Raw genomic sequence first — 115,343 nt, forward strand, 5'->3', positions numbered from 1 at the left:
AGGACCCGGACGCGTCGGCCCGGCTGATCCGGGACGGCCTGCGGGACGCGCTCGGTGTCGAGGTCGGGGTCGTCGTCACGGACACCTTCGGCCGCCCCTGGCGCAACGGCCTGACGGACGTGGCGATCGGAGCCGCGGGGGTGAAGGTCCTGGACGACCTCCGGGGCGGCACCGACGGATACGGCAATCCGCTGAGCGCCACCGTCGTGGCCACCGCCGACGAGCTGGCCTCCGCCGGTGACCTGGTGAAGGGCAAGGCGTCCGGGCTGCCGGTCGCGGTGGTGCGCGGGCTCCCCCACGTGGTGGCGGACGCGTCCGCGGACGAGGACCGGGGCGCCCGGGCGATGGTGCGGGTCGCGGCCGACGACATGTTCCGGCTGGGTACGTCCGAGGCGGTGCGGGAAGCGCTGCATCTCCGGCGCACGGTCCGGGAGTTCACGGACGAGCCGGTCGACCCCGGCGCCGTGCGACGAGCCGTGGCGGCGGCCGTGACGGCTCCCGCGCCCCACCACACGACCCCGTGGCGCTTCGTCCTGCTGGAGTCGGAGCGGTCGCGTCACCGGCTGCTGGACGCGATGCGGGACGCGTGGATCGCGGATCTGCGCCGGGACGGCCGCAGCGAGGAGTCGGTCGCCAAGCGGGTACGGCGGGGCGATGTCCTGCGCAACGCGCCGTACCTGGCCGTCCCGTGCCTCGTGATGGACGGCTCGCACACCTACGGGGACGAGCGCCGGGACACCGCGGAGCGCGAGATGTTCGTGGTCGCCGCCGGCGCGGGCGTGCAGAACTTCCTGGTGGCGCTCGCGGGTGAGCGGCTCGGCTCGGCGTGGGTCTCCTCCACGATGTTCTGCCGGCCCGTGGTGCGCGAGGTGCTGGACCTGCCGGACTCCTGGGATCCGCTGGGCGCGGTGGCCGTGGGACACCCGAAAGGGACGCCGCCGGCGCGGACGGCCCGGGACGCGGGCGCGTTCATCGCGGTGCGCTGAAGCAGGCCCCGGGACCGCCGGTCAGAGCCGGGCGATGTCCCGGGGCGTCATCCGAGGGGCCCGGCGCTCCGGGGTGTGTCCCGAGAGCATGATCAGGCGGGTCGCGCGATGGCGCTGGCCCTCGTACGGGGCGAGGAGCTCCAGCATCTCCTCGTCGTCGGCGTTCCTGTTGCCCGCGAGCGCGTGACCCACGATGCCCGGCAGGTGGAGGTCGCCGACCGTCACCGCGTCCGCCGCGCCGTTCGAACGCTGCAGGGTCTCCGCCGCCGTCCAGGGGCCGATGCCCGGGATCAGCTGCAGCCGGGCCGACGCCTCGGGGAGTTCCATGGCGGCCGCCTCCTCCATGCGCCGGGCCACCCGGACCGCGCGCAGGATCGTGGCGGAGCGCTTGGCGTCCACGCCCGCGCGGTGCCACTCCCAGGACGGGATCAGTGACCAGGTCCTGGCGTCCGGCATGACGTACAGGCCGTACGTGGCGAACGCCGCGTCGGCGGGGCCGGGGGCGGGGGTGCCGTAGGTGCGGAGCAGCAGCCGCCAGGCGCGGTAGGCCTCGTCCGTGGTGACCTTCTGTTCCAGGATCGACGGGATCAGGGACTCCATGACCAGCCCGGTGCGCAGCAGGCGCAGGCCCGGCCGGCGACGCTGGGTCAGGGCGATCAGCTTGTGGCGGGGGCGGAAGGCGTCCGGGGTGTCGCCCGCGCCGAGCAGCGCGGGGAGTCCGTCCAGGAGCCACTGGGCGCCCGGCCCCCAGGCCGTCGCCGCGACACGGCCGTCGTGGGACGCGGAGACCCGCAGGGTGCCGGGGCCGGCCGGGGTGCGGGTCGCCCGCCAGAAGGATCCGTCGGGCAGGGCGCGGTAGGCGGGGTCCGCCGGTCCGCGCCGCAGGGGGCTCAGGACCAGCCGCAGGTCGAGCGGGTCCGGCGGTGTCCAGGTCCGGGTCCGCGGCGGGGACGCGGAGCCCGCGTCGAACCCCGGCTCCTGACGGGGCACGGCGGTGGTGCGGGGTACGAAGCGTCCTGCCACGGGTGAGGTCCTCGGTCGTCGGGGGTTCCTGTCGAGGGTAGACCGGAAGGGCCCTCCCCCGGGCCGGCCGGACCTCTCACCGGCCGGTGGGACAGGTCACTGGTCGGACGAGAAGCGGACCGAGGCGTCCGGGAGGACCGCGCCGCACCAGACACGGATCCCGTCACGCAGTTCGTTGTCGGCGCCGACCTGGGCGCCGTCGCCGATCACCGCGCCCGTGAGCACCGAGCGGCTGCCGATCCGGGCCCCGGCCCCGACCAGCGAGTCGGTGACGACCGCGCCCGGTTCGACGACCGCGCCGTCCAGCACGGTGGAGCCCGAGATCCTGGCGCCCTCGCCGATCAGCGCGCCCTCGCCGATGACCGTGCCGCCGGTCAGCTTGGCGTCGGCGGCCACGGAGGCGGTGGGCAGGACGAGCCGGTCGCCGCAGCGGCCGGGCACGGCCGGGGACGGGGCGCGGCCGAGGACCAGGTCGGCGGAGCCGCGTACGAACGCCTGCGGGGTGCCCAGGTCCAGCCAGTACGTGGAGTCCACCATGCCCTGGAGATGAGCTCCGGTGGCCAGCAGGCCGGGGAAGGTCTCGCGCTCCACGGAGACCGGCCGGCCTGCCGGGATCGTGTCGATGACCGACCGGCGGAAGATGTACGCCCCCGCGTTGATCTGGTCGGTGACTATCTCCTCGGGTGTCTGCGGCTTCTCCAGGAAGGCCGTCACCCGGCCCGTGGCGTCCGTCGGCACGAGACCGAAGGCCCGCGGGTCCTCCACCCTGGTGAGGTGCAGGGAGACGTCCGCCCCGGAGGTGGCGTGCGCCGAGACCAGGGCCCGGATGTCGAGACCGGTGAGGATGTCCCCGTTGAACACCATGACGGGTTCGTCCGGGCCCGAGGCCAGGCGCGACGCCACGTTCCTGATGGCTCCGCCGGTACCGAGGGGTTCGTCCTCGGTGACGTACTCGATGGAGAGGCCGAGCGACGAACCGTCACCGAAATACGGTTCGAATACCTCCGCCAGGTAGGACGTGGCGAGCACGATGTGCTCCACCCCGGCGGCCCTGGCACGCGCCAGCTGGTGCGTGAGGAACGGCACCCCCGCCGCCGGAACCATCGGCTTGGGGGTGTGCACCGTGAGCGGACGCAGCCGGGTGCCCTTGCCACCGACCAGGAGGATCGCTTCTTTTGCCTCTGTCACAGCACCGTCTCTGCTTCCTGCTGGGGCCGGGCCTCGTTTCGGCTGGCCAGTGTATGCAGACCGTTCGGAGCCTCCCGGTCAGCGGCCCTGCAGCTTCGCCGAACTGGTCCGGGCCGTGCCGAGCTTGTTGTAAAGACGGATTCCGGGGCATTCGGTTGCGAACCCGTCGCGGTGCCCGGAGATGACGTTGAGTTTGGCCTTCGCACCCTTCTTGTACTTGCCGCTGCCGCCGGAGACGAGCGTGACCTTGCCCTTGGGGTTGCGGCCGAACAGGCCGAGCTTCCAGGCGGTGAGCTTGGCGATGGCGGTGACCGCCGCGGCGGGAGGGTTCTTCGAGCTGTACGTCCCGAGTACGGCGATGCCCATGCTGTTCGTGTTGAAACCGAGGGTGTGGGCGCCGAGAACCGCCTTCGACACGCCCCCGGCGCGGCCCTCGTAGATGTTTCCGCACTTGTCGACGGCGAAGTTGTAGCCGAAGTCACGCCAGCCGCTGCTCTTGACGTGGTAGCGGTAGATACTGCGCAGGACGGAGGGCGCCTGGGCGCAGGTGTAGTTGTTGCCGGTGGCGCTGTGGTGGACGAACGCCGCCTTGACGGTCGAGGTGTAGGCGAAGGTGCGCTCGCGCAGGCTCTCGTCGGCGCCCCAGCCCTTGCGGGTGACGATGCGCGGCCGAGGTCCCACGAACGGCTTGGCGCCCGCTCCGACGACCGCCTGCTCCTCCGACTCGGCCTTGCTCAGGGCGGAGATCTCGGCGGCGCCCAGCGGGGCGAGGTCGGCGTTGACCGCGGAGCTCTCCGCCGCGGCGGTCGTGAGGCCCGCTGCCTCCGGGAGCGCACCGGGCTGGGCGGCCGTGGCGGGCGTCGCGGTGCCCGCCGACGGGGTGACGGCGGACGGGGTGCCGGTGGCCGGGGTGGCGGTGGCCGGAGTGGCCTCGGCGCGCGGCTGCTCCGGGTCGTCGCCCGGGTCGACGAGTTCCACCTGGAGGCCGGCGGGGAGAGCCGCGGCGTCGGCTGCACCGCTCCGCGGTCCGGCGTTCTCGGAACGTACGCGTACCTCGACTCCGTCCGAGTCGCCGACCCAGAGGGGGGCGGTGGAGCCGCGGACCGTTCCCGATTCGCGTTCGGGGCTGCCGGAGTCCGCGGCGTGGTCGGTGTTGTGGGTCTCCAGGGACTGCCAGCCGGACCACTTGGTGGTCCCGGTCGCGCGGGTGCGGACCTGGACGGTGCCGTGCAGTTCGGCGTCGGCGTCGTCCCAGACGACGCCGATGAGGGAGAAGCGGTGCGAGTCGCGCCGCAGCAGCCCTTGCGCGTCCGCGGGGTGCATGGACTCGGTAGGTGTACCGGTGGCCCTCGGGACCGCGCCGGGGAGCGGGCGCAGTGGCATCGACTGGGTCGATCCCGCGGGTTCGGCGGGGGCTGCCGCGGGCGCCTGCGCGACCGGGGCCTGGGCGGGGGCGGCGGGGGCGGGCGCGGCGAGCGGGAGGGTGAGTGCCGTCGCGCAGGTGACGCCGATCGAGGTTGCAAGAAGTGCACGCATACAGGAAATCCTTGACAGAATCCGGCATTCCCGGCTACTGGAGTAAACCCGCTTGCAGTTGACGCCCCGTCTGCCGAACCGGTGTACGAGGCACTCGTGACGCCCCGTGGGGCCGGCACCCGCCGCGTACCCTTGCGCGGATGAACGCCAGTGATCGCACCCCCGCCGACCTGCTGCGATCCGCGCTCGCCGCGGACCCCGGCCGTCCCCTCGTCACCTTCTACGACGACGCAACCGGAGAGCGCGTCGAACTGTCGGTGGCCACCTTCGCCAATTGGGTGGCCAAGACCGCCAATCTGCTCCAGGGAGATCTGGCCGCCGAGCCGGGCGACCGGCTCGCCCTGCTGCTCCCCGCCCACTGGCAGTCGGCCGTCTGGCTGCTCGCCTGCTCGTCCGTGGGTGTCGTCGCCGAGATCCAGGGCGACCCGGCATCCGCCGATCTGGTCGTCAGCGGCCCCGACACGCTCGACCGGGCCCGCGCGTGCCGGGGTGAGCGCGTCGCGCTGGCCCTGCGCCCGCTCGGCGGCCGGTTCCCGCAGCCTCCCGAGGGGTTCGCGGACTACGCGGTGGAGGTACCCGGCCAGGGCGACCGTTTCGCCCCGTTCGCCCCTGTGGACCCGGCGGCCCCCGCACTGACCGTGGGCGGCGTGGGCCTGACGGCGGACCAGCTCGTCGCGCGGGCCCGTGAGGACGCGGCGGAGCTGGGACTGGGTCCGGGGTCCAGGATCCTGACGGGTCGTACGTACGACACCTGGGAGGGGCTCTCCGCCGGGCTCTTCGCACCGCTGGCCGCGGGAGGCTCCGTCGTCCTGTGCCGCCACCTGGACCGGCTCGACGAGGACGGGCTGGCCAAGCGCGTCGAAAGCGAGCGGATCACCGGCACCGCGGTATGACAAGCGCCCCTGAGGCCACTCGTCCGGCCCACAGCGGGCCGAGCCCCCGGGAATGCACACCGGCGGCGGTACATGATCGGGCGGTACGAACCACCACCGGGAACGCCGCCCGGATGCACAACCAAGCGTGAGGTTCAGCCGTCTACTTCTGCGACCGGCGGCCCATCGCGCCGCCGAACGTGAAGGATGGACGCAGACGTGAGCGACAGCCCCGGCACCCCCGCCGAACCGGACCGCCCGGACGACTCGGCCGGGGGCGGGCCTGCGGACGGGAGCGACGGCGGGTCCGCGGCCGGCACCTGGGCCGAGCGCCCCCGGCCCGGCCCCGGGAACGGCCGGCGGCCCTGGCTCCGCTGGACCGCCCTCGCGGCCTCCTTCCTCGTACTGGTCGCCGCCGGGGTCGGCTGGTGGCTCTACAAGAAGCTCGACGGCAACATCAGCACCGACACGAGCGCGGCCGCCGAGCTCAAGGCATACGAGAAGGAGCGCCCGCGGCCGATCGCGAGGGGCGCCCAGAACATCCTGCTCATCGGCTCCGACACCCGCTCCGGCGACAACAGCCGGTACGGCCGTGACGACGGAGGCAGCCAGCGCTCGGACACCACGATCCTGCTGCACCTCGCGGCCGACCGCGAGAGCGCGACGGCGGTGTCGATCCCGCGCGACCTCATGGCCGAGATCCCCAGCTGCCACAAGGACGACGGCAAGGCCACGAAGAAGCAGTTCGCCCAGTTCAACTGGGCCTTCGAGCTCGGCGGCACGGCCTGCACGATCCGTACGGTCGAGAAGATGACGGGCGTCCGCGTCGACCACCACATGGTCATCGACTTCAACGGCTTCAAGGACATGGTCGACGCCGTGGACGGCGTGGAGGTCTGCCTCAAGGAGCCGGTCGACGACGCGGACGCCCGCCTCAAGCTCCCCGCGGGCCGCCAGAAGCTCGACGGCGAGGCGGCCCTCGGATACGTGCGGGCCCGTAAGTCGATCGGCGACGGCAGCGACACCGAGCGCATGGACCGTCAGCAGAAGTTCCTGGGGGCCCTCGTCAACAAGATGCAGAGCAACGGCGTGCTGCTGAACCCGGCACGGCTCTACCCGGTGCTGGACGCGGCGACCAAGTCGCTCACCACCGACCAGGGGCTGGACTCCCTGAGGGACCTGTACGACCTGGTGCGCGGGATGCGGAACGTCCCCACGGAGAAGGTGCAGTTCCTGACCGTGCCCCGGAAGGAATACCGCGCCGACCCGAACCGCGACGAGCTCGTGCAGCCGGGCGCGGACCGGCTGTTCACACAGCTGCGTAAGGACGAGCCCGTCACCGTGGTTCCCGCCGAGGAAATCAAATCCGGGGATTCACAGGCAGATCACAGCTCCGGGAAGGACCCGTCCGGCCAAAAGCCAGGCGATTCGGACGCGAGCCCGACCCCGGCGCCCACCTATTCGGGGTCGAATGCCGCAGATGACCCGTGCGGCTCGTAAAACAATGCCCAAAACATCAACAGGCATGGACGGCAAACGGAGCGGAATAGGCGGAATGCCCGGTTGTAAAGAGCGTGGAATGTGTCACGCACGCCCCCTGTGGCCGATTCCGCCGGATAGTGTGACGCGATCCGGTGCTCGCGGCCAACAGGCCGCACACGGCCGGAGCGGACGACCGAGCGCCCGGCCGGGGGAGGCGCCTCGCGTGGCACCGACGGAGGATTCAGGAAACCGTGGACGCGCATAGCCGTGGGCGGGCGGACGAAATAGATCCCGCCGACCAGTGGGTACTCAATCCGCAGACCGGCAATTACGAATTGCGACTGAACCACTCCGGAACAGAGTCGTCCGGCCCTTCCCGTACGACGAATGGGCCGGCCGGCCGGGGCGAATCCGCCGGGGTGCCCGCTCAGCGGAGCCGCCCCCAGGCGGGTGACGGCCGCGACCGGACTCCCCCGGCCGCCGGCCGGGGACGCAAGCCGCGGGCGTCGAGGCGTAAGAAGGCGCTGCTGTGGACCGGCGGGGTCATGGCCTTCGTGATCGTCGCCGGGTCCGCGGGGGCCTACGCGCTCTACCAGAAGTTCAACGGCAACCTCGACACCGTCGACGTCGGTGACGCGGGCAGCAAGAGCGTCGCCGGCGACGGCCCGCTCAACATCCTGATCATCGGGACCGACAAGCGGACCGGCGAGGGCAACGAGGGCTACGGCGACAAGGGCAGCACCGGCCACGCCGACACCAACATCCTGTTCCACGTCTCCGCCGACCGCACCAACGCGACGGCGATGAGCATCCCGCGGGACCTGATCACCGACATACCCGACTGCACCACCAAGCAGGCGGACGGTTCGGAGAAGGAGATACCCGGCTCGCAGAACGTGCGCTTCAACGTCAGCCTCGGCCAGGAGGGGCGCGACCCCGGCTGCACGATGCGCACGGTCAAGAAGATGACCGGCCTGTCGGTCGACCACTTCATGATGGTCGACTTCAACGCCGTCAAGACCCTCTCCACGGCCGTCGGCGGCGTCGAGGTCTGCCTGGACAAGGCGGTCAAGGACCCCGACTCGCACCTCGACCTGCCGGCCGGCACCTCCACGATCCAGGGCGAGGACGCGCTGGCCTTCGTCCGCACCCGGCACAGCTTCGGGAACCAGAGCGACCTGGACCGGATCAAGGTCCAGCAGCAGTTCATCGGCTCGATGATCCGTCAGATGAAGTCCGACGACACGCTGACCGACCCGGGCAAGCTCTTCAAGCTCGCCGACGCGGCGACCAAGGCGCTCACCGTCGACTCCGGGATCGGGTCGATCAAGAAGCTGACCTCGCTCGCCCAGGAACTCGGCAGGATCGACACCAAGAACATCACCTTCGTCACGATGCCGGTGAAGGACAACCCGGCCGAACCGACGCCGGTCACCGTCGTCGTGGACCCGCAGAAGGCCCAGCAGCTGTTCTCGGTCATGCGCTCCGACACCTCCCTCACCGAGGTGAAGAAGAAGGAGCAGGCGGCCAAGGACGAGCAGGAAGCCGTCCTCGAGGGCAGCAGGGCGGAGGCCGCCGACATACGCGTCGACGTCCTCAACGGGGGCGACATCACCGGCGCGGCGGCCGCGACCGTCACCTGGCTGCAGGACGAGCAGGGCGTGGCCGGCTCCACGAACAAGGCGAACGCCCCGGCGAAGACCGACAGGACGACGCTGGCGTACACACCGGGCCAGGCGGACCAGGCCCGTGCGCTCGCGGACATCATGGGCCTGCCCGCCACAGCGCTCAAGCAGGGGGCGGCGGGGGCCGACGGCGATCAGGCGATGGCGCTGACCCTGGGAGCCGACTTCAAGGGCGCGGGCGTACCCGTCACCGGTCCGGCAAAGGCGCCGGAGAACATGCAGAGGGCAAGCGCCGACAAGGCGGAATGCGCGAAGTGACGACCGGTCGTCGCGCCACAGCAGAATTCTGAGGAGCAGGGGGATCCTGGTGGGACGTAGCAGCACGCGCGGGGAGGGGACACGGCCACGCAGCCGGCACGACGGGCCGCCGGGCGGCGAAGGCGGCGGTGACGCACCGGACGGCGCCGGGCCCAGGGGCCACGGCCGACGGCCCCGGACGGCCCCGCCCCAAGCCGGGAGCGGTCCGGGGAGGCCCAACCGTCGCGCCCGGCGGACCGCCGGAAAGGGCGGGAAGCGACGCGTCCTGCGCTGGGTGGCGTGCGTTCTCGCGCTGCTGATACTCGGCACCGGCGGCGCCGGTTACATCTACTACAAGCACCTCAACGGCAACATCAGGAAAGAGGACCTGACGCTCGGCGACAAGGAGATGGCCGACCACAAGGCCAACTCTGCCGGGCAGACGCCTCTGAACATCCTGCTCATCGGATCCGACGCCCGGGACTCCAAGGCCAACCAGAAGCTGGGCGGCGCGAAGGAGACCTTCGGAGGCACGCCGCTCGCCGATGTGCAGATGCTGCTCCACCTCTCCGCGGACCGCAGCAACATCTCGGTCATCAGCATGCCGCGCGACACCATGCTGAAGATGCCCAAGTGCACCGACCCCGACACCGACGAGGTGTACCCGGCCAGCACCGTCGACGTGCAGACCAACCAGAGCCTGGGCCGCGGCGGCCCCGGCTGCACGGTGGCCGCCTGGTACGAGCTCACCGGCATCACCATCGACCACTTCATGATGATCGACTTCGCGGGTGTGGTCTCCATGGCCGACGCGATCGGCGGCGTCCCCGTCTGCGTCGACGCCAACATCTACTCGCACACCAGCGACGGCAAGGGGTCCGGGCTGAAGCTGGAGGAGGGCACCACCTCCGTCAAGGGCAAACAGGCCCTCCAGTGGCTGCGTACGCGCTACGGCTTCGAGGACAACACGGACCTCGGCCGGACCAAGGCCCAGCACCAGTACCTGAACTCGATGGTCCGCCAGCTGCGCAAGGGTACCAAGCTCACCGACCCCGGAAAGCTGATGAACCTCGCCGAGGCGGCCACCAGCGCGCTCACCGTCGACAAGGGCCTCGACACCGTCAAGAAGCTGTACGACCTGGCCGAGGAGCTCAAGAAGGCCCCGACCGACCGCATCACGATGACGACCATGCCGAACGTCTACGGCACGGGGCAGTTCAGCGGGCGGGTGTACCCGAAGCCCGACGAGGCCGAGCAGGTGTTCCGGATGATCCGTGAGGACATCCCGCTCGACGGCAAGGCGTCCAAGCGCAAGACGCCCGTGGCCAAGGACCAGGCCGCCCCCACCGCCGAGATCGCGGTCAGCGTGCGCAACGCGAGTTCCACGGAGACCCTCGGTCCGGTCCAGGGCCGCGCGACCACGGTCCAGGAGCTGCTCACCGAGGCCGGCTTCACCAAGGCGACCGTCGACCAGCAGAACGTCGAGGCCGCCGCCACGACCGGCATCCTCTATCCCAGTGCGGACCTGGAGGGCGACGCCCAGTCGGTCGCCAAGGCACTCGGGATCCCGGTGTCCCAGGTGAAGAAGTCGACCGACGTCTCGGGCATCGTCCTGGCCGTGGGAGCCGACTGGCGCAAGGACGGGGCGTACCCCGCCAAGGCCGCCGAGGAGAAGACACCCGACTCCGCGAACCCGCTCAACGGCGCGGACGAGGAAGCCTGCATGAAGGTCAACCCGGGCTTCACCTGGTGACGTCGTACGTGTGAGAAGGGCCCCGCCGTCACCGGCGGGGCCCTTCTTCCTGTCGTGACGGCGGTCAGGCCGTCTGCTCCCGCACGGCCGGGCGGCGGCTGGCGATGACCCGCTTCGCCAGCGAGCGGGGGCTGGTCAGGAAGCCGTACCCCCAGGACATGTGCATGGTGGCCAGCGCCACCGGGATCTGCGCCCGGGCCTTCAGGGGCAGCCCCTTGCCCGCGGGCAGCGACCCGGCCACGATGGCCGCGACGTACCCGGCCGGAACGACGAACGCCCACGGGGTGACGGCGGCGCCTACCACGATGCCTGCCGCGATCGCGCAGACGGCGGTCGGCGGGGCCAGGTAACGCAGGTTGATCGAGCCGGAGTGGTAGCGGGCCACGACATGGCGCCAGCGGCCGTACTCCTTGTACTGCTTGGAGAGTGCGCGGATGCTGGGCCGCGGACGGTACTGCACCTTCAGCTCCGGCGAGAACCAGATCAGACCGCCCGCCTCGCGGATCCGGAAGTTCAGCTCCCAGTCCTGCGCGCGGATGAACTCCACGTTGTAGCCGTCGGCGCGCTCCAGCGCCTCGCGGCGGAAGACCCCCAGATACACGGTCTCGGCCGGGCCCGCCTCCCCTCCGGTGTGGAAGGCCGCGTTGCCGACGCCGATCTTCGACGTCATCGCGGCGGCGACGGCGTCCTCCCAGGCGTTCTCACCCTCGGCGTGCATGATGCCGCCGACGTTCTGCGCGCCGGTCTCCTCCAGGAGACGGACAGCGGTCGCGATGTAGTTCGGCGAGAGCATGCCGTGGCCGTCGACCCGTACCACGATCGGGTGACGTGACGCCTTGATCGCCGCGTTGAGCGCGGCAGGGGTGCGGCCGGTCGGGTTGGGGACGGTGTGGACCCGGGAGTCCTCCAGGACCAGCTCGGCAGCGATCTCGTCCGTACGGTCGTTCGAAGGCCCGAGGGCGATCACCACCTCCATCTCGCCGGCGTACTCCTGCTCCAGGATGTGCCGGACCGAGTTCCTGAGATGGCGTTCCTCGTTGAGCACCGGCATGATCACGGAGACGGCGGGGTACTGCGCGGCAGACATGTGGTCCTCGGGGGGTCCTCGGGGGTGCCGGGGTTCCGGGGGATTTCGCACCCCAGGAGGCGGCGTGATTCGGCCGCCACGTTACCGCGAACGGGGGACAGCGGCGCGCGCCGCCGGGTCTCGTCCCGGTCCGCAGATCGTATGGGCCTACCGTGCGAAAGTCCTACTCGCACCGCGGAGGTGTCCCCCGTGCCCACGCCGCACCGATCGCCCCGTCCACCGCACCCCCGCACAGCCGGCCCGCAGCGCAGGCCCTCACGGCAGCCCGGAGCCGGTCGCGCCGGGCGGCGGAACCGGTCCGGCGGGCGGAAACCGCCGCCCCGGTGGGGCATGCGGGTCGTCACCGGGCTGTCCGTGCTGGTGCTCGGTGCCGGCGGTATCGGCCATGCCGTGGTGAGCGGTCTGGAGACGGGGATCGACCGGGTCGACCCGTTCAAGGACATGAAGAACCGTCCCCAGGGCGGCCACGGCATGAACTTCCTGCTCGTCGGCACCGACGGCCGCGACAGGATCAGCGCGGCCGAGAAGAAGAAGTACAAGCTGGGCGGCGCCCCCTGCCACTGCACCGACACCCTCATGCTCGTCCATGTCTCGGCCGACAAGCAGCGGGCCAGCGTCATCAGCCTGCCGCGCGACAGCTACGCGGAACTCCCGGCCCACACCGACGGCACCACCGGCAAGGAGCACTCCGCCCATCCGGTGAAGCTGAACGCCGCCTATGCCGAGGGCGGACCTCATCTCACGGTGCGGACCGTCGAGCAGATGACGGGCGTCAAGATCGACCACTATCTCGAGGTCGACTTCACCAGCTTCATGAAGACGGTCGACACCCTGGGCGGGGTGGAGATCTGCACCGCCAAGCCGCTCAAGGACTCGTACACCGGCCTGGACCTGGCCGCCGGCACCCACCAGCTGGACGGTGGGCAGGCTCTCCAGTACGTGCGCTCCCGGCACCTCGACGGGGCGGCCGACCTGGGCCGGATGCAGCGCCAGCAGAAGTTCATGGCCGCGCTGATCAAGCAGACGACCAGCAGCGGTGTGCTGATGAACCCGATGAAATTCCAGCAGGTCGCCTCGTCGATGCTCGAATCGGTCCGGGCCGACAAGGGCTTCGGCACGGAGCAGATGCTGGAGCTCGGCAAGGCGATGCGCGGCTTCACCCCGGCCTCCTCGGAATTCGCCTCCGTGCCCCTGGAGGAGAAGGGCTACCAGGTCAAGGGCATCGGCTCCACCGTGAAGTGGGACGCCGCGAAGGCCAAGCAGATGTTCCAGGCCCTGCGCGAGGACAAGCCGCTCGCCCCGCACCTGCCGAAGCAGCCCAAGGCGACGCCCGTCGAGGTGGCCCCGGAACAGATCCGGGTGCAGGTCTACAACGGGACGCCGAAGGACGGGCTCGGCCAGGACGTCGACGCGGCGCTGCGCTCCACCGGCTTCAACACCACCCGCTCCCCGCTCAACGGCGGGCCGCACGACCTGCGGCGGACGCTGGTCACCTACGACCCCCGCTGGGACCGCTCGGCGAAGTCCCTGGCGACCGCGCTGCCCGGATGTGAGCTCCGGGCCGTGAAGGGGCAGGGCGGGACCATGAAGGTCACGGCGGGCTCGGACTTCACCGAGGTGCAGCGCGTGAAGGCCGAGGACCCGCAGCGTGGCGAATTCGGCACGGTGACGGGCGACCAGGTGGTCTGCCCCTGACCACGCCTTCCGGAGGTCACCCCTCGCGGCGCCGCGAGAACGCCGGCGCCGCGAGGGCGACGACCGCGGCGCCGGAGGCGGCCGGCCAGAGAGCCGTGCAGCCGCCCTCGCCCGGTGCGCCGGGCGAGTCCGACAGGAACGCGCCGAGCAGGGCGGCGAAGACTGCTGGAACACCTGCGCGCCCCGCGCTGCCCCCCGCCCGGCCCCCCGCCGCGGGGGCTAGTCGTCGATGCCTTCGGCCGCGCGCTGCTCCCGCAGCTCCTTGATCGCGCGGCGGCGGGCGAGGCGGTGCGTGCGGCGGATCTGGGCCTCCTGGTAGCGCCTCTTGTCGCGTTCCGTCTCCGGGGTCACCGGCGGTACGCGGCGCGGCTTGCCGTCCTCGTCGACCGCCGCGAACACCAGGTAGGCGCTGCCGACCTGCTGGGCCGGGGTCGACTCGTTCCACCGCTCGGCCATGACGCGGACGCCGACCTCCATCGAGGAGCGCCCCGTCCAGTTCACCTGGGCGCGGACGTGAACGAGGTCACCCACGCGGACGGGCTCCAGGAAGACCATCTCGTCCATCGAGGCCGTCACGGCCGGTCCGCCGGAGTGCCGGCCCGCGACGGCACCCGCCGCGTCGTCGACCAGCTTCATGATCACGCCGCCGTGCACCGTGCCCAGCAGATTGGTGTCGTTGCCGGTCATGATGTGGCTGAGGGTGGTCCGGGAGGCCGAGGTCGGCTTGCCCGGAATTTCGCCCTCCGGTGGCTGGGACTGATCTGTCATGCCGTCCACCTTATGCGGGGGCTTGCACCCGGTTGCATTGCATCAGCTTCGCAACAGCCCTGCCCCGATCCCCCGTACACCCTGTAAGAGCCCCGGGCCGAGACGGCACACTGGTCCGCATGAGCGATTGGCCCGAAGGACGGAACGGCGGACAAGGCGAACGCTACGGGCGGGGCAGCGCAAGCCCCCGGCCCGAGAGCGCCCGCGCCATGCCGCACGTCCGGCGGCGCCCCGCGCCGCCGCAGTCCCCGCCCCACATCCCGCCGCAGCAGGGACAGGGCTACGAGGACGGACCCGGTTACGACAGCGGCTACAACACGGGCCAGGTGTACGGCGGCGGCCAGCGTGCCGGCGGCCCCGGTGGTGGCGGTTACGGCGGCCGCGGGGGTGACAGCGGTTACGTCCAGCCCCGTGCGGCACCGAACTGGGGCCGGCGGATCAAGGTCGGCGCACTCACCCTCGTCGTCGTGGTGCTCGCCGTCTCCGTCGGCACGTACTTCTGGGCCGACGGCAAGCTCAAGCGCGAGGTCGACCTCTCCAAGGTCATCGAGCGGCCGAGCGAGGGCGACGGCACGAACTACCTGGTCGTCGGCTCCGACAGCCGCGAGGGCATGACCGCCGAGGACAAGAAGAAGCTGCACACCGGCTCCGCCGAGGGCAAGCGGACCGACTCGATGATGATCCTGCACGACGGCTCCAACGGCCCGACGCTGATCTCACTCCCCCGCGACTCCAACGTCGAGATCCCCAGCTTCGTCGGCTCCGAGTCCGGCAAGAAGTTCGCGGGCACGGGCCGCACGACCAAGCTGAACGCCGCGTACGCCGAGGACGGCCCGGAGCTCCTGGTCCGCACGGTCGAGTTCAACACCGGGCTGCGCATCGACCACTACGTCGAGATCGGCTTCGGCGGCTTCGCCAACATCGTGGACGCCATCGGCGGCGTCGAGATGGACATCCCCAAGGCCTTCAAGGACAAGAACTCCGGCGCCGACTTCCAGGCCGGCAAGCAGACCCTGAACGGCGAGCAGTCCCTCGCCTTCGTCCGTACCCGGTACGCGTTCGCGGGCAGCGACCTGGACCGCACGAAGAACCAGCAGAAGTTCCTCGCGGCGCTGGCCTCCCAGACGGCGACCCCCTCGACGATCCTCAACCCGTTCAAGCTCTACCCGACGATGGGCGCCGGCCTGGACACGCTGGTCGTCGACAAGGACATGTCGCTCTGGTCGCTCGGCAACATGTTCTTCGCGATGAAGGGCGTCACGGGCGGTGAGGGTACGTCGATGAACATCCCGCTCACGGGCGGGAGCGTGAACGGCAACCTCGTCTGGGACAAGGACAAGGTCAAGCAGCTCGTGGAGCAGCTGAAGAACGACGAGAAGGTCACGGTCAAGGGCAGCTGACGCCCCGCCGCCGGACCTGGACGGCCCCTCGCCCCGCCTTCCGCGGGGTGGGGGGCCGTTGTCACGCGCTCCCGGACGCCGTCGGCTGGTACAGGTCGTTCAGTTCGTCGGCGTGGTCCTCCTCCTCCTTGAGGATGTCCTCGATGAGCCGCCGCGTCGTGGGGTCGCTCTCGCCGATCCACCGCACGATCTCGGTGTACGTCTCGATGACGATCCGCTCGGCGACGAAGTTCTCCCGGATCATCTCCTGGAGGTCCGTCTCCGCCGGCGTCTCGTACTCGGTGTGGGAGCGGGCCACGAGTGTGGCCGGGTCCATGTCGGGGCTGCCGCCCAGCTGGTTGATCCGGTCCGACACACGCTGGAAGTGGTCGAGCTCCTCGCCGGCGTGCTCGCGGAACATGTCGGCGACCTGCTGCCGGTGGATCCCCTGGGCCACGATCGCGTTCTGCGTGTAGCGCAGGTAGCAGACCATCTCTGTGGCGACCACCTGGTTGAGCACGTCGAGGAGGCGCTCCAGATCGGCGGTGTTCGCGGGGGTGACGGGGCCCTTGGTGATGTCCCTGCGGGCCTCTTCGCGGATCTTGGAGATGTCGAGGGCGAACTGGTTCGGCACAAGGGTTCCCATCTGTCCGGTTTCGAGCCCTTTTCTGCAGGCATCGGAATCGTAAGGGCAGGAAGCCTTCGGGAGCGGATTGCGACTCGCTCGCCCGACAGGGACCGCGGGAGGCAGGGCCCGGGTAATCGAACCCGGGAAGCCCGGGAGCGCGAGCCGAAAATCGGTGGAGGTGTCGGGCCGGAAGGCCTACGTTTACCGGCTCACGATCCATGCGTTCGAACGAGGTGTATCGATGACGGTCCGAGCAACGGCCCCCGACTCCGGTCGGCCGTCCCCCGCAGACGCCATGACCTCATCGAACCTAAGGAACACCACCCGTGGATCTTCCACGCATCTTCACCATTCGCGAGAGTAGCCACCGCATCCACAACCCGCTCACCCCTGGCAAGCTCGCCGCCCTGGGCCAGGCACTGCGTCTGGCGCCCGGGACGCGCGTGCTCGACCTGGCCGGCGGATCGGGCGAGATGCTGTGCACCTGGGCCCGCGACCACGGCGTCACCGGGACCGGGGTGGACATCAGCACGGTGTTCACGGAGAAGGCCCGCTCCCGCGCCGCGGAACTCGGCGTGGCCGACCGGGTCACCTTCGTGCACGGCGACGCCTCCGGCTTCGTCGCGGACGAGCCGGTCGATCTGGCCGCATGTGTCGGCGCCACCTGGATCGGGGGCGGCGTGGCCGGCACCGCCGAGCTGCTGGGCAGGAGCCTCCGCCCCGGCGGCCTGATGCTGATCGGCGAGCCGTACTGGCGGCAGGAAGTCCCGGACCGGGAAACCGCCGAGGCCTGCCACGCCGGCGGCAAGGACGACTTCCTGGGACTCCCGGAGCTCATCGAGCAGTTCGGTGATCTCGGGTACGACGTCGTGGAGATGGTGCTGGCCGATCAGGACAGCTGGGACCGCTACCAGGCGGCGCAGTGGCTCAACCTCCGCCGCTGGCTCGACGCTCATCCCGATGACGAGCTGGCCGACGAGGTACGGGCCGAGCTCACCACCGGCCCCGCCCGCTACACGAGGTACCAGCGTGAATACCTCGGCTGGGGAGTCTTCGCACTGATGGGCCGCTGACGCTCCGGACGGCGCGGGCCCGGGCAGCATGTGCTGCCCGGGCCCGCGCGCCCTGCGGAGATGCCGTTACGGCAGGTTGCGGGCCATGACGATGCGCTGGACCTGGTTCGTGCCCTCGTAGATCTGCGTGATCTTCGCGTCGCGCATCATGCGCTCCACCGGGTAGTCACGGGTGTAGCCGTAGCCGCCGAGGAGCTGGACGGCGTCGGTGGTGACCTCCATCGCGACATCGGAGGCGAAGCACTTGGCCGCGGCTCCGAAGAAGGTGAGGTCACCGTCGAGGCGCTCGGACTTGGCGGCCGCCGAGTAGGTGAGCTGGCGGGCGGCCTCCAGCTTCATGGCCATGTCGGCGAGCATGAACTGGATGCCCTGGAAGTCACCGATCGGCTTGCCGAACTGCTTGCGCTCCTGGACGTAGCCCTTGGCGTAGTCCAGGGCGCCCTGGGCGATGCCGAGCGCCTGGGCCGCGATCGTGATGCGGGTGTGGTCCAGGGTCTTCATCGCGGTGGCGAAGCCGGTGCCCTCCTCGCCGATCATGCGGTCGGCGGGGATGCGGACGTTGTCGAGGTAGACCTCGCGCGTCGGGGAGCCCTTGATGCCGAGCTTCTTCTCCGGGGCGCCGAAGGAGACACCCTCGTCGGACTTCTCGACGACGAACGCCGAGATGCCCTTGGAGCGCTTCTCCGGGTCGGTGACGGCCATCACCGTGTAGTACTCGGACTCGCCCGCGTTGGTGATCCAGCGCTTCACACCGTTGAGGACCCAGAAGTCGCCGTCACGCACGGCCCTGGTCTTCATGCCCGCCGCGTCCGAGCCTGCGTCCGGCTCGGACAGGGCGTACGAGAACATCGCCTCGCCCTTGGCGAGCGGGCCCAGGTACTTCTTCTTCAGGGCCTCGGAACCGGACAGGATCACCGGCAGCGAGCCCAGCTTGTTGACGGCCGGGATCAGCGAGGACGACGCGCAGACCCGGGCCACCTCCTCGATCACGATGACCGTGGCCAGCGCGTCCGCGCCCGCGCCGCCGTACTCCTCCGGAACATGGACCGCGTGCAGGTCCGAGGCGACCAGAGCCTTCAGCGCCTCGTGCGGGAAGCGCGCCTCCTCGTCCACCGCGGCCGCGTGCGGGGCGATCTTCGCCTCGGCGAGCGAACGGATCGTCTCACGGAGCATCTCGTGCTCCTCGGCCGGACGGTACAGGTCGAAATCGGTCGAACCCGCCAAGACGTTCACTCCCCAAGGATGCTAACTACCGTTAAGTAACACGATTTTAGTGGCGCCGCCGCGCGGAGGCATACGGGCGGGGTACGTGAGCTTGCCGACAGCCGCGGAGACAGCCCGGAAGGCGGCCGGAAAACGGCGTTCCGCACGCCCGGTTATGCTCGGCTCCGCACGTCTGTCCGCATCGTTCAGGAGCACCCATGGCCCTCAGGATCACCGTGATCGGCACCGGCTACCTCGGCGCCACCCATGCCGCGGCCATGGCGGAGCTGGGCTTCGAAGTCCTCGGGCTCGACGTCGTGCCGGAGAAGATCGAGATGCTCTCGGCCGGCAGGGTGCCGATGTACGAGCCGGGGCTCGAGGAGATCCTGCAGAAGCACGTCGCGGGCATCGAGGGCTCCACCGGGCGGCTCCGTTTCACCACCTCCTGGGAGGAGATCGGCGCGTTCGGCGATGTGCACTTCGTCTGCGTGAACACTCCTCAGAAGCATGGTGAGTACGCCTGTGACATGAGCTACGTGGACAGCGCCTTCGAGTCGCTGGCCCCGCAGCTGACCCGCCCCGCGCTGGTCGTGGGCAAGTCCACCGTCCCGGTGGGCTCCGCCGCGCGGCTGGCGGCGCGGCTGGCCGAGCTGGCGCCGGTGGGCACGGACGCGGAGCTGGCCTGGAACCCGGAGTTCCTCCGCGAGGGCTTCGCGGTCGCGGACACCCTGCACCCGGACCGGATCGTCGTAGGCGTGGAGAGCGAGCGGTCCGAGAAGGTGCTGCGCGAGGTGTACGCGGGACCGATCGCCGAGGGCTCGCCCTTCGTGGTGACGGACTTCCCGACCGCCGAGCTGGTGAAGACCTCCGCCAACTCCTTCCTGGCGACCAAGATCTCGTTCATCAACGCGATGGCCGAGGTCTGCGAGGCCGCCGACGGCGACGTGGTGAAGCTCGCCGAGGCGATCGGCCACGACGAGCGCATCGGGAAGAAGTTCCTCCGGGCCGGGATCGGCTTCGGCGGAGGCTGCCTCCCCAAGGACATCCGGGCCTTCATGGCACGCGCCGGTGAGCTGGGCGCCGACCAGGCGCTCACCTTCCTGCGGGAGGTCGACTCCATCAACATGCGCCGGCGCGGTCACATGGTCGAGCTGGCCCGCGAGGCCGTGGGCGGGGGATCGTTCCTGGGCACGCGCGTCGCGGTGCTGGGCGCCACCTTCAAGCCGGACTCCGACGACGTACGCGACTCGCCGGCCCTGAACGTCGCCGGGCAGATCCATCTGCAGGGCGGCCAAGTCACGGTCTTCGACCCGAAGGGCATGGAGAACGCCCGGCGGCTCTTCCCGACGCTCGGCTACGCGGACACGGCGCTGGACGCGGTGCGCGGTGCGGACGTGGTGCTGCACCTGACGGAGTGGCGCGAATTCCGGGAGCTGGACGCGGTGGCGCTGGGCGAGGCCGCGGGGCGCCGGATCATCCTGGACGGCCGCAACGCGCTGGACCCCGTGGTGTGGCGCGAGGCCGGCTGGACCTACCGCGCGATGGGCCGCCCGAAGGCCTGACCCGGAGCCTGATGCGAGGAGGCGGCGGCCCGGTGGGCCGCCGCCTCCTCGCATCGGTCGCGCGCGGTCAGCGGGCGGGGCCGTCCAGCTCGTCGATCGTCGCGTGGGACGGGCCGACGCGGGTGATCAGATCGCGGGACACCGCCTCCGCGTCGCGCAGGACCCGCACCGCGTTCTGCCACGTCAGCTTGGCCACGTCGGTGTCCGACCAGCCGCGCGTCAGCAGCTCGGCGATCAGATACGGGTAGCCCGACACGTCCTCCAGCTGCAGCGGGAGGAACGCCGTGCCGTCGTAGTCGCCGCCGATGCCGATGTGGTCGATCCCGGCGATCTCGCGCATGTGGTCGAGATGGTCGGCGATCGTCGCCACGGTGGCCATCGGGCGCGGGTTGAGCGCTTCGAAGTCCGCGTGGATCCGCATGGCGGCCGGCGTGGTGTCCAGGTGGTGCAGGCCGTGCTCCCGCATGTTGCGGTCGGCGGCGAGCGTCCACTCGACGGCCGACGGCAGGACGAACTTCGGTACGAAGGTCGCCATGGCCACGCCGCCGTTGGCCGCGAGCATCCGCAGCACGTCGTCGGGGATGTTGCGCGGGTGGTCGCAGACCGCCCGGGCGGAGGAGTGCGAGAAGATCACCGGCGCGACGGAGGTGGCGAGCGCGTCGCGCATCGTGGTGGCCGCCACATGGGAGAGGTCGACCAGCATCCCGACGCGGTTCATCTCGCGTACGACCTCACGGCCGAACTCCGACAGGCCGCCGACGCGCGGGGAGTCGGTCGCCGAGTCCGCCCAGTCGGTGTTGTCGTTGTGCGTGAGCGTCATGTAGCGGACGCCGAGTGTGTGCAGCGCACGCAGGGTGGCCAGCGAGTTGTTGATGGAGTGGCCGCCCTCGGCGCCCATCAGGGAGGCGATACGGCCCTCGGCGCGGGCCTTCTCCATGTCGTCCGCGGTCAGGGCGCGCCGCAGGTCGTCCGGGTAGCGGGCCAGCATCTCGCCGACCACGTCGATCTGTTCCAGCGTGGCGCTGACCGCGTCGTCGCCGGCCAGGCGGGGCGGGACGTAGACGGACCAGAACTGCGCGCCGACGCCGCCGGCCCGCAGCCGCGGGATGTCGGTGTGCAGCGTGCCGGTCTGGTCCTGGGAGATGTCACGGGCGTCGAGGTCGTAGCCGGCCTGCTCGCGCAGGGCCCAGGGGAGGTCGTTGTGGCCGTCGACGACGGGGTGGTCGGCGAGGAGCAGCCGGGCGCGGTCCAGGTTGTCCATCGGGTGACCTACTTCCCGAAGCCGAAGGAGTCGGCGCCCTGGGTCTTGGCGCGGAGCCGCTTGCCCTTCTCCGTGGCCTGCTCCTTGAGCTCCTGCTGGAAGTCCTTCATCCGCTCCAGCAGCGCGCTGTCGTGGGCGGCGAGGATACGGGCGGCCAGCAGACCCGCGTTACGGGCGCCGCCGACGGAGACCGTGGCGACGGGGACCCCGGCCGGCATCTGGACGATGGACAGCAGGCTGTCCATGCCGTCGAGGTACTTCAGCGGGACCGGCACGCCGATCACGGGCAGCGGGGTGACGGAGGCGAGCATCCCGGGCAGGTGGGCCGCTCCGCCCGCCCCCGCGATGATGGCCTTGAGACCGCGGTCCGCGGCCCTCTCGCCGTACGCGATCATCTCGTGCGGCATGCGGTGGGCGGAGACGACGTCGACCTCGTAGGGGATCTCGAACTCGCCGAGGGCCTTGGCGGCCCCTTCCATCACGGGCCAGTCGGAGTCCGAGCCCATGACGATGCCGACGACGGGGGCGGAGCCTGGTGCGGTCATTCGGTGATCGTTCCTCGCAGGTAGTCGGCCGCGTGCCGGGCGCGCTCCCGCACGTCCGCCAGATCGTCGCCGTAGGTGTTGACGTGGCCCACCTTGCGGCCGGGCTTCACGTCCTTGCCGTACATGTGGATCTTGAGCTGCGGGTCTCGGGCCATGCAGTGCAGATACGCCTGGTACATGTCCGGGTAGTCGCCCCCGAGGACGTTGCACATGACCGTCCAGGTGGCGCGCGGACGGGGGTCACCGAGCGGGAGGTCCAGGACCGCCCGCACATGGTTGGCGAACTGCGAGGTGACCGCGCCGTCCTGGGTCCAGTGCCCGGAGTTGTGCGGGCGCATCGCGAGCTCGTTCACGAGGATCCCGGGGGTCCCGTCGTCGCTGCGCGTCTCGAAGAGCTCGACCGCGAGGTGGCCGACCACGCCCAGCTCGGCGGCGATCCGCAGGGCGAGCTGCTGGGCCTCGCCGGCGAGGCGCTCGTCCAGGTCGGGCGCCGGGGCGATGACGGTGTCGCAGACCCCGTCGACCTGGATGGACTCGACGACCGGGTAGGCGACGGCCTGGCCGTGCGGCGAGCGGACGATGTTGGCCGCCAGCTCCCGCACGAAGTCGACCTTCTCCTCCGCGAGGACGGGGACGCCGGCCCGGAAGGGCTCGGCGGCGTCCGCCTCGGAGCGGACCACCCAGACGCCCTTGCCGTCGTATCCGCCGCGGACCGTCTTGAGGATGACGGGGAAGCCCCCCACCTCCTCGGCGAAGGCGGCGGCGTCCGCCGCGTCAGCGACGATGCGGTGGCGGGGGCAGGGCGCGCCGATCTCGGTGAGCTTCGCGCGCATCACCCCCTTGTCCTGGGCGTGCACCAGAGCCTCGGGGCCGGGGCGTACGGGAATGCCGTCCGCCTCCAGGGCCCGCAGGTGCTCGGTCGGCACGTGCTCGTGGTCGAAGGTGATCACGTCACAGCCGCGCGCGAAGGCGCGCAGCGTCTCCAGGTCGCGGTAGTCGCCGACGACGACCTCTCCCACCACCTGGGCGGCAGAGTCCTGGGGCGTGTCACTGAGGAGCTTGAATTTCAGGCCGAGGGGGATGCCCGCCTCGTGGGTCATACGGGCGAGCTGACCGCCGCCGACCATGCCGACTACAGGGAACGTCACCTGTCCAGGGTATCGGGCCGCGCGAGGGCTCCCCCCACCGTCTCCGGCACCGCCCCCGCACCGGCGGGAAGGAGGCCTCGTCACGCGGGCGAGGCCGGCTCACGGGCATCACACGGGAGGGCTGGTTAGCATGGCCGGGTTGACGAAACCGACCGGACGGGGCTGAGCGATCACCATGAGCGAACGGGGCGCACTGCGGACCCGGCTTGATCTGCTGGCCCGGGAGGTCGCCAAGTTCGGCGCGGTCGGCGCACTCGGGCTGGTCGTCAATATCGTCGTCTCGAACCTGATCTGGCGCACCACGGACTTCCCGGTGGTGCGGGCCGGTCTGATGGGGACCGTCGTCGCCATCCTCTTCAACTACGTCGGCTTCCGTTACTGGACCTACCGGGACCGCGACAAGACCGGGCGCACCCGGGAACTGATGCTGTTCCTGCTCTTCAGCGCCGTCGGCGCGGTGATCGAGACGGGCGTGCTCTACCTGGCGACGTACGGCTTCGGCTGGAACAGCCCGGTCCAGAGCAATGTCTTCAAGATCGTCGGCATCGGGGTCGCCACGCTGTTCCGCTTCTGGTCCTACCGCACCTGGGTGTTCCGGGCGCTGCCCGCCAAGGAGGCCGTGCTCAACGCGGAACGATTTCTGGAGCAGCGGCGGCCCTCCGACGAGGTGACACCGGGCCCTGTGCCCCGCTGACGCTCAGCGCACCGGGCGTACGGGCTCCTTGCGGCTCGGCGCGACCCGGCTGAGAAAGAGGGCGAAGACCGGGGGCTGCTGCTGGAGCAGTTCGAGCCGGCCGCCGTCGGCCTCGGCGAGGTCCCGGGCCACGGCCAGGCCGATCCCGGTGGAGTTGCGGCCGCTGATGGTGCGCTCGAAGATCCGCGCCCCCAGATCGGCGGGGACGCCGGGTCCCTCGTCCGTGACCTCGACGACGACCTGGTTGCCGGTGACACGGGTACGCAGCGCGACCGTGCCGCCACCGTGCATCAACGAGTTCTCGATCAGGGCGGCGAGCACCTGGGCGACGGCGCCCGGGGTACCGACCGCCTCCAGACCGTGCTTGCCCGAGCAGACGACCGCCCGGCCGGCGCTGCGGTAGGCCGGGCGCCATTCCTCGATCTGCTGCTTGACGACCTCGTCGAGGTCGAAGACGACGGCGGAGCCCGTGCGCGGGTCCCGGGCGTTGGTCAGCAGCCGCTGCACCACGTCGGTGAGCCGCTCGACCTGGGTGAGCGCGATGTTCGCCTCCTCCTTCACCGTGTCCGGGTCGTCGGTGACTGAGATCTCCTCGATCCGCATGGAGAGGGCGGTCAGGGGCGTACGGAGCTGGTGCGAGGCGTCCGCGGCCAGGCGCCGCTCCGCGGTCAACATCCGGGCGATCCGCTCCGCGGAGGAGTCCAGGACGTCGGCGACCCGGTCCAGCTCCGTCACCCCGTACCGCTTGTGGCGGGGCCGGGGGTCCCCCGATCCGAGGCGCTCGGCCGTCTCGGCGAGGTCGGTGAGCGGGGAGGTGAGCCGGTCGGCCTGGCGTACGGCCAGGAGTACGGCGGAGATGATGGCGAGCAGTGCCACAGCTCCGATGATCAGCAGGGTCCGGCCGACCTCACGGGTCACGGCCGAGCGGTCCTCCTCGACGGTGACCTTCTCGCCCTGCTCCCCCGTCTCCGTGCTGCGGATGGCGTTGCCGTCCGTGGGGCGCTCGCCGACCTCGATGGCGGCGCGCCCGGGGATCTCGACGCGGGCGTAGCGGCTGGGGTCCACCTGCTCGGCGAGGACCTGGGGGGTGATCCGCTCGGCGCCGAGCAGCCGGCTCTCGACGACGCTGATCAGCCGGAACGCCTCGGAGTCGACGCTCTCCTGGGCGCTGTTGCTGATGGTGCGGGTCTCGACGATGACGAGGGAGACGCCGAAGACGGCGATCACGACGAGCACCACGGCGAGCGTGGAGTTGATCAGTCGGCGGCGCATGACTGTTCTGTACGTCAGCTCTTCTCGAACCGGAAGCCGACGCCCCGGACGGTGGCGATGTAGCGCGGATTGGCCGCGTCGTCGCCGAGCTTCTTGCGGAGCCAGGAGATGTGCATGTCGAGGGTCTTCGTGGAGGACCACCAGGTGGTGTCCCAGACCTCACGCATCAGCTGGTCGCGGGTGACGACCCGGCCCGCGTCCCGCACGAGGACGCGGAGCAGGTCGAACTCCTTGGCTGTGAGCTGGAGTTCCTCGTCGCCCATCCAGGCACGGTGGGACTCGACGTCGATCCTGACGCCGTGCGTGGCGGGCTGCGGGGCGGGCTCGCTGGCGCCGCGGCGCAGCAGGGCGCGGACCCGGGCGAGGAGCTCGGCGAGGCGGAAGGGCTTGGTGACGTAGTCGTCGGCGCCGGCGTCCAGACCGACCACCGTGTCGACCTCGTCGGCCCGGGCGGTCAGCACCAGGATCGGCACGGCGTGGCCGTCGGCCCGCAGCCGCCTGGCGACCTCCAGTCCGTCCATCCCGGGCAGCCCCAGGTCGAGGACGACCAGGTCGACGCCTCCCTGGAGTCCGGCGTCGAGTGCGGTCGGACCGTCCTCGCGGACCTCGACCTCGTAACCCTCACGACGCAGGGCGCGGGCCAGTGGCTCCGAGATGGATGCGTCGTCCTCGGCGAGCAGTACACGGGTCATGCAGTGATGGTAGTCCGCGCAGGCCCGCTGGGGTGAGGCGCTGGGCAGGCCCTGCGGGTCAGGGCCACGAATCGGGCATCCTCCTTCGAATATGGGACTGTGGTTCCACGTATACCTGTGATCCATCTCTCAAGTCCTTCCATATCCCCGCGTGTCATGTCGTATGGTGGCTCGACGCCTGTTGCACCACCGAAGGACCTTTGGGCAGCGTTTCGCGCCAAGGGTCTCTTTTGTGTACGGGCCGGTTCCCGCCGGCCCCGACCAGTGAATGACCTGTGGGCCGGGCCCGGAGCGCGAGGACGCGCGCCGGGCGTGGATCCCGGAGCGGTCTGTCCCACGATCCCGTCCCCACACTCCCAGCGGAGCGGTGGCCGGATCGAATCCCCTCGAGGCGTCGGGGGTGGGCGTGTCCGCCCGGTGCCGGCTACCCCCCACCGGGCGCGTACCGCTCACGAGGCGGCGCGTCCCGACCAGCAAGGATCGACCATGGCGTCCAGCCTGACGAAGGACTCGGCCAGTACTTCTGGTTCGGAGAAGACCTTCTTCGGCCACCCCCGCGGCCTGGCCACTCTCTTCATGACGGAGATGTGGGAGCGCTTCAGCTACTACGGCATGCGCGCCCTTCTCCCGCTCTACCTGATCGCTCCCAACGGGCTTCACATGAACCCCGCCACGGCCACGGCGATCTACTCGGTCTACCTGTCGCTGGTGTACCTGCTCACCATGCCCGGCGGCTGGATCGGCGACCGTGTCTGGGGACCCCGCAAGACCGTCGCCATCGCGGGCGGCGTCGTCATGCTCGGCCACCTGGTGCTGGCGCTGCCCGCCGAAGGCACCTTCTTCGCGGGCCTCGGCCTCGTGGCGATCGGCTCCGGCCTACTGAAGGCGAACATCTCGACGATGGTCGGCCACCTCTACGACGGCCCGGACGACCCGCGCCGTGACGGTGGCTTCACGATCTTCTACATGGGCATCAACGTGGGCGCCTTCGCCGCCCCGCTGGTGATCGGCACGGTCGGCGAGAACGTCAACTGGCACCTGGGCTTCGCCCTGGCCGCCGTCGGCATGGGACTCGGTGTCGCCCAGTTCCTGCTCGGCACCCGCCACCTGGACGAGCGCAGCCACGTCGTACCGAAGCCGCTCTCCGCGGACGAGCGCGCCTCCACGCTGCGCAAGTCGATGATCTGGCTGGGCGTCGCCGCCGTCTTCTACATCGGCACGGTCGTCACCGGCGTCTACACGCTGAACTGGCTGCTGGTCCCGATCACGGTCGCCGGTCTCGTCATCCCCGTGGTGGTCCTGGCGCGCATCAAGCGCGACAAGGAGCTCGACCAGGCCGAACAGGCGAAGATGTCCGGCTACATCTGGTTCTTCGTGGCCGCCGCCATCTTCTGGATGATCTACGACCAGGGCGGCTCGACCCTGGCCATCTTCGCCGACTCCTCGGCGGAGAACTCGGTCCTCGGCTGGGACTTCCCGGTCTCCTGGTACCAGTCCGTCAACCCGGTCCTGATCATGGCATTGGCTCCGGTCTTCGCCGCCTTCTGGCTGGCGCTGAACCGGCGGGGCAAGGAGCCAAGCACGATCGTGAAGTTCAGCTCCGGTCTGGTGCTGGTCGGTGCGTCGTTCTTCCTCTTCCTGGCGCCGCTGGCCATCGCGGGCGACGGCCACAAGGCCGCCGCGATGTGGCTGGTCGCGATCTACTTCGTGCAGACCGTCGGCGAGCTGACGCTCTCCCCGGTCGGCCTCTCGGTCACCACGAAGATGGCCCCGGCCAAGTACGCGAGCCAGATGATGGGTGTCTGGTTCCTGGCCGTGACGGCCGGCGACTGCACAACGGGCCTGCTCTCCCTCGCGGGGGTCGAGCTCAACGGCAACGGGGTGGTCGCCCTCCAGGCCGCGCTCGCGGTGCTCGCGGGTGTCGCGATCTTCATGTACCGCGGCAAGGTCAAGGCGCTCATGGGCACCGTCCGCTGACACGGACCCCGCCCGCATGACTCAGGGCCCCGCACCGATCGGATCGGTGCGGGGCCCTGAGTCGTGCGGAGTCGGCGGCGTCACGCGGCCTTGCGCGGGAGCGGCTAGGCCGGAGCGGCGAGCTCCGCCCAGACGGTCTTGCCGGGCTGCTCCGGCGTACGCGTCACGCCCCAGTCCATGCAGAGCCGCTGCACGATGAACATGCCGTGCCCGCCGGGCCGCCCTGCCCGGTGCGGGGTGCGCGGCGCCGGCTGCCCGGCCCCGGTGTCGACGACCTCGACCCGGAGCATCTTGGGCGAGCAGGCGATGCGGAGCTCCTCGGGACCGCCCGCGTGCAGGCAGGCGTTCGTGACGAGCTCGGAGACGACCAGGAGGACGTCTTCGGCCGCCGCCCGGCGGTCGGCCCCCGACGCGGGCAGCCAGCCCCAGTCGTGGAGAGCCTGCCGGGCGAAGTCGCGGGCCATCGGCACGATGCCGGTGGCCTGTCTCAGCGAGAGCGTGCGCCATTGCCGGTCAGCGGGTACGGCAGAGGCGGTGCCCGTGCCGTCCGGCTCGCGGCCCAGGCCGCCCGGCGGATGCTGCCGGGTGGTGCTCATCAGCGCTTCACCTCACCGATTCACCGTGTTGCCATCGAACAGAACTGATCAGATACAGAGTGTGCGGGTTCACGACCCCGCCGAGGTGTCTCCTGCCCGGCCGGATGGTGACAACACCCTTTTCGCCTACGCCGTGAGCGTGACTGGCGCGACAGGCGGGGCTCCCGAGGCCGGGGACTGACATCGGCGGCGCCGCTGTCAGCTGCTCAGAGCGTCTTCGAGCGAGGCGTGGACGGTGAAGACCGCCTCAGCCCCCGTGATCTCGAAGACGCGAGCCACTACGGGCTGCATTCCGGCAAGGTGGACCCCTCCTCCGGCCGCCTCGGCCTTCAGGCGCGCACCGAGCAGCACGTTGAGCCCGGTGGAGTCACAGAAGTCGAGCCCGGAGCAGTCGACCACCAGGCGCGTACGCCCTTGCGTGACCGCGCTCTCCAAGGGTTCCCGAAGCAGATCGGCGGTGTGGTGATCGAGCTCACCCACCGGCGTCACGACCTCGCTCCGCCCCTCGGTCCGGACCTCGACACTCAGTCGCCCCCGGTTCGCACTGCCGACCGTCCCGCGGTCCATTGACTGTCCCTCTTCGCCGTCCGTCACTACCCACGTCCCTGTGTACGCGGCTTCGTCGTGGCTGCCGCCGACGTGCGTGAAACATTACGCGTTTCCCTCGCCACACGGTAGTCGAAGAACTCAACAAACCGGACATACAGGCTGATTTGGCGCTTGTAACTCGTGGCTGGAAACGGGTAAGGGTAGAGGAGACATCTGCACCAGTAATTTCGATCGGCTTCGGAGGCGCCGCTTCACCGCAGGAAGACGTATGGGCATCGGCAGCCATATGCCGAGAACGATGGAGGAGAACCATGTCACCCCGGCTCGACGTATCGCGTACCCACATCGCGACGTCGGCATGTCCTCAGGGACCGACCGATTCCGACTCCGCTGTCGCGAGCGCCGTACCCGGCCCGCGGACCAGCATCAGCACCACCACCGATCCGACCGCCGAGGACCACCTTCCGGGCGAGGAGTTCGAGGGTCTCGAGGGGCTTCCCGAGATCCCGCCCTACGCCGAGGTCGGCGCCCTGGATGCCAGGGCCCTCTCCAAGACGCTCTTCGCGCGGCTCGAAGCCCTCGAGGAGGGCACCCACGAGTACGCGTACGTACGCAACACCCTCGTGGAACTCAACTTGGCCCTGGTCAAGTTCGCCGCCGCCCGGTTCCGCACCCGCAGCGAGCCCATGGAGGACATCGTCCAGGTCGGCACCATCGGCCTGATCAAGGCGATCGACCGCTTCGAGCTCAGCAGGGGCGTCGAATTCCCGACGTTCGCGATGCCCACCATCGTCGGTGAGATCAAGCGCTTCTTCCGTGACACCAGCTGGTCCGTGCGCGTCCCGCGCCGGCTGCAGGAGCTGCGGCTGGACCTCGCCAAGGCGGGCGACGAGCTGGCCCAGAAGCTGGACCGCTCGCCCACGGTCGCCGAACTCGCCGACCGCCTCGGCATCGGCAGGGACGAGGTCGTCGAGGGCATGGCCGCGAGCAACGCGTACACCGCGAGCTCGCTGGACGCCAAGCCCGACGACCAGGCCGACGGCAACGAGGGCGCACTCGCGGACCGCCTCGGCTACGAGGACCACGGCCTGGAGGGCATCGAGTACGTCGAGTCCCTCAAGCCGCTCATCGCCTCGCTCCCGCTGCGCGACCGCACGATCCTCTCCATGCGGTTCGTCTCCAACATGACGCAGTCGGAGATCGGCGAGGAGCTCGGCATCTCGCAGATGCACGTGTCCCGGCTCCTCTCCCGGACCCTGGTCAAGCTCAGGAAGGGCCTGACCGTGGAGGAGTGACCCGACGTCACCCGCACCACCGGTACGTCATTGCGGAAGGACCTGCCCCGGCCGACGGGCGGGTCCTTCCGCATTGTTGACGAAGTGCCACGGACTGGGCCACGTTCGGCAGGGTTCTGGGGGGGGGAACACATGGCTCGTGGGGAGAGCGGTCCTGCTGACCGCGGACAATCGCCTGTGCCACCCCTGGGGTGTCACACCGCCCTCTCGCCGCCCCGCCACACCGCCGCCACCAGGGGGACTCCCGGCCGGTAGGCCAGGTGGACATGGCTCGGCGCGTCCAGCATCACGAGGTCTGCGCGGGCGCCGGGGGTGATGCGGCCGATGTCGGTGCGGCGCAGGGCGGCGGCGCCTCCGGCGGTGGCGGACCAGACCGCTTCGTCGGGGGTCATGCCCATGTCCCGTACGGCGAGGGCGATGCAGAACGGCATGGAGGAGGTGAACGAGGAGCCCGGGTTGCAGTCCGTGGACAGGGCGACCGTGGCGCCCGCCCCGAGGATGCGGCGGGCGTCGGGCCAGGCCGCGCGGGTGGAGAACTCGGCGCCGGGGAGCAGGGTGGCGACGGTGGAGCCCTGGCCGAGCGCGTCGAGGTCGGCGTCGTCGAGGTGGGTGCAGTGGTCGGCGGACGCCGCGTCCAGTTCGACGGCGAGCCGGACCCCGGGGCCGTGGCCGAGCTGGTTGGCGTGGACGCGGGGGTGGAGGCCCCTGGCCTTCCCCGCGGTGAGGATCGTGCGCGCCTGGTCCTCGTCGAAGGCACCACGCTCGCAGAAGACGTCGATCCAACGGGCGTACGGAGCGCAGGCGTCCAGCATCGGGCCGGTGACGAGGCCGACGTAACCGTCGGGGTCGTCGGCGTAGTCGGGGGACACGATGTGGGCGCCGAGGAAGGTGACCTCGTCGGTGTGACGGGCGGCGATGCGCAGGGCACGTGCCTCGTCCTCGACGGTGAGGCCGTAGCCGGACTTGGTCTCGAAGGTGGTGGTGCCCTGCCGGAGCGCCTCCGCGAGGTAGCGCGCGACGTTGTCCGAGAGCTCCTCGTCGGTGGCGGCGCGGGTGGCGGCCACGGTGGTGCGGATGCCGCCCGCGGAGTAGGGGCGGCCGGACATACGGGCGTTGAACTCGGCGGTGCGGTCGCCGGCGAACACCAGGTGGGAGTGGGAGTCGACGAAGCCGGGGATCACGGCGCGGCCGCCCGCGTCGACGGCGTTGTCGGTGGCGGGTGCTTTGCTGGATTCACCGGTCCAGACGATGCGGTCGCCGTCGATGACGACGGCCGCGTCCCGGATCAGGCCCAGGGGGGTTCCGTCACCGAGGGAGGGGTCGTTGGTGACCAGATTCGCGATGTGGGTGATGGCGGTCGTCGGGGTGGTCGTCATCCGGGCACAGCTCTCTTTCGGCTCGGGCCCGGTTCGGGCCCGGGTTAACGGTGCGGGGCTCGGCCGGGCTCTCAGGCGTACAGGGCGGCGACGGCCGAGGCGAGCGCTCCGGGCACGTCGTCGATCCGTGTGTGCCGGCCGTCCCGGACGATGTGCCGGCCCGCCACCACGGTGTGCCGCACATCGGCGGCGGTCGCGGCGAATACGGCTGCTTCGGCTGCCAGCCGGGGCACCGGCCCCGCTGTCCTGACGGAGTCCAGCGCCACGGTGGCGAGGTCGGCGGGCGCGCCCGGTTCGAGCACCCCCGCGTCCGGGCGGCCGAGCGCGGCGTGGCCCTCGGCGGAAGCCGCCCTGAGCAGCGCTGCCGCCGTCCAGTGGCCCCGGACATGGGTGCGCAGGCGTTCGTTGAGCTCCATCGCCCGTGCCTCCTCGAAGAGGTCGATCACGGCGTGGCTGTCACTGCCCAGCGAGAGGGGGGAGCCCGCGCCCTGGAGGGCGGTGGCCGGGCCGATGCCGTCGGCGAGGTCGCGTTCGGTCGTGGGGCACATGCAGGTGCCCGTCCGGGAGGAGCCCAGCAGCTCGATGTCCTCGGCCGTGAGGTGCGTGTTGTGGATGCCGGTGGTGTGCGGACCGAGGACCCCGTGGTCGGCGAGGAGCCGGGTGGGGGTGCGGCGATGGGCGGCGAGGCAGGCGTCGTTCTCCGCGGTCTGCTCGGAGAGGTGGACGTGGAGCGGGGCCGCCCGCTCCTGCGCCCACTGCGCGACGGTGGACAGCTGCCCGGCCGGGACGGCGCGCACGGAGTGGATCGCGGCGCCGATCACCACCAGGTCGTCGTCACCCTTGAGGAGGGAGGCACGCTCGGCCCAGGCGTCGGCGGTGGTGTCGGAGAAGCGCAGCTGGTGCCGGCTCGGCTTCTCCCCGAAGCCGGCGGCCAGATAGGCGGTGTCGAGCAGGGTGATGCGGATTCCGGCTTCGGCCGCCGCCGCGATGAGCGCCTCGCCCATGGCGTTCGGATTGTCGTAGGGCGTGCCTCCGGGCGTGTGGTGCACATAGTGGAATTCACCCACGGCGGTGATCCCGGCCAGCGCCATCTCGGCGTACGTGGCACGGGCCAGGTCGTAGTAGGTGTCCGGGGTGAGGCGCGAGGCCGTGCGGTACATCAGCTCGCGCCAGGTCCAGAAGGTGCCGGACCCCACCTGGACGGTGGAGCGCAGCGCGCGGTGGAAGGCGTGCGAGTGGGTGTTGGCCAGTCCCGGGACGGTCAGCCCGTCGAGCACGACGGCGCCGGGCGGTGGTGTGTCGATGCCCGTCCGGACGCCGGCGACGCGCCCGTCGGCGACGTCCAGGAGGACGCCCGGCTCGACATGGGTGGAGAGCCAGGCGTGCGACATCCAGTACGTCGCGGTGACCGGTGTGCCCGTCGGTTGCGTTGTCAGCTGCACGCGAGACCTTCCAGTACGTCGGCGAGTGCCCTCACCCCGGCCACGCAGTCGTCCTCGGCGGCGTGCTCGGCAGGTGAGTGCGAGATCCCGGTGGGGTTCCTTACGAACAGCATGGCGGTCGGCACGGAAGCGGACAAAATACCCGCGTCGTGTCCCGCCCCCGTACCGAGCACGGGGACGGTGCGGCCGCCGCCGTCCGGGCCGCGCTTCTCCAGCACCCGGCCGATCTCGTCCCGGAGCGCGTGCTGGAAGTCCACCACCGGCGTGAACGACTCGCGTACGACGTCGAGATCGATCCCGGCCCGCTCGGCGTGCTCCCGCGCGGCCCGCTCGACGCCGTTCACGACGGCGTCGAGAGTGGCCTGGTCGGCGGCGCGCGAGTCGAGCCAGCCCCGCACGAGGGAGGGGATCGCGTTGACCCCGTTCGGCTCGACGGCGATCTTGCCGAAGGTCGCGAGACCTCCGGCGAGCTCGGCCTCGCGCCGGGCCGCGAGCACGGTCTCGGCGTACGTGAGCATCGGGTCGCGCCGGTCGGCGAGGCGTGTCGTGCCGGCGTGGTTGGCCTCGCCCCGGAAGTCGAACCGCCAGCGGCCGTGCGGCCAGATGGCCGAGGCGATCCCGACCGGGTCCCCGCTCAGGTCCAGGGCGCGCCCCTGCTCCACGTGGAGCTCCACGAACGCACCGATCCGGGCGAGCCGTTCGGGGTCGGGCCCGATGGCGTCGGGGTCGTGGCCCGCGGCCTCCATGGCCTGCGGGAGCGAGACGCCGTCCCCGTCACGGAGCCGGTGCGCGTGCTCGACGGTCAGCTGTCCGGCGGCGAGCCGGGAGCCGACGCAGGCCAGCCCGAAGCGGGCCCCCTCCTCGTCACCGAAGTTGGTGATGGCGAAGGGCCTGGTGAACACCGCTCCCCTGCGGCGGAGTTCGTCCAGGGCGGCGAAGGAGGACACCACACCGAGGGGGCCGTCGAACGCGCCTCCGTCGGGCACGGAGTCGAGGTGGGACCCGGTGACGACGGCGTCCCCGGCGAGCGGATCGCCGAGCCAGGCCCACTGGTTGCCGTTGCGGTCGATCTCGTGGTCGAGGCCGCGCGCCTCGGCCTGCGCCTGGAACCACAGGCGGCACTCGGCGTCCGCGCCGGTCCAGGCGTAGCGGCGGTATCCGCCGGAGGCGTCGCTGCGGCCGATGGGCAGCAGCGAGCGCCACATGGCGTGGAAGGTGTCGCTCACGCGGTGCCTTCCTCCCGCATCGGGATGCGCACGCCGCGCTCGTCCGCCACCGTCTCCGCGATGTCGTAGCCCGCGTCCACGTGCCGGATGACGCCCATGCCGGGGTCGTTGGTGAGGACGCGGCGGATCTTCTCGCCGGCCAGCTTCGTGCCGTCGGCGACCGAGACCTGGCCCGCGTGGAGGGAGCGGCCCATGCCGACGCCGCCGCCGTGGTGGATGGAGACCCAGGAGGCGCCGGAGGCGACGTTCACCATGGCGTTCAGGAGCGGCCAGTCGGCGATCGCGTCGGAGCCGTCGAGCATGGCTTCCGTCTCGCGGTACGGGGATGCCACCGAACCGCAGTCCAGGTGGTCGCGGCCGATCGCGAGCGGGGCGGCGAGGGTGCCGTTGCCGACCATGTCGTTGAACATGTCGCCCGCCTTGTCGCGCTCGCCCTGGCCGAGCCAGCAGATGCGCGCGGGCAGGCCCTGGAAGTGGACCCGCTCCCCGGCCATCCGGATCCAGCGGTGCAGCGACTCGTTCTCCGGGAAGAGGTCCAGGAGCGCCTTGTCGGTCTTGTGGATGTCCGAGGCCTCGCCCGAGAGTGCGGCCCATCGGAAGGGGCCCTTGCCCTCGCAGAAGAGCGGCCGGATGTAGGCGGGCACGAAGCCGGGGAAGTCGAACGCGCGCGTGTAACCGGCGAGCTGGGCCTCGCCCCGGATCGAGTTGCCGTAGTCGAAGACCTCCGCGCCCGCGTCCATGAAGCCCACCATGGCCTCGACGTGCTTGGCCATCGAGTCACGCGCGCGGGTGGTGAAGCCCGCCGGGTCCTTCGCCGCGTACGAGGCCATGTCGTCGAGGTCGACGCCGACGGGGAGGTACGCGAGCGGGTCGTGGGCCGAGGTCTGGTCGGTCACGATGTCGATGGGGGCGCCCTCGGCGAGCATGCGCGGAAGGAGCTCCGCCGCGTTTCCGAGCAGGCCGATGGAGAGCGGACGACGGGCGTCGCGTGCCTCCACCGCCAGCTGGAGGGCGTGCTCCAGGGAGTCGGCCCTCACGTCCAGGTACTTGTGCTCGATGCGGCGCTCGATGGCGCGCGGGTCGACGTCGATACAGATGGCGACGCCGTCGTTCATCGTCACCGCGAGGGGCTGGGCGCCGCCCATGCCGCCGAGACCGGCGGTGAGGGTGATCGTGCCGGCCAGGGTGCCGCCGAACTTCTTCGCGGCGACCGCCGCGAACGTCTCGTAGGTGCCCTGGAGGATGCCCTGCGTCCCGATGTAGATCCAGGACCCGGCGGTCATCTGCCCGTACATGGTGAGCCCGAGGGCCTCCAGACGGCGGAACTCCTCCCAGTTGGCCCAGTCGCCGACCAGGTTGGAGTTGGCGATCAGGACGCGCGGCGCCCATTCGTGGGTCTGCATGACACCGACCGGCCGCCCGGACTGGACGAGCATCGTCTCGTCCTGCTTGAGCGTCCGCAGCGTACGGACCATGGCGTCGAAGGACCGCCAGTCGCGGGCCGCCTTGCCCGTGCCGCCGTAGACGACGAGCTTGTCGGGGTGTTCGGCGACCTCGGGGTCGAGGTTGTTCTGCAGCATGCGGAGGGCGGCTTCCTGCTGCCATCCCAGGGCGCTCAGTTCCGTACCGCGCGGTGCCCGTACGGGGCGGGGTCCTGACATGGCGATGCCTCCTCGCGAATGTGACTCTCTTATTCACATCCTGGCCGTCTGAATACTCCTAGTCAACAGGTGAGACCCCCGCCTCCGCCGGGCAAGCCTGAATTCATCACTCTCCCGGGGAGGCTCCGTGCCCGCATCGCAGCCCACGACATCAGCCGGCGAGCCCGCCCTCAAGCGGGCCATCGGCCCCAAGCTCCTCATCCTGTTCGTCATCGGCGACATCCTCGGCACCGGCATCTACGCCACCACCGGCAAGGTGGCGGGCAAGGTCGGCGGGGCGCTCTGGCTGCCGTTCCTGATCGGTTTCGTGGTCGCGCTGCTCACGGCGGCCTCGTACGTCGAGCTCGTCGGCAAGTACCCCAAGGCCGCCGGTGCCGCGCTCTACACCCAGAAGGCGTTCAAGGTCCCTTTCCTGACCTTCATCGTCGCCTTCATGGTCATGTGCTCGGGCCTGTCCTCCGCCAGCGCCGCGGCACGCGCCTTCAGCGGTGACTACCTCGGTGAGTTCACCGACGCCCTGCCGCCCACGCTCATCGCGATCCTCTTCATCCTCGCCCTCGCGGCGATCAATCTGCGGGGCGTCGCCGAGTCGGTGAAGGCGAACGTCGTCCTGACGCTCGTCGAGCTCAGCGGGCTCGTGGTGATTCTCGCGATCGGCGCCTACGCCGTGTTCGCCGGCGACGGCGAACCCTCCCGGCTCACCGACCTGGAGACGGGCGGCACGGGATACGCCCTGATCACCGGTGTCCTCGGCGCGACCGCACTCGGCTTCTTCGCCTTCGTCGGCTTCGAGGACTCGGTGAACATGGCCGAGGAGACCCAGAACCCGGCCCGGAACTTCCCGCGTGCCATCTTCATCGGCGTCGCGGTGACCGGCACCATCTACGTCCTGGTCGCCCTGATCTCGTCCCTGCTCGTCGACTCCCGCACGCTGGAGGGGTCCAGCGGCCCGCTCCTCGAAGTGGTGAAGGCGGGCGGCGTCGCCTTCCCGCCCAAACTCTTCGCGCTCATCGCCCTGTTCGCGGTCACCAACTCGGCACTGATCAACATCATGATGGCCTCACGGCTCTGCTACGGCATGGCCAACGAACGCATCCTGCCCCCCGCGATGGGCAAGGTTCTCGCCAAGCGCCGCACCCCCTGGGTCGGCATCCTCTTCGTGACCGTGCTCGCCGTCGGACTCGTCTCCACCGGCGAGATCGAGGGCCTCGGCGACACCACGTCCTTCCTGCTCCTCTGCGTCTTCGCCGTCGTCAACATCTCCGTGCTGGTCCTGCGCAAGGACCGCGTGGACCACCGCCACTTCCGTACGCCGACGGTGCTGCCCGTACTGGGGGCGATCACCTCCCTGATCCTGGCAAGCCCGTTGGCCGACAGGGCCGCCGACGTCTACATCCGGGCCGGGATCCTCCTCCTGATCGGAATCGGTCTCTGGGCGGTCAACAAGGCGGTGATGTCGGCCCGCGAGAAGGCCTGACGACGGACGGAGAGAGACCGGATCCGCCACGGAACGACAGCCGGCCGGACACATTCCGGCCGGCTGTCCCGCGTCCATTACACGGCCCGCCGCATGTACCCGTGGAAAATGCCAGAACTCCCACCAGCCGCACACACGTTGCGTAGCCTCTCCATTACATCCGTACGCCACGTCGGGAGGGAGTTCGCGTTGCCCGGGATCGACGAGTGCCTGATCGAAGTCATGAGGCTGCCCGGTGCCCGGGGTGCCGCGGTGGTCGACTGGACGAGCGGTCTCGCGCTCGGCACCATCGGCGAGTCGCCCAACGGCGACCACGAGGCAACGGCCGCCGAGACGGCCGAGGTGGCGAGGATGGCCGCCGAACAGCCGGTATTCGCCCAGCCGGAGGCGCCCACCGGCTTACCGGGGCCGCCCGCCCCCGCCGTCGAGGACGTCATCGTCACCACCGCCCCCGGCTACCACATCCTCCGTTTCGTCGAGACGGCCTTCGACAGCAGCGTCTTCCTCCACCTCTGGCTGGACCGCGCGGAGGGCAACCTCGCCCTGGCGCGCATAAGGCTCGGCGAGATAGCGGAGCGGCTGGTCCTGGCATGAGACCCACCGCCACCGTCCGGCCCGGCGCAGCCGAACGGGCCGCGCCCTCCCCGATGCTGCAGCGGCTCGAGGCGGAGCGCGCCACCGGCGCGCTGATGCGCGACCGCGGCACCCTCTACCTCGCCGACGGTCAGGTCGTCCACGCGGAGAGCCCCGCGACCCCCGGTATCGACGTCCTGCTCACCACGGGCGGGGCCCTGCGCTCCGAGGGCTGGTGGGACGCGGTCGCCCAGGCGGGTGCCGGACAGCGGGTCGGCCGCTACCTCGTGGACAGCGGCAAGGTCCCCGGCGGCGCGCTGGAGCTCTGCCATCTGGGCGCCCTGTACGACGCGGCGTTCTTCGCCCTGGCCCCCACGCACACGCCCGCCCGCTTCCGCTACGGCGTCTCCCACTGGATCGGCCCCGTCCGCCCCGTGCCCGTGCACGCCGTGCAGCGCGAGACGCTCCGGCGCCGGGAACTCCTGGACCGGATCTGGCCGGACGCGCTCACCGACAGCGCGCCGCTCTCCCCCACGGCCCATCCCGTGGACGCCCCGGTCCCGCCACGCCAGCGCCGTGTCCTCGCCCTGGTGAACGGCGAGCGCACGGCCTCGGACATCGCCCAGGAGCTGGGCCGTTCCGCCTTCCACATCCTGGTCGACCTGCGCCGGCTCGCGGCCGCCGGACTGGTCGAAGCGGTCCGCCCCGCCGCAGAGGGCTCCGCACCGGCGTCCGGGCCCGGCCGCATCACGCTGCCCGAGGTCACGAACGACCCCGACGTCGCCCTGTTGCGCCGGCTCAGAGACGCATTGGAGGCCTTGTGATACGCGCGCGCAGACAGCGTGCCGGGAGGAGACAGCTGATGGTGCCCGAGGCAGAGGTGCAGGACGTCCTCGACGAGCTCCAGCGGTTACGCGCCCGGGTGCCCCTCCTGACCGGCGCGCTGGCCGCCAGTACGGACGGTCTGATCCTGGCCCAGGACACCCCTGGCATCGAGGCCGAGGGCGTCGCCGCGCTGACCGCCGCCGCGCTCGGCGTCTCGATCCGGATGACCGACGCCACCGGACGCGGCGGCTTCCGCGAACTCCTGATCCGTGGCGAGAGCGGCTACATCGCCACCTACGCCGCGGGCTCCTCCGCCGTCCTCACCCTGCTGGCCGAGGACCGCATCAACGTCGGCCGTCTCCACCTGGAGGGCCGCCGCGCCGGGGCGCGCATCGGCGAACTGGTCGACGCCTCCCAGGAACGGCCCGGCCGCCCCGTGCCGCCTCCACGGCCGCAGCAGTCGCGGGCCCTGCCCCGCCGCCCCGTCACACCGGACTCCCCGTGACACCCGCCGCGGCCCGTCACGCGCGCGCCACGGATGGACAGCGCACCACCAAGCAACGGACCGGCCACCGGGCCGGCCAGGGAAAGGAAACGAGCACTATGGCCAACACCGAAGCGTCACTGAAGGATGCGATGGCGTCGATCGAGGGGACCCTCGGTGTCGCACTCGTCGACTACACCAGCGGCATGGCCCTGGGCACCCTGGGCGGTGGCAAGGACTTCAACCTGGAGGTCGCCGCGGCCGGCAACACCGACGTGGTCCGGGCGAAGCTCCGGACGATGGAGCACCTGGGCATCAAGGACGAGATCGAGGACATCCTGATCACCCTCGGCACCCAGTACCACCTGATCCGGCTGCTCAAGACCCGTGGCAGCAACGGCCTCTTCCTCTACCTCGTGCTGGACGGCGGCCGGGCCAACCTCGCGATGGCGCGCCACCAGCTGCGGAAGATCGAGGCGGAGCTGGAGGTCTGACCCGGCTCTCACCGGCGGCGACGCCGCGCCCCACCGGGCGCGGCGTCCCCCGCCACGGGTCCGGTCGTCCGGTAGGCCTTCACGCGCCTGCCCGTGGGCCGTCCGCGCTCCACCCAGTCGGTGCGCACCCAGTACAGGACGTCGTCCCGCCGCTCCCGTTGCCCGATCCGTACGGCCTTCAGCCAGAGCCCGGCCCCGGTCCCGGCCATCACGAGCCCGCCCGCCCCGGGCAGCACGTACGCGCTCGCGACCGCCACCACGAACGCACCGGCCGCCCACCAGCGGCAGCCACGCCGCCGGTTCCGTACGGTCACGTCCCGGTCCTGGAGGAAGTCGCTCCGCCCGGCCCGCGTGGCGCCCTTCGCGAGCTCCGCGTACCGCCCGGTGCGCGTGAACGCCACGACGGCCAGGGTCAACAGGAACAGCGCGGCCCCCGCCAGCAGTCCGATCCGCCGGCCGGTGAGCCCCGGGACGAACGCCCCGACGGCCGCCGCCAGCAGCCCCGGCCACCACAACGGCGCGGCGCCGGCTCTCACGATCACGGCCACCCTCGCCAACGACTGCGCTCCGCGCCCCACGTCCGTACCCCTCTCCCGCCGTCCCCTGTGGACCTTCCGGTCGCGGAGATTAGTAGGCACAGATGAGCGACGTCTGAGAATCGGCGGAGCCGGCGGCCCGGAGTTCCGACCGCCCGCCCGGGGCTCCGGCTACTCCACGAACAGCCCCCGCGCGGCGGCCCGCGCGTCGAACTCCTCCAGCCGGGCCTGCGCCTCGGGCAGCCCGTCGCACATGGCCTCCAGCAGCACCCGCCCCAGCAGCATCGGGGCACACGCCGTGTCGAAGGCCAGCCCGGTCCCCACGGCCCCCGGAATCAGCAGATCGCTGTGGGCGGCGACCGGCGCGAACGCCGAGTCGGCCACGGTCACGACGGTCAGCCCGCGCTCCCGGGCGTACGCCAGCGCGTCCACGACCTCGCGCGGGTGCCGGGGCAGCGCGAAGCACATCAGCGCGCTCGCGCCCGCGCGCGCCGCCGCGTCGATGCGGTCGTGCAGCATGCTGCCGCCCTCGTCGAGCACCCGCACATCCGGGTGCACCTTGGCTGCGAAGTACCCGAAACCCCGGGCCTGTGAGGACGCGGCCCGCAGCCCGAGCACGAGCAGCGGCCTCGACCCGGCGAGCAGCCGCCCCGCCCGCTCCACGGGGGCCGGATCGGCGAGCAGTTCGGACAGCTGCCGCAGGTTCTCGATCTCCGCGCGCACCGCCTGCTGGTACTCGTTGAGGCTCTCCTCCACGCCGCCCCCGCCGGCCACCCCCTCCGGCGTGACCTCCCTCAGGTGCTTGCGCAGCGCGGGGTACCCGTCGAAGCCGAGCGCGACGGCGAAGCGGGTGACGGACGGCTGGCTGACCCCGGCCAGTTCGGCGAGCTCCACGCTCGACAGGAACGGGGCGTCGGCCGCCCGCCGCACCATGGAGTGCGCGATCCGCCGCTGCGTGGGCGTGAGCCGCTGCCCCTCGAAGAGCCGCTGCAACCGCGCAGCCGGGCTGCTCCCGCTCATGCTGTCCCCTCCAGAGTTCCGGCGCACCGGTCCGGCACCGAGGAATCCATTCAGCCAGCAAGCGGTCTGAATGTCCATATACAGTCCCGGCCCCGGCCGCTCGCATTGCGGGACCGCTCACCGCTGCCGACCCTGGGATCATGATCCCAGCCAATACGAGAGGGCCGGGCGGCGTCATCGTCCGCTACGGCGACGCCGAGGCCGAGCATGTACTGAGCGTCTACGCCGACCTGCGCTGCCCCTACTGCAAGCGCATGGAACTCGGTCTCGGAGCCGTGATGGAGCGGGCCGCGGACGAGGGCGTATTCGCGGTGGACCACCACTTCGGCACGTTCATCGACGACTCCGCGGGCGGCAGCGGCTCCATGGAGGCGCTGGCCGCGCTGGGAGCCGCCGCGGACGAGGGCCAGAAGCCGTTCATGCACTACCTGCGGGCGCTGTACGCCGATCAGCCCAGCGAGGACGTGGACGCCTTCGCCGACCGGGACAACCTGCTGCGGCTGGCCGACGAGGTCGAGGCACTGCACACCGACGCCTTCCGGCAGAAGGTCCGTGAGCGCACCTACCTGCCCTGGGCGGCGCAGGTGTCGGCCGCCTTCGGGACGAGCGGCGTCCGGTCCACCCCGACGGTGCTGATCGACCGCACCCCGGTCCCGGTCATCAATTCCATGGGGTACGCGGTCACGCCCGAGGCTTTCCTCGCCGAGGTGACCTCGCGCTGAGCGTCCGGCCCGCCCGGACCACGCGCACCGCCCGGGGTCAGAACACGACGCGGGCCGCCGTCAGCGCTTCCCGCGCACCGGGATCGCCCTCCAGCTCCAGGCGGCCGCGCACCGGGCGCCCGGACACATGCCGGGTGAAGTCGACCGCGTCGGCGTGGAGGGTTGCCGCCGGGGCTCCGATGCCCAGCAGACGGCGTCCACCCGCGGGCCCGGTGAGGTCGATCTCCACGGCGGGGCCCGTCCAGGCGAGGGCCAGGTCGAGCACCACCTGGTCCACGATCTCCCGGTCGTGTCCGTCGAGGACCGGCTCGGCCCCGATGGCACCGCAGAGGTCCACCCGGTGCATCCAGGTGTCCCGGGCCACGAGGACGTTGCCGAGATAGTCCATCGAGTCGTCGGGCAGCGCCTTCGCCTCCGGGTAGAGCAGGCTCAGCCTCACCCTGCGGCGGAGCGGTGCGGGCATGCGGCGCAGCGCGATGAGGGCCTGGGGTGCGAAGTGGGCGAGGGCGCCGATCAGTTCACGGCCCGGAACGGCCTTCCTGTCCTCGATCTGGGCCTCGTTGTGCCCGTCCAGCCGGCCGAGGCGCGGATGGGTCCGGGCGGCCCGCCGGATCCGGCGCACGGCGACCCAGGGGCGCGGCACCTCCTCGTACTGGCCGACGGTGTGCGCCAGCATGTCCCGTACGTTCCAGCCGGTACAGACGGTCGGGCGCCGCCAGTCCTCGTCGGAGAGCTCACGGAACGTGGAGAGCGTCGCCCGGAGCTCGGCCTCGTTGACCAGGCGGGCCCGCGTCCCGGACGTCCGGGGGATGGCCCGGGCGGAGGATGTCGTGGTGGCCATGGGCGCGCCTCCCGTCTCCCGTCCTGCGGCAACAACGCTACGCCGACGGGGCACGGCCCGCCCTGTGTGACGGGCCGCCGAAACAGGGGGGCTAACCCCACTGACCCGGGGGCCCCGGGTTCGTACCGTAAACGCATGGAAGCCCGTGACCCTGAGCTCAGGCGAGAGCTCGACGCCACCTTGCAGGCCCACGGCGAGCTGGGGCCCGAGTACGAGTCCGCACTCATCGACTCGTTCCTGGAGAAGGTCGAGGAGCGGCTCGCCGGCACGTACGACCAGCGGACGAGAAGGCAGCTCGCCGAGCAGCAGATGGCGGCCGTCCGGGGCACCACGCAGCCCGCCGGGCCGGCGGGCACCTTCGGGGAACGGTTCGGCTTCGGGGTCGTGTCGCTGGTGCTGGCCATCCCCCTGTCCGCGATCGGCGTCGCGAACGCCGGGATCGACGGGCTCGTCGTGGCGTGGCTGGGCATCTTCGGCGTGAACGCCGTGCACGCCGCCCGCGCGTGGCCGTGGGGCCGGGGGAAGCGCCGGACCTCGTCCGAATGGGACGGCTGAGAGAAGGACGAGGGAAAAGATAATCGCGGGGACCGCCGCACCCCCGGTCGCCCGGGGGGCGGGACGACGGCGGTCCCCGCGAGGGACGCGGTCCCGGGTCAGGGCCGGGTGCCGCGTCCTGGCGACGGTGGAGGTCCGGGAGCCGCTCCGTAGTCCGTGTCGCCGTATGTGGTGCCGGCGGGTTTCCCTGCCGACACCCATTACTGTGCCGGAGCCGTGTTAAGCCGGTGCTGCGTCAACGTGTCGCGCTCGTACCGTTTTCGCGAACCCCGGAAACCCGGGCGCTACGGCTTGGGCGCCGCGTCCTTCGCCAGGAACGCCAGCAGGTCCTGCCTGCTCACGACGCCCTTCGGCTTGCCCTCGACGAGGACGATCGCCGCGTCGGCACCGTCCGCACCGCTGAGCACGGCCATGAGGTCCTCGACGGGCTCCCCCGAGCCGACCTGCGGCAGCGGGGCCGACATGTGCTTCTCCAGGGAGTCGGACAGCGTGGCCCGCTGGGTGAACAGCGCGTCCAGGAGCTCACGCTCCACGACGGAGCCGATGACCTCGGCGGCCATCACGTCCGGGTGTCCCGCGCCCGGCTTCACGATCGGCATCTGGGAGACGCCGTACTCCCGGAGGACTTCGATGGCCTCGCCGACCGTCTCCTCGGGGTGCATGTGGACGAGGGAGGGGAGCGGCCCCTCCTTGAAATCGAGCACCGCGCCGACCCGGGCGGACGGCCCGGCGTCCTCCAGGAAGCCGTAGTCGGCCATCCACTCGTCGTTGAAGATCTTGCTCATGTAGCCGCGGCCGCTGTCCGGCAGCAGGACGACGACCACGTCCTCCGGGCCGAGGCGCTTCGCGACCTCCAGGGCCGCGACGACCGCCATGCCGCAGGAGCCGCCGACGAGCAGGCCCTCCTCCTTGGCGAGGCGGCGGGTCATCTGGAAGGAGTCCTTGTCCGAGACCGCGACGATCTCGTCCGTGACCGTACGGTCGTAGGCGCTCGGCCAGAAGTCCTCACCGACGCCCTCCACGAGGTAGGGGCGCCCCGAGCCGCCGGAGTAGACGGAGCCCTCCGGGTCGGCGCCGACGATCCGCACGCGGTTCTCGCTGATCTCCTTGAGGTAGCGGCCCGTACCGGTGATCGTGCCGCCGGTGCCGACGCCCGCGACGAAGTGGGTGATCCGTCCCTCCGTCTGCTCCCAGAGCTCCGGGCCCGTGGTCTCGTAGTGCGAGCGCGGGTTGTTGGGGTTGGAGTACTGGTCGGGCTTCCAGGCCCCCGGCGTCTCCCTGACCAGGCGGTCGGAGACGTTGTAGTAGGAGTCCGGGTGCTCGGGGTCGACGGCCGTCGGGCAGACGACGACCTCCGCCCCGTAGGCCCGCAGCACGTTGATCTTGTCCGTGGACACCTTGTCCGGGCAGACGAAGACGCACTTGTAGCCCTTCTGCTGGGCGACGATGGCCAGGCCCACGCCCGTGTTGCCGCTGGTCGGCTCCACGATCGTGCCACCGGGCTTCAGCTCACCGCTCTGCTCGGCGGCCTCGATCATGCGCAGCGCGATGCGGTCCTTCACCGATCCGCCGGGATTGAAGTACTCGACCTTGGCCAGGACCGTCGCCTGGATGCCTGCCGACACATTGCGCAGCCTGACGAGCGGGGTGTTGCCGACAAGACTGATCATCGAATCGTGGAATTGCACCGTGTACTCCGGGATCTCCGTAATGGTCAGGCAAGAGTATGCGTACGGGCAGGAGATTGGACCGAGCGATTGAGCTACGCCCTCCACGGGGCAGGTAGTGCTGTGTACGGCTGTACGGCACGGAGGAGGTGGACCGGACTGTGTCGAGAGCGAGGGTGGCGCGGCGGATCGCAGCGGGTGCGGCCTATGGGGGCGGCAGCGTAGGGCTGATCGGTGCCGCGACGGTGGGACTGGTGCTGGCCGAGGTACAGCTGGCGAAGCGGCAGGTGGGCGGGGGTAAGGCCCCGGTCCCGCCGAGTGCGGACGGGCGGTACGGGGTGGCGTTCGCCGGCCCCTCCGATCCGTTGCGCTTCGTCCTGCTGGGTGACTCGACGGCAGCCGGCCAGGGGGTGCGGAGAGCCGGCCAGACCCCGGGCGCGCTGCTGGCCTCCGGGCTGGCGGCGGTGGCCGAACGCCCGGTGGATCTCCGGAACGTGGCCCTGCCGGGGGCCCGGTCGGACGATCTGGAGCGGCAGGTGTCCCTGGTGCTGGCCGATCCGTCAGGGGTGCCGGACGTCTGCGCGATCATGATCGGCGCGAACGACGTGACCCACCGGATGCCGGCGACACAGTCGGTGCGCTGTCTCAGCACGGCCGTACGGAGGCTGCGTACGGCAGGCGCCGAGGTCGTCGTGGGCACCTGCCCGGACCTGGGCACGATCGAGCCGGTCTACCAGCCCTTGCGGTGGCTGGCCCGGCGGGTGAGCCGGCAGCTGGCGGCGGCCCAGACGATCGGCGCGGTGGAACAGGGCGGGCGGACCGTCTCGCTGGGCGACCTGCTCGGTCCGGAGTTCGAGGCGAACCCCCGGGAGCTCTTCGGTCCCGACAACTACCACCCCTCGGCCGAGGGGTACGCGACGGCTTCGATGGCGATGCTGCCGACCCTGTGCGCGGCTCTCGGCCTGTGGCCGGAGTCCGACCACCTGGACGGTTCCCGCCGCGAGGGCATGCTGCCGGTCGCCAAGGCCGCTTCCCGTGCCGCGCGCGAGGCGGGCACCGAGGTGACGGGGGCACGCGCGCCCTGGGCCCTGCTCAAGCACCGCCGGCGCCGGCGGCTTCCCGCCCATACGGAACCGGTGCCGCACGACGGCACGGGGACGGACACGGACGGCGGGCCGACACCGGGGCGCGGGTCGGGGGCGACGTGGCGGCGGGCCTGAGCGCGACGTCCCGCCGCCGCGGGAACATTCCGGGAAACTGAGCGGTTGCTTAGAAAAGAGGTCCGCATCACATCGCCTGTTGGGTGACCTCAGCTATACGTCCGGGTAACTTCCAAGGCAGCCCAGCCTTCCTGCCTTCCAGCCCTCATGGAGCCGCGTGATGCCCGAAGCCGTGATCGTCTCTGCTGCCCGTTCGCCCATCGGCCGGGCCTTCAAGGGGTCCCTCAAGGACCTGCGCGCGGACGACCTGACCGCGACCATCATCCAGACGGCGCTGGCCAAGGTCCCCGAGCTGGACCCGAAGGACATCGACGACCTGATGCTCGGCTGCGGCCTTCCCGGTGGCGAGCAGGGCAACAACCTGGGCCGCATCATCGCCGTACAGATGGGGATGGACCACCTCCCCGGCTGCACGGTCACCCGCTACTGCTCGTCCTCGCTCCAGACCAGCCGCATGGCGCTGCACGCCATCAAGGCCGGCGAGGGCGACGTCTTCATCTCCGCCGGTGTCGAGATGGTGTCCCGCTTCACCAAGGGGAACTCCGACAGCCTGCCGGACACGCACAACCCGCTCTTCGCCGACGCCGAGGCGCGCACCGCCGCCCGCGCCGAGCAGGAGGGCACGAGCTGGACCGACCCGCGCGAGGAGGGCCTCGTCCCGGACGCGTACATCGCGATGGGGCAGACCGCCGAGAACCTGGCCCGGATCAAGGGCGTCACCCGTCAGGACATGGACGAGTTCGGCGTGCGGTCGCAGAACCTCGCCGAGGAGGCCATCAAGAACGGCTTCTGGGAGCGCGAGATCACCCCCGTGACCACGCCGGACGGCACGGTCGTCTCGAAGGACGACGGCCCCCGCGCCGGCGTCACCCTGGAGGGTGTGCAGGGCCTGAAGCCGGTGTTCCGCCCCGACGGGCTCGTCACCGCCGCCAACTGCTGCCCGCTCAACGACGGCGCCGCCGCACTGGTGATCATGTCCGACACCAAGGCGCGCGAGCTGGGTCTGACCCCGCTGGCCCGCATCGTCTCGACGGGCGTTTCCGGCCTGTCCCCCGAGATCATGGGTTACGGCCCCGTCGAGGCCAGCAAGCAGGCGCTCAAGCGCGCCGGGCTGACCATCGACGACATCGACCTGGCCGAGATCAACGAGGCGTTCGCCGCCCAGGTCATCCCCTCCTACCGTGACCTCGGCCTGCCGCTGGACAAGGTCAACGTCAACGGTGGCGCGATCGCCGTGGGCCACCCCTTCGGCATGACCGGCGCCCGCATCACCGGCACGCTGATCAACAGCCTGCAGTTCCACGACAAGCAGTTCGGCCTGGAGACGATGTGCGTCGGCGGCGGCCAGGGCATGGCCATGGTCATCGAGCGGCTGAGCTGAGCCGCAGCGGAGGGTAGGGGTCGCCCGAGGAACGAGGGCGGCACCTGCCCGCAGCGCAGGCGAAGCTCAGCGCGACCACAGGCACAGAGCGGCTGAGCTGAGCCGCAGCGGAGGGTTGGGGGCACCCCCGGCCGAAGGCTGGGGGAGGGTCGCCCGAGGAACGAGGGCGGCACCTGCCCGCAGCGCAGGCGAAGCTCAGCGCGACCACAAGCCATGGGCGGCTGAGCTGAGCCGCAGCGGAGGGTAGGGGTCGCCCGAGGAACGAGGGCGGCACCTGCCCGCAGCGCAGGCGAAGCTCAGCGCGACCACAAGCCATGGGCGGCTGAGCTGAGCCGCAGCCGGCTGCGGCTGACCGCAGCCCAGGGGCCGCGTTGAATCGAGCCGAGCTCCGATCGTGACCGAATCTCCCCCAGGATGTGATCTGCGTCCCGGGGGAGAGTCGTTTCTGCAGGTCACACCAGACGCGGAGCTAAACACCAGGCCCAAAGACCTGTCCAATTCGTGACGTAATGCACTGACAGCAGGCATCGGTACAGGACAAGCTGATGTAGGAAGTCGGGGGTGTCGATTGAAACCGGGAGTATGTCAGTGAGCGCCATGCCGTTTGCCCTGTTGCTGACCACCGCCGCTGCCACGGCTGTCGGCGCCGCCGCTCTGCACGCTGCTCACGGGCTGCGTAAGCAGGTCACAGCCCTGCGCACGGAGCTGGCGGAGGGACGCAGCCCGCACGCGTCCGTGCCCGAGCAGCAGAACCGGAGCACCGGCACACCCGCCGAGGAGATACGCGCGGCGGTCGCCGAGGCGCTCGCCGAGGAGCGGGAGCGCGAGCTCGCCGAGGCCCGCGCCTTCTGGGCGGCCCAGGAAGCACGCGACGCCGCCGACGCCCCGTCCCTGCTGGGCGGGCTCGGCGAGGACGTTCCGTTCTTCATGCCCCGCCAGACCGACTTTGCGGGCCTGGAGGCGATGGACCTCGAAGCCGGGGACGCGCTGGACGAGCTCGCCGACATGCCCGAGGTCACCGAGTACGCGGAGTACGCCGAGGACTCCCCCGAGCTGGCCGCGGCCCGTCGCCGCCACCCGTCACACCCGGACTTCGTTCCCGTGCAGACACCTGTTGTCACCGACCATGAGCGTACCGTGAACAGGCTGGAACGGCTCGCCGATACCGGTACGGAGCTCACCGACGTGCGGCCGGGCCCCCTCGGGACTCTCGATGTGTACGTCTTCGCCGACGGCACCACGCTCTGTATGACCCCGGGCCACCGGGAGACCGCCGAGCGGCTCGCCGACTCGCTGCGCTCCGGTGAGCAGCCGGTTCTGCTGGGCGGTTCGGGAGTCTCCGGCGCCTACGCGCTGACGTTCTCGTGCGGCGAGGAGAACGTCTACATCCTCGCCGACCGCGTCATCGCCTCCTTCTAGCGCGGCCCGGGTGCGAACGCCCGCACCGCCGCCTCCTCGACACACCGCACGGCCTCGTCCAGCTCCTGGGACGAGGCCGTTTCCAGTGCCACGGCCAGGTCCCGCCCGGCGACCGCGAGCTGGTCGCCGACCGCGAATATCCCGGCGTCCGGCATGGTCCTCGGCTCCCGGCCCGGGGCTTCGGCGCGCTGGGCCCGGGCGGACAGCTCCCTCGCCGTCGCCAGGGCCTCGGCGGCCGCACCGCGTTGCAGCCGACTCTGCGGGGTACTCCGCAGCCGGTCGGCGAAACGGTCCACGGCGGTGATCAGGGGCGTCGTATCAAGCACGCCGTGACCCTACGCGCCCCCGCAGGATGGTTGCCAACGCGCCGATGCTCGGGCACGGTGTCGGGAAGGACCAGCAACGCGCACTGCGTCGGAGGCGCCGATGTCGCATGTCTTCTCCGAAGAAACCCATCGCAACCTGCTCTCCCGGATTCCCCATTGCACCGGTCGTGACATCTCCGACTGGCTCCGCACGGTCGACGAAGGCCCCTCCCTCTTCCGCTTCGAGGAGAAGGTCAGCTGGCTGCGGAGCGAACACGACCTCACCTACGGCCACGCCAAGGCGATCATCCACGAGTACGACCTGAGGCGGGCCGCGCGGAAGCTCCTGTGAGCCACGCACTCCCCCGCGACGACGAAACGGAACGGCCCGCAGGCGATGAGCCTGCGGGCCGTCCCGTCGTCGTCGTGCCTACGGGTCAGTCGTTCCCGTTGAGGATGGAGAGCAGACGCAGCATCTCCAGGTAGATCCACACCAGGGTCAGGGTGAGGCCGAAGGCCGCCAGCCAGGACTCCTCGCGCGGTGCGCCGTAGTTGATGCCGTCCTCGACCTGCTTGAAGTCCAGGGCCAGGAAGCACGCGCCGAGGATGATGCCGATGACTCCGAAGAGGATGCCAAGACCACCGCTGCGGAAGCCGAGGCCGTCACCGCCGCCGAACACGCTGAACAGCAGGTTGACCATCATCAGGAGCACGAAGCCCACGGCCGCGGCCATCACGAAGCCGTAGAACCGGCGGGTGACGCGGATCCAGCGCATCTTGTACGCGATGAGGACACCGGCGAAGACACACATGGTGCCCATCACCGCCTGCATCACCGTGCCGGGGCTGATGTAGGTGCTGACCGTGCTGGAGATCACTCCGAGGAAGACACCCTCGAAGGCCGCGTAGGCGAGGATCAGCGCCGGCGCGGGCTTGCGCTTGAAGGACTGGATGATCGCGAAGACGAACGCGATCAGGGCGGCGCCGATGGCGATGCCGTAGGACTTGCCGAGATTGGCCTCGTCGACCGGCAGCAGGGCCCAGGAGAGCGCGGCGGTGAGCACCACGGTGCCCAGCGTCATGGCCGTACGCGTGACGACGTCGTCGATCGTCATCGCGCCGGAGCGCGCGGGCGCCTGCGGGGCGCCGTACTGGGTGTCCTGCTGGGCGTAGGGGTTCGTGGCGTACGGGTTCGCGGCGGTGCCCTGCGCGTACGGGTTGGCACCCGCTGCGGGGGCCCCGGCCTGCGGCGCCGCGTTGAAGCCCGCGTAGCCGTTGTCGCGGCTGAACCCCCGTCGCGAGAAGACCGGGTTGCTGCTCCTCATTTCACTCCTCCATGGCCACCTCGCGCGGCCTTGCGTCAAGAGTAATGGGTAGGCAAAAGAATCACCCTAGTACCGGAGGAGGATCTTCACGGAGGCCGATGGCCCCGGCCCCTCCCGTGCGGCACCGGAAACCCTCGTACCCGCCGGGCGCATCCGCAAAATGCGTGCGCGGGCGACCGCCCGGCCGCCGCGCACGCACAGTGATCACCCGATACGGGGAACGTGACCACCGGCGGGGACGGGCCTAAGAGGTTGACAGCTGAAGTACCGTGCGGCCGCCCGGGCTCCACCGACCGTGCGGTGGTGCCCGGAGCCGGACTCGAACCGGCACGCCCCCGAGGAGGCAGCGAGGTTTAAGCTCGCCGTGTCTGCATTCCACCACCCGGGCGTGGGCGCGCGGCTCCGCTTTGGCACAAGACCCTATCCGGGGGCATCCCTCGAACAGCGGAACATCCACTCGATGTTGTCTTATTTTATTGACCGTGTGAGGGACCGTCAGACACTTCGCACCGCATCAGCACACGCCCGGCCCGGTCGGGGGGTACGAACCCCGGCAAACGGGAATGACGGAAAGTCGCCGCACCCGCACGGCCCAATACGCCATGGGCCGCGCCACCGTTCGCCAGGGCTCGCCACCTCAGCCGTCGACGGTGTCGTTGACGCACCGGAGAACCGGCCGTGAGCGCAGCGCCTCCGGGTCCTTCAGCACCGCGCCCGTGACATGGAACACGGCGCTCTCACCGGGCAGCAGCGTGACGAGCATGTCGTCCACCTCCGCCGCCGGATCCAGCCGGTCGGGGAAGAGCGCGACATCGCGCAGCAGTGTCCGCGCCGTCACCGTGACCCGGTAACCGATACCCGATTCGTCACCCTGGGTGACCGTGGCGTGATACCGCGCCGGCGGCAGCGCGAGACGGGTGTCCTCCTCGTAGAACTCCACCACCCGCTGTTCACCCAGCTCCGCCACCAGCACCTCGCGGGTGCTGTCGTCCGGGTCGGCGACCGAGGACGGCAGGGGCACACGGGTGACGCCACGGGCCGCCGTTCCCACCACGACCGTCTCCTCGGCCAGGACCGCGCCCTCCAGGGAGCGCCGGGTCAGCCGCAGCGTGCCCTCCCACGGGCGGGCGGAGTCGTTGACCAGGTGCAGGGCTCCGTCCCGTACGGCCATCAGCCGGTCCGCGTACACGGCGCGCAGGGCGTACCAGAGCGGCTTGCGACGGCCGTCCCCGTCGACGGCCGACCAGGAGACGACCGGCCAGCAGTCGTTGAGCTGCCATACGACCGCACCCATGCAGTACGGGCTGTGCGAGCGGAAGTGGCGGATCCCGAAGGCCACCGCGCGGGCCTGGTTGAGCTGGGTGAGCCAGTGCCAGTCGTCGAAACCGGACGGCTGCGGGAGATGGTCCCCCAGGCCCCGCAGCAGCTTGGCGTCGCCGTCCTCCGCCTTCTGGTGGTGGGCGAGCAGCGGGGCGGCCGGCCCGAGCGGGCCGCTGACGGCGCGGCGCAGCGTGGCGTACGCGGCCGGGCCCTGGAAGCCGAACTCGGCGACGAAACGGTGGGCGGTGTCGGCGTAGTGCCGGTAGTCGACCCGGTTCCACACCTCCCAGAGGTGGACCGTCCCCAGGGCGGGGTCGTTCGGGGGCAGCTCCGGGGACCCGGAGTAGGGCGACCCCGGCCAGTACGGACGCGAAGGATCGGTCTCGGCACAGAGGGCCGGCAGCAGCTCGTGGTAGTAGCCGTGGCCCCAGGTGCGGCCCTCCAGCTTCTCCTGCCACCCCCAGTCCGCGTGGCCCTCCAGGTTCTCGTTGTTGCCGCACCACAGCACCAGCGAGGGGTGCGGGGCGAGCCGGACGAGGTTCTCACGTACCTCCGCGGCCACCTCGTCGTACAGCGGCTGCTCCTCCGGGTAGGCCGCACAGGCGAACGGGAAGTCCTGCCAGACCAGGAGCCCCTTCTCGTCGCACAGCTCGTAGAAGTCGTCGCTCTCGTAGAGGCCGCCGCCCCAGACGCGGATCAGGTTGACGCCCGCGGCAACCGCCTGGTCGAGGCGGTCCGAGACCCGCTGCCGGGTGATCCGGGCGGGGAAGCAGTCGTCCGGGATCCAGTTCACCCCGCGTACGAAGACGGGCTCGTCGTTGACGGAGACACGGAACGCCTCGCGCTCCAGGGTGACGCCCCGGAAGCCCGTCCTGCCGCTCCACGCGTCGTCACCGAGGCGGACGGTGACGTCGTACAGGGGCTGTTCGCCGTGGCTGTGCGGCCACCAGCGCGCCGCCCCGGGGACGGGGAGCGTGACGGTGGCGCGGTCCTGCCCTGCGGGAATGCCGAGCACGGCCCGTTCTCCGGCCACCTCGACCGTCGCCTCCAGGGGGCCGTCCCCGGCACCCCGGCCGACATCGAGGCTGACCGCCAGGCGCGGCACCCCGTCCTCGTCGAGGTCGGCGAGGACCTTCACCTCGGCGATACGCGGGCCGGTCCAGGACTCCAGCGCGACCGGCCGCCAGATGCCCGAGGTGACGAGGGTCGGCCCCCAGTCCCAGCCGAAGTTGCAGGCCATCTTGCGGATGAAGGCGTACGGCTCCGCATACGCGCCGGGCCGGTCGCCGAGCTTGTCGCGCAGCGCCTCGGCGTAGGTGTACGGGGCGGTGAAGCGGACGGCGAGGGTGTTGGCCCCCTCGCGCAGCAGCGGCCGGACGGGGAAGCGGTAGCCGCGGTGCTGATTGGCGGTGGAGCCGATCTCCGCGCCGTTGAGCAGGACGGTGGCGACGGTGTCGAGGCCGTCGAAGCACAGGTCGGTGAACTCGTGCTCGTCGGCGGACCACTCGAAGTCGGTGCGGTACGTCCAGTCGGTGCGGCCGATCCAGCCGAGCCGGCTCTCGTTGTCGTCCAGGTAGGGGTCGTCGATCAGCCCGGCGGCCAGCAGGTCGGTGTGCACGCAGCCGGGAACGGCCGCCGGAACGCCGCCCGCGGGGAGCCCCACCGGTACGGCGCTGTCGGCCCGGAGCGTCCAGCCGTCGTGCAGGGGCAGATGGCGAGGGGTCACGCGGAGGTCCTTCCGCAGTCGGGGAGTCCGGCGCAGGCGACGAAGTGGTCCGGCTCGGTCTCGTACAGGTCGCTGTTCCCCGCGCCCCCTTCGTGGAAGGCGCAGGCACCCACGGGTTCGGCCGGCGTCCAGGGCTGGTTCAGCCGGGGCACCGCGGCCAGGAGTGTGCGGGTGTAGGGGTGGAGGGGGTTGCCGAAGACCTTCTGGGTGTCGCCGCGTTCGACGACGCGGCCGTTCCTCAGCACCACGGTCTTCTCGGCGAGGTAGGTGCCGAGCGAGAGGTCGTGGGTGATGTAGAGGACCCCGAGGCCGCGTTCCTTGAGTCCGGCGAGGAGGTTGAGGACGTCGATGCGGGTGGAGGCGTCGAGCATGCTGGTGATCTCGTCGGCGACCAGGAAACGCAGGTCGAGCAGGAGTGCGCGGGCGATGAGCAGGCGCTGCAGCTGGCCGCCGCTGAGCTGGTGCGGGTAGCGGCCGAGCACCTGCCCGGGGTCCAGGCGTACGTCCCGTACCGCCTTCTCCACCCGGTCGTCCCACTCCTTGTCGGAGACGCCCGGGTGGTAGGCGCGGCGGACGAGGGCGAAGACGCGGTCGGCCTTGAAGACGGGGTTGTAGCAGCTGAAGGGGTCCTGGAAGACGCCCTGGACCCGGCGGTAGAAGTCCTTGCCCGGCCGGACCTGTTCGCCGTCCAGGGTGAGGCTGCCGGCGCTGACCCGGGTGAGCCCCAGGACCATGCGGCCGATGGTGGACTTCCCGCTGCCGCTCTCGCCGATGAGCGAGACCAGTTCGCCGGGCGCCGCCTCGAAGGACACCCGGTCGACGGCGGTGACCGATCCGCCGCCGAAGGCGCCGGCCCGGAAGGTCTTGGTGACACGGTCGAGGGTCAGCATCAGGCCGCCTTCCAGCATGCGACGGTGTGGCGGGGGGCGACCTCGACGACCGGCGGCTCCTCGGCGCACCCGCTGTCGGCGAGCGGGCAGCGGTCGCGGAAGCGGCAGCCCGCCGGCGGGTTCAGCAGGGAGGGCGGGGAGCCCTCGATGCCGCTGAGCGGCTTGTCCTTGTACCGGGCGCCCACCTGGGGCAGCGAACCGATCAGCATCTTCGTGTACGGGTGGCGCGGAGCGGTCGTCAGCACCTTCGTGGGCGCCTTCTCGGCGAGCTTGCCCGCGTACATCACCATGATCGAGTCGGCGATGTGCGAGGTGAGCCCGAGGTCGTGGGTCACGAAGATCATGCTGGTGACCAGGCCCTTGTCGCGGAGACCCGTGAGGGCTCCCACGACCGCCTGCTGGTTGGAGACGTCCAGGGCCGAGGTGACCTCGTCGGCGATGAGGACGGACGGGTCGAGCAGCGTGGAGATCACCATGACGGCGCGCTGCTTCATGCCGCCGGACAGCTCGATCGGATAGCGGTCCAGCACATCGCGTTCCAGGCCGACCAGGGCGAGCCTGCGGTGCAGTTCGCCGGTGTCCACGGTGACGCCGCGCGAGGCGAGGAGCTCGCGGATCATGCGGCCGATGCGGCGGGTCGGGTTGAGCGCGCTCATCGAGTACTGCGGGACGAGCGAGATCTTGTGGAAGCGGTAGGCGTTCATCGCACGGTCGTCGGACAGCGGCAGTTCGTCGCCGTCCAGCGTCACGGTGCCGCCCACGTGCCGCATCCGGCCGTCGAGCCGGATGAGGGACTTGCCCAGGGTGGTCTTGCCGCAGCCGGACTCGCCCGCCAGGCCCAGGATCTCGCCGTCCGCCAGGTCGAAGCCGACGCCGTCCAGGGCCCGGACCTCGCCACGCAGCGTGCGGTAGTGGACCCGCAGATCGTTGACGGTCAGGGTCATGAGCTCAGGACTCCCTCAGCTTCGGGTTGAAGACCTCGTCGAGGCCCACGTTGGCGACATAGAGCGCGCCGACGATCGCGGTGATCCCGGCGCCCGGCGGAACGAACCACCACCACATGCCCAGTTGGAGCGCGCTCCACTGCTGGGCGCTCTGCAGCATCAGGCCGAGCGATACGCCCTCGGTCGGGCCGAGCCCGATGAAGTCGAGCGAGGAGGCGATGAGGATGGACCCGCCGAAGAGCAGGATGAACATCATGAAGAGGTACGAGCTCATGTTGGGCGCGATCTCGCGGAACACGATCCGCCAGGTGCCGCTCCCGCTGAGCCGGGCCAGGTCGACGAACTCCCGGGTCCGCAGCGAGAACGTCTGCGCCCTGATGGCGCGGGCCGCCCAGGGCCACGAGGTCAGGCCGATGAACAGGCCCTGCACGGCGACGCTGCGCACCCCCATGTAGGCGTTGATGATCAGCAGGACGGCGAGGGCGGGGATCACCAGGACGACGTTGGTGAGCATGTTGAGGATCTCGTCGACGACCCCGCCCCGGTAGCCGGCGAGGAAGCCGACGACCATGGCGATGACGGCGGCGATGGCCCCGCCGACGACGCCCACCAGGAAGGTCGCGCGCAGCCCGTGCACGAACTGCGCGTACACGTCCTGGCCGAAGGTGGTGGTGCCCATCCAGTACGTGCCGTCCGGCGCGGACGCCTGCGGGCCCACGTACTCGTTGGGGTTGCCGTTGTCGAGCAGCATCGGTCCCACGACGCCGGTCGCGAGCAGGATGACGACGAGGGTCACGCCGATGATCAGCTTGGGATTGCGCACCGCGTAGTGCAGCGACTCGCGGCCCGGCTTGGCCACGGGGGCCCCGGCGGAGGGGGCCTCGGGCGCCGGGTCGGGCAGTGTGCTCATGACGTGCCTCCTGCCATGCCCGTACGGGTGCGGGGGTCGACGATGACGTACACGATGTCGATGAGGAAGTTGGCGATCAGTACGCCGATGACGATGAACAGGAACGCGCCCTGGAGCAGGAAGAAGTCCTGGTTCTGGATCGCCGCCAGGATCAGTGAGCCGAGCCCCGGATAGGCGAAGACGATCTCGGTGACGAGCGCTCCGGCGACCAGCACACCGAGCTGGAGCGCCAGGCCGGTGACCTGGGGCAGCACGGCGTTGCGGAACGCGTAGCGGCGGATGAGCCGCTGAGGGGCGCCGAGGGCGGAGAGATAGGAGGAGTAGTCGGACTCCAGCTCGTAAATGATCATGTTGCGCATGCCGATGGCCCAGCCGCCGAGCGCGACGAGGAAGAGCGAGAGGAACGGCAGCACCCAGTGGTGCAGCGCGTCGAGTACGAAGTCGCCGTTCCAGCCGGGCTGGATGTCCAGGCTGTAGCCCCCGGATATGGGGAACCAGCCGGCCTTCGCTCCCAGCGCCCAGGCGAGGATGACGGCGATCCACATGTACGGCATGGCCGTCAGCAGATAGCCGGCCGGCAGCACGGTGTTGTCGAGGACCTTGCGGCGGGCGGACAGCGCGCCGATCCAGTTGCCCACGAACCAGCTGAGCAGGACGGCCGGGATCATCAGGCCGAGCGTGTACGGGAGCGCGTCGAGCAGGACGTCGCCGACGGGCGTGGGGAAGACGAAGATGGAGATGCCGAAGTCGCCCTGGAGCAGAGCCCCCCAGAAGTGGAGGTACTGCTGCCACAGCGGTTCGTCGAAGCCGAACAGGTTGTTGTAATAGGTGCGCATCGCCTCGGCGGCCTCCGGCTGCGAGACGCGGGCGCGGGCGACCATGGCGGAGACCGGGTCACCGGGCATGAAGCGCGGGATCATCCAGTTGACGGTGACGGCGACGACGAACGTCAGTCCGTAGATGAGAAGTTTGCGGGCGAAATAGCGGCGCAAGGGTGCTCCCCTGGTGGAGAGCCCCGCCGTGCGCGCACGGTCAGGTGCACGCGCACGGCGGGGCGGTCATGGAGTCGGCGGCAGCCGCGTCACTTGGCGGGCTTCAGCTGCGTGAGCGTCTCGAAGCCGCCCATCTCCAGCCAGTTGCGCCAGAGGGCCGGCGCCGTCTTGGGGGCTCCGGCTGCGTCCGACGGCCAGTTCTTCCAGGTACCGGTGGTGGACTGCGACCAGAGGCCGTTGTACCAGAGCGGGATGATGGGCATCTCGGTCAGCTGGATGTCCTGGATCTTCGAGACGGCGGCCTTCATGCCCGCCGTGTCGTCGGTCTTGACCCCGCCGAGCTCCTGCACCAGCTTCCAGGCCTCCTCGTTCTCGTAGCGTCCGAAGTTCACCGTGTTCTGCTGCTTCTGGACCGGCAGCTGGAAGATGTAGTCGTAGTACGTCCACGGGGTGTTGGACAGCTGACGCTCGTTGTTGATGACGAGGTCGAAGTCCCCCTTGCCGCGCTGCTCGTTGAGAGCGTTCTGGTCGGGGAACTCGGTGCTGATCCTGATGCCCGCGTCCTTGGCCCCCGAGGCGATGACCTTGGCCGCCTCCATCCAGTCCGTCCAGCCCGAGGGCACGGCCAGCTTCAGGCTGAGGGCGGAGCCGTCCTTGTTCTCGACGAAGCCGTCGCCGTCCTTGTCCTTGTAGCCGGCGTCCGCGAGCTCCTTCTTCGCCGCGGCGGCGTCGTGCGTGAAGCCCTTCTCCGCGATGAGGGCCTTGTCGTCGAACTGCTCCCACTGCGGCAGCAGACCGGTCGGGGAGGCCGGCTTGACCAGGTCGCCGTAGACACCCTTGACGATCTTCCCGGTGTCGACGGACGCGGCGAGCGCCCGCCGGAAGGCGGCGTCGTCCATCGGCTTCTTGGTGGTGTTGGGCACCAGCCAGGCGGTGTTGGCCGACAGCATGTACGGCGCCTTGTCGTAGTACGACACGACCTTCTTGCTCTTGATCAGCGAGGACGCGCCGGGCAGGAAGTTGTTGCTGAGGTCCAGCTGGCCCTGGCCCAGCTGGCCGATCACCACTTCGTTGCTCGGATTGGAGACGTCGACGATGTAGCGGGGCGCCGGCGTCATGCTCAGCGCCTCGGTGCCCCACCAGTCCTCCCGCCGCTCCCAGACGACCCGGTCCTGGGTCTTGCTCTTCAGCTTGTAGGCCCCGGTGCCGACCGGCTTGTCGTTGACGCCGTTGAGGATGTCCTCGTCGGTGCGCGAGCTCCAGACGTGCTCGGGGACGATCGGCTGGCCGTAGAGGGTGTAGTCCCACTCCTGGTAGCGGGCCTCCTTGAAGGTGAAGCGGACCGTGGAGCCGTCCACCGCCTTCGCGTCGGACAGCCAGCTCCACAGCGAGTGGAAGGCGGAGGCCTCGATCTTGCCCAGGCCGTAGGAGTACGCCACGTCCTCGGCGGTGAGCGGCTTGCCGTCGGCCCAGGTGACACCCTGGCGCAGCTTCACCTCGTACGTCTTGTCGTCGGTCCAGCTGCCGGACTCCGCGAGCCAGGGCGTCAGCTTGCCCTCGTTCGGGTCGAAGTGGAACAGCGTCTCGTAGACCAGGCCCTTGGTGCCGGTCGCGTGGTCCCAGTTGCGCAGCGGGTTGTAGTTGGCCGGAGGCCCCCACTGGGTGCCGGTCGTGTAGAGCGTCTCGTTGCGCGGCAGTGAGCCGCCCTTGCCGACCGCCCCGCCGGTGCCGCCCGCCCCCGAACCGCCTCCCGTGCACGCGGTCGCGGCGAGTGTGAACACGGCGAGTGCGGTGGTGACCCGCAGCCGGGTACGCGTACCCATAGCCCCTCCTTCTCCCCCGCGCGTCCCTGCCGAGCGGAGTTACTGAACCGGGTAAGTGCCCGTGAAGGTATGGGGGCCCCGCAGCGGTGTCAAGGGAGCGGGAGCGCTCCCATTCCAGATTTTCCAGGGACTTCCGAAGAGGTCTGGACCGCACCGGGGAAGACAGAGGTCAGGGGCTTGCGGCTAAGATGCGCGCTGAACACGAACCGGTTAAGCGAGGTCGCATGCCCAAGCACCGCCCCACGATCGCCGACATCGCGCGACGCGCCGGGGTATCGAAGGTCGCGGTGTCGTACGCCCTGAACGACCGCCCCGGGGTCTCCCCCGCGACCCGCGCCTCCATCAAGGCCATCGCGCAGGAGATCGGCTGGCGCCCCAACAGCGCGGCCCGCGCCCTCACCCACGCCCGGGCCGACACCGTGGGACTGGCCCTGTCCCGGCCGGCCAGGATGCTCGGCGTCGAGCCGTTCTTCATGGAGCTGATCAGCGGCATCGAGACCGAACTGTCGGCCCGCGGCTGCGCCCTGCTCCTCCAGGTCGTCACCGACCCCGCGCAGGAGCTGGAGATGTACCGCCGCTGGTGGGGCGAGGGCCGGGTGGACGGGGTCTTCCTCGCCGACCTGCGCTCCCCCGACCCGCGGATCGAGGGCATCACCGAGCTGGGCATGCCGGCCGTCGTGATCGGCCACCCCTCGGCTGCCGGCTCCCTCACCCCCGTGTGGTCGGACGACTCGGCGGCGCTGCGGGACACCCTCACGTATCTGACCGCGCTCGGCCATCGCTCCGTCGCCAGGGTCGCCGGTCTGCCCGAGCTGATCCACACCCAGCTGCGCGACCGCGCCCAGCGCGAGATCAGCGCCGAACTGGGACTGGACGAACCCGTCGTGGTGCACACCGACTACTCCGGCGAGGAGGGCGCCCACGCCACGCGCCGGCTGATCAGCTCGGCCGCGCGGCCGACCGCCGTCATCTACGACAACGACATCATGGCCGTCGCCGGGCTGTCGGTCGCGCAGGAGATGGGGCTGGACGTCCCCGCCGACCTCTCGCTGGTCGCCTGGGACGACTCCCAGCTCTCCCGCGTCGTGCGTCCCCCGCTGACCGCGCTGAGCAGGGACATCCCCGCGTACGGCACCCACGCCGCCCGCACCCTCCTGGCGATGGTGGCCGACGGCTCAGCCCCCGGCTTCGAGGACGCGGCGGCCCGCCTGGTGCCCCGCGGATCCACCGCCCCGCCCCGCTGACGGCCCGGACACTCAGGGTCGGCCTCCTACCTCAGGTGTACGCCGGGGCCCGGCAGGTGCGACTCAAGAGGGCCCCCGGAACGGGCACGGGGACTGACGACCCGGCGGGATCCAGCGGTGAGGATGGAGGGGTCCCCGCGAAACAGTCGAACCAGGAGTACCCCTGTGACCACCACCACCGTTCACCGCACCACCGCGGTCGCCGCCCGCGCGACGGAGCTGTCGAAGGTCTACGGCGCGGGTGAGACCCAGGTGGTCGCCCTCGACCGGGTGACCGTGGACTTCCCGCAGGGGGAATTCACCGCGATCATGGGTCCGTCGGGGTCCGGGAAGTCCACGCTGATGCACTGCGTGGCCGGTCTCGACAGCTTCAGCAGCGGCTCCGTGCGCATCGGTGAGACCGAGCTCGGGACACTGAAGGACAAGCAGCTCACGCAGCTGCGCCGGGACAAGATCGGCTTCATCTTCCAGGCCTTCAACCTGCTGCCCACGCTGACCGCCCTGGAGAACATCACCCTGCCGATGGACATCGCCGGCCGTAAGCCCGATGCCGCCTGGCTCCAGAAGGTCATCGACATGGTGGGCCTCTCCGAGCGGCTGAAGCACCGCCCCACGGAGCTCTCCGGGGGCCAGCAGCAGCGCGTCGCGGTCGCCCGCGCCCTGGCCTCGCAGCCGGAGATCATCTTCGGTGACGAGCCGACCGGGAACCTCGACTCCCGCTCCGGCGCCGAGGTCCTCGGCTTCCTGCGCAACTCGGTGCGCGAGCTCGGCCAGACCGTGGTGATGGTGACCCACGACCCGGTGGCCGCCTCCTACGCGGACCGCGTCGTGTTCCTCGCGGACGGCGCGGTCGTCGACCAGATGATGAACCCCACCGCCGACGGGGTCCTCGACCGGATGAAGGCGTTCGACGCGAAGGGCCGCACCAGCTGACGTCCCAGAGGCTGTCGCACCACCCTTCCGCACTCCGAACTCCCCCCAGGAATTGACGACATGTTCCGTACCGCCGTGCGCAATGTCCTTGCGCACAAGGCCAGGCTGCTGATGACCGTGCTCGCCGTGATGCTCGGCGTCGCGTTCGTCTCGGGCACCCTGGTCTTCACCGACACACTCGGCAACGCCTTCCGCAACCAGTCCGCCAAGAACTACGACAAGGTGGCCGTCGCCGTCACCACCTGGGCCGAGCGCGGCGACGAGGAGACTCCCGCCATCGACGCGGCCACCCTCGACAAGATCAAGGACCTCGACGGCGTGGCCGATGCCACCGGACGGGTCTCCGGGTTCGCCGGCGTCGCCGACACCGACGGCAAGCTCATCGGAAACGGCTGGTCCAACACCGGCTCCAACTACTCCCCCGGTGCCGACGGCAAGGACGCCCAGTACTCGTTCACCGAGGGCACGGGCCCGGTCGAGGCCGGGCAGATCGCCCTCGACAGGACCTCCGCGGACAAGGGCGACTACCACGTCGGCGAGAAGGTGCGGGTCGCCACGAACGGGCCGGTGAAGGAGTACACCCTCTCCGGGATCTTCACCACCGAGGACGGCGCCGTGAACGCGGGCGGCAGCCTGGTCCTCTTCGACACCGAGATCGCCCAGCAGCTCTACCTGCGGCCCGGTGAGTTCAAGGACGTCACCGTGACCGCCGCGGCCGGCGCGTCCGACCAGAAGCTGCTGGACGCCGTGAAGCCCCTCCTCCCGAAGGACGCCGAGGCCAAGACGGGCGCGGCCCTCGCGGACGAGGAGGCCGAGATGACCGAGTCCGGCCTCAAGAGCCTCAACTCGATGCTGCTCGCCTTCGCGGCCATCGCGCTCTTCGTCGGTGTGTTCCTGATCGCCAACACGTTCACCATGCTCATCGCCCAGCGCACCAAGGAACTCGCCCTGATGCGCGCCGTCGGCGCCTCCCGCCGGCAGGTCAAGCGGGCCATCCTGCTCGAAGCCGGTGTCGTCGGCCTGATCGCCTCGGTGATCGGCTTCGTCCTCGGCGTCGGCCTCGCGACGGGGCTGCGCTCCGCGATGGGCATGTTCGGCGGGAAGATCCCGGCCGGTCCGCTGGTCGTCTCCCCCACCGCGGTCGGCTCCGCCTTCGCCGTCGGTGTGCTGATCACCGTGTTCGCCGCCTGGCTGCCCGCCCGTCGCGCCGCCAAGATCCCGCCGGTGGCCGCGATGAGCAGCGTGCACGCGGTGGCCACCACCAAGTCGCTGGTCGTGCGCAACTCGTTCGGCGCGGTCATCACCCTCATCGGGTCCGCCCTGATCGTCGCCGGTGCCGCACAGGGCGACGAGAACGGCCGCTGGCTCCTCGGCGGCGGGGCCTTCCTCGCCCTCATCGGTGTCATCGTGCTCATCCCGCTGCTCTCACGGCCGGTCATCGCCCTGGCGCGTCCGCTCCTGCGGGGCGTGTTCGGGGTCTCCGGCAAGCTGGCCGCGCAGAACGCGGTCCGCAACCCGCGGCGTACCGGAGCCACTGCCTCCGCCCTGGCGATCGGGCTCACCCTGGTCACCGGTATCTCCGTCCTCGGCGTCACGCTCGGCCAGGCCATCGACAAGATGACGACGGACAACATCCGGGCCGACTACATGGTGTCCATGGCCAGCGGGGACCCGCTCGACGAGTCGGCTGTCACCGCCCTGCGCAAGGCGGACGGCGTCGCGGCGGCATCCCCGCAGCGGTCCCTCTGGCCCTCCGTCGGTGACGAGGTCGTCTCGGCCTCCGGAGTCACCCCGGGTGATGTCGAGAAGGTCTTCAACCTGAAGACGGTCTCCGGTTCGCTGTCGTCGCTCGAGGACGGCGAGATCGCCGTCGACCGCAAGACCGCGAAGTCGCGCGGCTGGAAGACCGGCGACAGCCTTCCCATGACGTTCCAGGACGACAAGAAGGAGACCCTGAAGGTCGGCGCGCTCTACGAGGGCAACGAGTTCCTCTCCCCGGTCCTGATCCCCGAGGACATCGCCGACCCGCACGAGACCCTCTCGGACATCCGCGAGGTCTGGCTGACCATGGACGGCGGCCAGAGCGAGGCCAACGAGAAGGCCGTGATCGACGCGCTCGGCGACAACCCGGCGATGAGCGTCGTGGACCGCCAGGGCATCCGGGACATGTTCGGCGGGTTCATCAACACCGCGCTGAACATCATGTACGCGCTGCTGGCCATGGCCCTGATCATCGCCGTACTCGGAGTCGTCAACACGCTGGCCATGTCGGTCTTCGAACGCCAGCAGGAGATCGGCATGCTGCGGGCGATCGGTCTCGACCGGCGCAGGGTCAAGCGCATGATCCGGCTGGAGGCCGTCGTCATCTCGCTCTTCGGAGCGGTGGTCGGAGTGGGCCTCGGTACGTTCCTCGGCTGGGCGATCGGCAAGAGCCTGTCCGCCTCGATCCCGGGCTACGCCCTGGTCATCCCGTGGGACCGGCTCGCGATCTTCCTGGTGCTGGCAGGGCTCGTGGGTGTGCTGGCCTCGCTGTGGCCGGCCCGCAGCGGCGCGAAGCTGAACATGCTGACCGCGATCAAGACGGAATAGGCGTACGCGTGAGGGCCGGTACCCGCAGCTGCGGGTACCGGCCCTTCGGCGTTCCCGGGTCAGGCGTTCGCCGACGCCGTCCAGTCGCGGGCGCGCAGCGGCATGCCCGACCCGCCGCCGTCCCGCGGCCGGACCGCGAGGATCTGGTTGACGCCGATCTTGTTGTGCTCGAAGGAGAGTGCCGAGGCGGCCATGTAGAGCCGCCACACCCTGGCCCGTCCGGGCGAGGTGGCCCGTACGGCCTCCTTCCAGTGCTTCTCCAGGTTGGCCACCCACTGACGCAGGGTCAGTGCGTAGTGCTCACGGATCGCCTCGACGTCCCGGGCCTCGAAGCCGGCCTCCTCCAGGGTGGCGACGGTGCGGCCCACCGGGGCCAGTTCGCCGTCGGGGAAGACGTAGGCGTCGATGAAGTCGTCGACGTGGTAGGCCGACTCGTCCTTCTCGGGGCGGCGGGCGATCTGGTGGTTGAGCAGCCGGCCGCCGGGCCTGAGGAGTGCGTAGAGGTCGTCGGCGTACTCACGGAAGCGGACCGAGCCCACGTGCTCGGCCATACCGATCGAGGAGATGGCGTCGTACGGCCCGTCCCTGACGTCCCGGTAGTCCTGGACCCTGATCTCGATCCGGTCGGTGAGGCCCTCCTCGGCGATGCGCTTACGGGCGAAGGCGGCCTGTTCGGTGGAGAGGGTCACTCCGGTGACGCGGGCGCCGTACTCACGGGCGGCGTGGATGGCCATGGAGCCCCAGCCGCAACCGACGTCGAGGAGGCGGTCGTCCTCCTTGAGCGCGAGCTTGCGGCAGACGAGGTCGAGCTTGTCGCGCTGGGCGTCCTCCAGGGTGGAGCCCTCCTGCCAGTAGGCGCAGGAGTAGACCATGGAGGGGCCGAGGACCATGGCGTAGAAGTCGTTGCCCACGTCGTAGTGGTGGCTGATGGCTTCCTTGTCCCGGCGCCTGGTGTGCAGCGGCCCGGTGCGGCGGCGGACCTCCTCGGCGGGCGGGGGCGGCGGCGGGTAGGGGCCGGCCAGCTGGACGAGGCCGCGGGCGAACGCCCGCACCCTGGGGTCGCGGACGGGGTGGACGGAGTCCTTCGCGTCGGCACCCCGCTCCCAGAGCAGCGAGGCGAGGGCGTCCAGGGTCGCGTACAGGTCGCCCTCGACGTCGATCTCCCCGGCCACCCAGGCGCGTGCGAGGCCCAACTCGCCCGGCTTCCAGAGCAGTCGACGCAGGGCGCGGCGGTGACGCAGGACCAGGGCGGGGGCACCCGGCGGCCCGGATTCGCTGCCGTCCCAGGCCCGGATCCGGACGGGCAGGGGCTCTCCCAGCAACTCTTCGGCAAGAGCGGTCAGCCGCGATGCGGCGTCGGCCATGGTGCACACCTCCGTGGTGGTGTTTCCGAACGTGCCTAAATTCGCATATACGCACCCGAACCGGGCCGCGACACCTCGGGGCCGCGGCGAGGTACACCAGCGACAACGTCTTCCCGCGCCCGCGCCATCCCACTCCAGGGCAATGGAACGGTAAAATAGATGCACTCACCATCTAGTTGACGGGCCCGGGAACGCCGAAGGGGCCGCCCGCACCACGGATGGCGGACGACCCCTTCGGTTCCGTACAGGCGCTAGGAGGCCTTGGCCTTTTCGCCGGTCGTGCTCTTGTCGCCTTCGGCCTTGGCCGCGACGGGAGCCGGGCTCGGCTTGGCGGCCTCGTAGAACTCCTCGCGCGGAGTCTCCATGGCGCCGAGCGAGACGACCTCGCGCTTCAGGAACATCGCCAGCGTCCAGTCCGCGAAGATCCGGATCTTACGGTTCCAGGTCGGCATGGCCATGCCGTGGTAGCCGCGGTGCATGTACCAGGCGAGACGGCCCTTGACCTTGATCTTCACCTTGCCCATGACGATCATCGCGACGCCCTTGTGCAGGCCGAGACCGGCGACCGCACCCTTGTTGGCGTGGCTGTACTCCTTCTGCGGGAAGCCCCGCATGCCGGAGATGACGTTGTCGCCGAGGACCTTCGCCTGACGCAGCGCGTGCTGGGCGTTCGGCGGGCACCATGCGTTCGGGTTGCCGGCGCGGCGGCCGACCATGTCCGGCACCTGGGCGTTGTCGCCCGCGGCCCAGATGTAGTCCGTGCCCTGCACCTGGAGCTTCTCGGAGGTGTCCACGTGACCACGCGGGCCGAGCGGCAGACCGAAGCGGGCCAGCGCCGGGTTCGGCTTCACGCCGGCCGTCCACACGATCGTGCTGGAGTCGACCTCGAGGCCGTTCTTCAGCACCACGTGACCGTCGACGCAGGAGTCCATGGAGGTCGAGAGGTAGACCTCGACACCGCGGCTCTCCAGGTGCTCCTTGCCGTACGCGCCCAGCTTCGGGCCGACCTCGGGAAGGATCTTGTCGGCGGCGTCGACCAGGATGAAGCGCATGTCCTCGCGCTTCACGCTCGTGTAGTACTTCGCCGCGTCGCGCGCCATGTCCTCGACCTCGCCGATGGTCTCCGCGCCGGCGAAGCCGCCGCCCACGAAGACGAACGTCAGCGCCTTGCGGCGGACGTCCTCATCGGTCGTCGAGTCGGCCTTGTCCAGCTGCTCGAGGACGTGGTTGCGCAGACCGATGGACTCCTCGATGCCCTTCATGCCGATGCCCTGCTCGGCGAGGCCGGGGATCGGGAAGGTGCGGGAGACCGCGCCCATCGCGATGACCAGGTAGTCGAAGGGCAGCTCGTAGGCCTCGCCGACGAGCGGCGCGACCGTGGCGACCTTGCGGTCCTGATCGATGGTCGTGACACGGCCGGTGAGAACCTCTGCCTTGGGCAGCACGCGTCGCAGCGGGACGACGACATGCCGAGGCGAGATGCTGCCGGCAGCAGCTTCGGGGAGGAAGGGCTGGTACGTCATGTACGAGCGCGGGTCGACGACCGTGACGGTCGCCTCTCCATACCGCATCTTCTTCAGAATGCGACGAGCTGCGTACAGGCCTACGTACCCACCGCCTACAACGAGGATCCTGGGACGCTCCGTGGTGCTCATGCCATCGAGTATCCACCCCCCTCGGGGGGCATGCTCGTGAGCCCCTTCACAAGGTATGCGCCACCCTCTGCTACACTTCGCCGCCCACGTGACCCAGGTCATGGTGCGGACGGGGAACCACAACGGTCCGGCGAACGTTGTTCACCACTTGTGAGCTGGACCTTGAGCCCTCCGGCGAGATGAACCACCCGCCGGGGACATGCCGTCGCCACACCCCCGAAACGCTCCCGCAGCACACCCGCGCGGGCCTCCGGGCGGCTCGCACCGCCCTCCAGGAGCAGAACTTCGCCCGGTAGGGCCGAATTCCTTGTGAAGAAGTTCACGAAGTTCGTCGGGGCGCCTCGCGAAAGCCCCCTCCGAACGGGTCCGGAGAGGGCTCCACAAGCTCAAAGGTGCAGGCCGGGAAGCGTTTGAGCGCCATCTCACCACACCGGCGCCCGCGCTGTGATCAGGCCGCCGACCAGGCGATCCCGTCGAGGATGTCGTGCTCGCTGACGACGACCTCCCGCGCACCGGTCCGCTCCATCACCGCGAGCAGGACGAGCGCCCCCGAGGCGATCACATCGACCCGGCCCGGGTGCATCGCGGGGATCGCCGCCCGCTCCTCGTGCGTCGAGGCGAGCAGCCGCGCGGTGATCTCCCGGACCTGCCCGAGGGAGACCCGGGAGTGGTGGATCGCCTCGGAGTCGTACTCCTCGAGCCCGAGCGCCATGGCGGCGACGGTGGTGACCGTCCCGGCGAGGCCGACGAGCGTCGCCGCCGAGGAGATCGGCACGCTCTCCTCCGCCAGGTCCAGGGCGGCTCCGACGTCCGCGCGGATCGCGGCGATCCGGTCGGGTGTGGGCGGGTCCACCACGGCCCCGTCCACGACCAGGTGACGCTCGGTCATGCGTACGCAGCCGATGTCCACGGACCGGGCGGCGCGGACGCGGTCGTCCCCGACGACGAACTCGGTGGAGCCGCCGCCGATGTCCACGACGAGATAGGGCTTCTCCAGGTGGTCGCTGCCCACCAGTTCCTTGGTGGCGCCGTCGAAGGAGAGCTGCGCCTCCTCGTCCCCCGTGACGACCTCCGGCTCGACCCCCAGGATGTCCAGGACGCCGCGGACGAACGTGTCGCTGTTCTCCGCGTCGCGGGAGGCGGACGTGGCGACGAACCGGATCCGCTCGGCGCCGAGCTCCTTGACCGCGTCCGCGTACTCGCGGCAGGCGTCGAAGGTGCGCTCCAGCGCCTCGGGGGCCAGCCGGCCGGTCCGGTCGACTCCCTGGCCGAGCCGGACGATCCGCATCCGGCGGTCGAGCTCGGTGAACTCTCCGGTGGCGGGGTCCACGTCGGCGACGAGCAGCCGGATGGAGTTGGTACCGCAGTCGATGGCGGCAACGCGGGTCATGGGGCTCCTGTGGTTGTACGTGTACCGCGGCGGATCAGGAAACGTCGGGCCCGGCGTCGTCGGAACCGCACGGCGTGACGCACGGCCCCTTCGCCCACCACTCCGGCAGCATCGCGATCGCCTCGTCGCCCAGCGGGTTGACCCCGGGGCCCGCCGCCAGCGAGTGGCCGACCAGGACGTGCAGGCACTTCACCCGGTCCGGCATGCCGCCCGCGCTCGGGAAGCCCTCCAGGACCTCGATGGCGTCGCGGCGCGCGATGTAGTCCTCGTGCGCGGCACGGTAGGCGGCGGCCAGCTCCGGGTCCGTGGTGAGCCGCTCGGTCATCTCCTTCATGACCCCGTTGGCCTCCAGCGTGCCGATCGCCGACGCGGCACGCGGACAGGTCAGGTAATACGTCGTCGGGAACGGCGTGCCGTCCTCCAGACGGGGCTGTGTCTCGACCACGTCCGGGTTACCGCAGGGGCAGCGGTGCGCGATGGCGCGCAGCCCGCGCGGCGGCCGGCCGAGCTGGAGCTCGAACGCGGCGATGTCCGCGGCGGTGGGCGTGGTGGATTCGGTCTGCGGAGGGGGCGTGTCCATGCCTGCCTTGAATGTCATCGGTCGGACTGTATGAATCGGTACGGGGAGAAGACGCGGCGCGGGTACGGAACCCGGCGCCGGGACGGGGTCATTCGCGGTCCGCGCTGTCGACGCCGTCCCAGAGGTTCGAGTGCCAGGGCCGCCCCGTCGCCCCCGGCTCACCCCGGCGCACCTCGGCCGCGTCCGGGTCGACCACCGTATAACCGGTCTCGCCGGGCAGCACGTAGTGCAGGTGCTGGCGCGCGAGACGGCGGATGTACGCGTCGTCCTTGAGCCGCGCCTTCTCGTCACGCAGCTCCTCGGTCCGCTGGTGCGCCTCTCGCGAGAGCCTCTCCTGGTCGGCGATCTGGTCGCGCTGGGAGATGTACTGCCGCATGGGATACGCGAGGGCGACCACCAGGGAGCAGACGATCAGCGCCAGGAACGCGGCCCGCCCGGTGAGCCTGGAGCGGCGGGCCTGGCGGCGGTTCTGGGACCGGTAGACGCGGGCCGCCGTCTGCTCACCGAGCAGTCGCAGCCTGGTCGCGGTGGAGAACCGGTCGCGGTCCTTCCCGGCCATGTCTCACGCCTCCCCGTTACGCACGTCCGTCCCCGCACACGGTACGGGACCGGATGCGGGGACGGACGGAGGCTGGTGCTCCGGACTCGGGCTGTCAGCCCTCGAAGCGGAACCGCGGGAACGCCGAACGTCCGGCGTACACAGCGGCGTCGTCGAGGATCTCCTCGATGCGCAGCAGCTGGTTGTACTTGGCGACGCGGTCCGAGCGGGCCGGGGCACCGGTCTTGATCTGGCCGCAGTTCACGGCGACGGCGAGGTCGGCGATGGTGACGTCCTCGGTCTCACCGGAGCGGTGGGACATCATGCACTTGAAGCCGTTGCGCTGGGCCAGCTCCACGGCGTCCAGGGTCTCGGTCAGCGAACCGATCTGGTTGACCTTGACGAGCAGGGCGTTGGCCGAGCCCTCCTCGATGCCGCGGGCGAGGCGCTCGGGGTTGGTGACGAACAGGTCGTCGCCGACGATCTGCACCTTGGAGCCGAGCTTGTCGGTGATGACCTTCCAGCCCGCCCAGTCGTCCTCGTACAGCGGGTCCTCGATGGAGACCAGCGGGTACGCGGAGACGAGCTCCTCGTAGTACTCGGTCATCTCGGCGGCCGAGCGGGACTTGCCCTCGAACTCGTAGACGCCGTCCTTGTAGAACTCGGACGCGGCGACGTCGAGCGCGAGCGCGATGTCGCGGCCCGGGACGTAACCGGCCTCCTTGACGGCCTCGAGGATGAGGTCGAGGGCGGCGCGGTTGGACTCGAGGTTGGGGGCGAAGCCGCCCTCGTCACCGAGACCGGTGGACAGGCCCTTGGTCTTCAGGACCTTCTTCAGGGTGTGGTAGATCTCCGCACCCCAGCGCAGGGCCTCGGAGAAGGACTCGGCGCCGATCGGCGCGATCATGAACTCCTGGATGTCCACGTTGGAGTCGGCGTGCGAGCCGCCGTTCAGGATGTTCATCATCGGAACGGGCAGCAGGTGCGCGTTCGGGCCGCCGAGGTAGCGGAACAGCGGGAGGTCGGATGCCTCGGACGCGGCGTGCGCCACGGCCAGCGAGACACCGAGGATGGCGTTGGCGCCGAGGGAGCCCTTGTTCTCGGTCGCGTCCAGGTCGAACATCGCCTGGTCGATGAGGCGCTGCTCGGTGGCGTCGTAACCGACGAGCTCCGGGCCGATCTGCTCGATCACGGCGAGGACGGCCTTCTCGACGCCCTTGCCCTGGTAGCGGTTGGGGTCACCGTCGCGAAGCTCAATGGCCTCGAACGCACCGGTGGAGGCGCCGGACGGAACAGCAGCACGTCCCGTGCTGCCGTCGTCGAGGCCAACCTCGACCTCGACCGTGGGGTTGCCCCGGGAGTCGAGGATTTCCCTGGCTACGACGACGTCGATGGACGGCACGAGGCATCTCCTTCTGGGATCTGACACTGGTTGTGCAGGGTCACTGTGGCCTTGCGCCACGAGCCTAACCGGCTCGGCGCGCTCCGTCGGCCGTACGCCCGTCCCCTGGGACGAAAAAGGACCCAAGGGCCTGCATTCCGGGCAAAGCTGCAGAATTCTACTGACGAGTAACCACAACAGTTGAACACGCACCCCCTACGGCGAGCCCGAGTCCGCACCCCGCCGGAGGGTCCGGACACGGCCCCGGCCCGGCGCGCGGGGGGTCTGCGCGCCGGGCCGGGCTCCGGGGCAGGAGGAAGACCCCGGGTTACTACCGACTGCTTCGGGTTCCGACTACTTCAGGTGAAGCTGCTGACCCGGGAAGATCAGGTCGGCCTTGTCGACGATGTCGTCGTTCAGCTTGAACAGCTTCTGCCAGCCGCCCTTGACCTTCTGCGCGTCGGCGATCTTGCTGAGGGTGTCGCCGGTCTTCACCTTGTACTCGCCGTCACCCTTCTCGACCTTCTCGCCGGTGGGGGTGGTGACGGTCTTCTCGGGGACCGTGCGCTTCTCGCTGCGCGTGGTGGGCTGCTCGGCCTTGCGCTCGGGCGCGGCCTGCGGGGCCGTGTCGCCGTTCTTGCCGGAGCCGGTGTCGACACCCGGGTCCACACCGTCGTTCGTCAGACCACCGGCGCCGGCGCAGGCCCAGGCGCCCGGACCCTGAAGGTCGAGGAGCTTCTCGGCGGCGGCTATCTGCTGGTCCTTGGTGGCCAGGTCGGCGCGGGAGGCGTACTGGGTGCCGCCGGCGGCCGCCCAGCTGGACTGCGAGAACTGCAGGCCGCCGTAGTAGCCGTTGCCGGTGTTGATGGACCAGTTGCCACCCGACTCGCACTGGGCGACGGCGTCCCAGGTGTCGACGGAGGCGGCGGAGGCGCCGGTCGCGCCCATCAGCGGCACGGCGACGGCGGCACCGGCGACACCGGCGAGGGTCGCGACACGGACGGCCTTGGACGGGCGGCGGTGCTTGCCCTTGCTGGAAAGCAGCATGGTTCTCCTCACCGACGCCTACGAGGTGAGCTGTCGGGTTCGGGCCTGTGAGTTGCCCGGTCGCCCTCACTTTCGGACGACTTCACCCCTAGCCGTGTCTCCACCCGTCTTCCGACGGCCGGGTCCGGCGCTTACCTGGGTCCCCCGCTCCTGCCTACGGCGCTTTACGCGTCGGTTCCCTTCGGCCGACGGCAGGATTCGGCGTGACGGTCGAAGGTGCCCGCGGTGCGAGCGGCTCCGACCGTAAACACACGCAACCCCCACATTCAAAGATGGACATAACGGGTGATCAGCCCGTAACGGCTCCACGCGGAGGAGCGTTTTCGCAGGTCGGAGCCAATATGGACGGAGCGGGCGGACAGCGCGCACCAGTTGAAGCAAAGAGACCCATGTCTCACTTACGCATAAGTGGACATAGGCCTCTGAACTACCCCCGCTTTCGGGGTGTTTTCACGCTTTTGATCAGTTGGCGGCGGTCTCCGCCCGGCTGCCCGCCGCGTCCGCCCCGAGGTCCAGGGTCTGGCCGGGAAGGATCAGGTCCGGGTCGGAGCCCAGCTCGTCCTCGTTGGCCGCGTAGAGCGCGGTCCAGCCGCCGGGAAGCTCCTGCGCGTCGGCGATCGCCCAGAGGTTGTCGCCCTCGCGGACGGTGTACGTCCCCTCCGCGCCCTGACGCGCGTCGGATTCACCGCGCGAGGCGTGACGGCCGGAATCACGCCCGTCGTCCTGGCCCGGCCTGGCGCTCGCCTCGGGGGCCGGCGTGCCTCGGTGCTTGCCACCCGTCGCCGTGTCGTCCTTCGGGGCGCCGGACGTCCCGGAGGCCTCGGGGGACGGAGTCGCGGACGGCGTCGTGCCGTCGTCGCCACCCTCGTCCGCCTTGCCGTCCGACGCGTCCTGACCCGCCTCGCCCTTCGCGTCGGAGTCGTCCGGGCCGCCGGCGTCGTCCGAGCTGTCCGCCGGGCCGGTCGCGTCGGAGGAAGGCGTTTCGGACGGCGTCGCGGAATCCGAGGGCTCGGCCGAGGGCTCGGCGGACTCCTCGCTGCCCGGGTCGACGCCGGGCAGCCCCTCGTCCAGGGAGAGCCCGGAGATCACCGAGCAGCTGGCCCACGCCTGCGGTCCCTTGTCATCCAGGATCTTCTCCGCGACCGCTATCTGCTGCGAGCGGCTGGCGAGGTCGGCGCGCGCCGCGTACGCCGTGCCACCGTAGGCCGACCAGGTGTCCTCCGAGAGCTGCAGGCCGCCGTAGTAGCCGTTGCCGAGGTCGGCACTCCACATGCCACCGCTCTCGCACTCGGCGACCCGGTCCCAGGTCGACGCGTCGGCGGCCTGCGCGCCGCCCGCGCTGAGCAGCGGGATGGCGATGGCCGACCCGGTGACGCCTGCGGCGACGACGATGGCGGGTGCCTGACGAGGGCGACGGTGTCTGCCGGTCGCGGAGCCCATGGGATTGCCTTCCGTGTGACTGACGTGTGACGGGTGAGTCGAACGGTGAACCTAGCCGTACTCGAACGTGTGTCACAAGTCGATGCAGCGGAGATCACGTGAAAGTCACAGAGTTGACAGGCTGTCACTTTTTTCCGGCGGATGCCCCGGACCGAACTCGACGGGAAGCGTGCGCAGTCCACGCATGATGAGCCCGCCGCGCCAGCGCAAATCGGCAGGTTCCGCGGCAAGCCGCAGGTCGGGAAGGCGCCGCAGCAGGGTCGCCAGCGCCACCTGGCCCTCCAGCCGGGCCAGCGGCGCCCCCAGGCAGTAGTGGATGCCGTGCCCGTATCCGAGGTGCTGATTGTCACTGCGCGCGAGATCCAGGGTGTCCGCATCCTGGAACCGCTCCGGGTCCCGGTCGGCGGCGGCCAGCACCACGAGGACCGGGTCCCCCGCCGCGATGTCCTGCCCTCCCAGCGTCACGGGTTCGGTGGCGTAACGCCATGTCGCGAGCTCCACCGGGCCGTCGTAGCGCAGCAGCTCCTCGATGCCCGTGGCGAGCAGGTCCGTCTCCCCGGCCGCCAGCGAGCGTTCCAGGCGCTCGCGCTGGGACGGGTTGCGCAGGAGTGCGTAGGTGCCGTTGCCGATGAGGTTCACGGTCGTCTCGAAGCCGGCGAAGAGCAGGATGAACGCCATCGCCGCCGCCTCGTTCTCGCTGAGGTGCTCGCCGTGGTCGCTCGCCCGGATCAGCCCGGAGATCAGGTCGTCGCCGGGATTCTCCCTCTTGCGGTGGATGAGTTCGGCGAGATAGCCGCGCATCTTCTTGACCGACCTGGCCACACCGCCGCGCGGTCCGCCGCCGTGCCGGATCATCATGCCCGCCCAGTCGCGGAAGTCGTCCTGGTCCTCCCGGGGCACGCCCAGCAGGTCGCAGATCGCATAGATCGGCAGAGGGAACGCGAAGTCATGGATGAGGTCCGCCTTCCCCTCCTCGATGAAGGTGTCGATGAGGCGGTCCGTCAGCTCCTGCACGCGCGGCGCGAACTCCGCGACCCGGCGCGGAGTGAACGCCTTGGACACGAGCCGGCGCAGCCGGGTGTGGTCCGGGGGGTCGATGTTCAGCAGGTGCGTCATCAGCTCCGCCTTGCGCTCCCCGGGGATGCCCGTCTTCCCCTTGGCGTTCGCGGAGCCCGCGTGGTGGGCGGGGTTCTTGGAGAGCCGGGTGTCGGCGAGCGCCTGCCGGGCGTCGGCGTAGCGGGTCACCAGCCAGGCCTCGACACCGCTGGGCAGCTTCGTGCGGTGCACGGGGCTGTGCTCGCGGAGCCAGGCGTAGGCGGGGTACGGGTCGGTGGCGAACTCCCAGGTGAAGAGTTCGGGCGCTGCGTCGGGCGTGGGGGCCGTCCCGGGGCTGTCGTTCACTCCTCCACGCCATCCGGAGCGGCTCCGAGACCTTCAGCCGCCCGGATCGCGTTCCGGTAGGCGCGGGCGGCGGCCCGCAGGGCGGCCTCCGGGTCGGTGCCGTCCTGTTCGGCCTCCACGGCGAGAGCGAGCAGCCGGTAGCCGATCCCGTCGCCCTCGGGGAGTGCGGCGTCGAGGCCCGCGGCCCGGACCCTGCTGCCGAGCTTGGCGGCCAGCGCCAGGCCGGGCTGGCCGAGCGGCACCCCGTCGGTGACCGACTCGCGCTGCTTCTCGATCGCCTTCGTACGGAGCCAGTGCGCGTGGACGTCCTCCGGGGTCTCGGCGGTCTCGTCGCCGAACACATGCGGATGACGGTGGATCAGCTTCTCGACGATCGTGGCCGCGACATCGTCGATGCCGAACGGCTCCTCCTGGTCCTCCTGCGCGATCCGGGCGTGGAAGACGACCTGGAGCAGGACGTCGCCGAGCTCCTCGCGCAGCTCCTCGCGGTCGCCGTCCTCGATGGCCTCGACCAGTTCGTACGCCTCCTCGATGGCGTACTTCGCGAGGCCCTCGTGCGTCTTCTGCGAGGTCCACGGGCATTCGAGCCGGACCCGGTCCATGACCTGGACCAGGTCCAGGAGCCGCGCGCCGGGCAGGTCGTACGAACCGGGCAGCAGTTCCAGGTCCGGCATCTGTACCCGGCCCGAGCCGCCGAGCCGGGCCAGGCCGTCGGTGAGCGGCTGGTTCCCCTCGCCGCCCACCAGCACCACGACGGTCCGGCCGCCGGCACAGTCGTCCACCAGCTCCTCGGCCGAGGGTGCGGTGTGTTCCACGGCCACCCCCGCCTCCCGCAGATACGGCAGCTGCGGATGTCCGGGCTCGGCGCACAGCACGCGGTCCGCCGCGTGCAGCGTCTGCCAGGCGGGCCAGGACAGCAGACCGGGGGCGACCCGGTGGCTGGCGGTGAGCAGGACGATACGGCCGGGGTCTTCAGCGTTCACACCCCGAACCTACCTCCGGTCGGACCGGGGTCTTTCATTTGGATCGGGCTGGATCACCGAGCGGTGCCGGGGCACGCGAGACCAGCCTGATCCGAACGAGAGGCCCTGGATCAGGCGCCTGCCTCGGGCTCCTGCCCCTGGACGGGCGTGACCTGGGTGATCCACGGAGCCTTGTACGTGCTGAGCTGGACCTTCTGGTTGTCCCAGCTGCCGTAGCGCGGATTGACGTCGATGTGCAGCGCCTTCGACGCCTCGGTGAGGCTCTCGCCGACCGCCTGCACCCCGGCGGGGTTCTGCAGGTCGGCGCCGAGCGCCTGGGCCAGCTTCTGGAGCTGGACCTCCTGGCGCAGACTCGCCTCGATCTGGCCGGGCGCCACCCAGCGCTGCTCCAGCATCAGCGTCTTCACGCCCTCGTCCCCGCCGGACTGCTCGGCGGCGGCGCTGCGGATCTGCTGGATCTCCTTGCGGCTGACGCTCACCCCGGCGTCCTTCGCGGCGCGGTCCAGGACCCGCCCGAAGATCAGGCCGGACAGCTTGACCCGGGTCAGCTGGCCCGACTTCGTCACCAGCTCCCGGGACCGTTCGGAGTCCTGCTGCGCGGTGCGCACGTCGGCCGCCTGCGCCTGGACCGTGGCCACGTCGATCCGGTCGCCGCCGACCACGGCCGCGGCACCGGGATGGGCCTCACTGCCACAGGCGGTCAGGAGCGGCGCCGCGACGAGCGTTGCGGCGGTAAGGGCGAGCGCGGTGCGACGTCGGCGGTGCAAAGGAGCCTCCCGGGGAGAGTTTGTGCATCAGTGCACAAAGCCTTGCGGTGATCGATGTTAGGCAGTGGACGTGATTCGGGCCACTGCTTCGACCAACGATTTCCGGACCGGTCAGTGTGGGGTCACGGCCGAAATCCCTTCCGCCGGCCCGTTCCGGCCGTCCGCCGCCTCACACCGAGCCGCGTACGTCCTGGTGGTGGGTCAGTTGCCGGCGGAGCTCCGTGGGGAGTGGGTGATGCGGTCCGTAGGCCCGCTCGGTGTCGTACAGCAGGGCCTGCAACTGGGCGCGGCCCGCCGCGTGGTCGCCCATCCCGAGCAGGAGGTGGCCGATCCGGTGGCGGATGTCGAAGGCCCGGCCGGGGCCGGAGGACGTCGCGTAGCCGTTCTCGTAGTAGGGGAGGACGGCGCGGTACTCGGCGAGCGCGGCGGCCGTCTCGCCGAGCTGCTCCAGGCACTGCGCGGCGTCGTAACGGAACTGGAGGGTCTGGGAGTCGGCGGGGCCCGCCTCGGCCGCACGGTCGTCGGCGAGGCGGCGGAGCTCGGGGAGGGCGCGGCGGTACTGGCCGTCGTCCATCAGCGTCGCCGCGTACTGCTTGCGCAGGATCCGGACGACCGGTGAGTGTTCACCGTGCTCCAGGGCGGCGGCCGGCAGGATCCCCCCGAGGATGTCGACGGCCTGGGTGATGCGGCCCTCCCCGAGCAGCCGTTTCACGTCGTCGACGGCCTGTGCCACATCGGGCCTGCCCGGCGGCGTACGGGGCGGGGCGGGTGCCTGCCGGCCGGGGACGGGCACCGGCGCGGGGGCGGGGGCGGCCGCCCGGTCCGGCCAGGGGGCATGCGGACGGAGGAAGGGGCGGGTCGGGTCGAGGGGCCCGGCCGGTGTGCCGCCGGCGGGCAGCAGGGGCCGCAGGGACTCGTAGACCTCCTGGGCGGAGGCGGGGCGGTCCTGCGGGTCCTTGGAGAGCAGCCGCAGGACGAGTGCCTCGAGCGCCTCGGGGACCTCGGGCCGGATGTGCCTGACCGGGAGCGGGGGCTCGTAGAGATGGCGGTGCAGGACGCCGAGTGCGGTGGAGCCCGCGAACGGCACGTCGCCGCTGAGGAGTTCGTGCAGGAGCACACCGAGTGCGTAGAGGTCGGTGTACGGGCCGACGGCACCGCCCATCGCCTGCTCGGGTGCCATGTAGGCCGGCGAGCCGATCGGTGAGCCCGTGTGCGTCAGCCGGGTGGTGTCGGTGTCCATGACGGAGGCGATACCCAGGTCGAGCACCGTGAGGGTGCCGTCGGGCTTCACCATCGCGTTACGGGGCTTGAGGTCGCGGTGGACGATCGGCACCGCGTGCACCGCGGAGAGCACCGCGCACAGCTGGACGGCGATCGCCACGGCCCAGGGCCACGGGTAGGGGTCGTGCTCGGCGAGGTGGTCGGCGAGGTCGGCGCCCTCGACGTACTGCATGACGAGGAAGAGGTCGTCGCCGTCGCTGCCCGCGTCATGGACGGTGACCAGACCGGGGTGGTCGACCTGTGCGGTGACCCGGCACTCCCTGACGAACCTGCGGCGCAGGTCGTCGGCGGCCTCGCTGCCGGTGGGACCGGCCACCCGGTCGGGGCGCAGGAGCTTCACCGCGACCCTGCGGTCGAGGCGCTGGTCGTACGCCGTCCAGACCTGCCCCATGCCGCCTTGGCCGAGAATGGTCGCCAGCTGGTAACGACCGGCGATGACACGCCCGTTCACCGGCTGTCGCCCTCCTTGCGGAGGTAGTCGCTCAGCTCGTCGAGCTCGGCGCGCACCTGATCGAGGCGCTGGGGGGCGGCGGGCCTCGGAGTGTCGGACGGTGCGGCGGGTGGCGGCGGTGCGGGGCTCTGCCGCGGGGCGGGCGGGTACCCGTAGGCAGGGGAGGGCGGTGCCTGCTGCGGTCCGAATCCGGCGGACGGGAACGAGGACGCCCCCGGGTGCGGGGCGCCGTACGGAGCGGCGTACGGACCGGGGTGGGAAGCCCCGTGCGGGCCGGCCGGCGGCCCGCCGTACGGACCGAAGTGCCGTATGTCCGTGTACAGGTAGTAGGTGACCGTGCCGACGAAGACCACCAGCATCCAGGACAGGGTGATGATCGCCTGCCCGTCCGTCATCACCTCTTCCTCCGGCGGCAACGACCCGAGGTAGGCGATGAGTCCGGCGTTCAGCGCCAGCACGAGGCCGAACAGCCACCAGTCGCGCTGCTTACGGGTGACGATCGCCAGCCGCAGCATGGCCGCCCAGGCGAGGAGTCCACAGCTCAGCAGCGCGAGTGCCACGAAGACCACGCGCAGCGTGACGAGCGTGGCCGAGGACGGAGAACGCTTCGGCTGCTGCTCCGGCGGATAGCCGTAGCCGTGCATGTGCTGCTCCCGGAGGGCGTGGATCGGACGTGTGCAGTGAGCGTATACACCGACACGGACAAGCCGTCCCTGGTTGTGCACAACCGTTGTGCTTCACGTCACTCCGGAGCTACGGAGCCGTCCGTGAGCCCGTCGTACATCCCCTGCACCAGTTGCCCGCCGAGCCGGCCCGCCGTACGCAGTGCGTCCTCGAACGCGGCGAGGGCGCTGAACTGCTCTCCGTACTTACGCTGTTCGGCCAGCGGCAGGCGCGGCACCTGGAGACGGCGGGCGTCGAGCCGGGTCGCGGTGGAGGCGTAGCTGCTGGCCTGCCGGTTGTTGGCGGTGCCGCGCAGGAAGCCGGCGAGGAACCAGGGGTCCAGGGCCGCCGGATCGGGCCGCAGGAGCTGGAGGTTGCGGCCGAGCGCGGCCCCGGCGGTGGCGTCGTCGACGACCCTGGCGACCGCTCCTCCGCCGAGTACGGGCACCACGACGTCTCCCGGTTCCAGCAGGAGCGGCTCGTCCTCCGGGGACGGGGCCGGTGTGGAGGGCGTACCGCTGGGGGCCGCCCCGGAGAGGACGTCGTGCTCGGTGAGGACGGGAACCGAGCCGCTGCCGGCACCGGAGCCGGTGCGCAGGTGCAGGGCGCCGGCGCGGGCCAGTTCACCGACCGTGGTGAGGGGCCGCCGGGCCGGTTCGCAGGGGACGGCGGGCGGCGGCGTGAGCCGGGCCGTCAGCTTCAGGGTGTCGTCAAGGCGTTCCCGTACGCGCACGAGTTCCGCCGCGCCGCCGCCTGCGGCCGGGGGCGGCAGATGGCGGGCGGGGGTCAGGTCCACGTCGTCGTCGAGGAGTTCGATGACGGGGACGGCCCGGCTGGTCCCGGGGTGCTCCTCGACGGGCTCACGGCGCCCCGGCACGTCGAAGGGGGTCCATGCGTCGAGCACTGCGGCGCGCACCGCGGGCCAGTCCAGCCGGTCGCGGCCGGACGGCGCACCGGCGGTCTCGGGCTCCGCCGCGTCGACGACGAGGAGTTCGGGGGCGGGGGGCTGCTCGGTGCCCGGCTTGCGGAGGACCCAGACATGGAGGGGGATGCCGTACGGGGGTGCGGCGCCGGCCGGGAGCGCGATGACGGCGCGGAGGGCTCCGCGGCGGAGCAGGTCGGCGCGGATGCGGCGCCCCGAACGGCGGGAGGCGGCGGCCGGGGGCATGAGCACCACGGCGGTGCCGCCCTCGCGGAGATGGGCGAGGGCGTGCTGGACCCAGGCGAGTTCGGACTCGGTGCGGGCGGGGAAGCCGTACTCCCAGCGGGGGTCGTAGGCAAGGTCGTCGTGGCCCCAGTTGCGCTCGTTGAACGGCGGGTGGCAGAGCACCGCGTCCACGGCGAGACCGGGGAACGCGTCGGTGCGCAGGGTGTCGCCGGTCCGTACGGCGAGCGCGGGTCCGGCGGTCCTGTTCCCCGGGTGGAGGGCCAGCCGGAGCGCGGTGAGCGCCGCCAGGTCGGGATCGGCCTCCTGCGCGTAGAGAGCCGTGGGCCGGCCGACGGCGCACAGCAGGGCGCCGGTTCCGGCCGCGGGGTCGAGGACCGTACGGGAGCTCTTCCCGCCGCTCCGCCGGGCGGCGTCCCCGGCCGGCTTCGCGAGGTCGGCCATCAGCTCGGCGAGGCCGGGGGGCGTGAGGGTGTACTGCCGCGGGTTGGCGTCCAGCTGGCGGCCGAAGAGGAAGTCGAAGGCCTGCCGGGCGCCGGTCTCCGCCGCCAGTTCGGCCGCGGCGCGCAGCAGGGGGACGGACGGCAGGAGAGCGGACGCCGTGGGTGTGGGAACCGCCCGCCCCTCTCCGAAGCGGTCGGCGAGCACGTGGTCCAGGGCGCCCGGCAGCACACCTGCCATCCGGGCGTCGGAGACGGCGGTGATCTCCAGCCAGGCGGTGGGCCTGTCCCGGACGAGCAGGAGGGCGCACCCCGTGTGGACGAGGGCGGTCACAGCGCCGTCGGGGTGGCCGGCCACCTGCTGCCAGACCCGCTCGCGCAGCGGTACCTCGGCGAGCTTGCCCTGGTCGCGCAGCCACTGTTCGACCTCGCTCAGCGAGAAGGAGGGACTCGCCTCGGTGCCACCGACGGGCTTCGGGAAACCGGCGTGCCGACGGCGCCAGTTGCTGACGGCCGCGCGGCCCACGCCCGCGAGCCTGGCGATTCCGGCCGCGGTCACCTCGGTCGAGTTATCCGGCACTGGCCTGTCTCCCGTTCCGCGCACGTCGGTGTCCCTGCTGTGTGGGGGTGAGCATACCGATACCGCTCCGCCAACAGTTCACACGAATTAGTGTGTTGACTCGGTTCACAGTGAATGGTCTTATTGACCCGCCGCACACCGATGTGGCGCATCGTTCCGCTCACAGTCCTCGTTCTCCATCGGAAGGGCACAGCCATGTCCCAGTACACGCAGCCGCAACACCCCCAGCAGCCGTACGCCCCCGCCCAGACGCCGGGCACGCGCCCCGCCCGCAACGGCCTGGGCATCGCCGCCCTCGTGCTCGGCATCATCGGGACGGTCTCGGGGCTGATCCCGTTCTTCTTCTGGCTCGCGGGGATCCTCGGCCTGATCGCCCTGATCCTTGGGCTCGCCGGGCGGGGCCGCGCCAAGCGCGGAGAGGCCACCAACAAGGGCGTGACGACGTTCGGCGCGGTCCTCGGCCTCGTCTCGCTGATCCTGTCGGTCGTCGGAGCGGTCCTGACGTTCAAGGCCGTGGACGATGTGGTGACCGACATCAACAAGGCGGTCGCGGACAGTTCGGCGTCCGCGAAGCCGGCCGCCGGCGGAGGGGCGGCCGGTGACGGAGGGGCGGCCGGCGGCACCGAGGGCAAGGGCGACACCCTGGGGCAGGGGGACTCCGCGGCGTACGACGACGGCCTGGAGATCACCGTGAACGCCCCGGCCCCGTACACCGCCGATGAGTTCGCGATCGGCCACACCAAGGGCAACAGCGCCTACACGGTCTCGGTCGTCATCGAGAACAAGGGCAAGGAGAAGTTCGACGCGACGCTCGTCAGCGTCGACGCCCGCGCCGGCGAGGACGGTGTGAACGCCGAGCAGATCTTCGACGGCAAGGTCGGCGAGGGCTTCAGCGGCACCGTCCTGCCGGGCAGGAAGATCACGGCGAAGTACGCCTTCGACGCCCCGGCGGACGCCAAGAACCTGACCGTCGAGGTCGGGCCCGGCTTCGAGTGGGACGCGAGCCAGTGGGAGCTGAAGCTCTGACGGGCGGACGACCCGTCGAGCGGCACCTTCGGGGCCGGCCACCCCTCGCGGGCGGGCCGGCCCTGTGGCCTCAGGCCGTCCGGTGCCGCACCCAGACGTTCGGCTCGACGTACACGGCGTACCCGTGGGCGAGCGAACAGTGCACCGGCACCAGGGCGCCCTCCACCTCCACCGGCCCCTCCGTGTCGAAGGGCAGTCCGGTCCAGGCGCGCCACCGGTCCAGGGACCCGCTCACCGTCATCGACACCGGGGCCACGGCCTCGATGACTCCGCCCGCCCGCACATGCACCCGCAGCCAGGGGTCGTACGGCAGCCCGTCCTCGTCCCGGACGCGCCGGGCGTACTCCTCCATCGGTGCCGTGGCCTCCGCGTGCTTCCCGCTCGGCCTGACCGGGGCGACGAGTTCCCGGAATCCCAGGCGCCGGGCGTTCTCCCGCATCGCGGCCACCATGCGTCCGGAGATGCCCTGCCCGAGCCGCCCGGTCGTCACGGTGATCTCGATCGCGCTGACGGTGTCCGGAGTGCGCCCGTGCCGCAGGTCCGAGAAGGCCCACAACAGCACCTGGTCCCAGCCGCCTTCCGGCAGCGCCCCCCGGCCCGGCGCACCCAGGGCGAACGGCACGCTGTAGCCCCGGGCCACCACCGCACCCCCGGGATCGGTGGCGACGAGCACGAACTCAGGGAACTCGGCGGCTATGCGGGGGAAGTTGGCCCACCCGACCAGGTCCTCCAGCACGAACTCGGGCCAGGTGTCGGGCATCTCCTCGATCGCTCCGGCGAGCTCCGGCCGCTCGGCAAGCGTCGTGATCTTCAGGTCCATGCGGCCAAGGTAAGCAGCGCCCGGCTCCCCGCCAACCGATTTCGGCCCTCACACGACCGAACCGACGGCGGCCGCCCACGCCGGCCAGAGCGTGAGCAGCACGCCGGCCGTCCAGTACACGCCCGGCGACAGCGAGGCCCGGTGCCGCAGCCAGTCGTTGGCGAGCCACCAGAGGATCCCGAAGACCGCCACCACGGGCACGACGATCACGAGCCAGAGTGTCATTCCGTCGTTCTCGGTCGGCTCACGGGAGGTCCAGCCGGCGTCCGCGAGCGGCCCGTTCGACAGGTAGTACCAGACCAGGAACATCGGGACGACGCCCGGAAACCCGAACAGCAGGTTCATCCCCGCGGCCGTCAGCCGCCACTTCCACATGGGCACAGTATTCACAACGGCGGCACGGGCATCCTCAACGCGTGGGCGCCTCGGTCGGACTGCCGCCGGTGGGCAGCTTCTCGGCGGGGCAGGAGGACAGCACCTTCCGCATGGCGTCCCGTTCGGCCTCGGTCACCCACAGCCCGTACTTGCTCTTCACCGACACCTGCCCCGCCACATACGTGCAGCGGTACGCCTTGTTGGGCGGCAGCCAGGTCGCGGTGTCCCCGTCCCCCTTGCGGCGGTTGGTCGACGAGTCGGCGGCCACCAGATTGAGCGGGTCGTTCGCGAAGGCCCGCCGTTTGCCGTCGCTCCACTGCTGCGCGCCCTTCTGCCACGCGTCGGACAGGGCGACGAGGTGGTCTATGTCCACCTTGCTGCGACCGCGCTCGAAAGCGATGCGGCCCCCCGTGTACGGATCGGGGTCGAGGACACCGCTGAGCACCTTGCAGCCGTCGGCGTCCCGCTCGACACCGGACAGCTGGTGCGCGAGTACGTCGTCCCGGGTGCCGCAGCCGTTCCGGTCGGTGTCCACCCAGGCGGACCCGAACTCGTCACGGTCGTACCCGGTCCTCGGCGCGCGGCCCTTCACGCTCAGCCCGTCGACGGCCCGCAGCGCAGACCCCCCGGGAGCCGGGGAGGTCGCGGCCGGCTCGGGGACGCCGAGGTCGCTCACGGCGTCGCAACCGGTCAGGGCCAACGCGCTCACCAGCGCCGCCGTGGCGCATGCGAGGAGTCGGTGGCGGCGGGGCACGGCTCGAAGAGGGGTCACAGCGCACCAGGTTAGGCGCGGCGGGACCCGGCCGTGAAGGCGGCGTCCCCGCCACGGCCCCGGCCCTTACCGACACACCCCCGGGCCCCGCAGTGGCGCGGCGCCGTGCGCCCCGGCGGGGCCCGGGAGTTACGACCCCAGGATCGTCGTGAGGAACTCCCCGGTCCATGACAGGAGTTCGCGCCCCACCACCGGCTTCCCGCCGATCCGGCCGGCCGTCGGCCGCGGCACCAGAATCTGGCGCGTGGCCGGCTTGAAGATCGTCTTGGGGTGCAGCCGCTTCAGCCGCAGCTCCTGCGACTCGCGCAGCTCCACCGGCGCGAAGCGGATGTTCGGCCCCTGGAGCACGATCTCGCCCACCCCGCAGGCCCGGGCCAGCATCCGCAGGCCCGCCACCAGCAGGAGGTTCTCCACCGGCTCCGGCAGCTTGCCGTAGCGGTCGGTGAGCTCCTCGCGCACCGCCCTGATGTCCTCCTCCGAGTTCGCGGAGGCGATCGAGCGGTACGCCTGCAGGCGCAGCCGCTCACCCGGGGCGTAGTCGTGCGGGACGTGCGCGTCGACGGGAAGCTCGATCTTGACCTCCAGCGGCGGCTCCTCCTCGACCCCGCCGTCCACGGCCGCCCGGTAGTCCGCCACCGCCTCGCCGACCATCCGGATGTACAGGTCGAAGCCGACCCCCGCGATGTGACCGGACTGCTCGCCGCCGAGCAGATTTCCCGCTCCGCGGATCTCCAGGTCCTTCATCGCCACGTACATGCCCGCACCCATCTCGGTGTGCTGGGCGATCGTCGCCAGCCGCTCGTGCGCGGTCTCGGTCAGCGGCTTCTCCGGCGGGTACAGGAAGTAGGAGTAGCCACGGTCCCTGCCACGGCCCACACGGCCACGCAGCTGGTGCAGCTGGGAGAGACCGAAGTTGTCGCCGCGCTCCACGATCAGCGTGTTCGCGTTGGAGATGTCGATGCCGGACTCGACGATCGTCGTGGAGACGAGGACGTCGAACCTCTTCTCCCAGAAGTCGACGACGACCTGCTCCAGCTGGCTCTCCCCCATCTGCCCGTGCGCCGTCGCGATCCGCGCCTCGGGCACGATCTCCCGCAGCCGCGCCGCGGCCCGGTCGATGGACTCGACCCGGTTGTGGATGTAGAACACCTGGCCCTCACGCAGGAGTTCACGCCGCACGGCCGCACCGATCTGCTTCTCCTCGTACGGCCCGACGAAGGTGAGGACCGGGTGCCGCTCCTCGGGGGGCGTCGTGATCGTCGACATCTCGCGGATGCCCGTCACCGCCATTTCGAGCGTACGGGGGATGGGCGTCGCCGACATCGTGAGCACGTCCACGTTGGCCCGGAGCTTCTTCAGCTGCTCCTTGTGCTCGACGCCGAAGCGCTGCTCCTCGTCGACGATGACCAGGCCCAGGTCCTTGAACTTCGTCTCCGACGAGAACAGCCGGTGCGTCCCGATGACCAGGTCCACCGACCCGTCCTTCAGCCCTTCCAGCGTCGCCTTCGACTCGGTGTCCGACTGGAAGCGGCTCAGCGCCCGCACATTGACGGGGAACTGGGCGTACCGCTCGGTGAACGTGCCGAAGTGCTGCTGGACCAGGAGCGTCGTGGGCACCAGGACGGCGACCTGCTTGCCGTCCTGGACCGCCTTGAAGGCGGCGCGCACCGCGATCTCCGTCTTGCCGTACCCGACGTCGCCGCAGATCAGCCGGTCCATCGGGACGGACTTCTCCATGTCCTCCTTGACCTCGGCGATCGTGGACAGCTGGTCGGGCGTCTCCGCGTACGGGAACGCGTCCTCCAGCTCGCGCTGCCACGGGGTGTCCGGGGCGAACGCGTGGCCGGGGGCCGCCATCCGCGCCGAGTACAGCTTGATCAGGTCGGCGGCGATCTCCTTGACGGCCTTCTTGGCCCGCTGCTTCGTCTTCGTCCAGTCGGCGCCACCGAGCCGGTGCAGGGTCGGGGCCTCGCCGCCGACGTACTTGGTGACCTGCTCCAGCTGGTCGGTGGGGATGTAGAGCCGGTCCCCGGGCTGGCCGCGCTTGGCGGGGGCGTACTCGACGAGGAGGTACTCGCGGGTCGCGCCCTGCACGGTGCGCTGGACCATCTCGATGTAGCGGCCGACACCGTGCTGCTCGTGCACGATGTAGTCGTTCGCCTGGAGCGTCAGCGGGTCGATGGACTTGCGGCGACGGGCCGGCATCCGCCCCAGGTCCTTGCTGGCGGTGCGCTGCCCGGTCAGATCCGTCTCGGTGAGCACGGCCAGCTTCAGCGCCGGGTCGACGAAGCCGTTGTCGATGGCTCCGCACGAGACGTGCACGAGCGACGGTGTGATCTCGGCCAGGTCCTGGTCGAGGCGGGCCGGGATCCCTTCACCGCCGAGCACCTCGACCGTGCGGGCGGCTGGGCCCTGGCCCTCGGTGACGTACACCGTGCGCCAGCCGTCGGCGAGCCACCCCTTGGTGTCGGCGAGCGCCCGGGCGGTGTCGCCGCGGTATGTCTCCGGGGCGTGCATCCCGAGCTTCAGGGAGTCCCCGTCGAGCTCCTCGTCGGCGGCGAACGGGGAGGTCGACCACCACATCATGGACAGCTCACGCGCCCGGTCGCGGACGTCCGCGATGCCCCACAGGGAGGCCGCTCCGACGTCGATCGGGGCCTCGCCGCCGCCCGCCGTGGCCGCCCAGGACGCCTGGAGGAACTCCTGGCTCGTCGCGACGAGGTCCGCGGCCCTGGTCCGGACCCGCTCCGGGTCGCAGACCAGCGCCATGGAGCCCTTCGGCAGGACGTCGAGCAGCAGCTCCATCTCGTCGACGAGGACCGGCGCGAGGGACTCCATCCCCTCGACGGCGATCCCCTCCGCGATCTTCCCCAGCAGCTCACCCAGCTCCGGGTGCGCCTCCGCGAGGGCCGCGGCCCGGGTGCGTACGTCCTCGGTGAGCAGCAGCTCACGGCAGGGCGGAGCCCACAGGCCGTGCTCGGCGACCTCCAGGGACCGCTGGTCGGCGATCTTGAAGTAGCGGATCTCCTCGACGTCGTCGCCCCAGAACTCCACCCGCAGGGGGTGCTCCTCGGTCGGCGGGAAGACGTCCAGGATGCCGCCGCGCACGGCGAACTCCCCGCGCTTCTCGACCAGCTCGACACGGGCGTACGCCGCTGCCGCGAGCGCGTCCACGACCTCGCCCAGGTCCGCGGTCTGCCCGCTGCTCAGCGCGACGGGCTCAAGGTCGCCGAGCCCCTTGACCTGCGGCTGGAGCACGGAGCGCACCGGTGCGACGACCACGCTGACCGGGCCGGTCTCCGGGTCGTCCTGCCGGGGGTGCGCGAGGCGGCGGAGGACGGCGAGGCGACGGCCCACGGTGTCCGAGCGGGGCGAGAGCCGCTCGTGGGGCAGCGTCTCCCAGGAGGGGAACTCCGCCACGGTGTCCGGCGGCAGCAGGGTCCGCAGCGCGGCCGCCAGGTCCTCGGCCTCCCGGCCGGTCGCGGTGACGGCGAGCACCGTACGCCCGGCGTCACGGGCCAGCGCGGCCACGGTGAAGGGGCGCGCGGCGGGCGGGCCGACCAGGTCGACATGGGCCCGGTGGCCGTCGGCGGCGGCCTTCACCGCTTCGGAGAGCGCCGGGTCGGTGACGACGACATCCAGCAGACCGTGCAGGCTCATGAAGGTTCCGTCCGGTGTGGCGAGTGAGCAACGCGAGTGAGCAACGCGAAGGACCCGACACGTGGCACGGGCCGGGGGCTCCAGCGTACGACGCCGGTGTGTCACTCGCGCGAGGGAACGCCGTTGTCCGGACGGCGGCAGCGGGGCTAGCCTTAGTCCGTAGCTAGTCCACCTGCGGCCCTTGTGAGGCAGTCATGGAAGCAGCCCGCCAGTACAACGTGCACGAGGCCAAAACCCACTTCTCGCGCATACTGCAGCAGGTCGAGACCGGCGAGGAAGTCGTGATCAGCCGGGCCGGGGAGCCCATCGCGAAGGTGGTGCCCCTTCGGTCCAAGGTCAACCGGACCGACTACGGCGCACTCCGGGGACAGATTCATATCCCCGAGGACTTCGACGAGCTCCCTGACGACATCGCCGAAGCGTTCGGGATGCGTGGATGAGACTCCTGCTCGACACACACGTCGTCCTGTGGTGGCTGAATGCCTCACCGGAGCTTGCCGAGGACACGAGAGAACTCCTGCGCACCGAGTCCGAGGTCTACGTCAGCGCCGCCACGCCGTGGGAGATCGCGATCAAGCAAAGCCTCGGCAAGCTGGAGGGCGCCCCGGACCTCGCCGAGCGCGCCAGAGACATGCAGTTCAGGCCTTTCCCGATCACCGCCGAGCACGGTGTGCGCGCCGGCCGCCTCCCCCCGCTGCACCGTGACCCCTTCGACCGCATCCTCGTCGCCCAGGCCCAGACCGAAGGGCTGACGGTCGTCACCCGCGACAAGTGGATCCCTCTGTACGACGTACCGGTCATGCACGCCTGACGGAGGCAGCGGGACGCGAACCGGCCCCGGGGCGTTTGGAGGAACGCCCCGGGGCCGGATCAGTCATCCTACGGCGGGCTCCGTCACCCGTCCGTGGCGATCGCGTTCAGGACGTTCATCCGGCCGGCCCGGAAGGCCGGGACCAGGGCGGCGAACAGTCCGACGAAGGCCGAGGCGACGAACACGGTGACGATCGTCGGCCACGGGATCTCCAGGACCCCGAGCCCTTCCAGGGCCAGCAGCTTCTGGGCCGACGTTCCCCAGCCCATGCCCAGGCCGAGTCCGAGCAGTGCGCCGAACAGGGCGATGACCACGGACTCCAGCCGGATCATGCGCCGCAGCTGGCGGCGGGAGAGGCCGATCGCCCGCATCAGGCCGATCTCGCGGGTCCGCTCGACCACCGACAGGGCCAGGGTGTTCACCACACCCAGCACCGCGACGATGATCGCCAGGGCGAGCAGGCCGTACACGATGTTCAGCAGCTGGCCGATCTGGTCCTTCAGGTCCTCCTTGAAGTCGGCCTGGTTCTGCACCTTGTACTGCGGGTACGCGGCGAGCGAGCTCTTGATGGCCGCGTACGCCTCCTTCTCCTTGCCGTCCTCCGCCGCGGCGAACATGATCATGTTCTCGGGCATCCGGTCGGCGGCGACGTAACGCTCGGCCGTGGAGACGTTGATGTACATCACCCCCTGGTCGACGCTCGTGTCGTCCGAGGTGATCGCGGCGACCTTCAGCTTCGCGGTGTCGCCGGCCTTGAAGGCGACGGTGAGCTCGTCGCCGATCTTGATCTTGTGCAGGGCGGCGTAGTCCGACCCGACCGACATGGAATCCGCGCCGTACGCCTTCGCCAGGTCGCCGGCGACGGTCTCGCGCCGCAGGTCCTGCGGGTACGTCGGGTCGGCGGCGGTGACGTGGTCGTCCGACGACGAACCGTCGGGGTTGGTGAGCTTCGCGGCGAGCACCTTGTAGTTCGTCACGTGCTCGATACCGGGCACCTTCTCGATGGCGTCCGCGGCCTGCGGCACGATCGGCTGGCCGGTGTTCGACTGGACGATGAAGTCCGTGCCGACCGACTTGTCCAGCTCGTCGGTGGCCGAGGCGACCATGGACGAGCCGACGACCGACAGGCACGCCACCAGGGCCAGGCCGATCATCAGGGCCGCGCCGGTCGCTCCCGTACGCCGGGGGTTGCGCAGCGCGTTGCGCTCCGCCAGCCGCCCGACCGGGCCGAACAGGCGCAGGACGACGAGGCCGAGCACCCGCACGACCGCGCCGGCGAGCAGCGGGCCGATGACGATGAAGCCGATGAGGGTGAGGACCACGCCCAGGCCGAGGTAGAGCGAGCCCTCGCTCGCCTCGTCCACCCGGGTCGTCGCCCACAGGCCGGCGGCACCGGCCCCGGTCAGGACCAGTCCGATTCCGGCACGGATCCAGCCGGACTTGGCGTCCGCCGGGGTTCCGGCGTCCCGCAGGGCGGCCATCGGGGAGACCTTGCCGGCCCGGCGGGCCGGGATGTACGCGGCGAGGACGGTGACGACGATACCGAGGGCCAGTCCGATCACCGGGGTCGTCCAGGCGATGGTGAGGTCCTTGGTGGAGAGCTCCATGCCGACGGCGCCCATGACCTTCATCAGCCCGACGGCGAGGCCGACGCCGGCCGCGACTCCCAGGACCGATCCGACGATGCCCAGGAGGACCGCCTCGACGAGCACGGACCGGTTGACCTGCTTGCGGCTGGAGCCGATGGCCCGCATCAGACCGATCTCGCGGGTGCGCTGGGCGACCAGCATCGAGAAGGTGTTGACGATCAGGAAGATACCGACGAGGAAGGCGATCCCGGCGAAGCCGAGCATCGCGTACTTCATGACGTCCAGGAAGGAGCCCATGGAGTCCTTGTTGGCGTCCGCGGCCTCCTTCTGGGTCTGCAGCTTGTACGTGCCCGCGTCGCCCAGAGCCGCGGCGACGTCCTTCTTCAGCCGGTTGTCGGCGACACCCGGTTCGGCGGTGACCGAGATGTGGGTGAAGACGTCGGGCGCGCCCAGCAGCTTCTGCTGTGCGGTCGCGGTGTCGAGGTAGACGACGGCCGCGCCGGGGTTGGTCACGGTGAACGAGGCGATACCGGTGATCTTCGCCCTGATGTCGCCGGTGACGGCGATGGTGCGCACCTCGTCGCCGACCTTCAGATGGTGCTTCTCGGCGGTGTCGGCGTCGATCATGGCCTCGGTCGGTCCGCGCGGGGCGTGGCCGGAGGTGATCTCCATGGACCGCAGGTCGTTGTCGGTCCAGTTGCCCGCGATCGTCGGGGCACCGGTGTCGGACCCGAGGTTCTTGTTGTGGCTGTCGACGAGGGTGACGGCCATGCTGCTGACCGCGCCCTCGGCCTTCTTCACCCCGTCCACCCCGGCGACCTCGGCGACGACGGACGCGGGGAGCGCCTCGGGCTTGCCGTTCTCCGGGACGTCGGCGGCCTCGGCCTCCTTCGGGCTGACCGTCACGTCGGCGGACGTCGCCGCGAAGAGCTTGTCGAAGGTGGTGTTCATCGTGTCGGTGAAGACGAGCGTGCCGCACACGAACGCCACCGACAGCAGGACGGCGACGGCGGAGAGCGCCATCCGCCCCTTGTGCGCGAGGAAGTTGCGCATCGAGGTCTTCCAGACGGTCATGACGTCCGCCCGCGTGCGTCGAAGTCCTTCATCCGGTCCAGGACCTGCTCGGCCGTGGGGTTCTTCATCTCGTCGACGATGGAGCCGTCGGCGAGGTAGAGGACCCGGTCCGCGTAGGAGGCGGCCACCGGGTCGTGGGTGACCATGACGATGGTCTGGCCGAGCTCGTCGACCGACTTGCGCAGGAAGGACAGCACCTCGGCGCCGGCCCGCGAGTCCAGGTTCCCCGTGGGCTCGTCACCGAAGATGATCTCGGGGCGGGCGGCGAGCGCCCGGGCCACCGCGACACGCTGCTGCTGGCCGCCGGAGAGCTGCGTGGGCCGGTGCTTGAGCCGCTCGGCGAGACCGACGGTCTCCACGACCTGCCGCAGCCAGCCGGCGTCGGGCTTACGGCCCGCGATGTCCATCGGCAGCGTGATGTTCTCGATCGCGTTGAGCGTCGGAAGCAGGTTGAACGCCTGGAAGATGAAGCCGATACGGTCCCGGCGCAGCTGCGTCAGCTTCTTGTCCTTGAGGCCCGTGATCTCGGTGTCGGCGAGGTGGATCTGCCCCGAGGTCACCGTGTCCAGACCCGCCAGGCAGTGCATCAGGGTCGACTTGCCCGACCCGGACGGGCCCATGATCGCCGTGAACTGCCCGCGGACGATGTCCACGTCGACATGGTCGAGCGCCACGACCCGGGTCTCGCCCGTGCCGTACGCCTTGACGACCTGCCGCGCTCGCGCAGCAACGGCCGTACGCCCTCCAGTGTCCCCGTGCCTGGGAATGGTTACAGCCGTTGTCACGGTTTTTCTCCTATGTCGGTCGATGCGCGGACGTCTCTGTGTACGTTCCGAGTCTCGGGTGAAGAGGTGCTCCGGCGCGCTGGTGCCCGGCGCAGTCTTCGAGTGGGGTTTTCCCCACCCCGCCCCCTGCGGCGGGCCGCATCCGCGGCGTTGTACCGACCGTCCCCCACGTGCCGGTCGGTATAAGAACACGCTAAGGAACAGGGCACCCGTCTCTCGTCCTCCGGCGGGAGGAACGGCCCCCGGGCACAACTCCGGTGCTCCCCCTAGGGGTCCGGGCCCCGGGTGCGGGACCTGAGTAGGGGTCCCGCTCTCCGGCCTGCGGCTCCCGTACGGCGCCGGGCGGTGAGACAGTGTCCATCGGCAAGTAGATGCATAGGGAAGGGACCCCTGTGGGCGGCACGGACGGCACCGGCGGAACGGACAGCCCTGAAGCGGTACGAGGGGCCGCCGCCCCCGGGACACCACCGGGCACCGACCGGAGCCGCCGCCCCGTCGCGGCGGCCCTCATGCTCGGCATGGGACTCGCCGCCATCGACGGCACCATCGTCGCGACAGCCGTGCCGCAGATCGTCGGCGACCTCGGCGGGTTCTCCGTCTTCTCCTGGCTCTTCTCCGGCTATCTGCTCGCCGTGACCGTCACCCTGCCGGTGTACGGGAAGCTCTCCGACACCTTCGGCCGCAAGCCCGTCCTGATCGCCGGGATCATCCTCTTCCTGGTTGGCTCCCTGCTCTGCGCCGCCGCCTGGAACATGGCCGCCCTCATCGCCTTCCGCGTCGTCCAGGGTCTCGGCGGCGGCGCCCTCCAGGGCACGGTGCAGACGATCGCCGCCGACCTGTACCCGCTCAAGGAACGGCCGAAGATCCAGGCGAAACTCTCCACCGTCTGGGCGACTTCGGCCGTGGCGGGGCCCGCGGCGGGCGGGCTCCTCGCCGCCTACGCCGACTGGCGCTGGATCTTCCTGATCAACCTGCCGGTCGGTGCCGTCGCCCTCTGGCTGGTGGTCCGTCACCTCCACGAACCCGCCAGGCCGCGTCCCGCCACCCGCCCCCGTATCGACTGGGCGGGCGCCCTCGCGGTCTTCGCCACCGGCGCCCTCCTGCTGACCGCGCTCGTCCAGGGCGGCGTCGCCTGGCCCTGGCTCTCCGCCCCCTCGCTCGGGCTGTTCGGGGCGAGCGCCGCGCTGGCCGCCCTGACCGTCCTCATCGAACGCCGCGCCGCGGAACCCGTCATACCCGGCTGGGTCTGGCGGCGCCGCACCATCGCCTCGGTCAATCTCGCCCTCGGCGCGATGGGGCTGCTCATGGTCGCGCCGACCGTCTTCCTGCCGACCTACGCCCAGTCCGTCCTCGGACTGGGCCCGATCGCCGCCGGGTTCGTGCTCTCCGTGATGACCCTGAGCTGGCCCGTCGCCGCCGCCCTCTCCGACCGGGTCTACAACCGCATCGGCTTCCGCCGCACCGCGATCACCGGCATGTCCGGGGCCCTGCTGGTCCTGCTCTGCTTCCCGCTGCTGCCCTATCCCGGCACCGCCTGGCAGCCCGCCCTGCTCATGCTGCTGCTCGGCGCGACGCTCGGCCTCTTCCAGCTCCCCCTGATCGTCGGGGTCCAGTCCACGGTCGGCTGGGCCGAGCGGGGAACGACGACGGCGTCCGTGCTCTTCTGCCGCCAAGTCGGCCAGAGCATCGGCGCCGCGCTCTTCGGCGCCGTCGCCAACGGCGTGCTCGCCTCCCGGCTGGCCCACTCCCCCGTCCCCGGCCTGCCCGGTGATCTGGACGCGGTATCGCACGCCCTCGAGGACCCGGCCTCCCTCTCCGCCGCGGCGACGGACTATCTGCGGCGGGCCGTCGACACCGCCGTGGACCACGTGTTCACCGGCGCCGCGGTCGCCGCCGCTCTCGCCCTGCTGGTCCTCGTCGTCCTGGCCCCCCGCCGCTTCCCGGTCCTGGACGAGCACGAGAGCGCTCCCCGAACGCCGAAGGACTAGACAAGTGGCGTGTTACCTGGGGTAGTTCGCCCACAACCCTCCCCCTCCGCGATACCCGCGAGTAACGTACGCGCTCCCGACAGCGCACCCGCGCACCTGCCTTGCAGCCCGTCCCGGGCCCGAGCCATGCAGGGAGCACCGCCATGCCTCAGCACTCGCAGCCACCCCCGCACCCGCCCCGGCAGCCCCCGCCCCGCCCCGCTCAGCCCCCGTACCCCGGCGACTACCTCATGCCCTGGCAGAGCTCCCCGCCCCCGCCACCGCCGGCCACCCCGGCACCCGGACCCGGCCGCGCCCCGGCGCCCGGGCACCACAGCGACCTGCGACGGCTCCGCACCGCCTACCGCCTGCTGCGCCGCGTCTCGGCCCTCACCGCCCTCGGCTACTTCACCCTCTTCCTCCTGCTGTCCGGCTACGCCCCCGCCCTGATGACCCGCCCCGTCGGCGACGGCGGACTCACCACCGGCCTCCTCCTCGGCCTGTGCCAGCTCCCCGTCGCGCTCGCCGCGATCGCCGTCTACGAGTGGACCGCCCGCCGCACCGTCGACCCGCTCAGCGCCGGACTCCGCGACCGCGCCGGCCACGCGAAGGCCGGCGCACCGGCACCGGACCGCAGGAAGGGGCCGGGCCGGTGAACGGATTCGACGAGTCGGCCCAGACGATGTCCCTCACCGCGTTCATCGCCGTCGCCAGCCTCACCCTGCTGCTCTGCGTCATGACCGGCCCCGACCGCGACGACCTCGATGCGTTCTACACCGGCTACCGCGCCCTCTCGCCCCTGCGGGGCGGCCTCGCCATCGCCGGGGACTACCTCTCCGCCGCCACCGTCCTCGGCACCACCGGAGTCATCGCCCTCACCGGCCACGACGGGCTCGTACTCGCGCTCAGCACGGTGCTCTCCCTGGTCCTGCTGATGTTCCTGCTCGCCGAACCGCTGCGTAACGCGGGCAGGTTCACCATGGGGGACATGCTCACCCGCCGGGCCCCCGGCCGGGCGGCCCGCATCGCCTCCTGCACCGTCACCCTCGCCGCCCTGCTGCCCCTGATGGTCGTCCAGCTCGCCGGCAGCGGCGACCTGCTCGCCTTCATCCTCGGCTTCGACAGCTCCGGCTTCCGCACCGGATCGATCATCGCCCTCGGCGTCGTCATGATCGGCTACGCGGCCATCGGCGGCATGAAGGGCACCGCCCTGATCCAGATCATGAAGACCCTCGCGCTCCTGGGCGCGGGGCTCCTCGTCTCCGTACTCGTCCTCGGCCGCTTCGACTGGGACACCGGCGCCCTGCTCCGCGCCGCCGAGAGAGGGAGCGGGGCGGGCGCCGCCTATCTGCACTCCGGCCTCCAGTTCGGCGGCAGCGACCTCGACATGATCAGCAGCGAACTGACCGTCGTGCTCGGCGCCGCCTGCCTGCCGCACATCACCATGCGGATGACCAGCGTCCGCAACGCCCGGGCGGTCCGCCGCTCCCTGTCCTGGGCCGTCTGCGTCGTCGTCGGCATCTGCCTCCTCCTCACCGTCATCGGCTTCGGAGCCGCCGCTCTCGTCGGAGGCGAGCGCATCACCGCCGCCGGAGCCCAGGGGAACAGCGCCGTCCTCCAGGTCACCGCCGCCGTCGCGGGCGGCGGCAGGACCGGGGCGCTCGTCGTCACCACCATGACCACGGCGATCTTCCTGACCCTGCTCGCCTCCGTCGCCGGAATGATCCTGGCCTGCGCCAACTCGCTCGCCCACGACCTGTTCGCCCACGGCCGGCGGACCGGGCGGCCGATGAGGCCCCGCACCGAGATGGCCACGGCCCAGGCCGCGGCGGTCGGTGTCGGAGCACTCGCCGTCGCCCTCGCCGTCCTCGCCCGGCACTGGAACGTCCAGGCGCTGGTGACCCTGTCCTTCTGCGTCGGGGCGTCCGCCATCGCCCCGGCGCTCGTCTACAGCATGTTCTGGCGCCGCTTCACCCGCACCGGGCTGCTCTGCACCCTCCTCGGCGGTACCGCCTGCGTGTTCGTCCTGATCACCGGCACCGACCTCGTCTCCGGCTCCCCCGGATCCGTCTTCCCCCACCGCGACTTCAACTGGTTCCCGCTCACCACGACCGGCCTGGTCTCCATCCCCTTCGGCTTCCTCGCCGGGTGGCTGGGCACCCTGTACGGCCGGGACGCGGACCCCGCCGGGCAGCGCCGCCAGTACGAGGCCGTCGAGCCCTGGATCCTCGCGGGAGCCCCGCCCGCGGGGCGGCGGTGACACGGCCACGAGGTGACGGCACCGGCCGGCGGAAGGGCCGGGCCCGCGACGGCGGACTGCCCGGCTCCGGGCCCCCGGAGGGGCCGGAACCGGGCAGTCAGGTCCGGAAGGAAGCGCGCCGGGGTCAGCCCTTGGCGGCGGCGACCTCGGGCGCGGCGGCAGCCTCGGCCTGCTCGCCCGCGCCGTCGGGACGGCGGAGAGCCGGGATGAACGCCGAGATCACCACGGCGACCAGCGCGACACCGCAGCCGAACATCAGGCCGGTACGGAACCCGGCCTCGGAGGTGAAGCTGTAGCCGGCCGTCTCCGTGGTCATCTGGGCGAGGACCGCGCCGATCACCGCGGCGCCGATCGACGTGCCGAGCGCGCGCATGAGGGTGTTGAACCCGTTGGCCGCGGCCGTCTCGGACACCGGGACCGAGCTCATGATCAGGGCGGGCATCGCACCGTAGGCGAGGCCGACGCCGCTGCTGCTGACCATGAGGAACAGCATCAGCCCCCAGGCGGAGCCCATCAGGAGGATCCCCAGCCCGTACGCCCCGGCGATCACCAGCACACCGCAGATCAGCGTGAACTTCGGGCCGCGGGAGTCGGTGAGCTTCCCGCCGAGCGGGGAGATGACCATCATCATCAGGCCGCCGGGGGCCATCCACAGACCCGCCGCGAGCATCGACTGGCCCAGCCCGTAGCCGGTGGCCTCGGGGAACTGCAGGAGCTGCGGCGCGATCAGCATGCCGGCGTACATGCCGAAGCCGACGAAGAGCGACGCGAGGTTGGTGATCAGCACCCGGGGACGGGCCGTGGTGCGCAGGTCGACCAGCGGGTCCTTGGTCCGCAGCTCCCAGAAGCCCCAGACGAGAAGGACCACGACGGAGGCGACGAACAGGCCGATCGTCGTCGTGGAGGTCCAGCCCCACTCGGCACCCTTGGAGACGGCGAGGAGCAGGCAGACCAGACCGACGGCCAGGCCGAGGGCGCCGGGCACGTCGAAACGCTGCCCCTTGGCGCCGGCCGGGACGTCCGGGACCAGGAACCAGATCAGGGCGAAGATGATGAAGGCCAGCACGGCCGAGCCCCAGAACAGCACCCGCCAGTTGGCGTACTGGGCTACCGCCGAGGCGATCGGCAGACCGAGGGCGCCGCCGATGCCGAGGGAGGCGCTGACCAGGGCGATGGAGGAGCTCATCTTCTCCTTCGGCACCACGTCACGCAGCAGGGCGATGCCGAGCGGCACCATGCCCATGCCCATCCCCTGCAGACCGCGCCCGATGATCATGGGGACGACGGAGGACGCGAGCGCGCACACCACCGACCCGACGACCAGCGGCACCGCGCACACGAGGAGCATCCGGCGCTTGCCCAGCAGGTCGCCCAGCCGCCCGGAGACCGGCACGCACACGGCCGAGACCAGCAGGGTGACCGTGATCACCCACGCGGCGTTGGAGGACGTGGTGTCGAGGAGCTTCGGCAGCTCCGCGATGAGCGGGGTGACCAGGGTCTGCATGACCGCCGCCACGGTGCCCGCAAAGGCGAGCGTGGCGATCACACCGCCTGATCCGGCGGTCGGCTGGGGGGCATCCATGAGGATGGAACTCCTTGGGGTCGGGTCGCACGGCTCGTTCTGTCGAGTAGCGATGTGCATCGTACATGCCCAATGTGTCATGCACGTTATGTGTCTAGTGCACATCTCATGGGAGCATGAACCACCGCCGGAGCGACCTGCGACCGGCCCGTGCAGAACAGGAGGCGGCAGGCATGGCCGGACCCACGGACGACGTGGAGTACGAGCAGATGCTGCTCTGGCGCCACGACCTCGCCCACCACCGGGGCGGCCGCCACGAGAACGCCCTCCTGGAACGGAGCGCCTACGTCCTGCTCAGCCGCATCCGCGTCCAGGGACCGATGTCCATCGGCGAACTGAGCGACGCCTTCGGCCTCGACGCCTCCACCCTCAACCGCCAGACCGCCGCCGCGACGCGCGCCGGACTGACCGAGCGCATCGCCGACCCCGAGGGCGGCACGGCCCGCAAATTCCGCATCACCGACAAGGGCGCCCGCCTCCTCGACGAAGAACGCGAACGCGTCGTACGCGCACTGGACCAGGTCATGCACGACTGGCCGGACGAGGACATTGCCGCCTACGCCGCCTACCTCAAACGCTTCAACACCGGCATCGAGCACATCTCCAAGCACCCCTGGCCACGCCCCTGACCCGGCCGGCCCGCCCGCAACGAGCGCCCCGTCACTCCCCCGCGGGGCCCGTCACCGCACGCCCCGTGAGCGCCGCCAACGAATTACGCACATGCGCCATGTGCGCCTGCACCTCCTCACGGCCCTCCTCGTGCTCCCGAAGGATCCGCTCCGTCTCCCGCACCACACGCTCCTCCGCCATCCCGGCCCCCGAAAGCAGCTCCGCCGCCCGCGCCTCCGCGTCCTCCTGACCGTGCCGGGCCGCCTCCTCGGTCTCCGCGAGCTCCCGCCGCGCCCGCTCGAGCAGCGCCTCCCCACGAGCCGTCAGCTCCGCCTCGCGCTCCGCCGCGGCCGCCTCCGCACGGGCGATCTCACCCTCCGCCGCCTTGCGCCGCTCGGCATGCTCCTGCTCCTGGTGCGACAGCACACCCGCCGTACGGCGACGCGTACCGGCCATCTCCTCCTCCGCCGCCCCACGCACCTCACCGGCCTCCTGGCGCGCCTCCTCCACCAGCGCCCCGGCGCTCTCCCGCGCCTCCGCCAGCACCTCCTCCGCACGGGCGTCCGCCGCCGCCCGCACAGCCCCCGCCTGCTCACGCGCCGCCTCACGGACCTCCCGGCCCGCCACGTCCGCCGCGTCCCGCAGCGCCTGCGCCTCCTCCAGCGCCGCACCCCGCGCCGCCTCCGCCTCGGCCTCCGCCAGAGCCAGAATCTGCTGGGCACGCTCCCCCAGCGACTGATAGGTCTGCGGCGCGAGCGAGGCCACCACCTCACCCAGCCGCGCCGCCTCCGCCGCCAACTCCTCGGCACGCCCCGTCAGCAGGGCAAGCCGCTCAAGGGCCCCGTCCCGCTCCGCCGACAGCGAGGCCACCATGCGGTCCACCTGCTCAGGACGGTAACCACGCCCCCGAACACCGACAAAACCGTGCGCGGACACCGGTCCACCACTCATCCCTGAAGCCCTCTTTCCCGCTCTCCGACTCCACGACCATGAAGCAATACGTCAAGGATGCGGTAATTGGCCCGGAAGTCGGAATCGATCAGCTGCATTCAAGTCGGAAGCGACCCGCGTCACAGAACTCCACACAAAAGGCGCCCGCCCCATCACGGGACGAACGCCTCTCGTACACAACGGATCAGACCCGACCGGACCGCATCACAGCAGCCCGTCCCACATCTGCTCCAGCAGCACCGACCACCAGCCCTCCGGCGACGCCAGAGCCGCCGGATCGATCGCCACCAACTGCGCCTGGAAATCGACCGTCCAACGACCCGCCTGCTCAGGATTCAACCCGAACCGCAACCGCCACATCCGGCCCAGCAACGCCATCGACCGCACGAACTCCGGCAGCCCCGTGTTCACGAACTGCGGCGGAACGGGCTGACCACCCGGACCCGCCTCCACCGGAACAGCCACGATGTTCGCCGTCCCGTACTGCACACAGATCGCCCGGCCGAAGTCCGAACCCATCACCAGATACGAACCCGCGTCCGACGCGGGCTGCACCTGCCGCTGCCCCGCCAGCTCCGCCAGCGTCGGCACCACAGGATGACCCGGCTGCGCCCAGAAGAACGGCCCGAAATCAGCGGGCAACCCCGCCCACACCAGCGTCCGCGCCACAACCTCGGGCACACCCTGACGGGACACCGCCCGCTGGTCGAACCGCAGCACACCAGGACCGAACGCCCCGTGCAGCTCCTCCGCCAGCGCCTCCGGAGGCACAGCCTGCGCAGGCGGCATCTGCGGCAGCGGCGCCCGCACCGGGGCCGGCCGCGCCGGCCCGTCGGCCACCTGATGCAACTCACCCTGATGCGTCAGCAGATGCTGCATACCCTGCTGCCGGCTCGCATGATCCGTGCCGTACGGCGCGACACTCGTGATCCGGACCTGCGGCCACGTCTCCCGGATCATCCGCGCACAGTAACCACCCGGAAGCTCGCACGACTCCAGCTCCGTATGCAGCTCGATCACCTGCTGCGGCGGGACACCCATCCCACGCAGCTCGTGCAGCATCTGCCACTCCGGATGCGGAGTACCCGGCGCCGAACGCCGGATCAGCTGCTGCTCACTGCCGTCGGCCGCACGGAAGCGCAGCACGGCCTGATAGCCCGGACCGACCGTCGGCAGGCCCACCGGCTGCTGCGGATAGCCGTACGCCCCAGGAGGAGGCGGCGGAGTGTGCGGCCCCGGCGCCCCGGGAGGCCCGGGAGGCCCCGGAGGACCGGGCGGCTGCGGCGCACCCGGACCGACGACCTGCCCCGGAGCCGCCAGCATCGTCGCGGCATGGTGCACCCCGCCACCCGGAGGCGGCGTCGCACCCGGAGGCGGCGGCGGAGGACCGGGCGGCGGCGTGGACCCAGGAGGTGGCGGCGGAGGAGGCGGCGTCGCTCCTGGAGCACCCGGAGGGCCGGGAGGAGCAGGAGGACCCGGCGGGCCCGGAGGACGCGGCGCGTTCGGGCCACCGATGCTCGCATCGGCGAACATCGTCGCGGCATGGTGCAGCCCGCCACCCGGAGGCGGCGTCGCACCCGGAGGACCGGGCGGGCCAGGAGGACCGGGAGGACCAGGCGGCTGCGCACCCGGAGGCGGCGTCCCACCGGAGCCCGGCACACCCGGAGGCGGCGTCTGCGAGACCAGCTGCGTCGGCACATAACCACCCGCCGGCGCACCTGGCGCACCCGGCCCGGAAGGCGGCGGAGTCGCCCCCGGCCGCGCCCCCGGCACACCGGGCGCCCCGGGCGGCGGCGGAGTCGACGACCCCGACCCCCGAGCGCCCCGCGGCGGCACGACCGCCTTACTCGTCGCCGCATCCGCGATGTCCCCCGCCCCGCGCCCAGGACCGGCAGGAGCCGGCGCACCGGGCGCCGGAGCCGAAGGAGCCGGAGCCGAAGGAGCAGCGGGCGCAGGAGGCCCCGGAGGCGGCGCCTGCGGGTCCAGCCCGGGCACCACCGCCGTCGGCGGCAGCTGACTGCCACCCGACATCAACGCCGTGGGCGCCTCCGCCGAAACGACCGGCGGCGGAGTCCCGTCGTCGTCCGACCCCGAGAGCGGCGGCGCGAACACCGTCGCGGGCAACGGCACACCGCCCTCGTCCGCACCCGCGTTCGTGTCCGTGCCCGCCCAAGGCGTCGCCCCGGCAGGCACCCCGTCGTTCACCGTCGGCTCATGATCCCGCTGCCCACCGGCAGCCGGCCACGCCGACCCCGAACCGGCACCGGCCGGCGCGGGAACAGAAGGAGAGGGAGAAGGAGCACCAGGAGCCGAAGGCGGCGGGGGAGCGTCAGACGGCGCGGAAGCGGCAGACGGCGCGGAAGCGGCAGGAGGCGCGTCCCCCTCCGCACGCCGATCCGGAATCCCCAGCTTGTCCGCCGCCTCCTGCAACCACTCCGGCGGCGTCAACAGGAACGACGTCTGATTCAGATCGATACGCTGCGGCGGCTCCGGAGCAGCCTCCGCCTCCGCGGAAGCCCCGTAATCCTCCTCGTACCGCCGTATCACCTCACCCACCGGCAACCCGGGCCACAGCGTCGCCTCGCCACTGTCCCGGGCGATCACCAGCCGCTGACGGCCCCCGTCCGAAACAGGGCCCTCCGCACGGTCCTCGGCCCACACCACGAAACCCAGCTCGAACTCACGGACCCGGACCTCACGGTGCTGATATGCGGGCACGTCACCGTTGACCCACTCATCCGCCCGCTCCTGCGCCTGCGCGAACGTCACCACCGCGCTCACCCCTCCACCGGGACGGCCCGCGCGAAGCCACCGTCCACCATCAGGTTCGCCACCGTCTCCAACTCCGGCGGATTACCCGCGAGACGCTGGAGGAACGCATCGAAATCCTCACCGCACGGCAACAGCAGCCGGTCGACCCGCTCCTGCACACCCCAGCCGTCCTGATCCCGCGCATCGTCGTACGCGCAGAACCACACCGACCCCACGCCGTCACCACGCACCTTCACCGCCAGGATCCCGCCCTGGACGAAACCCACGCCCAGGAAATCCTTCGTGAAGTGATCACGCAGACACTTGTTCACATACACCAGGTCATTCACAGCGGCTTCCTCACGCACCGTGAAGAACGGCTGATCCACGAGCAGACCCAGCTCCGCGTCCAACGCCGCACCCACCGGAGCCGAACCACCGGCCGCCTTCAGGAACGACCTGTACGCCCCCGGGAGGCGATAGCCCAGATCCTCCTCGACACCCTGGATCTGCTGCTCACCCACCGCCACAGAACCCTTCGGCAGCCGGAAATGAGCAGGCCGCGTCTCCTGCAACGGCCGCGTGCCCCGACGGTCCTGATCCACCGAAGTCGTCGCCAGACCACCGTGATGACGCAACAATGCCTTCACCTCGACCGGCACCAGCTCCATCCGCCGGCCACCCGCCACGTGATGCCACGTCCACCCGTGCGGAGTCGCCACCGCCGGAATCGTGTCCCACAGCTCATGGCCGCTCGCCGCCAACGCCGCGTTCGCCGACACGTAATCCGTCAGCCGCAACTCGTCGACACCGAACCCCGGAGGCGGGTCCGCGATCTCCGCGGCCGCGCGCGCGTACGGCGAAAGCACCGGAAAGCCGTTCCCGTCCACACGCACACCCTTGGGGTGGCGGGACGCCCGGACCGGATCCGGGAAATGCACGACCTGCCCGGCATAGGCCGCATTCGGTGGCGCGGCTTGCTGCCCGAGCCGACCTGTCGTCATGGCGGTTGCCCCCTGCTGCGTCTGGTGTTCCGCACAGCCTATGCGGTGACGCAACAACGCCCCCCGCCCCCGGCACCCCACTCACCGACCGTCACCGAGGGGTGACGGACACGCGACAACAGGGCCACCGCCCCACGACACGCAGACACGTTTCACCCACCCAGCTTCCCCACCACCCTGCATATTTGGCAGGCTGTCCCCCGCAACTCGGGGGATTGCAGGGAGGGACACCAGCACCATGCACACAGCACAAACAGTCACATCCGGAGACCCGCGACTCAGCTGGAGCGCCACCGAGACCGACAGAGCACCCCACCTCCACCACCGCCGCGACGGCATCCTGCCCGCGGTGGCCGCAGCCCTGTCCGTACGCGGGGAAACACTCACCTGCACCGCGGGCAAAGGCGACCAGCCACCCGTCCTCCACCCACTCGTACAGGACTTCCTCGACACCCTCACCAGCAACCAGCGCGAACGCTTCACCGGGCGCTGCCCCGAAGCCATACTCCTGTCACGACAGCTCACCGCAGCCGACGACAGCCGCTCCAAACGAGCCCAGCGCAAACCCCTCACCAACGGGGAAGCCCGCCGCGCGCTCAAACACGCCCGCCTCACCGCCCGCCGCATCCGCGAGGACGGCGACCCCCTCCACGGCAGCTACGCACCCCCCTGCCGCTCCTGCACCGAGATGCTCGCCCACTTCGGCGTACGCCCCGTCGACCTCACCACCGGTGCGGCGACCACCGCCGAGAAGGGCTGAACCACACCATGCTCGACCTGCCCGGCCAGCAGAACCGCACCTCCACCACCCGCTTCCCCGTCGCCCTCGACGCCGCACTCCGCGACGCCGGATGGCAACCCGGCCGCTGGGACATCCGACAGGCCGAGGAATGGGCCGACGCCCTCCGCTCCCATGCCTCCCCCGCCGGACACCAGCACGCCGTCTTCCCCGCAGCCGTCGAAGCCTGGGCCGAATTCGGCGGACTCCGCATCACCTCGTCCGCCCCCGGCCGCCACATCGCCACCACCACCGTGCGCATCGACCCGCTCAGCGGACTCCACCTCGCACGCACACTCGGCGACCTGGGACGCGCACTCGAAACCGAAGTCGCCCCCCTCGGCGAAGAAGGCGACGCGCAAGCAGTCCTCGCCATCGACAGCGAAGGGCGCGTCTACTCCATCGACCACACCGGCGACTGGTACCTCGGCTCCGACATCGACCGCGCCCTCGAAACCCTCATCACCGGCGTACAGCCCACCCGCCTCACCTCGGGCTGAACAGCCGGCCCCCTACCCCGCCGTCCCACCGTCCGGCAGCACCGCCGACACCCGGAAACCCCCGGCGTCCGTCGGCCCCGACACGAACACACCCCCGAGCCCCAGCACGCGCTCCCGCATCCCCACCAGACCGTTGCCACCGCTCGGCAGCCCCGCATCCGCCGTCACACCGTCCGTCGGACCGTTCTCCACCTGCATCGCCACCTCCACCCCCCGGTACGCCAACCGCACCCGCGTCTTCGCACCCGCCGCATGCTTGTGCACGTTCGTCAACGCCTCCTGCACCACCCGGTACGCCGTCTGCTCCACCTCCGGCGCATACGGACGCAGCTCCCCCTCCACCGACAGCTCCACCGTCATCCCCGCCTCACGGGACTGCGCCACCAGCGCCTCCACCTCACGCAACCGCGGCCCGTCCTCAGCCACGACCGCGGCGGCGGCAGCCGCCCGCCCCACCGAGGCCAACGGCACCTGCCCCGCACGCGGAGCCACCAGAGCATCCCCGCTCCGCAGCACCCCGAGCATCTCTCGCAGCTCCGTCAACGCCTGCCGGCCCATGTCCCCCACCAGCGCAGCGTTACGCACCGCCTTCGCCGGATCCTTCGGAGCCACCGCCTGCAACGCCGCCGCGTGCACCACCATCAGACTCACCCGGTGCGCCACCACGTCATGCATCTCCCGCGCGATCCGGGTCCGCTCCTCCGTACGCGCCCACTCGGCCCGCTCCTCCGCCCGGTCCGCCAGCAGCGACAGCTCCCGCTCCAGGGAGTCCGCACGCTCCCGCAGACTCTCCATCAGCCTGCGCCTCGCCCCGATATAGAGGCCGAAGAGCACCGAGGGCGCCGTCAGTCCCAGTGACATGAAGAGCGACACCACCGGGACGTACCAGAGCGGCCCGAACTCGGCGTGATCACTCACGCTCTGCCGCAGCCGCACGTACGACACGATGAACGTGCCGACGAGCGTCATCCCCGTCAGCGCCACCGTGATCCTGCGCGGCACATCGGAAGCCGCCAGGGTGTACAGCCCGACGATCCCCATCAGGAAGCCCATCTCGGCCGGCGTCGTCGCTATCGACACCAGCACCACTGCGATCGGCCAGCGCCTGCGCAGCACCAGCACCGACCCCGCCAGCAGCCCGAAGAGCACCCCGAGCGGCACCGGCAGCCCGGTGTCCCCGGCGAAGGCCACCCCCTCAAGCGCACACTCCAGCGCCGAAACCAGCGCCAGCCCCACGTCCAGGGCGACACTGCGCCGCCGCTCCCACCACCAGTAGCCGCGGGTGGTCAGACCCGCCGCTTCCCGGTCTGCCCCCGTTGCGGTCATGGCATCCAGCCTACGGGCGGACGCATCCCATTTTCCGGCGACTCCGTCAGCACGGAAAGTGACCGGTCATACCGCAAAGGCGGGTAGATCGCACGATCCGGTGAACCGAGCACCCTTTCGACCCGGACGTCCGCATTCCGGACGACGCTGTTCGTATGACACATGCCAGTGGCAAGTACGCGGACTTCGAGGGCCTGCGCGAGAGGGCGATCGCGCTGCGGCGGGAGGGGCTCAGCCGCCGCCAGATCCGCGACCACCTACACGTCGACAACCACGACATCCTGAACCGCCTCCTGGAGGGCGAGCCCGCTCCGGAGTGGACGAAGCGCCCCAACGCCAAGGACGACCTGCGCGCGAAGGCCCGGGAGCTGCGTCTCCAGGGCATGACGTACGACCAGATCCAGGTGGAGCTGGGGTGCTCGAAGGGGTCGATCTCGCTGTGGGTGCGAGACCTGCCGAAGCCTGAGCGCAAGCGGACTCGCGAGGAGGCCTCCGCCATCGCCCGGCGCGGCTGGGAAGAAACTCTTCGGCGACGCGACGCCGAACGCGTGCGGGTGAAGAAGGCGGCAGCGACCGAGATCGGCCCACTGAGCCCACGCGAGCTGCTCCTGGTGGGTGTGAGCCTCTACTGGGCGGAGGGATCCAAGTCGAAGCCTCACCGCCCGCAGGAGAGGGTCACCTTCATCAACAGCGACCCGGACATGATCTCGGTCTACCTCGCATGGCTGCGCCTCCTGGGTGTGCCGCCGGAGCACCTCCGGTTCCATGTGCACATCCACGAGACCGCCGACGTTGCGGCCGCGGAGCGCTACTGGGCCGATCTCACAGGCGCCCCGCCCTCCGGGTTCGGCAAGACCACGCTCAAGAGGCACTCCCCGAAGACGAACCGGAAGAACACGGGCGAGGATTACCGCGGTTGCCTCGTGGTCCGGGTTCTGAAAAGCGCGGACCTGTACCGTCGCGTCGAGGGCTGGTGGTACGGCATAGTAGGGGCTGCGAAATGCGCCGATCAAGAGAATCGGACATAACGCAACAGGCTATCCCGGGTCGTCTAATGGCAGGACAAATGGTTTTGGTCCATTGAATGAGGGTTCGATTCCTTCCCCGGGAGCCCTGAGAGCGCGGGCCCCGACCTCACGGTCGGGGCCCGCGCTCGTTTCAGGCACAAAAGCCCCCGGTATCCTGCGGATGTCCACCACCCGAAGCCGAAGGGCACATCCGTGAGCGCCAACCGCCCGGCCGCCGTCGTCGTCCTCGCAGCGGGTGAGGGCACCCGCATGAAGTCGAAGACCCCCAAGGTCCTGCACGAGATCTCCGGGCGCTCGCTCGTCGGACATGTCGTCGCCGCCTCCCGTGAGCTCGACCCCCAGCACCTCGTCGTCGTGGTCGGCCACGCCAGCGAGCAGGTCACCGCGCACCTCTCCGCCGGGGACGCCCCCGTACGGACGGCCTACCAGGCCGAGCAGAACGGCACGGGCCACGCGGTCCGGATCGGCCTGGAGGAGCTCGGCGGCGCCGTGGACGGCACCGTCATCGTCGTGTGCGGGGACACCCCGCTGCTCTCCGGCGAGACGCTCTCCGCGCTGGCGGCCACCCACACGGCCGACGCGAACGCCGTCACCGTGCTGACCGCCGAGGTCCCGGACTCCACCGGCTACGGCCGGATCGTCCGCGACGCGGCCACGGGCGCGGTCACCGAGATCGTCGAGCACAAGGACGCCACCGACGCGCAGCGCGCGATCCGGGAGATCAACTCCGGGGTCTTCGCGTTCGACGGCCGGCTGCTCGGCGAGGCGCTCGGCAAGGTGCGTACGGACAACAGCCAGGGCGAGGAGTACCTCACCGACGTGCTGTCGATCCTGCGCGAGGCGGGTCACCGCGTCGGCGCCTCGATCGCCGGCGACCACCGGGAGATCCTGGGCATCAACAACCGGCTCCAGCTGGCCGAGGCCAGGCGTCTGCTGAACGAGCGGCTCCTGGAGCGCGCCATGCTGGCGGGCGTGACGGTCGTGGACCCGGCCTCGACGCTGATCGACGCGACCGTGACGTACGAGCGTGACGCGGTCGTGCACCCGGGGACGCAGCTGCTGGGCGCGACGCACCTCGCCGAGGACGCCGAGGTCGGCCCGAACTCCCGGCTGAAGGACACCGTCGTCCACGCGGGCGCGCGGGTGGACAACACGGTCTCGGACGGCGCCGAGGTGGGCCCCGGCGCGTCGGTGGGGCCGTTCGCTTATCTGCGGCCGGGGACGAGGCTGGGCGCGAAGGCCAAGGCCGGTACGTACGTCGAGATGAAGAACGCGACGATCGGGGAGGGCACGAAGGTGCCGCACCTGAGTTACGTCGGTGACGCGACGATCGGTGATCACACCAACATCGGTGCGGCGAGCGTGTTCGTGAACTACGACGGGGTGGCCAAGCACCACACCACGATCGGGTCCCACTGCCGGACCGGGTCGGACAATATGTTTGTGGCGCCTGTCACGGTCGGGGACGGCGTTTACACGGCCGCCGGTTCGGTCATCACCAAGGACGTCCCGGCGGGTTCGCTGGCCGTCGCCCGGGGCCAGCAGCGGAATATCGAGGGTTGGGTCGCCCGGAAGCGGCCCGGGAGTGCGGCGGCTCAGGCCGCTCAGGCCGCCTCGCAGGAGTCCGACGGCGAAAGCTGACCGGAAACAGGTGCGCCGAAGGCGGCGTACCGTGATACGTGCTCACCCATTTCGGCTGGCTCGTCGCACATCGGGACACATGCTGCGCGGGGCCAGATACACGTCTGAGGAGACTGTGCTGTGACCGGGATCAAGACGACCGGCGAGAAGAAACTGATGTTCTTCTCCGGCCGCGCCCACCCCGAGCTGGCCGAGGAGGTCGCGCATCAACTGGGTGTCGGCCTCGTGCCGACGAAGGCCTTCGATTTCGCCAACGGTGAGATCTACGTACGTTTCCAGGAGTCCGCCCGCGGCGCCGACTGCTTCCTGATCCAGAGCCACACGGCTCCGATCAACAAGTGGATCATGGAGCAGCTGATCATGCTGGACGCGCTGAAGCGCGCGTCGGCCCGGTCGATCACGGTGATCGTGCCGTTCTACGGTTACGCCCGTCAGGACAAGAAGCACCGTGGCCGTGAGCCGATCTCGGCTCGTCTGATCGCGGATCTGATGAAGACGGCGGGTGCGGACCGCATCCTCACCGTGGATCTGCACACGGACCAGATCCAGGGCTTCTTCGACGGTCCGGTCGACCACCTGTTCGCGCTGCCGATCCTGGCGGACTACGTGGGTGCGAAGGTCGACCGTTCGAAGCTGACGATCGTCTCTCCGGACGCCGGCCGTGTGCGTGTCGCCGACCGTTGGTGCGACCGGCTGGATGCTCCGCTGGCGATCGTGCACAAGCGTCGCGACAAGGACGTGCCGAACCAGGTCAGCGTCCACGAGGTCGTCGGTAACGTCGAGGGCCGGGTGTGTGTGCTGGTCGACGACATGATCGACACGGGTGGCACGATCTGTGCCGCTGCGGACGCCCTGTTCGCGCACGGTGCCGAGGACGTCATAGTGACCGCCACGCACGGTGTGCTGTCGGGCCCGGCCGCGGACCGTCTGAAGAACTCGAAGGTCTCGGAGTTCGTCTTCACGGACACTCTGCCGACCCCGGGTGAGCTGGAGATCGACAAGATCACGGTGCTCTCGATCGCGCCGACGATCGCGCGTGCGGTGCGTGAGGTGTTCGAGGACGGTTCGGTGACGAGCCTCTTCGAGGAGCAGGAGTGATCACCTGCTGGTGATCGACTTGGGGCGCGGCCTCCCCGCCGGGTAGACTGGACAAGTTGCTCGGCGAGGGAGGCCGTTCTCATGCGCAGGCGTGGGGCCGGTTGTCCGTTATCGACGCGCTCTTCGTAGCAGGCCTGTCGTGGGCCGGGTGACCATCGGTTTTTCGTCACCTTATGAGTCCCCTACGAGGAGTGCAGCATGGCTGAGATCAAGCTCGACGCAACGGTCCGTACGGAGTTCGGCAAGGGCGCTGCCCGTCGTACGCGTCGTGCCAACCTGGTTCCCGGGGTCGTCTACGGCCACGGCGCTGAGCCGGTTCACATCAACCTTCCGGGCCACGAGCTGCTTCTCGCTCTGCGTACCGCGAACGTCCTGATCGGTCTCGAGATCGACGGCAAGGACGCGCTGGTGATCCCGAAGGCCGTGCAGCGTAACGCCATCAAGGGCAACATCGAGCACGTCGACCTCCTCACGGTGAAGCGTGGCGAGAAGGTCGAGGTCGAGATCGCGGTGCACGTCGAGGGCGAGCTGGCTCCGGGCGCCAACCTTCTCGAGTACGTGCAGAACACGCTGCTCGTCGAGGCCGAGGCGACGCACATCCCCGAGTCCGTCACGGTCTCGATCGCTGGTCTGGACGCCGGTGACTCGATCCTGGCCAAGGACATCCCGCTGCCGAAGGGCTCCGTGCTCGCCGGTGACGAGGAGGCCGTCGTGCTCCAGATCGTCGCCGCGCAGGCCGAGGAGGCCCCCGCCGAGGAGGCTCCGGCCGAGGCCTGATCCTCGCCCCACCTGCTTGACTGACGGGGTGGCGGTTCCCTTCCGGGGGTTCCGCCGCCCCGTTTCCCTGTATCGACCTGTTCCGTGCGCACTGCGAGGAGACCGAGCTCTGATGTCCGACGTCACCGACCCCTGGCTGATCGTGGGTCTCGGTAATCCGGGTCCCGACTATGCGGCGAACCGGCACAATGTGGGCTTCATGGTCGCCGATCTGCTGGCGGAACGGATCGGTGGGAAGTTCAAGCGGGCGCAGAAGGCGCAGGCGCAGGTGCTGGAGGGGCGGGTGGGTCCGCCTGGTCCGCTGAGCCGTCGTGTGGTGCTGGCGAAGCCGATGTCGTACATGAATCTGTCGGGTGGTCCGGTCACGGCGTTGCGGGACTTCTACAAGGTGCCGTTGGATCACGTCGTGGCTGTCCATGATGAGTTGGACATCGATTTCGGCATGCTGCGGCTGAAGTTGGGTGGCGGTGACAACGGGCACAACGGGCTGAAGTCGATGACGAAGGCGATGGGTCCGGATTATCACCGGGTGCGGTTCGGGATCGGCCGGCCGCCGGGGCGGATGCAGGTCGCTGATTTCGTGCTGAAGGATTTCTCGTCGGCGGAGCGCAAGGAGCTCGCCTACCTGGTGGACCGGTCGGCGGATGCGGTGGAGTCGTTGCTGGCGGAGGGTCTGGAGCGGGCTCAGTCCGCGTACAACTCCTGACATTCCTGCTGCTTCTTGGGTGTTTTTCGGCCACAGGTTGACCGTTGGCAGGGCTCTGCCCAAGGATCGGCCCCCATGAAGCGGACTTCCTCCCACCGGCTGGTGGCCCATGGCCGTACGTTCGCGGCGGGCTGTGTCGTCCTGTTGTTGCTGGTGGCGGGTGTGTGGTCGTCGTGGGAGAGCGCGCACCACATCGTTCTGGCGAAGGGCCGTGAGCACGGGACGATGGCCGTGACGTCGTGCGGTGAGGACGCGTGCACGGGGTCGTTCTCGCCGGACGCGGATTCGCAGAAGCGGTCCGAGGTGACGATCGAGCGGTCCGTGGCGGCGAAGAAGGGGGCTCGTTTCCCCGTTGTGGTGAAGCCCGGCACCGGTGATGTCGTACGCACCGGGACGCCGGGTTTTCTGCATGCCTGGGTGCCGTTGGGTGGTGCGCTGGTGCTGGCCGCCCTGGTGATAGCCGGCGGTATGCGGCTGACGCGGACGGCGTGGGGCACCGGGATCGCGGGTGCGGTCCTGTTGCTGGCGACGTTCATCGCCCTCTGACAGGACCGCACCCGCTCACGGGGGTCAGCCGGTGTTGCGGAGGCCTGCGGCTACGCCGTTGACGGTGAGCAGCAGGGCACGTGCGAGCAGCGGGTCGGCTTCCTCGCCGCGTTCGGCGGCCTGGCGCTGGCGGGCGAGCAGGGACACCTGGAGGTAGGAGATCGGGTCCAGGTAGGCGTCGCGGATGGCGAAGGTCTGCTGGAGCACCGGGCTGGTGCCGAGGAGTTCCTTGCTGCCGGTGACCTTGAGGACTTCCTGCACGGTGAGTTCGTGCTCGGCCTCGATGGTGTCGAAGACGTGCTTGAGCTCGTCGGGGACGAGGGTGTCGACGTAGTGCCGGGCGATGCGCAGGTCGGTCTTGGCGAGGGTCATCTCGACGTTGGAGATGAAGTTCCGGAAGAAGTGCCACTGTTCGTGCATTTCTTCCAGGACGTTGCCGAGACCGGCTTCGCGCAGGGCCTTGAGGCCGGAGCCGACGCCGAACCAGCCGGGCACGATCTGCCGCGACTGGGTCCAGCCGAACACCCACGGGATGGCACGCAGGCCGTCGAGCGAGACGCCCGAGCCGGGGCGGCGGGAGGGCCGCGAGCCGAGGTGCAGGTCGGCGAGCTGGTCGACCGGGGTGGAGGCGAGGAAGTACGTCGGCAGGTCGGGGTCCTCGACCAGCTTGCGGTAGGCCGCGTGGGCGGCGTCCGAGACGGTGTCCATGGCCGCGTCCCAGCGGGCGAGTGCCTCGTCGGACTGGCGGGGTGCGGTGTGGAGTGCGGAGGCCTGGAGGGTGGCCGCGACGGTCAGTTCCAGGTTCTCGCGGGCGAGGGCGGGGATGAGGTACTTGTCGGAGATGACCTCGCCCTGTTCGGTCACCTTGATCTCGCCCTCGAGCGTGCCCCAGGGCTGCGCGAGGATCGCGTCGTGGGAAGGGCCGCCGCCACGGCCGACGGTGCCGCCGCGGCCGTGGAAGAGACGCAGGCGTACGCCGTAGCGGTGGGCCACGTCGCGGAGCCGGCGCTGGGCGCGGTGGATCTCCCACTGGGAGGTGGTGATGCCGCCGAACTTGGAGGAGTCGGAGTAGCCGAGCATGACCTCCTGGACGTCGCCGCGGAGGGACACGAGGCGGCGGTAGGAGGGGTCGGCGAGCATCTCGTCGAGGATGACGTCGGCGGCCTTGAGCTCGTCGGTGGTCTCCAGGAGGGGGACGATGCCGATCTTGGCCCAGCCGCCGTGGAGGTCGAGGAGTCCGGCTTCGCGGGCGAGGACGGCGGCGGCGAAGACGTCGTCGGCGCCCTGGCACATCGAGATGATGTAGGACTCGATGACTTCGGGACCGAAGCGCTCGAAGGCCTGCTTGATGGTGTGGAAGACGCCGAGGGTCTTCTCGCCGGCGGCGTCGAGCGGGGCCGGGGTGGGGGCGAGAGGGCGGCGGGAGCGGAGTTCCTTGGCGAGGAGCTTCTGCCGGTAGTCGCGGGGCATGTCGGTGTAGCGCCAGGATTCTTCGCCGAGGCGGTCGAAGAGCTGGCCGAGTGCGTGGTGGTGGGCGTCGGCGTGCTCGCGGACGTCCATCGTGGCGAGCTGCAGGCCGAACGCGGAGAGCGTGCGGATCGTGCGGTCCATCCGGCCGTCAGCGACGATGGCGCCCTTGTGCTCGCGCAGCGAGGTCTGGATGAGGGCCAGGTCGGCGGTGAGCTCGGCGGTGCCGAGGTAGTCGCAGCCGGGGCGGTGCGGGGTGCCGGCGGCCAGGCGCTCACGGGTGTTGACGAGCTTCTGCCGGATGCAGGTGGCCTTGAGCCGGTAGGGCTCCTCGGCGTTGAGCCGCTTGTAGCGGGGGCTGATCTCGGGGAGTCGCTCCAGGTCGGTCTGGAGGGAGGTGAGGAGCTCGTCGGTGGCTCCGGTGTAGCGGATGGAGTTGGAGAGGAGTCCGCGCAGCTCGTCGACGAGTTCGAGGGCGTCGGTGATGCCGTGCTCGTGCTGGAGGATGAGCACGTCCCAGGTGACGGCGGGCGTCACGTTGGGGTTGCCGTCGCGGTCGCCGCCGATCCAGGTGCCGAAGGTGAGGGGGCGGGTACCGGCGGGCAGTTCGACGCCGACGCGCTCCAGCTCGGCGGCCAGGTCCTCCAGGACGTCGCCCACGGCGTTGGCGTGGAGCTCGTCGAGGTAGTAGATGGCGTTGCGGGCTTCGTCGGCGGGCTCCGGGCGGACGACACGGAGCTCGTCGGTCTGCCAGATGAGGTCGATGTTCTCGGCGAGCCGGATGTCCTGGCGGCGCCGGTCGGCCTCGATGACGGGGGTTTCGAGGAGCGCGGCGATGCGGCGGAGCTTGTTGAGTACGGAGCGCCGTGCGGCTTCGGTGGGGTGTGCGGTGAAGACGGGCCGGACGTTGAGGTTCTTGACCGTCTGGCGCAGGTGCTCGGGGTCGGCGTCCTTGAGGCGGTCGGCGGTGCGGGCGAGGAGCCCGCCTTCGGCGGCCCGGCGGTCGCGCATCTCGTGGGCGCGGTGGACCTGCTCGGTGACGTTGGCGAGGTGGAAGTAGGTGGAGAAGGCGCGCACGAGCTGTGCGGCGGTCTCCAGGTCCGTGTCGCCGAGGAGCTCGGCCGCTGCCTCGCCGTCGGTGCGGGTCAGGGCGCGGACGCGTTCGACGAGGTCGAGGAGGTGCTGGCCCTCCTGGCGTACGAGGGTCTCGCCGAGGAGGTCGCCGAGGCGGCGGATGTCGGCCCGCAGTTCGGTGCTGGCGGCAGGGGTCTGGTCGGCACTGCTCACAGTGTGCGGCTCCTTGCAGTGGTTGAGCACGTCTGTCAGGGGGGCCGGGGCGCTCGCGGTGCTGACGGGTCACCCCGGTGATGCAGAGTGCGGACCGCGCTGTCCGACGCCCCCAGGATAGGTGTCCGGGGGTTCGGCGTGCTCGCTGCCCTGCTGGGTGGTCCCAATCGGGGGTACACGAAGGGCGGAGGCCGGTTCGCACACGGGTTGCCACGGTGGTGTCCTCGTGTCGTGGGCCTCTTCGCTGCCATACTTACGTTGCCGTAGGTTACGGAAGCGTAGCCCGCTCATACCGTCATATTTCCTCACCTCACGGGGGACTCCCCAATGCCCACCAGCCCCGATGTGATCGACGACGGCCTGCCGACCGCGGCAGGCGACTCCGCACTCTCCTCCGCCACGCTCGGCGGCGACAAGAAGCGTTCGGTCGAGCAGATCGCGCTGCTGCTGTTCATCGTGGTGCCGTTCGCGGCCCTGGTCGCGGCGGTGCCGCTGGCCTGGGGCCGTGGTGTCAGCTGGCTCGATCTGGGTCTGCTGGTCGTCATGTACTACTGGGGCTGCCACGGCGTGACGATCGGCTTCCACCGTTACTTCACGCACGGTTCGTTCAAGGCGAAGCGTCCGCTCCGTATCGTCCTGGCCGTCGCGGGTTCGATGGCGGTGGAGGGTCCGCTGGTGCGCTGGGTGGCCGACCACCGCAAGCACCACCGGTTCTCCGACGCCGAGGGCGACCCGCATTCGCCGTGGCGGTTCGGTGAGAACTTCCCGGCGCTGCTGAAGGGCCTGTGGTGGGCCCATATCGGCTGGATGTTCAACGAGGAGCAGACGCCGCAGCAGAAGTACGCCCCGGACCTGGTCAGGGACCCGGCGATCCGCGCGATCTCGCGTCACTTCCTCAGCTTCACGATTCTCTCGCTGGCG

The 115,343-nt window shown here is 70.7% G+C and carries 98 protein-coding genes, 2 tRNA genes and 1 riboswitch (2 of these 101 cut by a window edge); of the genes, 43 read left to right on the forward strand and 57 right to left on the reverse strand.

Translation table 11 applies throughout. The features are described from left to right. On the forward strand, positions 1-986 hold the 3' portion of the coding sequence (locus OG379_RS15910) for a coenzyme F420-0:L-glutamate ligase (protein ID WP_405663262.1). The gene continues 343 nt to the left of window position 1, outside the view; only the last 986 of its 1,329 coding nucleotides appear in the window; its start codon lies off the left edge, out of view; its stop codon occupies positions 984-986. 21 nt (positions 987-1,007) lie between these two features. On the opposite strand, the gene OG379_RS15915 is transcribed toward OG379_RS15910, so the two are convergent. The 3 genes from OG379_RS15915 to OG379_RS15925 all read right to left on the reverse strand — a co-directional run bounded on the left by OG379_RS15915 (position 1,008) and on the right by OG379_RS15925 (position 4,733). Continuing rightward, positions 1,008-2,009: a DNA-3-methyladenine glycosylase family protein gene (locus OG379_RS15915; protein ID WP_405663265.1), complete on the reverse strand. Its 1,002-nt coding sequence runs from the start codon at positions 2,007-2,009 to the stop codon at positions 1,008-1,010. A gap of 96 nt (positions 2,010-2,105) precedes the next feature. Then, positions 2,106-3,197 (reverse strand): sugar phosphate nucleotidyltransferase, encoded by a 1,092-nt coding sequence (locus tag OG379_RS15920; protein ID WP_405663267.1) that lies wholly within the window; start codon positions 3,195-3,197, stop codon positions 2,106-2,108. A gap of 78 nt (positions 3,198-3,275) precedes the next feature. Next, positions 3,276-4,733 (reverse strand): peptidoglycan recognition protein, encoded by a 1,458-nt coding sequence (locus tag OG379_RS15925; protein ID WP_405663270.1) that lies wholly within the window; start codon positions 4,731-4,733, stop codon positions 3,276-3,278. A 140-nt stretch (positions 4,734-4,873) separates the two neighbouring features. Between OG379_RS15925 and OG379_RS15930 the strand changes: the two genes are divergently transcribed. The 4 genes from OG379_RS15930 (at position 4,874) to OG379_RS15945 (ending at position 10,762) form a co-directional block, all read left to right on the forward strand. Beyond that, the gene (locus OG379_RS15930) at positions 4,874-5,626 is read left to right on the forward strand and encodes a TIGR03089 family protein (RefSeq protein ID WP_405663273.1); all 753 of its coding nucleotides are present in this window, start codon (positions 4,874-4,876) and stop codon (positions 5,624-5,626) included. A gap of 198 nt (positions 5,627-5,824) precedes the next feature. Further along, positions 5,825-7,105 (forward strand): LCP family protein, encoded by a 1,281-nt coding sequence (locus tag OG379_RS15935; RefSeq protein ID WP_405663275.1) that lies wholly within the window; start codon positions 5,825-5,827, stop codon positions 7,103-7,105. A 233-nt stretch (positions 7,106-7,338) separates the two neighbouring features. Then, a complete protein-coding gene (locus OG379_RS15940; protein ID WP_405663277.1) occupies positions 7,339-9,030 on the forward strand; it encodes an LCP family protein in 1,692 nt (563 codons plus the stop codon). Between the two features lie 49 nt (positions 9,031-9,079). Beyond that, a complete protein-coding gene (locus OG379_RS15945; RefSeq protein WP_405663279.1) occupies positions 9,080-10,762 on the forward strand; it encodes an LCP family protein in 1,683 nt (560 codons plus the stop codon). Between the two features lie 64 nt (positions 10,763-10,826). Here the strand turns inward: OG379_RS15945 and OG379_RS15950 are convergent, their stop codons facing one another. Continuing rightward, positions 10,827-11,849, reverse strand: coding sequence for a glycosyltransferase family 2 protein (locus OG379_RS15950; RefSeq protein ID WP_405663281.1), 1,023 nt, complete (start codon positions 11,847-11,849; stop codon positions 10,827-10,829). Positions 11,850-12,179: 330 nt separating this feature from the next. Here OG379_RS15950 and OG379_RS15955 point away from each other — a divergent pair, with 330 nt between their 5' ends. Further along, positions 12,180-13,544 carry an LCP family protein gene (locus OG379_RS15955; RefSeq protein ID WP_405663283.1) on the forward strand — a complete coding sequence of 455 codons (1,365 nt, stop codon included), beginning with the start codon at positions 12,180-12,182 and terminating at the stop codon, positions 13,542-13,544. 219 nt (positions 13,545-13,763) lie between these two features. On the opposite strand, the gene OG379_RS15960 is transcribed toward OG379_RS15955, so the two are convergent. Beyond that, the gene (locus OG379_RS15960) at positions 13,764-14,312 is read right to left on the reverse strand and encodes an acyl-CoA thioesterase (RefSeq protein WP_393766663.1); all 549 of its coding nucleotides are present in this window, start codon (positions 14,310-14,312) and stop codon (positions 13,764-13,766) included. Positions 14,313-14,431: 119 nt separating this feature from the next. Between OG379_RS15960 and OG379_RS15965 the strand changes: the two genes are divergently transcribed. Further along, on the forward strand, positions 14,432-15,712 hold the full coding sequence (locus tag OG379_RS15965; protein WP_405663285.1) for an LCP family protein: 1,281 nt from the start codon (positions 14,432-14,434) through the stop codon (positions 15,710-15,712). Positions 15,713-15,773: 61 nt separating this feature from the next. On the opposite strand, the gene OG379_RS15970 is transcribed toward OG379_RS15965, so the two are convergent. After that, positions 15,774-16,337, reverse strand: coding sequence for a ferritin-like fold-containing protein (locus OG379_RS15970; RefSeq protein ID WP_405663288.1), 564 nt, complete (start codon positions 16,335-16,337; stop codon positions 15,774-15,776). A 308-nt stretch (positions 16,338-16,645) separates the two neighbouring features. Here OG379_RS15970 and OG379_RS15975 point away from each other — a divergent pair, with 308 nt between their 5' ends. After that, positions 16,646-17,392, forward strand: coding sequence for an SAM-dependent methyltransferase (locus tag OG379_RS15975; RefSeq protein ID WP_405663291.1), 747 nt, complete (start codon positions 16,646-16,648; stop codon positions 17,390-17,392). A 66-nt stretch (positions 17,393-17,458) separates the two neighbouring features. Here the strand turns inward: OG379_RS15975 and OG379_RS15980 are convergent, their stop codons facing one another. Then, a complete protein-coding gene (locus OG379_RS15980) occupies positions 17,459-18,616 on the reverse strand; it encodes an acyl-CoA dehydrogenase (protein ID WP_405668523.1) in 1,158 nt (385 codons plus the stop codon). 197 nt (positions 18,617-18,813) lie between these two features. On the opposite strand from OG379_RS15980, the gene OG379_RS15985 reads away from it, so the two are divergent. Further along, the gene (locus tag OG379_RS15985; RefSeq protein ID WP_405663293.1) at positions 18,814-20,157 is read left to right on the forward strand and encodes a UDP-glucose dehydrogenase family protein; all 1,344 of its coding nucleotides are present in this window, start codon (positions 18,814-18,816) and stop codon (positions 20,155-20,157) included. Between the two features lie 67 nt (positions 20,158-20,224). Here the strand turns inward: OG379_RS15985 and OG379_RS15990 are convergent, their stop codons facing one another. Genes OG379_RS15990 through OG379_RS16000 form a run of 3 tightly spaced genes read right to left on the reverse strand, consistent with a single transcriptional unit; the run spans position 20,225 to position 23,111 of the window. Beyond that, positions 20,225-21,418: a dipeptidase gene (locus OG379_RS15990; protein ID WP_405663295.1), complete on the reverse strand. Its 1,194-nt coding sequence runs from the start codon at positions 21,416-21,418 to the stop codon at positions 20,225-20,227. 8 nt (positions 21,419-21,426) lie between these two features. Further along, the gene (gene purE, locus OG379_RS15995) at positions 21,427-21,963 is read right to left on the reverse strand and encodes a 5-(carboxyamino)imidazole ribonucleotide mutase (RefSeq protein ID WP_405663297.1); all 537 of its coding nucleotides are present in this window, start codon (positions 21,961-21,963) and stop codon (positions 21,427-21,429) included. Beyond that, the gene (locus tag OG379_RS16000; RefSeq protein WP_405663300.1) at positions 21,960-23,111 is read right to left on the reverse strand and encodes a 5-(carboxyamino)imidazole ribonucleotide synthase; all 1,152 of its coding nucleotides are present in this window, start codon (positions 23,109-23,111) and stop codon (positions 21,960-21,962) included. The genes purE and OG379_RS16000 overlap by 4 nt, the downstream gene beginning before the upstream one ends. A 175-nt stretch (positions 23,112-23,286) precedes the next feature. On the opposite strand from OG379_RS16000, the gene OG379_RS16005 reads away from it, so the two are divergent. Further along, the gene (locus OG379_RS16005; protein WP_401631143.1) at positions 23,287-23,805 is read left to right on the forward strand and encodes a GtrA family protein; all 519 of its coding nucleotides are present in this window, start codon (positions 23,287-23,289) and stop codon (positions 23,803-23,805) included. A gap of 3 nt (positions 23,806-23,808) precedes the next feature. Here the strand turns inward: OG379_RS16005 and OG379_RS16010 are convergent, their stop codons facing one another. Next, on the reverse strand, positions 23,809-25,077 hold the full coding sequence (locus OG379_RS16010) for an ATP-binding protein (RefSeq protein ID WP_405663303.1): 1,269 nt from the start codon (positions 25,075-25,077) through the stop codon (positions 23,809-23,811). A 14-nt stretch (positions 25,078-25,091) separates the two neighbouring features. Further along, on the reverse strand, positions 25,092-25,769 hold the full coding sequence (locus OG379_RS16015) for a response regulator transcription factor (protein WP_393766672.1): 678 nt from the start codon (positions 25,767-25,769) through the stop codon (positions 25,092-25,094). 486 nt (positions 25,770-26,255) lie between these two features. Between OG379_RS16015 and OG379_RS16020 the strand changes: the two genes are divergently transcribed. Beyond that, positions 26,256-27,746, forward strand: a complete 1,491-nt coding sequence (locus OG379_RS16020) for an oligopeptide:H+ symporter (RefSeq protein WP_405663306.1) — start codon at positions 26,256-26,258, stop codon at positions 27,744-27,746. A 104-nt stretch (positions 27,747-27,850) separates the two neighbouring features. Here the strand turns inward: OG379_RS16020 and OG379_RS16025 are convergent, their stop codons facing one another. After that, positions 27,851-28,342: an ATP-binding protein gene (locus OG379_RS16025; RefSeq protein ID WP_405663308.1), complete on the reverse strand. Its 492-nt coding sequence runs from the start codon at positions 28,340-28,342 to the stop codon at positions 27,851-27,853. Positions 28,343-28,540: 198 nt separating this feature from the next. Further along, a complete protein-coding gene (locus OG379_RS16030; protein WP_393766675.1) occupies positions 28,541-28,909 on the reverse strand; it encodes an STAS domain-containing protein in 369 nt (122 codons plus the stop codon). 293 nt (positions 28,910-29,202) lie between these two features. Between OG379_RS16030 and OG379_RS16035 the strand changes: the two genes are divergently transcribed. Beyond that, positions 29,203-30,186 (forward strand): RNA polymerase sigma factor SigF, encoded by a 984-nt coding sequence (locus tag OG379_RS16035; RefSeq protein WP_405663310.1) that lies wholly within the window; start codon positions 29,203-29,205, stop codon positions 30,184-30,186. A gap of 194 nt (positions 30,187-30,380) precedes the next feature. Here OG379_RS16035 and hutI read toward each other — a convergent pair whose 3' ends face one another. From hutI to hutU, 4 genes are all read right to left on the reverse strand, one after another. After that, positions 30,381-31,562: an imidazolonepropionase gene (hutI, locus tag OG379_RS16040; protein WP_405663312.1), complete on the reverse strand. Its 1,182-nt coding sequence runs from the start codon at positions 31,560-31,562 to the stop codon at positions 30,381-30,383. A gap of 71 nt (positions 31,563-31,633) precedes the next feature. Then, positions 31,634-33,004, reverse strand: coding sequence for a formimidoylglutamate deiminase (locus OG379_RS16045; protein WP_405663314.1), 1,371 nt, complete (start codon positions 33,002-33,004; stop codon positions 31,634-31,636). Then, a complete protein-coding gene (locus tag OG379_RS16050; RefSeq protein ID WP_405668525.1) occupies positions 32,995-34,209 on the reverse strand; it encodes an allantoate amidohydrolase in 1,215 nt (404 codons plus the stop codon). The genes OG379_RS16045 and OG379_RS16050 overlap by 10 nt, the downstream gene beginning before the upstream one ends. Before the next feature lie 17 nt (positions 34,210-34,226). Further along, positions 34,227-35,891 carry a urocanate hydratase gene (hutU, locus tag OG379_RS16055; RefSeq protein ID WP_405663316.1) on the reverse strand — a complete coding sequence of 555 codons (1,665 nt, stop codon included), beginning with the start codon at positions 35,889-35,891 and terminating at the stop codon, positions 34,227-34,229. A 127-nt stretch (positions 35,892-36,018) separates the two neighbouring features. Between hutU and OG379_RS16060 the strand changes: the two genes are divergently transcribed. The 5 genes from OG379_RS16060 (at position 36,019) to OG379_RS16080 (ending at position 39,744) form a co-directional block, all read left to right on the forward strand. Further along, positions 36,019-37,368, forward strand: coding sequence for an APC family permease (locus tag OG379_RS16060; protein WP_405663319.1), 1,350 nt, complete (start codon positions 36,019-36,021; stop codon positions 37,366-37,368). 189 nt (positions 37,369-37,557) lie between these two features. Further along, positions 37,558-37,962, forward strand: coding sequence for a hypothetical protein (locus OG379_RS16065; RefSeq protein WP_405663322.1), 405 nt, complete (start codon positions 37,558-37,560; stop codon positions 37,960-37,962). Then, a complete protein-coding gene (locus OG379_RS16070) occupies positions 37,959-38,765 on the forward strand; it encodes a winged helix-turn-helix domain-containing protein (RefSeq protein ID WP_405663324.1) in 807 nt (268 codons plus the stop codon). The genes OG379_RS16065 and OG379_RS16070 overlap by 4 nt, the downstream gene beginning before the upstream one ends. Before the next feature lie 38 nt (positions 38,766-38,803). Continuing rightward, on the forward strand, positions 38,804-39,271 hold the full coding sequence (locus OG379_RS16075) for a roadblock/LC7 domain-containing protein (protein WP_405663326.1): 468 nt from the start codon (positions 38,804-38,806) through the stop codon (positions 39,269-39,271). Positions 39,272-39,369: 98 nt separating this feature from the next. Then, positions 39,370-39,744 carry a hypothetical protein gene (locus OG379_RS16080; RefSeq protein ID WP_104786472.1) on the forward strand — a complete coding sequence of 125 codons (375 nt, stop codon included), beginning with the start codon at positions 39,370-39,372 and terminating at the stop codon, positions 39,742-39,744. Between the two features lie 8 nt (positions 39,745-39,752). Here the strand turns inward: OG379_RS16080 and OG379_RS16085 are convergent, their stop codons facing one another. Continuing rightward, positions 39,753-40,292: a hypothetical protein gene (locus OG379_RS16085; RefSeq protein ID WP_405668527.1), complete on the reverse strand. Its 540-nt coding sequence runs from the start codon at positions 40,290-40,292 to the stop codon at positions 39,753-39,755. Positions 40,293-40,451: 159 nt separating this feature from the next. Continuing rightward, positions 40,452-41,300 carry a MurR/RpiR family transcriptional regulator gene (locus OG379_RS16090; protein ID WP_393758968.1) on the reverse strand — a complete coding sequence of 283 codons (849 nt, stop codon included), beginning with the start codon at positions 41,298-41,300 and terminating at the stop codon, positions 40,452-40,454. A gap of 140 nt (positions 41,301-41,440) precedes the next feature. On the opposite strand from OG379_RS16090, the gene OG379_RS16095 reads away from it, so the two are divergent. Then, the gene (locus tag OG379_RS16095) at positions 41,441-42,022 is read left to right on the forward strand and encodes a DsbA family protein (RefSeq protein WP_405663328.1); all 582 of its coding nucleotides are present in this window, start codon (positions 41,441-41,443) and stop codon (positions 42,020-42,022) included. Between the two features lie 37 nt (positions 42,023-42,059). Here the strand turns inward: OG379_RS16095 and OG379_RS16100 are convergent, their stop codons facing one another. Continuing rightward, complete coding sequence (locus OG379_RS16100) at positions 42,060-42,863, reverse strand: maleylpyruvate isomerase family mycothiol-dependent enzyme (RefSeq protein ID WP_405663330.1); 804 nt, start codon at positions 42,861-42,863, stop codon at positions 42,060-42,062. 135 nt (positions 42,864-42,998) lie between these two features. Between OG379_RS16100 and OG379_RS16105 the strand changes: the two genes are divergently transcribed. Then, complete coding sequence (locus tag OG379_RS16105) at positions 42,999-43,418, forward strand: hypothetical protein (RefSeq protein WP_405663332.1); 420 nt, start codon at positions 42,999-43,001, stop codon at positions 43,416-43,418. Positions 43,419-43,702: 284 nt separating this feature from the next. Here OG379_RS16105 and OG379_RS16110 read toward each other — a convergent pair whose 3' ends face one another. Beyond that, positions 43,703-45,106 (reverse strand): cystathionine beta-synthase, encoded by a 1,404-nt coding sequence (locus OG379_RS16110; RefSeq protein WP_393758960.1) that lies wholly within the window; start codon positions 45,104-45,106, stop codon positions 43,703-43,705. A gap of 155 nt (positions 45,107-45,261) precedes the next feature. Here OG379_RS16110 and OG379_RS16115 point away from each other — a divergent pair, with 155 nt between their 5' ends. The 3 genes from OG379_RS16115 (at position 45,262) to OG379_RS16125 (ending at position 49,105) form a co-directional block, all read left to right on the forward strand. Then, positions 45,262-46,305, forward strand: a complete 1,044-nt coding sequence (locus OG379_RS16115; protein ID WP_405668529.1) for an SGNH/GDSL hydrolase family protein — start codon at positions 45,262-45,264, stop codon at positions 46,303-46,305. Positions 46,306-46,465: 160 nt separating this feature from the next. Continuing rightward, positions 46,466-47,686: an acetyl-CoA C-acetyltransferase gene (locus OG379_RS16120; protein WP_393758958.1), complete on the forward strand. Its 1,221-nt coding sequence runs from the start codon at positions 46,466-46,468 to the stop codon at positions 47,684-47,686. Between the two features lie 582 nt (positions 47,687-48,268). Then, entirely contained in the window at positions 48,269-49,105 is an 837-nt protein-coding gene (locus OG379_RS16125; protein WP_405663335.1) for a hypothetical protein, read from the forward strand. Here the strand turns inward: OG379_RS16125 and OG379_RS16130 are convergent. Further along, positions 49,102-49,431, reverse strand: coding sequence for a hypothetical protein (locus OG379_RS16130; RefSeq protein ID WP_393758954.1), 330 nt, complete (start codon positions 49,429-49,431; stop codon positions 49,102-49,104). The genes OG379_RS16125 and OG379_RS16130 overlap by 4 nt on opposite strands. Before the next feature lie 100 nt (positions 49,432-49,531). Here OG379_RS16130 and OG379_RS16135 point away from each other — a divergent pair, with 100 nt between their 5' ends. Further along, positions 49,532-49,762, forward strand: a complete 231-nt coding sequence (locus tag OG379_RS16135) for a DUF4287 domain-containing protein (RefSeq protein ID WP_393758952.1) — start codon at positions 49,532-49,534, stop codon at positions 49,760-49,762. 85 nt (positions 49,763-49,847) lie between these two features. Here OG379_RS16135 and OG379_RS16140 read toward each other — a convergent pair whose 3' ends face one another. From OG379_RS16140 to OG379_RS16175, 8 genes are all read right to left on the reverse strand, one after another. Continuing rightward, positions 49,848-50,735, reverse strand: coding sequence for a Bax inhibitor-1/YccA family protein (locus tag OG379_RS16140; RefSeq protein ID WP_393758950.1), 888 nt, complete (start codon positions 50,733-50,735; stop codon positions 49,848-49,850). 301 nt (positions 50,736-51,036) lie between these two features. Then, positions 51,037-51,123: transfer RNA gene (locus OG379_RS16145), tRNA-Leu, on the reverse strand. Between the two features lie 249 nt (positions 51,124-51,372). Further along, positions 51,373-53,781, reverse strand: coding sequence for a glycosyl hydrolase 2 galactose-binding domain-containing protein (locus OG379_RS16150; RefSeq protein ID WP_405663338.1), 2,409 nt, complete (start codon positions 53,779-53,781; stop codon positions 51,373-51,375). Continuing rightward, the gene (locus OG379_RS16155) at positions 53,778-54,671 is read right to left on the reverse strand and encodes an ATP-binding cassette domain-containing protein (RefSeq protein WP_405663341.1); all 894 of its coding nucleotides are present in this window, start codon (positions 54,669-54,671) and stop codon (positions 53,778-53,780) included. The genes OG379_RS16150 and OG379_RS16155 overlap by 4 nt, the downstream gene beginning before the upstream one ends. Next, positions 54,671-55,615, reverse strand: coding sequence for an ABC transporter ATP-binding protein (locus OG379_RS16160; RefSeq protein ID WP_405663343.1), 945 nt, complete (start codon positions 55,613-55,615; stop codon positions 54,671-54,673). Before OG379_RS16160 ends, OG379_RS16155 begins: the two co-directional genes overlap by 1 nt. A gap of 4 nt (positions 55,616-55,619) precedes the next feature. After that, a complete protein-coding gene (locus OG379_RS16165; RefSeq protein ID WP_405663346.1) occupies positions 55,620-56,525 on the reverse strand; it encodes an ABC transporter permease in 906 nt (301 codons plus the stop codon). Then, a complete protein-coding gene (locus OG379_RS16170) occupies positions 56,522-57,517 on the reverse strand; it encodes an ABC transporter permease (protein WP_393758811.1) in 996 nt (331 codons plus the stop codon). Before OG379_RS16170 ends, OG379_RS16165 begins: the two co-directional genes overlap by 4 nt. Before the next feature lie 89 nt (positions 57,518-57,606). Beyond that, entirely contained in the window at positions 57,607-59,340 is a 1,734-nt protein-coding gene (locus OG379_RS16175; RefSeq protein ID WP_405663349.1) for an ABC transporter substrate-binding protein, read from the reverse strand. A 224-nt stretch (positions 59,341-59,564) separates the two neighbouring features. On the opposite strand from OG379_RS16175, the gene OG379_RS16180 reads away from it, so the two are divergent. The 3 genes from OG379_RS16180 (at position 59,565) to OG379_RS16190 (ending at position 64,106) form a co-directional block, all read left to right on the forward strand. Next, on the forward strand, positions 59,565-60,584 hold the full coding sequence (locus OG379_RS16180; RefSeq protein ID WP_405663352.1) for a LacI family DNA-binding transcriptional regulator: 1,020 nt from the start codon (positions 59,565-59,567) through the stop codon (positions 60,582-60,584). Between the two features lie 123 nt (positions 60,585-60,707). Further along, positions 60,708-61,517: an ABC transporter ATP-binding protein gene (locus OG379_RS16185; RefSeq protein ID WP_405663355.1), complete on the forward strand. Its 810-nt coding sequence runs from the start codon at positions 60,708-60,710 to the stop codon at positions 61,515-61,517. A gap of 60 nt (positions 61,518-61,577) precedes the next feature. Beyond that, on the forward strand, positions 61,578-64,106 hold the full coding sequence (locus OG379_RS16190; RefSeq protein WP_405663356.1) for an ABC transporter permease: 2,529 nt from the start codon (positions 61,578-61,580) through the stop codon (positions 64,104-64,106). A gap of 59 nt (positions 64,107-64,165) precedes the next feature. On the opposite strand, the gene OG379_RS16195 is transcribed toward OG379_RS16190, so the two are convergent. The 14 genes from OG379_RS16195 to OG379_RS16260 all read right to left on the reverse strand — a co-directional run bounded on the left by OG379_RS16195 (position 64,166) and on the right by OG379_RS16260 (position 81,232). Further along, positions 64,166-65,470, reverse strand: a complete 1,305-nt coding sequence (locus OG379_RS16195; RefSeq protein WP_405663359.1) for a class I SAM-dependent methyltransferase — start codon at positions 65,468-65,470, stop codon at positions 64,166-64,168. 251 nt (positions 65,471-65,721) lie between these two features. Then, positions 65,722-67,125, reverse strand: a complete 1,404-nt coding sequence (locus tag OG379_RS16200; protein ID WP_393758801.1) for an NAD(P)/FAD-dependent oxidoreductase — start codon at positions 67,123-67,125, stop codon at positions 65,722-65,724. Positions 67,126-67,573: 448 nt separating this feature from the next. Then, positions 67,574-68,515 carry an exopolyphosphatase gene (locus OG379_RS16205; RefSeq protein WP_405663361.1) on the reverse strand — a complete coding sequence of 314 codons (942 nt, stop codon included), beginning with the start codon at positions 68,513-68,515 and terminating at the stop codon, positions 67,574-67,576. 34 nt (positions 68,516-68,549) lie between these two features. Beyond that, entirely contained in the window at positions 68,550-69,095 is a 546-nt protein-coding gene (locus OG379_RS16210) for a DUF501 domain-containing protein (RefSeq protein ID WP_393759009.1), read from the reverse strand. Positions 69,096-69,183: 88 nt separating this feature from the next. Then, positions 69,184-69,654 (reverse strand): septum formation initiator family protein, encoded by a 471-nt coding sequence (locus OG379_RS16215; protein ID WP_393758797.1) that lies wholly within the window; start codon positions 69,652-69,654, stop codon positions 69,184-69,186. Between the two features lie 94 nt (positions 69,655-69,748). Beyond that, positions 69,749-71,035: a phosphopyruvate hydratase gene (gene eno, locus OG379_RS16220; protein ID WP_014155837.1), complete on the reverse strand. Its 1,287-nt coding sequence runs from the start codon at positions 71,033-71,035 to the stop codon at positions 69,749-69,751. Positions 71,036-71,368: 333 nt separating this feature from the next. After that, on the reverse strand, positions 71,369-72,061 hold the full coding sequence (locus tag OG379_RS16225; protein WP_405663363.1) for a transglycosylase family protein: 693 nt from the start codon (positions 72,059-72,061) through the stop codon (positions 71,369-71,371). Next, positions 72,062-72,233, reverse strand: a riboswitch (cyclic di-AMP (ydaO/yuaA leader). 290 nt (positions 72,234-72,523) lie between these two features. Next, complete coding sequence (locus OG379_RS16230) at positions 72,524-73,501, reverse strand: transglycosylase family protein (RefSeq protein ID WP_405663365.1); 978 nt, start codon at positions 73,499-73,501, stop codon at positions 72,524-72,526. 105 nt (positions 73,502-73,606) lie between these two features. After that, positions 73,607-74,902 (reverse strand): cytochrome P450, encoded by a 1,296-nt coding sequence (locus OG379_RS16235; protein ID WP_405663368.1) that lies wholly within the window; start codon positions 74,900-74,902, stop codon positions 73,607-73,609. Beyond that, entirely contained in the window at positions 74,899-75,885 is a 987-nt protein-coding gene (locus OG379_RS16240; RefSeq protein WP_405663371.1) for a nucleoside triphosphate pyrophosphohydrolase, read from the reverse strand. The genes OG379_RS16235 and OG379_RS16240 overlap by 4 nt, the downstream gene beginning before the upstream one ends. A 110-nt stretch (positions 75,886-75,995) precedes the next feature. Next, on the reverse strand, positions 75,996-76,652 hold the full coding sequence (locus OG379_RS16245; RefSeq protein WP_405663373.1) for a SurA N-terminal domain-containing protein: 657 nt from the start codon (positions 76,650-76,652) through the stop codon (positions 75,996-75,998). A 169-nt stretch (positions 76,653-76,821) separates the two neighbouring features. Then, positions 76,822-78,384 carry a protein kinase domain-containing protein gene (locus OG379_RS16250; protein WP_405663375.1) on the reverse strand — a complete coding sequence of 521 codons (1,563 nt, stop codon included), beginning with the start codon at positions 78,382-78,384 and terminating at the stop codon, positions 76,822-76,824. Further along, complete coding sequence (locus tag OG379_RS16255) at positions 78,381-79,028, reverse strand: hypothetical protein (RefSeq protein ID WP_405663378.1); 648 nt, start codon at positions 79,026-79,028, stop codon at positions 78,381-78,383. Before OG379_RS16255 ends, OG379_RS16250 begins: the two co-directional genes overlap by 4 nt. Positions 79,029-79,126: 98 nt before the next feature. Further along, positions 79,127-81,232 carry an N-6 DNA methylase gene (locus tag OG379_RS16260; RefSeq protein ID WP_405663380.1) on the reverse strand — a complete coding sequence of 702 codons (2,106 nt, stop codon included), beginning with the start codon at positions 81,230-81,232 and terminating at the stop codon, positions 79,127-79,129. A 195-nt stretch (positions 81,233-81,427) separates the two neighbouring features. Here OG379_RS16260 and OG379_RS16265 point away from each other — a divergent pair, with 195 nt between their 5' ends. Then, on the forward strand, positions 81,428-82,258 hold the full coding sequence (locus tag OG379_RS16265; protein WP_405663382.1) for a DUF4352 domain-containing protein: 831 nt from the start codon (positions 81,428-81,430) through the stop codon (positions 82,256-82,258). Positions 82,259-82,328: 70 nt separating this feature from the next. On the opposite strand, the gene OG379_RS16270 is transcribed toward OG379_RS16265, so the two are convergent. From OG379_RS16270 to mfd, 4 genes are all read right to left on the reverse strand, one after another. Continuing rightward, positions 82,329-83,078 (reverse strand): N-acetyltransferase, encoded by a 750-nt coding sequence (locus OG379_RS16270; protein ID WP_405663385.1) that lies wholly within the window; start codon positions 83,076-83,078, stop codon positions 82,329-82,331. Positions 83,079-83,126: 48 nt separating this feature from the next. Beyond that, the gene (locus OG379_RS16275) at positions 83,127-83,453 is read right to left on the reverse strand and encodes a hypothetical protein (protein WP_405663388.1); all 327 of its coding nucleotides are present in this window, start codon (positions 83,451-83,453) and stop codon (positions 83,127-83,129) included. Positions 83,454-83,487: 34 nt separating this feature from the next. Then, positions 83,488-84,225, reverse strand: coding sequence for an HNH endonuclease family protein (locus tag OG379_RS16280; RefSeq protein ID WP_405663390.1), 738 nt, complete (start codon positions 84,223-84,225; stop codon positions 83,488-83,490). Between the two features lie 129 nt (positions 84,226-84,354). Next, positions 84,355-87,885: a transcription-repair coupling factor gene (mfd, locus tag OG379_RS16285; protein WP_405663393.1), complete on the reverse strand. Its 3,531-nt coding sequence runs from the start codon at positions 87,883-87,885 to the stop codon at positions 84,355-84,357. A gap of 194 nt (positions 87,886-88,079) precedes the next feature. Here mfd and OG379_RS16290 point away from each other — a divergent pair, with 194 nt between their 5' ends. Both OG379_RS16290 and OG379_RS16295 read left to right on the forward strand, forming a co-directional pair. Next, positions 88,080-88,325 carry a type II toxin-antitoxin system Phd/YefM family antitoxin gene (locus OG379_RS16290; protein ID WP_033305134.1) on the forward strand — a complete coding sequence of 82 codons (246 nt, stop codon included), beginning with the start codon at positions 88,080-88,082 and terminating at the stop codon, positions 88,323-88,325. Next, positions 88,322-88,696, forward strand: a complete 375-nt coding sequence (locus OG379_RS16295) for a type II toxin-antitoxin system VapC family toxin (RefSeq protein WP_405663396.1) — start codon at positions 88,322-88,324, stop codon at positions 88,694-88,696. Before OG379_RS16290 ends, OG379_RS16295 begins: the two co-directional genes overlap by 4 nt. Positions 88,697-88,779: 83 nt before the next feature. Here OG379_RS16295 and OG379_RS16300 read toward each other — a convergent pair whose 3' ends face one another. Beyond that, positions 88,780-91,359 carry an ABC transporter permease gene (locus OG379_RS16300; RefSeq protein WP_405663399.1) on the reverse strand — a complete coding sequence of 860 codons (2,580 nt, stop codon included), beginning with the start codon at positions 91,357-91,359 and terminating at the stop codon, positions 88,780-88,782. Further along, complete coding sequence (locus OG379_RS16305; RefSeq protein WP_393758763.1) at positions 91,356-92,144, reverse strand: ABC transporter ATP-binding protein; 789 nt, start codon at positions 92,142-92,144, stop codon at positions 91,356-91,358. Before OG379_RS16305 ends, OG379_RS16300 begins: the two co-directional genes overlap by 4 nt. Positions 92,145-92,515: 371 nt before the next feature. Here OG379_RS16305 and OG379_RS16310 point away from each other — a divergent pair, with 371 nt between their 5' ends. The 3 genes from OG379_RS16310 to OG379_RS16320 all read left to right on the forward strand — a co-directional run bounded on the left by OG379_RS16310 (position 92,516) and on the right by OG379_RS16320 (position 96,371). Beyond that, on the forward strand, positions 92,516-94,132 hold the full coding sequence (locus OG379_RS16310) for an MFS transporter (protein WP_405663401.1): 1,617 nt from the start codon (positions 92,516-92,518) through the stop codon (positions 94,130-94,132). Between the two features lie 143 nt (positions 94,133-94,275). After that, a complete protein-coding gene (locus OG379_RS16315; protein ID WP_405663404.1) occupies positions 94,276-94,767 on the forward strand; it encodes a DUF485 domain-containing protein in 492 nt (163 codons plus the stop codon). A 26-nt stretch (positions 94,768-94,793) separates the two neighbouring features. Next, entirely contained in the window at positions 94,794-96,371 is a 1,578-nt protein-coding gene (locus OG379_RS16320; protein WP_405668530.1) for a cation acetate symporter, read from the forward strand. A gap of 124 nt (positions 96,372-96,495) precedes the next feature. Here the strand turns inward: OG379_RS16320 and OG379_RS16325 are convergent, their stop codons facing one another. Beyond that, entirely contained in the window at positions 96,496-97,953 is a 1,458-nt protein-coding gene (locus OG379_RS16325; RefSeq protein WP_405663406.1) for an MFS transporter, read from the reverse strand. 173 nt (positions 97,954-98,126) lie between these two features. Between OG379_RS16325 and OG379_RS16330 the strand changes: the two genes are divergently transcribed. Further along, positions 98,127-98,582, forward strand: a complete 456-nt coding sequence (locus OG379_RS16330) for a MarR family winged helix-turn-helix transcriptional regulator (protein ID WP_405663408.1) — start codon at positions 98,127-98,129, stop codon at positions 98,580-98,582. A 31-nt stretch (positions 98,583-98,613) separates the two neighbouring features. On the opposite strand, the gene OG379_RS16335 is transcribed toward OG379_RS16330, so the two are convergent. The 3 genes from OG379_RS16335 to OG379_RS16345 form a co-directional block, all read right to left on the reverse strand. Beyond that, positions 98,614-99,513: a cellulose-binding protein gene (locus tag OG379_RS16335; protein ID WP_405663410.1), complete on the reverse strand. Its 900-nt coding sequence runs from the start codon at positions 99,511-99,513 to the stop codon at positions 98,614-98,616. 204 nt (positions 99,514-99,717) lie between these two features. Continuing rightward, the gene (locus tag OG379_RS16340; RefSeq protein WP_405663412.1) at positions 99,718-102,294 is read right to left on the reverse strand and encodes an SUKH-4 family immunity protein; all 2,577 of its coding nucleotides are present in this window, start codon (positions 102,292-102,294) and stop codon (positions 99,718-99,720) included. Beyond that, on the reverse strand, positions 102,291-103,268 hold the full coding sequence (locus tag OG379_RS16345) for an SMI1/KNR4 family protein (protein WP_405663415.1): 978 nt from the start codon (positions 103,266-103,268) through the stop codon (positions 102,291-102,293). Before OG379_RS16345 ends, OG379_RS16340 begins: the two co-directional genes overlap by 4 nt. 238 nt (positions 103,269-103,506) lie before the next feature. Here OG379_RS16345 and OG379_RS16350 point away from each other — a divergent pair, with 238 nt between their 5' ends. After that, positions 103,507-104,028, forward strand: a complete 522-nt coding sequence (locus OG379_RS16350) for a YwqJ-related putative deaminase (RefSeq protein ID WP_405663417.1) — start codon at positions 103,507-103,509, stop codon at positions 104,026-104,028. A gap of 8 nt (positions 104,029-104,036) precedes the next feature. Further along, positions 104,037-104,546, forward strand: coding sequence for an SUKH-3 domain-containing protein (locus OG379_RS16355; RefSeq protein ID WP_405663419.1), 510 nt, complete (start codon positions 104,037-104,039; stop codon positions 104,544-104,546). A gap of 12 nt (positions 104,547-104,558) precedes the next feature. Here the strand turns inward: OG379_RS16355 and OG379_RS16360 are convergent, their stop codons facing one another. Then, positions 104,559-105,872, reverse strand: a complete 1,314-nt coding sequence (locus tag OG379_RS16360; RefSeq protein WP_405663422.1) for a sensor histidine kinase — start codon at positions 105,870-105,872, stop codon at positions 104,559-104,561. A 155-nt stretch (positions 105,873-106,027) separates the two neighbouring features. Here OG379_RS16360 and OG379_RS16365 point away from each other — a divergent pair, with 155 nt between their 5' ends. From OG379_RS16365 to OG379_RS16395, 7 genes are all read left to right on the forward strand, one after another. Further along, a complete protein-coding gene (locus OG379_RS16365; RefSeq protein ID WP_405663424.1) occupies positions 106,028-106,900 on the forward strand; it encodes a hypothetical protein in 873 nt (290 codons plus the stop codon). Positions 106,901-106,912: 12 nt separating this feature from the next. Beyond that, positions 106,913-106,983, forward strand: a tRNA-Gln gene (locus OG379_RS16370). Positions 106,984-107,092: 109 nt separating this feature from the next. Then, entirely contained in the window at positions 107,093-108,541 is a 1,449-nt protein-coding gene (gene glmU / locus OG379_RS16375) for a bifunctional UDP-N-acetylglucosamine diphosphorylase/glucosamine-1-phosphate N-acetyltransferase GlmU (RefSeq protein ID WP_405663427.1), read from the forward strand. Positions 108,542-108,661: 120 nt separating this feature from the next. Next, positions 108,662-109,639, forward strand: a complete 978-nt coding sequence (locus tag OG379_RS16380) for a ribose-phosphate diphosphokinase (RefSeq protein WP_099177314.1) — start codon at positions 108,662-108,664, stop codon at positions 109,637-109,639. A 198-nt stretch (positions 109,640-109,837) separates the two neighbouring features. Beyond that, entirely contained in the window at positions 109,838-110,416 is a 579-nt protein-coding gene (locus OG379_RS16385; RefSeq protein ID WP_393758736.1) for a 50S ribosomal protein L25/general stress protein Ctc, read from the forward strand. 112 nt (positions 110,417-110,528) lie between these two features. Further along, a complete protein-coding gene (gene pth, locus OG379_RS16390) occupies positions 110,529-111,122 on the forward strand; it encodes an aminoacyl-tRNA hydrolase (RefSeq protein WP_401521915.1) in 594 nt (197 codons plus the stop codon). Positions 111,123-111,197: 75 nt separating this feature from the next. Then, positions 111,198-111,668, forward strand: coding sequence for a hypothetical protein (locus OG379_RS16395; protein ID WP_405663431.1), 471 nt, complete (start codon positions 111,198-111,200; stop codon positions 111,666-111,668). A 24-nt stretch (positions 111,669-111,692) separates the two neighbouring features. Here OG379_RS16395 and ppc read toward each other — a convergent pair whose 3' ends face one another. Further along, positions 111,693-114,422, reverse strand: coding sequence for a phosphoenolpyruvate carboxylase (gene ppc, locus OG379_RS16400; RefSeq protein ID WP_405663433.1), 2,730 nt, complete (start codon positions 114,420-114,422; stop codon positions 111,693-111,695). Positions 114,423-114,749: 327 nt separating this feature from the next. Between ppc and OG379_RS16405 the strand changes: the two genes are divergently transcribed. Then, positions 114,750-115,343, forward strand: partial view of a fatty acid desaturase gene (locus OG379_RS16405; RefSeq protein ID WP_362927833.1) — the 5' portion only. It continues 393 nt past the right edge of the window; the window shows 594 of its 987 coding nt (coding positions 1-594); the start codon lies at positions 114,750-114,752; the stop codon falls past the right edge of the window.

The sequence above is a fragment of the Streptomyces sp. NBC_01166 genome (assembly GCF_045039765.1).
Classification (GTDB): Bacteria; Actinomycetota; Actinomycetes; order Streptomycetales; family Streptomycetaceae; genus Streptomyces.

What these genes read in the sequence shown, in the direction of transcription:
- pth (WP_401521915.1), top strand. Translation starts at nt 110,529, where the DNA reads ATGTCCGACGTCACCGACCCCTGGCTGATCGTGGGTCTCGGTAATCCG.
- OG379_RS16350 (WP_405663417.1), top strand. Translation starts at nt 103,507, where the DNA reads ATGCACACAGCACAAACAGTCACATCCGGAGACCCGCGACTCAGCTGG.
- OG379_RS16265 (WP_405663382.1), top strand. Translation starts at nt 81,428, where the DNA reads ATGTCCCAGTACACGCAGCCGCAACACCCCCAGCAGCCGTACGCCCCC.
- OG379_RS15955 (WP_405663283.1), top strand. Translation starts at nt 12,180, where the DNA reads ATGCGGGTCGTCACCGGGCTGTCCGTGCTGGTGCTCGGTGCCGGCGGT.
- OG379_RS16050 (WP_405668525.1), bottom strand. Translation starts at nt 34,209, where the DNA reads ATGTGGCGCTCGCTGCTGCCCATCGGCCGCAGCGACGCCTCCGGCGGA.
- OG379_RS16125 (WP_405663335.1), top strand. Translation starts at nt 48,269, where the DNA reads ATGTCAGTGAGCGCCATGCCGTTTGCCCTGTTGCTGACCACCGCCGCT.
- OG379_RS16215 (WP_393758797.1), bottom strand. Translation starts at nt 69,654, where the DNA reads ATGGCCGGGAAGGACCGCGACCGGTTCTCCACCGCGACCAGGCTGCGA.
- OG379_RS16190 (WP_405663356.1), top strand. Translation starts at nt 61,578, where the DNA reads ATGTTCCGTACCGCCGTGCGCAATGTCCTTGCGCACAAGGCCAGGCTG.
- OG379_RS16140 (WP_393758950.1), bottom strand. Translation starts at nt 50,735, where the DNA reads ATGAGGAGCAGCAACCCGGTCTTCTCGCGACGGGGGTTCAGCCGCGAC.
- OG379_RS16010 (WP_405663303.1), bottom strand. Translation starts at nt 25,077, where the DNA reads ATGCGCCGCCGACTGATCAACTCCACGCTCGCCGTGGTGCTCGTCGTG.
- OG379_RS16030 (WP_393766675.1), bottom strand. Translation starts at nt 28,909, where the DNA reads ATGGACCGCGGGACGGTCGGCAGTGCGAACCGGGGGCGACTGAGTGTC.
- OG379_RS16360 (WP_405663422.1), bottom strand. Translation starts at nt 105,872, where the DNA reads ATGACCGCAACGGGGGCAGACCGGGAAGCGGCGGGTCTGACCACCCGC.
- OG379_RS16180 (WP_405663352.1), top strand. Translation starts at nt 59,565, where the DNA reads ATGCCCAAGCACCGCCCCACGATCGCCGACATCGCGCGACGCGCCGGG.
- OG379_RS16300 (WP_405663399.1), bottom strand. Translation starts at nt 91,359, where the DNA reads ATGACCGTCTGGAAGACCTCGATGCGCAACTTCCTCGCGCACAAGGGG.
- hutU (WP_405663316.1), bottom strand. Translation starts at nt 35,891, where the DNA reads ATGTCAGGACCCCGCCCCGTACGGGCACCGCGCGGTACGGAACTGAGC.
- hutI (WP_405663312.1), bottom strand. Translation starts at nt 31,562, where the DNA reads ATGACGACCACCCCGACGACCGCCATCACCCACATCGCGAATCTGGTC.
- OG379_RS16135 (WP_393758952.1), top strand. Translation starts at nt 49,532, where the DNA reads ATGTCGCATGTCTTCTCCGAAGAAACCCATCGCAACCTGCTCTCCCGG.
- OG379_RS15990 (WP_405663295.1), bottom strand. Translation starts at nt 21,418, where the DNA reads ATGGACAACCTGGACCGCGCCCGGCTGCTCCTCGCCGACCACCCCGTC.
- OG379_RS16345 (WP_405663415.1), bottom strand. Translation starts at nt 103,268, where the DNA reads ATGACGACAGGTCGGCTCGGGCAGCAAGCCGCGCCACCGAATGCGGCC.
- OG379_RS15985 (WP_405663293.1), top strand. Translation starts at nt 18,814, where the DNA reads ATGGCCCTCAGGATCACCGTGATCGGCACCGGCTACCTCGGCGCCACC.
- OG379_RS16025 (WP_405663308.1), bottom strand. Translation starts at nt 28,342, where the DNA reads ATGAGCACCACCCGGCAGCATCCGCCGGGCGGCCTGGGCCGCGAGCCG.
- OG379_RS16365 (WP_405663424.1), top strand. Translation starts at nt 106,028, where the DNA reads ATGACACATGCCAGTGGCAAGTACGCGGACTTCGAGGGCCTGCGCGAG.
- OG379_RS15960 (WP_393766663.1), bottom strand. Translation starts at nt 14,312, where the DNA reads ATGACAGATCAGTCCCAGCCACCGGAGGGCGAAATTCCGGGCAAGCCG.
- OG379_RS16320 (WP_405668530.1), top strand. Translation starts at nt 94,794, where the DNA reads ATGTCCCTCACCGCGTTCATCGCCGTCGCCAGCCTCACCCTGCTGCTC.
- OG379_RS16005 (WP_401631143.1), top strand. Translation starts at nt 23,287, where the DNA reads ATGAGCGAACGGGGCGCACTGCGGACCCGGCTTGATCTGCTGGCCCGG.
- OG379_RS16315 (WP_405663404.1), top strand. Translation starts at nt 94,276, where the DNA reads ATGCCTCAGCACTCGCAGCCACCCCCGCACCCGCCCCGGCAGCCCCCG.
- OG379_RS16385 (WP_393758736.1), top strand. Translation starts at nt 109,838, where the DNA reads ATGGCTGAGATCAAGCTCGACGCAACGGTCCGTACGGAGTTCGGCAAG.
- OG379_RS16325 (WP_405663406.1), bottom strand. Translation starts at nt 97,953, where the DNA reads ATGGATGCCCCCCAGCCGACCGCCGGATCAGGCGGTGTGATCGCCACG.
- OG379_RS16335 (WP_405663410.1), bottom strand. Translation starts at nt 99,513, where the DNA reads ATGAGTGGTGGACCGGTGTCCGCGCACGGTTTTGTCGGTGTTCGGGGG.
- OG379_RS16270 (WP_405663385.1), bottom strand. Translation starts at nt 83,078, where the DNA reads ATGGACCTGAAGATCACGACGCTTGCCGAGCGGCCGGAGCTCGCCGGA.
- OG379_RS16090 (WP_393758968.1), bottom strand. Translation starts at nt 41,300, where the DNA reads ATGAGCGGGAGCAGCCCGGCTGCGCGGTTGCAGCGGCTCTTCGAGGGG.
- OG379_RS16035 (WP_405663310.1), top strand. Translation starts at nt 29,203, where the DNA reads ATGTCACCCCGGCTCGACGTATCGCGTACCCACATCGCGACGTCGGCA.
- OG379_RS16070 (WP_405663324.1), top strand. Translation starts at nt 37,959, where the DNA reads ATGAGACCCACCGCCACCGTCCGGCCCGGCGCAGCCGAACGGGCCGCG.
- purE (WP_405663297.1), bottom strand. Translation starts at nt 21,963, where the DNA reads ATGACCGCACCAGGCTCCGCCCCCGTCGTCGGCATCGTCATGGGCTCG.
- OG379_RS16230 (WP_405663365.1), bottom strand. Translation starts at nt 73,501, where the DNA reads ATGGGCTCCGCGACCGGCAGACACCGTCGCCCTCGTCAGGCACCCGCC.
- OG379_RS16020 (WP_405663306.1), top strand. Translation starts at nt 26,256, where the DNA reads ATGGCGTCCAGCCTGACGAAGGACTCGGCCAGTACTTCTGGTTCGGAG.
- OG379_RS16200 (WP_393758801.1), bottom strand. Translation starts at nt 67,125, where the DNA reads ATGAGCACCACGGAGCGTCCCAGGATCCTCGTTGTAGGCGGTGGGTAC.
- OG379_RS15965 (WP_405663285.1), top strand. Translation starts at nt 14,432, where the DNA reads ATGAGCGATTGGCCCGAAGGACGGAACGGCGGACAAGGCGAACGCTAC.
- OG379_RS16310 (WP_405663401.1), top strand. Translation starts at nt 92,516, where the DNA reads ATGCATAGGGAAGGGACCCCTGTGGGCGGCACGGACGGCACCGGCGGA.
- OG379_RS15950 (WP_405663281.1), bottom strand. Translation starts at nt 11,849, where the DNA reads ATGTCTGCCGCGCAGTACCCCGCCGTCTCCGTGATCATGCCGGTGCTC.
- OG379_RS16175 (WP_405663349.1), bottom strand. Translation starts at nt 59,340, where the DNA reads ATGGGTACGCGTACCCGGCTGCGGGTCACCACCGCACTCGCCGTGTTC.
- OG379_RS16290 (WP_033305134.1), top strand. Translation starts at nt 88,080, where the DNA reads ATGGAAGCAGCCCGCCAGTACAACGTGCACGAGGCCAAAACCCACTTC.
- OG379_RS15930 (WP_405663273.1), top strand. Translation starts at nt 4,874, where the DNA reads ATGAACGCCAGTGATCGCACCCCCGCCGACCTGCTGCGATCCGCGCTC.
- mfd (WP_405663393.1), bottom strand. Translation starts at nt 87,885, where the DNA reads ATGAGCCTGCACGGTCTGCTGGATGTCGTCGTCACCGACCCGGCGCTC.
- OG379_RS16075 (WP_405663326.1), top strand. Translation starts at nt 38,804, where the DNA reads ATGGTGCCCGAGGCAGAGGTGCAGGACGTCCTCGACGAGCTCCAGCGG.
- OG379_RS15970 (WP_405663288.1), bottom strand. Translation starts at nt 16,337, where the DNA reads ATGGGAACCCTTGTGCCGAACCAGTTCGCCCTCGACATCTCCAAGATC.
- OG379_RS16100 (WP_405663330.1), bottom strand. Translation starts at nt 42,863, where the DNA reads ATGGCCACCACGACATCCTCCGCCCGGGCCATCCCCCGGACGTCCGGG.
- OG379_RS16355 (WP_405663419.1), top strand. Translation starts at nt 104,037, where the DNA reads ATGCTCGACCTGCCCGGCCAGCAGAACCGCACCTCCACCACCCGCTTC.
- OG379_RS16275 (WP_405663388.1), bottom strand. Translation starts at nt 83,453, where the DNA reads ATGTGGAAGTGGCGGCTGACGGCCGCGGGGATGAACCTGCTGTTCGGG.
- OG379_RS16330 (WP_405663408.1), top strand. Translation starts at nt 98,127, where the DNA reads ATGGCCGGACCCACGGACGACGTGGAGTACGAGCAGATGCTGCTCTGG.
- OG379_RS16395 (WP_405663431.1), top strand. Translation starts at nt 111,198, where the DNA reads ATGAAGCGGACTTCCTCCCACCGGCTGGTGGCCCATGGCCGTACGTTC.
- OG379_RS16160 (WP_405663343.1), bottom strand. Translation starts at nt 55,615, where the DNA reads ATGACCCTGACCGTCAACGATCTGCGGGTCCACTACCGCACGCTGCGT.
- OG379_RS16015 (WP_393766672.1), bottom strand. Translation starts at nt 25,769, where the DNA reads ATGACCCGTGTACTGCTCGCCGAGGACGACGCATCCATCTCGGAGCCA.
- OG379_RS16095 (WP_405663328.1), top strand. Translation starts at nt 41,441, where the DNA reads ATGATCCCAGCCAATACGAGAGGGCCGGGCGGCGTCATCGTCCGCTAC.
- OG379_RS16080 (WP_104786472.1), top strand. Translation starts at nt 39,370, where the DNA reads ATGGCCAACACCGAAGCGTCACTGAAGGATGCGATGGCGTCGATCGAG.
- OG379_RS16195 (WP_405663359.1), bottom strand. Translation starts at nt 65,470, where the DNA reads ATGGCCGACGCCGCATCGCGGCTGACCGCTCTTGCCGAAGAGTTGCTG.
- OG379_RS16210 (WP_393759009.1), bottom strand. Translation starts at nt 69,095, where the DNA reads ATGGACACGCCCCCTCCGCAGACCGAATCCACCACGCCCACCGCCGCG.
- OG379_RS16295 (WP_405663396.1), top strand. Translation starts at nt 88,322, where the DNA reads ATGAGACTCCTGCTCGACACACACGTCGTCCTGTGGTGGCTGAATGCC.
- OG379_RS16155 (WP_405663341.1), bottom strand. Translation starts at nt 54,671, where the DNA reads ATGCTGACCCTCGACCGTGTCACCAAGACCTTCCGGGCCGGCGCCTTC.
- OG379_RS16120 (WP_393758958.1), top strand. Translation starts at nt 46,466, where the DNA reads ATGCCCGAAGCCGTGATCGTCTCTGCTGCCCGTTCGCCCATCGGCCGG.
- OG379_RS16105 (WP_405663332.1), top strand. Translation starts at nt 42,999, where the DNA reads ATGGAAGCCCGTGACCCTGAGCTCAGGCGAGAGCTCGACGCCACCTTG.
- OG379_RS16225 (WP_405663363.1), bottom strand. Translation starts at nt 72,061, where the DNA reads ATGCTGCTTTCCAGCAAGGGCAAGCACCGCCGCCCGTCCAAGGCCGTC.
- OG379_RS16165 (WP_405663346.1), bottom strand. Translation starts at nt 56,525, where the DNA reads ATGAGCACACTGCCCGACCCGGCGCCCGAGGCCCCCTCCGCCGGGGCC.
- OG379_RS16185 (WP_405663355.1), top strand. Translation starts at nt 60,708, where the DNA reads ATGGAGGGGTCCCCGCGAAACAGTCGAACCAGGAGTACCCCTGTGACC.
- OG379_RS15925 (WP_405663270.1), bottom strand. Translation starts at nt 4,733, where the DNA reads ATGCGTGCACTTCTTGCAACCTCGATCGGCGTCACCTGCGCGACGGCA.
- OG379_RS16205 (WP_405663361.1), bottom strand. Translation starts at nt 68,515, where the DNA reads ATGACCCGCGTTGCCGCCATCGACTGCGGTACCAACTCCATCCGGCTG.
- OG379_RS16255 (WP_405663378.1), bottom strand. Translation starts at nt 79,028, where the DNA reads ATGCACGGCTACGGCTATCCGCCGGAGCAGCAGCCGAAGCGTTCTCCG.